The sequence below is a fragment of the Photobacterium panuliri genome, assembly GCF_059920555.1.
Map to the genome: position 1 here is coordinate 1,264,657 of NZ_CP197192.1, position 113,952 is coordinate 1,378,608.

Annotated in this window: 116 protein-coding genes and 2 tRNA genes (2 of these 118 cut by a window edge); 86 read left to right on the forward strand and 32 right to left on the reverse strand. The window is 50.9% G+C overall.

Going from position 1 to position 113,952, the window contains the following annotated elements:
* The 8 genes from panE to ACSF8X_RS06035 all read right to left on the reverse strand — a co-directional run.
* On the reverse strand, positions 1-129 hold the start of the coding sequence (panE, locus tag ACSF8X_RS06000) for a 2-dehydropantoate 2-reductase (protein WP_500850914.1). It extends 771 nt beyond the left edge of the window; only the first 129 of its 900 coding nucleotides appear in the window; the start codon lies at positions 127-129; its stop codon lies off the left edge, out of view.
* 63 nt (positions 130-192) lie between these two features.
* Positions 193-1,023, reverse strand: a complete 831-nt coding sequence (locus tag ACSF8X_RS06005) for a nucleoside-specific channel-forming Tsx family protein (RefSeq protein ID WP_205626070.1) — start codon at positions 1,021-1,023, stop codon at positions 193-195.
* A gap of 317 nt (positions 1,024-1,340) precedes the next feature.
* Positions 1,341-2,096, reverse strand: a complete 756-nt coding sequence (locus ACSF8X_RS06010) for an outer membrane protein OmpK (RefSeq protein ID WP_047878809.1) — start codon at positions 2,094-2,096, stop codon at positions 1,341-1,343.
* A gap of 339 nt (positions 2,097-2,435) precedes the next feature.
* Entirely contained in the window at positions 2,436-3,821 is a 1,386-nt protein-coding gene (locus ACSF8X_RS06015) for an AmpG family muropeptide MFS transporter (RefSeq protein ID WP_047878808.1), read from the reverse strand.
* Positions 3,822-3,991: 170 nt separating this feature from the next.
* Positions 3,992-4,354: a hypothetical protein gene (locus ACSF8X_RS06020; protein ID WP_047878807.1), complete on the reverse strand. Its 363-nt coding sequence runs from the start codon at positions 4,352-4,354 to the stop codon at positions 3,992-3,994.
* Between the two features lie 45 nt (positions 4,355-4,399).
* Positions 4,400-4,954, reverse strand: a complete 555-nt coding sequence (locus ACSF8X_RS06025; RefSeq protein WP_500850915.1) for a peptidylprolyl isomerase — start codon at positions 4,952-4,954, stop codon at positions 4,400-4,402.
* Complete coding sequence (locus ACSF8X_RS06030; protein ID WP_500850916.1) at positions 4,954-5,523, reverse strand: YajG family lipoprotein; 570 nt, start codon at positions 5,521-5,523, stop codon at positions 4,954-4,956. The genes ACSF8X_RS06025 and ACSF8X_RS06030 overlap by 1 nt, the downstream gene beginning before the upstream one ends.
* Before the next feature lie 60 nt (positions 5,524-5,583).
* Positions 5,584-6,717 (reverse strand): methyltransferase, encoded by a 1,134-nt coding sequence (locus tag ACSF8X_RS06035; protein ID WP_047878804.1) that lies wholly within the window; start codon positions 6,715-6,717, stop codon positions 5,584-5,586.
* A 138-nt stretch (positions 6,718-6,855) separates the two neighbouring features.
* Here ACSF8X_RS06035 and bolA point away from each other — a divergent pair, with 138 nt between their 5' ends.
* The 10 genes from bolA (at position 6,856) to dinB (ending at position 16,412) form a co-directional block, all read left to right on the forward strand.
* Positions 6,856-7,173, forward strand: coding sequence for a transcriptional regulator BolA (gene bolA, locus ACSF8X_RS06040; protein ID WP_205626069.1), 318 nt, complete (start codon positions 6,856-6,858; stop codon positions 7,171-7,173).
* 718 nt (positions 7,174-7,891) lie between these two features.
* Entirely contained in the window at positions 7,892-9,232 is a 1,341-nt protein-coding gene (locus tag ACSF8X_RS06045) for a Na(+)-translocating NADH-quinone reductase subunit A (protein WP_047878802.1), read from the forward strand.
* Between the two features lie 3 nt (positions 9,233-9,235).
* Positions 9,236-10,480: an NADH:ubiquinone reductase (Na(+)-transporting) subunit B gene (locus ACSF8X_RS06050; protein WP_047878801.1), complete on the forward strand. Its 1,245-nt coding sequence runs from the start codon at positions 9,236-9,238 to the stop codon at positions 10,478-10,480.
* Positions 10,470-11,264, forward strand: coding sequence for a Na(+)-translocating NADH-quinone reductase subunit C (locus ACSF8X_RS06055; protein WP_047878800.1), 795 nt, complete (start codon positions 10,470-10,472; stop codon positions 11,262-11,264). Before ACSF8X_RS06050 ends, ACSF8X_RS06055 begins: the two co-directional genes overlap by 11 nt.
* Positions 11,257-11,889, forward strand: a complete 633-nt coding sequence (locus ACSF8X_RS06060) for an NADH:ubiquinone reductase (Na(+)-transporting) subunit D (protein WP_047876591.1) — start codon at positions 11,257-11,259, stop codon at positions 11,887-11,889. Before ACSF8X_RS06055 ends, ACSF8X_RS06060 begins: the two co-directional genes overlap by 8 nt.
* A gap of 7 nt (positions 11,890-11,896) precedes the next feature.
* On the forward strand, positions 11,897-12,493 hold the full coding sequence (gene nqrE, locus ACSF8X_RS06065; protein WP_047878799.1) for an NADH:ubiquinone reductase (Na(+)-transporting) subunit E: 597 nt from the start codon (positions 11,897-11,899) through the stop codon (positions 12,491-12,493).
* Between the two features lie 21 nt (positions 12,494-12,514).
* Positions 12,515-13,738: an NADH:ubiquinone reductase (Na(+)-transporting) subunit F gene (nqrF, locus tag ACSF8X_RS06070; protein WP_047878798.1), complete on the forward strand. Its 1,224-nt coding sequence runs from the start codon at positions 12,515-12,517 to the stop codon at positions 13,736-13,738.
* Between the two features lie 158 nt (positions 13,739-13,896).
* Positions 13,897-14,889 (forward strand): FAD:protein FMN transferase, encoded by a 993-nt coding sequence (locus tag ACSF8X_RS06075; protein WP_420835125.1) that lies wholly within the window; start codon positions 13,897-13,899, stop codon positions 14,887-14,889.
* A 10-nt stretch (positions 14,890-14,899) separates the two neighbouring features.
* Positions 14,900-15,121 (forward strand): (Na+)-NQR maturation NqrM, encoded by a 222-nt coding sequence (gene nqrM, locus ACSF8X_RS06080; protein WP_047878796.1) that lies wholly within the window; start codon positions 14,900-14,902, stop codon positions 15,119-15,121.
* Between the two features lie 202 nt (positions 15,122-15,323).
* On the forward strand, positions 15,324-16,412 hold the full coding sequence (gene dinB, locus ACSF8X_RS06085) for a DNA polymerase IV (RefSeq protein ID WP_084722215.1): 1,089 nt from the start codon (positions 15,324-15,326) through the stop codon (positions 16,410-16,412).
* 146 nt (positions 16,413-16,558) lie between these two features.
* Here the strand turns inward: dinB and ACSF8X_RS06090 are convergent, their stop codons facing one another.
* Positions 16,559-18,019 carry an aminoacyl-histidine dipeptidase gene (locus ACSF8X_RS06090; protein ID WP_500850917.1) on the reverse strand — a complete coding sequence of 487 codons (1,461 nt, stop codon included), beginning with the start codon at positions 18,017-18,019 and terminating at the stop codon, positions 16,559-16,561.
* 544 nt (positions 18,020-18,563) lie between these two features.
* Between ACSF8X_RS06090 and vcdP the strand changes: the two genes are divergently transcribed.
* The 7 genes from vcdP (at position 18,564) to ACSF8X_RS06125 (ending at position 25,724) form a co-directional block, all read left to right on the forward strand.
* The gene (gene vcdP, locus ACSF8X_RS06095; RefSeq protein WP_500850918.1) at positions 18,564-18,653 is read left to right on the forward strand and encodes a small protein VcdP; all 90 of its coding nucleotides are present in this window, start codon (positions 18,564-18,566) and stop codon (positions 18,651-18,653) included.
* 599 nt (positions 18,654-19,252) lie between these two features.
* On the forward strand, positions 19,253-20,542 hold the full coding sequence (locus ACSF8X_RS06100; protein WP_500850919.1) for an NCS2 family permease: 1,290 nt from the start codon (positions 19,253-19,255) through the stop codon (positions 20,540-20,542).
* A 54-nt stretch (positions 20,543-20,596) separates the two neighbouring features.
* Positions 20,597-21,055, forward strand: coding sequence for a xanthine phosphoribosyltransferase (gene gpt / locus ACSF8X_RS06105; RefSeq protein ID WP_047878792.1), 459 nt, complete (start codon positions 20,597-20,599; stop codon positions 21,053-21,055).
* Positions 21,056-21,273: 218 nt separating this feature from the next.
* Complete coding sequence (frsA, locus tag ACSF8X_RS06110; RefSeq protein ID WP_084722214.1) at positions 21,274-22,533, forward strand: esterase FrsA; 1,260 nt, start codon at positions 21,274-21,276, stop codon at positions 22,531-22,533.
* Positions 22,534-22,721: 188 nt separating this feature from the next.
* The gene (gene crl / locus ACSF8X_RS06115) at positions 22,722-23,135 is read left to right on the forward strand and encodes a sigma factor-binding protein Crl (protein ID WP_047878790.1); all 414 of its coding nucleotides are present in this window, start codon (positions 22,722-22,724) and stop codon (positions 23,133-23,135) included.
* A gap of 113 nt (positions 23,136-23,248) precedes the next feature.
* On the forward strand, positions 23,249-24,433 hold the full coding sequence (proB, locus tag ACSF8X_RS06120; protein ID WP_500850920.1) for a glutamate 5-kinase: 1,185 nt from the start codon (positions 23,249-23,251) through the stop codon (positions 24,431-24,433).
* A 34-nt stretch (positions 24,434-24,467) separates the two neighbouring features.
* Positions 24,468-25,724 carry a glutamate-5-semialdehyde dehydrogenase gene (locus ACSF8X_RS06125; RefSeq protein ID WP_500851148.1) on the forward strand — a complete coding sequence of 419 codons (1,257 nt, stop codon included), beginning with the start codon at positions 24,468-24,470 and terminating at the stop codon, positions 25,722-25,724.
* 402 nt (positions 25,725-26,126) lie between these two features.
* Here the strand turns inward: ACSF8X_RS06125 and ACSF8X_RS06130 are convergent, their stop codons facing one another.
* Genes ACSF8X_RS06130 through ACSF8X_RS06145 form a run of 4 tightly spaced genes read right to left on the reverse strand, consistent with a single transcriptional unit; the run spans position 26,127 to position 28,551 of the window.
* Complete coding sequence (locus tag ACSF8X_RS06130; RefSeq protein WP_047878788.1) at positions 26,127-26,345, reverse strand: DUF2897 family protein; 219 nt, start codon at positions 26,343-26,345, stop codon at positions 26,127-26,129.
* On the reverse strand, positions 26,346-27,056 hold the full coding sequence (locus ACSF8X_RS06135; RefSeq protein ID WP_500850921.1) for a M15 family metallopeptidase: 711 nt from the start codon (positions 27,054-27,056) through the stop codon (positions 26,346-26,348).
* The gene (dapE, locus tag ACSF8X_RS06140; protein ID WP_500850922.1) at positions 27,053-28,183 is read right to left on the reverse strand and encodes a succinyl-diaminopimelate desuccinylase; all 1,131 of its coding nucleotides are present in this window, start codon (positions 28,181-28,183) and stop codon (positions 27,053-27,055) included. The genes ACSF8X_RS06135 and dapE overlap by 4 nt, the downstream gene beginning before the upstream one ends.
* A 14-nt stretch (positions 28,184-28,197) precedes the next feature.
* Entirely contained in the window at positions 28,198-28,551 is a 354-nt protein-coding gene (locus ACSF8X_RS06145) for an ArsC family reductase (protein ID WP_500850923.1), read from the reverse strand.
* Between the two features lie 394 nt (positions 28,552-28,945).
* Between ACSF8X_RS06145 and ACSF8X_RS06150 the strand changes: the two genes are divergently transcribed.
* The gene (locus tag ACSF8X_RS06150) at positions 28,946-29,227 is read left to right on the forward strand and encodes a winged helix-turn-helix domain-containing protein (protein WP_047878785.1); all 282 of its coding nucleotides are present in this window, start codon (positions 28,946-28,948) and stop codon (positions 29,225-29,227) included.
* Between the two features lie 121 nt (positions 29,228-29,348).
* Here the strand turns inward: ACSF8X_RS06150 and ACSF8X_RS06155 are convergent, their stop codons facing one another.
* Positions 29,349-29,975: a response regulator gene (locus ACSF8X_RS06155; RefSeq protein WP_047878784.1), complete on the reverse strand. Its 627-nt coding sequence runs from the start codon at positions 29,973-29,975 to the stop codon at positions 29,349-29,351.
* Between the two features lie 5 nt (positions 29,976-29,980).
* On the reverse strand, positions 29,981-31,678 hold the full coding sequence (gene narQ / locus ACSF8X_RS06160; RefSeq protein WP_500850924.1) for a nitrate/nitrite two-component system sensor histidine kinase NarQ: 1,698 nt from the start codon (positions 31,676-31,678) through the stop codon (positions 29,981-29,983).
* Between the two features lie 367 nt (positions 31,679-32,045).
* Here narQ and napF point away from each other — a divergent pair, with 367 nt between their 5' ends.
* The 6 genes from napF (at position 32,046) to ACSF8X_RS06190 (ending at position 36,617) form a co-directional block, all read left to right on the forward strand.
* Positions 32,046-32,537 carry a ferredoxin-type protein NapF gene (gene napF, locus ACSF8X_RS06165; RefSeq protein ID WP_500850925.1) on the forward strand — a complete coding sequence of 164 codons (492 nt, stop codon included), beginning with the start codon at positions 32,046-32,048 and terminating at the stop codon, positions 32,535-32,537.
* Between the two features lie 2 nt (positions 32,538-32,539).
* Positions 32,540-32,812, forward strand: a complete 273-nt coding sequence (locus ACSF8X_RS06170) for a chaperone NapD (RefSeq protein ID WP_047878781.1) — start codon at positions 32,540-32,542, stop codon at positions 32,810-32,812.
* A complete protein-coding gene (napA, locus tag ACSF8X_RS06175; protein WP_047878780.1) occupies positions 32,809-35,295 on the forward strand; it encodes a periplasmic nitrate reductase subunit alpha in 2,487 nt (828 codons plus the stop codon). The genes ACSF8X_RS06170 and napA overlap by 4 nt, the downstream gene beginning before the upstream one ends.
* An 87-nt stretch (positions 35,296-35,382) precedes the next feature.
* Positions 35,383-35,850, forward strand: coding sequence for a nitrate reductase cytochrome c-type subunit (locus tag ACSF8X_RS06180; protein WP_047878779.1), 468 nt, complete (start codon positions 35,383-35,385; stop codon positions 35,848-35,850).
* Between the two features lie 20 nt (positions 35,851-35,870).
* A complete protein-coding gene (locus tag ACSF8X_RS06185) occupies positions 35,871-36,446 on the forward strand; it encodes a NapC/NirT family cytochrome c (protein WP_500850926.1) in 576 nt (191 codons plus the stop codon).
* 21 nt (positions 36,447-36,467) lie between these two features.
* The gene (locus ACSF8X_RS06190; RefSeq protein WP_084722212.1) at positions 36,468-36,617 is read left to right on the forward strand and encodes a TIGR02808 family protein; all 150 of its coding nucleotides are present in this window, start codon (positions 36,468-36,470) and stop codon (positions 36,615-36,617) included.
* Positions 36,618-36,705: 88 nt separating this feature from the next.
* On the opposite strand, the gene ACSF8X_RS06195 is transcribed toward ACSF8X_RS06190, so the two are convergent.
* The 3 genes from ACSF8X_RS06195 to ACSF8X_RS06205 all read right to left on the reverse strand — a co-directional run bounded on the left by ACSF8X_RS06195 (position 36,706) and on the right by ACSF8X_RS06205 (position 37,899).
* Positions 36,706-36,915 carry a hypothetical protein gene (locus ACSF8X_RS06195; protein ID WP_500850927.1) on the reverse strand — a complete coding sequence of 70 codons (210 nt, stop codon included), beginning with the start codon at positions 36,913-36,915 and terminating at the stop codon, positions 36,706-36,708.
* Positions 36,916-36,982: 67 nt separating this feature from the next.
* Positions 36,983-37,462 (reverse strand): DUF1499 domain-containing protein, encoded by a 480-nt coding sequence (locus ACSF8X_RS06200; protein WP_500850928.1) that lies wholly within the window; start codon positions 37,460-37,462, stop codon positions 36,983-36,985.
* A gap of 86 nt (positions 37,463-37,548) precedes the next feature.
* Positions 37,549-37,899 (reverse strand): DUF2956 domain-containing protein, encoded by a 351-nt coding sequence (locus ACSF8X_RS06205; RefSeq protein ID WP_047878775.1) that lies wholly within the window; start codon positions 37,897-37,899, stop codon positions 37,549-37,551.
* A 469-nt stretch (positions 37,900-38,368) separates the two neighbouring features.
* Here ACSF8X_RS06205 and ACSF8X_RS06210 point away from each other — a divergent pair, with 469 nt between their 5' ends.
* The 3 genes from ACSF8X_RS06210 to ACSF8X_RS06220 all read left to right on the forward strand — a co-directional run bounded on the left by ACSF8X_RS06210 (position 38,369) and on the right by ACSF8X_RS06220 (position 40,485).
* Positions 38,369-38,881: a DUF2919 domain-containing protein gene (locus tag ACSF8X_RS06210; protein WP_500850929.1), complete on the forward strand. Its 513-nt coding sequence runs from the start codon at positions 38,369-38,371 to the stop codon at positions 38,879-38,881.
* A gap of 5 nt (positions 38,882-38,886) precedes the next feature.
* Positions 38,887-39,285, forward strand: a complete 399-nt coding sequence (locus ACSF8X_RS06215; protein ID WP_047878774.1) for a hypothetical protein — start codon at positions 38,887-38,889, stop codon at positions 39,283-39,285.
* A 306-nt stretch (positions 39,286-39,591) separates the two neighbouring features.
* A complete protein-coding gene (locus ACSF8X_RS06220; protein WP_047878773.1) occupies positions 39,592-40,485 on the forward strand; it encodes a Dyp-type peroxidase in 894 nt (297 codons plus the stop codon).
* 138 nt (positions 40,486-40,623) lie between these two features.
* On the opposite strand, the gene crr is transcribed toward ACSF8X_RS06220, so the two are convergent.
* The 5 genes from crr to cysZ form a co-directional block, all read right to left on the reverse strand.
* Positions 40,624-41,133 carry a PTS glucose transporter subunit IIA gene (gene crr, locus ACSF8X_RS06225; protein ID WP_047878772.1) on the reverse strand — a complete coding sequence of 170 codons (510 nt, stop codon included), beginning with the start codon at positions 41,131-41,133 and terminating at the stop codon, positions 40,624-40,626.
* Between the two features lie 39 nt (positions 41,134-41,172).
* The gene (ptsI, locus tag ACSF8X_RS06230; RefSeq protein ID WP_047878771.1) at positions 41,173-42,900 is read right to left on the reverse strand and encodes a phosphoenolpyruvate-protein phosphotransferase PtsI; all 1,728 of its coding nucleotides are present in this window, start codon (positions 42,898-42,900) and stop codon (positions 41,173-41,175) included.
* A 53-nt stretch (positions 42,901-42,953) separates the two neighbouring features.
* Positions 42,954-43,211, reverse strand: coding sequence for a phosphocarrier protein Hpr (ptsH, locus tag ACSF8X_RS06235; RefSeq protein ID WP_047878770.1), 258 nt, complete (start codon positions 43,209-43,211; stop codon positions 42,954-42,956).
* 312 nt (positions 43,212-43,523) lie between these two features.
* Positions 43,524-44,492 carry a cysteine synthase A gene (cysK, locus tag ACSF8X_RS06240; protein ID WP_047878769.1) on the reverse strand — a complete coding sequence of 323 codons (969 nt, stop codon included), beginning with the start codon at positions 44,490-44,492 and terminating at the stop codon, positions 43,524-43,526.
* Positions 44,493-44,667: 175 nt separating this feature from the next.
* Positions 44,668-45,429 carry a sulfate transporter CysZ gene (cysZ, locus tag ACSF8X_RS06245; protein WP_047878768.1) on the reverse strand — a complete coding sequence of 254 codons (762 nt, stop codon included), beginning with the start codon at positions 45,427-45,429 and terminating at the stop codon, positions 44,668-44,670.
* 404 nt (positions 45,430-45,833) lie between these two features.
* On the opposite strand from cysZ, the gene zipA reads away from it, so the two are divergent.
* The 6 genes from zipA (at position 45,834) to ACSF8X_RS06275 (ending at position 53,457) form a co-directional block, all read left to right on the forward strand.
* Positions 45,834-47,048: a cell division protein ZipA gene (gene zipA / locus ACSF8X_RS06250; RefSeq protein ID WP_500851149.1), complete on the forward strand. Its 1,215-nt coding sequence runs from the start codon at positions 45,834-45,836 to the stop codon at positions 47,046-47,048.
* A 114-nt stretch (positions 47,049-47,162) separates the two neighbouring features.
* Positions 47,163-49,178: an NAD-dependent DNA ligase LigA gene (gene ligA, locus ACSF8X_RS06255; RefSeq protein WP_500850930.1), complete on the forward strand. Its 2,016-nt coding sequence runs from the start codon at positions 47,163-47,165 to the stop codon at positions 49,176-49,178.
* A 543-nt stretch (positions 49,179-49,721) separates the two neighbouring features.
* A complete protein-coding gene (locus tag ACSF8X_RS06260) occupies positions 49,722-51,140 on the forward strand; it encodes an OprD family porin (protein WP_500850931.1) in 1,419 nt (472 codons plus the stop codon).
* Positions 51,141-51,363: 223 nt separating this feature from the next.
* The gene (locus tag ACSF8X_RS06265; protein ID WP_500850932.1) at positions 51,364-51,528 is read left to right on the forward strand and encodes a hypothetical protein; all 165 of its coding nucleotides are present in this window, start codon (positions 51,364-51,366) and stop codon (positions 51,526-51,528) included.
* Positions 51,529-51,735: 207 nt separating this feature from the next.
* Complete coding sequence (gene gltX / locus ACSF8X_RS06270) at positions 51,736-53,160, forward strand: glutamate--tRNA ligase (protein ID WP_500850933.1); 1,425 nt, start codon at positions 51,736-51,738, stop codon at positions 53,158-53,160.
* A gap of 221 nt (positions 53,161-53,381) precedes the next feature.
* Positions 53,382-53,457: transfer RNA gene (locus ACSF8X_RS06275), tRNA-Ala, on the forward strand.
* 207 nt (positions 53,458-53,664) lie between these two features.
* On the opposite strand, the gene ACSF8X_RS06280 is transcribed toward ACSF8X_RS06275, so the two are convergent.
* Positions 53,665-53,741: transfer RNA gene (locus tag ACSF8X_RS06280), tRNA-Arg, on the reverse strand.
* 98 nt (positions 53,742-53,839) lie between these two features.
* Complete coding sequence (locus ACSF8X_RS06285; RefSeq protein WP_047878912.1) at positions 53,840-54,994, reverse strand: flagella assembly protein FlgT; 1,155 nt, start codon at positions 54,992-54,994, stop codon at positions 53,840-53,842.
* Positions 54,995-55,255: 261 nt separating this feature from the next.
* Between ACSF8X_RS06285 and ACSF8X_RS06290 the strand changes: the two genes are divergently transcribed.
* The gene (locus ACSF8X_RS06290; protein ID WP_047878761.1) at positions 55,256-55,891 is read left to right on the forward strand and encodes a FlgO family outer membrane protein; all 636 of its coding nucleotides are present in this window, start codon (positions 55,256-55,258) and stop codon (positions 55,889-55,891) included.
* 106 nt (positions 55,892-55,997) lie between these two features.
* Complete coding sequence (locus ACSF8X_RS06295; RefSeq protein ID WP_047878760.1) at positions 55,998-56,435, forward strand: LPP20 family lipoprotein; 438 nt, start codon at positions 55,998-56,000, stop codon at positions 56,433-56,435.
* Between the two features lie 154 nt (positions 56,436-56,589).
* Here ACSF8X_RS06295 and ACSF8X_RS06300 read toward each other — a convergent pair whose 3' ends face one another.
* The 3 genes from ACSF8X_RS06300 to flgA all read right to left on the reverse strand — a co-directional run bounded on the left by ACSF8X_RS06300 (position 56,590) and on the right by flgA (position 58,182).
* Positions 56,590-57,018 carry a flagella synthesis protein FlgN gene (locus tag ACSF8X_RS06300; protein ID WP_047878759.1) on the reverse strand — a complete coding sequence of 143 codons (429 nt, stop codon included), beginning with the start codon at positions 57,016-57,018 and terminating at the stop codon, positions 56,590-56,592.
* A 21-nt stretch (positions 57,019-57,039) separates the two neighbouring features.
* Entirely contained in the window at positions 57,040-57,360 is a 321-nt protein-coding gene (gene flgM, locus ACSF8X_RS06305) for a flagellar biosynthesis anti-sigma factor FlgM (RefSeq protein WP_047878758.1), read from the reverse strand.
* Positions 57,361-57,474: 114 nt separating this feature from the next.
* Complete coding sequence (gene flgA, locus ACSF8X_RS06310) at positions 57,475-58,182, reverse strand: flagellar basal body P-ring formation chaperone FlgA (RefSeq protein ID WP_157037813.1); 708 nt, start codon at positions 58,180-58,182, stop codon at positions 57,475-57,477.
* Between the two features lie 152 nt (positions 58,183-58,334).
* Between flgA and ACSF8X_RS06315 the strand changes: the two genes are divergently transcribed.
* The 11 genes from ACSF8X_RS06315 (at position 58,335) to flgJ (ending at position 67,958) form a co-directional block, all read left to right on the forward strand.
* A complete protein-coding gene (locus tag ACSF8X_RS06315) occupies positions 58,335-59,252 on the forward strand; it encodes a chemotaxis protein CheV (protein ID WP_047878757.1) in 918 nt (305 codons plus the stop codon).
* A gap of 22 nt (positions 59,253-59,274) precedes the next feature.
* Positions 59,275-60,105 carry a CheR family methyltransferase gene (locus ACSF8X_RS06320; protein WP_047878756.1) on the forward strand — a complete coding sequence of 277 codons (831 nt, stop codon included), beginning with the start codon at positions 59,275-59,277 and terminating at the stop codon, positions 60,103-60,105.
* Positions 60,106-60,288: 183 nt separating this feature from the next.
* Entirely contained in the window at positions 60,289-60,687 is a 399-nt protein-coding gene (gene flgB / locus ACSF8X_RS06325; RefSeq protein ID WP_047878755.1) for a flagellar basal body rod protein FlgB, read from the forward strand.
* Positions 60,688-60,690: 3 nt separating this feature from the next.
* A complete protein-coding gene (flgC, locus tag ACSF8X_RS06330) occupies positions 60,691-61,107 on the forward strand; it encodes a flagellar basal body rod protein FlgC (RefSeq protein ID WP_047878754.1) in 417 nt (138 codons plus the stop codon).
* Between the two features lie 19 nt (positions 61,108-61,126).
* A complete protein-coding gene (locus ACSF8X_RS06335; RefSeq protein WP_047878753.1) occupies positions 61,127-61,849 on the forward strand; it encodes a flagellar hook assembly protein FlgD in 723 nt (240 codons plus the stop codon).
* Between the two features lie 18 nt (positions 61,850-61,867).
* Entirely contained in the window at positions 61,868-63,181 is a 1,314-nt protein-coding gene (gene flgE / locus ACSF8X_RS06340) for a flagellar hook protein FlgE (protein ID WP_500850934.1), read from the forward strand.
* A 247-nt stretch (positions 63,182-63,428) separates the two neighbouring features.
* The gene (locus ACSF8X_RS06345; protein ID WP_047878751.1) at positions 63,429-64,178 is read left to right on the forward strand and encodes a flagellar basal body rod protein FlgF; all 750 of its coding nucleotides are present in this window, start codon (positions 63,429-63,431) and stop codon (positions 64,176-64,178) included.
* Positions 64,179-64,200: 22 nt separating this feature from the next.
* On the forward strand, positions 64,201-64,989 hold the full coding sequence (flgG, locus tag ACSF8X_RS06350) for a flagellar basal-body rod protein FlgG (RefSeq protein WP_047878750.1): 789 nt from the start codon (positions 64,201-64,203) through the stop codon (positions 64,987-64,989).
* 17 nt (positions 64,990-65,006) lie between these two features.
* Positions 65,007-65,780: a flagellar basal body L-ring protein FlgH gene (flgH, locus tag ACSF8X_RS06355; protein ID WP_047878910.1), complete on the forward strand. Its 774-nt coding sequence runs from the start codon at positions 65,007-65,009 to the stop codon at positions 65,778-65,780.
* 75 nt (positions 65,781-65,855) lie between these two features.
* Positions 65,856-66,944: a flagellar basal body P-ring protein FlgI gene (locus ACSF8X_RS06360; protein ID WP_157037812.1), complete on the forward strand. Its 1,089-nt coding sequence runs from the start codon at positions 65,856-65,858 to the stop codon at positions 66,942-66,944.
* A gap of 12 nt (positions 66,945-66,956) precedes the next feature.
* Positions 66,957-67,958 (forward strand): flagellar assembly peptidoglycan hydrolase FlgJ, encoded by a 1,002-nt coding sequence (gene flgJ, locus ACSF8X_RS06365; RefSeq protein ID WP_500850935.1) that lies wholly within the window; start codon positions 66,957-66,959, stop codon positions 67,956-67,958.
* 248 nt (positions 67,959-68,206) lie between these two features.
* On the opposite strand, the gene ACSF8X_RS06370 is transcribed toward flgJ, so the two are convergent.
* The gene (locus ACSF8X_RS06370) at positions 68,207-68,389 is read right to left on the reverse strand and encodes a hypothetical protein (protein WP_500850936.1); all 183 of its coding nucleotides are present in this window, start codon (positions 68,387-68,389) and stop codon (positions 68,207-68,209) included.
* Between the two features lie 287 nt (positions 68,390-68,676).
* Between ACSF8X_RS06370 and flgK the strand changes: the two genes are divergently transcribed.
* From flgK to fliR, 23 genes are all read left to right on the forward strand, one after another.
* Entirely contained in the window at positions 68,677-70,644 is a 1,968-nt protein-coding gene (gene flgK / locus ACSF8X_RS06375; RefSeq protein ID WP_500850937.1) for a flagellar hook-associated protein FlgK, read from the forward strand.
* 12 nt (positions 70,645-70,656) lie between these two features.
* Positions 70,657-71,883, forward strand: a complete 1,227-nt coding sequence (flgL, locus tag ACSF8X_RS06380) for a flagellar hook-associated protein FlgL (RefSeq protein WP_500850938.1) — start codon at positions 70,657-70,659, stop codon at positions 71,881-71,883.
* A gap of 279 nt (positions 71,884-72,162) precedes the next feature.
* A complete protein-coding gene (locus ACSF8X_RS06385) occupies positions 72,163-73,578 on the forward strand; it encodes a flagellin (protein WP_500850939.1) in 1,416 nt (471 codons plus the stop codon).
* A gap of 285 nt (positions 73,579-73,863) precedes the next feature.
* On the forward strand, positions 73,864-75,270 hold the full coding sequence (gene fliD, locus ACSF8X_RS06390) for a flagellar filament capping protein FliD (RefSeq protein WP_500850940.1): 1,407 nt from the start codon (positions 73,864-73,866) through the stop codon (positions 75,268-75,270).
* Positions 75,271-75,279: 9 nt separating this feature from the next.
* On the forward strand, positions 75,280-75,576 hold the full coding sequence (locus ACSF8X_RS06395; RefSeq protein WP_500850941.1) for a flagellar biosynthesis protein FliS: 297 nt from the start codon (positions 75,280-75,282) through the stop codon (positions 75,574-75,576).
* A gap of 9 nt (positions 75,577-75,585) precedes the next feature.
* The gene (fliS, locus tag ACSF8X_RS06400) at positions 75,586-75,984 is read left to right on the forward strand and encodes a flagellar export chaperone FliS (RefSeq protein ID WP_500850942.1); all 399 of its coding nucleotides are present in this window, start codon (positions 75,586-75,588) and stop codon (positions 75,982-75,984) included.
* 284 nt (positions 75,985-76,268) lie between these two features.
* Positions 76,269-77,726 carry a sigma-54 dependent transcriptional regulator gene (locus ACSF8X_RS06405; RefSeq protein WP_047878741.1) on the forward strand — a complete coding sequence of 486 codons (1,458 nt, stop codon included), beginning with the start codon at positions 76,269-76,271 and terminating at the stop codon, positions 77,724-77,726.
* Between the two features lie 143 nt (positions 77,727-77,869).
* Positions 77,870-78,934, forward strand: coding sequence for a sensor histidine kinase (locus ACSF8X_RS06410; RefSeq protein ID WP_500850943.1), 1,065 nt, complete (start codon positions 77,870-77,872; stop codon positions 78,932-78,934).
* On the forward strand, positions 78,931-80,331 hold the full coding sequence (locus ACSF8X_RS06415; RefSeq protein ID WP_500850944.1) for a sigma-54-dependent transcriptional regulator: 1,401 nt from the start codon (positions 78,931-78,933) through the stop codon (positions 80,329-80,331). Before ACSF8X_RS06410 ends, ACSF8X_RS06415 begins: the two co-directional genes overlap by 4 nt.
* A 92-nt stretch (positions 80,332-80,423) precedes the next feature.
* Positions 80,424-80,735 (forward strand): flagellar hook-basal body complex protein FliE, encoded by a 312-nt coding sequence (fliE, locus tag ACSF8X_RS06420; protein WP_047878738.1) that lies wholly within the window; start codon positions 80,424-80,426, stop codon positions 80,733-80,735.
* A gap of 15 nt (positions 80,736-80,750) precedes the next feature.
* On the forward strand, positions 80,751-82,499 hold the full coding sequence (gene fliF / locus ACSF8X_RS06425; RefSeq protein WP_500850945.1) for a flagellar basal-body MS-ring/collar protein FliF: 1,749 nt from the start codon (positions 80,751-80,753) through the stop codon (positions 82,497-82,499).
* Positions 82,492-83,532 (forward strand): flagellar motor switch protein FliG, encoded by a 1,041-nt coding sequence (gene fliG, locus ACSF8X_RS06430; RefSeq protein WP_047878736.1) that lies wholly within the window; start codon positions 82,492-82,494, stop codon positions 83,530-83,532. The genes fliF and fliG overlap by 8 nt, the downstream gene beginning before the upstream one ends.
* A 30-nt stretch (positions 83,533-83,562) precedes the next feature.
* Entirely contained in the window at positions 83,563-84,465 is a 903-nt protein-coding gene (gene fliH, locus ACSF8X_RS06435; protein WP_084722211.1) for a flagellar assembly protein FliH, read from the forward strand.
* Positions 84,465-85,784, forward strand: coding sequence for a flagellar protein export ATPase FliI (gene fliI / locus ACSF8X_RS06440; protein ID WP_047878735.1), 1,320 nt, complete (start codon positions 84,465-84,467; stop codon positions 85,782-85,784). The genes fliH and fliI overlap by 1 nt, the downstream gene beginning before the upstream one ends.
* A gap of 55 nt (positions 85,785-85,839) precedes the next feature.
* On the forward strand, positions 85,840-86,298 hold the full coding sequence (fliJ, locus tag ACSF8X_RS06445; RefSeq protein WP_047878734.1) for a flagellar export protein FliJ: 459 nt from the start codon (positions 85,840-85,842) through the stop codon (positions 86,296-86,298).
* Positions 86,299-86,369: 71 nt separating this feature from the next.
* Complete coding sequence (locus tag ACSF8X_RS06450; RefSeq protein WP_500850946.1) at positions 86,370-88,250, forward strand: flagellar hook-length control protein FliK; 1,881 nt, start codon at positions 86,370-86,372, stop codon at positions 88,248-88,250.
* Between the two features lie 130 nt (positions 88,251-88,380).
* A complete protein-coding gene (locus tag ACSF8X_RS06455) occupies positions 88,381-88,887 on the forward strand; it encodes a flagellar basal body-associated FliL family protein (RefSeq protein ID WP_500850947.1) in 507 nt (168 codons plus the stop codon).
* 7 nt (positions 88,888-88,894) lie between these two features.
* Positions 88,895-89,950 carry a flagellar motor switch protein FliM gene (fliM, locus tag ACSF8X_RS06460; protein WP_500850948.1) on the forward strand — a complete coding sequence of 352 codons (1,056 nt, stop codon included), beginning with the start codon at positions 88,895-88,897 and terminating at the stop codon, positions 89,948-89,950.
* Complete coding sequence (fliN, locus tag ACSF8X_RS06465) at positions 89,950-90,339, forward strand: flagellar motor switch protein FliN (protein WP_047878731.1); 390 nt, start codon at positions 89,950-89,952, stop codon at positions 90,337-90,339. Before fliM ends, fliN begins: the two co-directional genes overlap by 1 nt.
* A 9-nt stretch (positions 90,340-90,348) precedes the next feature.
* Positions 90,349-90,762: a flagellar biosynthetic protein FliO gene (gene fliO, locus ACSF8X_RS06470; protein ID WP_047878730.1), complete on the forward strand. Its 414-nt coding sequence runs from the start codon at positions 90,349-90,351 to the stop codon at positions 90,760-90,762.
* Between the two features lie 82 nt (positions 90,763-90,844).
* Complete coding sequence (fliP, locus tag ACSF8X_RS06475) at positions 90,845-91,633, forward strand: flagellar type III secretion system pore protein FliP (RefSeq protein ID WP_047878906.1); 789 nt, start codon at positions 90,845-90,847, stop codon at positions 91,631-91,633.
* A complete protein-coding gene (gene fliQ, locus ACSF8X_RS06480) occupies positions 91,630-91,899 on the forward strand; it encodes a flagellar biosynthesis protein FliQ (RefSeq protein WP_047878729.1) in 270 nt (89 codons plus the stop codon). Before fliP ends, fliQ begins: the two co-directional genes overlap by 4 nt.
* A gap of 10 nt (positions 91,900-91,909) precedes the next feature.
* Positions 91,910-92,692 carry a flagellar biosynthetic protein FliR gene (gene fliR / locus ACSF8X_RS06485; RefSeq protein WP_500850949.1) on the forward strand — a complete coding sequence of 261 codons (783 nt, stop codon included), beginning with the start codon at positions 91,910-91,912 and terminating at the stop codon, positions 92,690-92,692.
* A 91-nt stretch (positions 92,693-92,783) separates the two neighbouring features.
* Here fliR and ACSF8X_RS06490 read toward each other — a convergent pair whose 3' ends face one another.
* Positions 92,784-94,394, reverse strand: a complete 1,611-nt coding sequence (locus tag ACSF8X_RS06490; RefSeq protein WP_500850950.1) for a methyl-accepting chemotaxis protein — start codon at positions 94,392-94,394, stop codon at positions 92,784-92,786.
* 346 nt (positions 94,395-94,740) lie between these two features.
* Between ACSF8X_RS06490 and flhB the strand changes: the two genes are divergently transcribed.
* The 13 genes from flhB to ACSF8X_RS06555 all read left to right on the forward strand — a co-directional run bounded on the left by flhB (position 94,741) and on the right by ACSF8X_RS06555 (position 109,627).
* Positions 94,741-95,871, forward strand: a complete 1,131-nt coding sequence (flhB, locus tag ACSF8X_RS06495) for a flagellar biosynthesis protein FlhB (protein WP_047878726.1) — start codon at positions 94,741-94,743, stop codon at positions 95,869-95,871.
* A gap of 189 nt (positions 95,872-96,060) precedes the next feature.
* Positions 96,061-98,160: a flagellar biosynthesis protein FlhA gene (flhA, locus tag ACSF8X_RS06500; RefSeq protein ID WP_047878725.1), complete on the forward strand. Its 2,100-nt coding sequence runs from the start codon at positions 96,061-96,063 to the stop codon at positions 98,158-98,160.
* A gap of 93 nt (positions 98,161-98,253) precedes the next feature.
* A complete protein-coding gene (gene flhF, locus ACSF8X_RS06505) occupies positions 98,254-99,927 on the forward strand; it encodes a flagellar biosynthesis GTPase FlhF (protein ID WP_500850951.1) in 1,674 nt (557 codons plus the stop codon).
* Positions 99,920-100,807, forward strand: coding sequence for a MinD/ParA family protein (locus tag ACSF8X_RS06510; RefSeq protein ID WP_047878905.1), 888 nt, complete (start codon positions 99,920-99,922; stop codon positions 100,805-100,807). The genes flhF and ACSF8X_RS06510 overlap by 8 nt, the downstream gene beginning before the upstream one ends.
* A complete protein-coding gene (locus ACSF8X_RS06515; protein WP_047878723.1) occupies positions 100,800-101,519 on the forward strand; it encodes an RNA polymerase sigma factor FliA in 720 nt (239 codons plus the stop codon). Before ACSF8X_RS06510 ends, ACSF8X_RS06515 begins: the two co-directional genes overlap by 8 nt.
* A gap of 53 nt (positions 101,520-101,572) precedes the next feature.
* Positions 101,573-101,944: a chemotaxis response regulator CheY gene (gene cheY, locus ACSF8X_RS06520; RefSeq protein ID WP_047878904.1), complete on the forward strand. Its 372-nt coding sequence runs from the start codon at positions 101,573-101,575 to the stop codon at positions 101,942-101,944.
* 29 nt (positions 101,945-101,973) lie between these two features.
* Positions 101,974-102,693, forward strand: coding sequence for a protein phosphatase CheZ (locus ACSF8X_RS06525; RefSeq protein WP_047878722.1), 720 nt, complete (start codon positions 101,974-101,976; stop codon positions 102,691-102,693).
* A gap of 9 nt (positions 102,694-102,702) precedes the next feature.
* The gene (locus tag ACSF8X_RS06530) at positions 102,703-105,090 is read left to right on the forward strand and encodes a chemotaxis protein CheA (RefSeq protein ID WP_500850952.1); all 2,388 of its coding nucleotides are present in this window, start codon (positions 102,703-102,705) and stop codon (positions 105,088-105,090) included.
* A gap of 206 nt (positions 105,091-105,296) precedes the next feature.
* Positions 105,297-106,475, forward strand: a complete 1,179-nt coding sequence (locus ACSF8X_RS06535) for a protein-glutamate methylesterase/protein-glutamine glutaminase (protein WP_047878720.1) — start codon at positions 105,297-105,299, stop codon at positions 106,473-106,475.
* 11 nt (positions 106,476-106,486) lie between these two features.
* Entirely contained in the window at positions 106,487-107,266 is a 780-nt protein-coding gene (locus ACSF8X_RS06540) for a ParA family protein (RefSeq protein WP_047878719.1), read from the forward strand.
* Complete coding sequence (locus ACSF8X_RS06545) at positions 107,256-108,626, forward strand: chemotaxis protein CheW (protein WP_500850953.1); 1,371 nt, start codon at positions 107,256-107,258, stop codon at positions 108,624-108,626. The genes ACSF8X_RS06540 and ACSF8X_RS06545 overlap by 11 nt, the downstream gene beginning before the upstream one ends.
* 78 nt (positions 108,627-108,704) lie before the next feature.
* Positions 108,705-109,199, forward strand: coding sequence for a chemotaxis protein CheW (locus ACSF8X_RS06550; protein WP_047878718.1), 495 nt, complete (start codon positions 108,705-108,707; stop codon positions 109,197-109,199).
* Positions 109,199-109,627 (forward strand): DUF2802 domain-containing protein, encoded by a 429-nt coding sequence (locus ACSF8X_RS06555; RefSeq protein ID WP_047878717.1) that lies wholly within the window; start codon positions 109,199-109,201, stop codon positions 109,625-109,627. The genes ACSF8X_RS06550 and ACSF8X_RS06555 overlap by 1 nt, the downstream gene beginning before the upstream one ends.
* 13 nt (positions 109,628-109,640) lie before the next feature.
* On the opposite strand, the gene ACSF8X_RS06560 is transcribed toward ACSF8X_RS06555, so the two are convergent.
* Together ACSF8X_RS06560 and ACSF8X_RS06565 are read right to left on the reverse strand one after the other, a co-directional pair.
* Positions 109,641-109,940, reverse strand: a complete 300-nt coding sequence (locus ACSF8X_RS06560) for an EscU/YscU/HrcU family type III secretion system export apparatus switch protein (RefSeq protein ID WP_500850954.1) — start codon at positions 109,938-109,940, stop codon at positions 109,641-109,643.
* Between the two features lie 40 nt (positions 109,941-109,980).
* Positions 109,981-111,297 carry a hypothetical protein gene (locus tag ACSF8X_RS06565; protein WP_500850955.1) on the reverse strand — a complete coding sequence of 439 codons (1,317 nt, stop codon included), beginning with the start codon at positions 111,295-111,297 and terminating at the stop codon, positions 109,981-109,983.
* A 112-nt stretch (positions 111,298-111,409) separates the two neighbouring features.
* Between ACSF8X_RS06565 and ccmA the strand changes: the two genes are divergently transcribed.
* The 4 genes from ccmA to ccmD all read left to right on the forward strand — a co-directional run.
* Complete coding sequence (ccmA, locus tag ACSF8X_RS06570) at positions 111,410-112,060, forward strand: cytochrome c biogenesis heme-transporting ATPase CcmA (RefSeq protein WP_047878714.1); 651 nt, start codon at positions 111,410-111,412, stop codon at positions 112,058-112,060.
* Positions 112,061-112,066: 6 nt separating this feature from the next.
* Positions 112,067-112,735 carry a heme exporter protein CcmB gene (gene ccmB, locus ACSF8X_RS06575; protein ID WP_047878713.1) on the forward strand — a complete coding sequence of 223 codons (669 nt, stop codon included), beginning with the start codon at positions 112,067-112,069 and terminating at the stop codon, positions 112,733-112,735.
* A 311-nt stretch (positions 112,736-113,046) separates the two neighbouring features.
* A complete protein-coding gene (locus tag ACSF8X_RS06580) occupies positions 113,047-113,778 on the forward strand; it encodes a heme ABC transporter permease (RefSeq protein ID WP_047878712.1) in 732 nt (243 codons plus the stop codon).
* A 7-nt stretch (positions 113,779-113,785) separates the two neighbouring features.
* On the forward strand, positions 113,786-113,952 hold the 5' portion of the coding sequence (gene ccmD, locus ACSF8X_RS06585) for a heme exporter protein CcmD (RefSeq protein WP_047878711.1). Its footprint extends 40 nt past the window's final position; only the first 167 of its 207 coding nucleotides appear in the window; it begins with the start codon at positions 113,786-113,788; its stop codon lies beyond the right edge, outside the window.

The window sequence follows — 113,952 nt, forward strand, 5'->3', positions numbered from 1 at the left end:
CAACGGCTGGAAGCGGATTTCGCATTGGTCGGTGTTATGCCGGGTCCAGAGATGTACCTGATGGCGGGCGGCGAGCCGGCAGGCCCATAGTGAGCCGACGGCTCCCGCCCCGACGATGGTGATTTTCAACAGTCGTATCCTTTACTCGTTGGCAGGAGGTTAGGATACCACTGCTGGGTAAATTCCGCGGAATCAGAATTTATAGGTGACGGAAAAGTAGTGGCTGATCCCAGTGGACTCGAAGCTGTCGCTGTCTTCTATCAAGTAGACATCGTTATAGAGCTTGAATCCATAGCCGACCGAGTAACGGTTGGAATGCCAGTAGAAGCCATTGAACATCACCCCACCGTGATTGGCCTGCGAGTTGCCCTTGAAGGTGTCGTCAGCGGCAAATTGGTAGTCGATATAGCCCTGGTAGGCAATAAAGCTGTCGTTGCTGAAGGTGTAGAAGGGCTTGAACCAGTTGGTAGAGAGTTGGAGACCATTCCAGTCTTTGTTGTTGATATCGTAAAGGCCGTAGAGGTTAAGCCCCACCTTGCCAAACCACGGGACTTGGATGTCGGAGCCTATTCCCCAGAACGAATTGTTGACTGGGGGGAAGTCGCTTTCTTTCGAGTAGCCGCCGTCCCAGTTGAATAGGGTAGCGATGTAGAGTTCCTGAACTGGCCCGAACGAGAGGTCGGTTTTGGTCATGGCGTCAAGAGATGCCCGGGGGGCAAATTTCATAAATATCTTCGGGCGGTTATTCTTGTCACTACCGTCATGGTCGGTGAGGTCGAAGACGTCGACGTAACCATAGAGGTCAAAGATTCCAGAGCGGCCGCCAAATTCCATTTCTAGATAATCGTGTCCGGAAGGGTCATCGGGGGCGCGAGGGAGTTCTTCGAGGGCATACATCAAGTTGAACTGCAGCCATTTGTAATCATTCTTATGGATGTCATCGGAATAGTCGACGGCCAACCCCAAGGGGGAGAAGGCGAGGGAAGCACCTAAACAGGATAATTTTAGAATATTATTCATGATGAGATCTCTAACCATTTGCCATTGCTTGTTCTCTGAATTTTCTTTCCGGTGCCGTGATGGGACCGCAGGAAAAAGACCAGAGTATTGTGATTGTCGAGGAGGGACTCCTCTTAGTGATAAAGGCTAGTGGAAACTCTCAAGTGTGGGGCAGGGTCTTCACGACGTTGCTGCTATCGTGCAAATAGGGAGGGATTCGTCTTGAAAAGAGCTGTAATAATAAGCACTAAACTGCAATGTCTCGTTAGTGATTACTATCTTAGTATTGAGAGGGTATAAAAAAAGCACCCGAAGGTGCTTTTTTTATGTAAGAGAACTTATTAGAAGTTGTACTTAACAGAGTAGATCATTGCGTTGTCGTGACCCTGCTGACCTAGCTTGTTGTAGGCGTAGCGGTACTGAACACCGGTAGTTACAGACTCTGTAACGTTCCACCATAGTGCCAGCGCGCCGTTTGCTGTTAGGTCGTCGCTTTCGCCAGACGTTGCTAGGTATGCGTCGTCACGGGCAAATTCTGTTTCGTGCCAGTTAGACACCATGAAGCTCTCGCCGAATGCCTTGAAGTTGTACATTGCAGACCAACCAAGCATACCGCCGTTCATGCCTGAGAACGAACCCGTCGCTTCTGGGCCAAATGTCTTGGTAGTGATGGTGTGGTGGAAACCAACCCATGGGTTGAATGCCCAGTTGTCACCGCTGAAGCTGTAAGACATACCCAATACGGTGTTTTGTGCTGTGAAGCTGTTGCTGTTGGTGTTGTACAGCTGACCGTAACCGCGTAGTTCTTTCAGGCCAGTTTTAACCGCGATAGAACCTTTGATTGACGTACGTACATCGTCAGTACCGTTTTCTAGGTTTTCTAGATCCGCGAAACCGTATAGTTCACCCCAGCTAAAACCTGCACCGCCTTCAAGCTCAAGGTAGCTGAAGTCTTCTTTGCCAGAACGGTTTTCTGTGCCGTTTGACCAGTCAAGGTAGTTTACGCTTACGTTACCAAAACCGTATAGGTATTCAGCTTGGGCAGGAACCGCTGCCGCTGCAGCCAATACGCTCAGTGCTACTAGTGATTTACGCATGGGTTAAACTCTCGCTAATTGTGTATGTCATAACTGGGCTTTTGGGCTGCCCTTATTGTGTTGGGAGGATTCTATTGCTTTACATCACCTTTGGGAATGTAACGGTTGCGCAAACCTTTGCGAGTTGTGACCATGATCTCCTGTAATCGATTACATTTCATGTGTAAAGTGAACTGGCGCGTATTTTTTACGCAAGAAAAGGTATTTTTTTTGAGCTTGATGTGAATGAGATCAAGAGGGGGGCAGCGTAGTATGCCGATTTGGGTGGGGAAAAATTTATTTTTTGGGGCGGCTTGATGTTTATCAACAAAAAACCGCCCCTAAATGTCAATTTGGAATTTATTTGTTGGGGTTTGGCTCGCTGCGGTGGAACAACGCTTGCCGTTTGGTGATCATTGAAATCAAAATCAGTACCGGTAACCCGATCAGCGCGGTTGTTAAGAAGAAGGTATTGTAGCCAAAGTTGTCGACATAGACCCCGGAGAAGCCAGCAATGAACTTGGGGAAAAGCAGCATGATTGAGCTGAACAGTGCGTATTGGGTGGCCGAGAAGGCGACATTGGTCAAGCTCGACATGAAGGTGATAAACGCCGCTGTCGCGATGCCTGCGCTGAGATTATCCATCGAGATCACGAGAGCCAACATCGGCAGTGAATTGCCAATCAGCGAGAAGATCATGAAAACCAAGTTGGTGGCGGCTGATAGTACCGCACCGAGGGCAAGAACCCGCATGGTATCGTATTTGCTCACCAGCATGCCGCCCAATGCCGCTCCGACTAGGGTCATAACAACCCCGTAGATCTTCGAGACCGAAGCGACATCGGTTTTGCTAAAGCCCATGTCATAGTAAAAGGCATTGGCCATTACCCCCATCACGACATCGGAGATTCGGTAGCAGCTAATCAGTGCCAGCAATAGCATCGCATGCTTGCCATAGCGGTCGAAGAAGTCTTTGAACGGCATGACTGCAGCGGTATAGAACCAGGCGGTCAGGCGGGCAGTACGTGGTGAAAACCCACGCTCAAGCAATTGGTTGCGATACTGTTTTTCGACATTGTCAATTTGGCTGCTGTCGATCTTAGGCTCGTGGATGCAAAGGGCTGTGATGAGGCCGACCAGCATTAGGCTGGCCATGATCAGGTAGGCGATCATCCAGCCGCTCGGATCATAGCTTGTATTGGATCCAAACCAGGCGGCAAAGGCAAGAGCCCCGGCTCCGGCCATGATCATTGCAAGACGGTAACCTGTCATATAGGCGGCTGCGAGGGCGGCTTGCAGTCGCTCTGTCGCCATTTCGATCCGGTAGGCGTCGATGACGATGTCCTGCGAGGCTGACGAGAATGCGACGATCACGGCAAATACTGCCAGCTGGATTAGATCACCCTGCGGGTTGCTAATTGCCATGCCCGCCAGTGAGGCGATGATCAGCAGTTGCGAGAACACCATCCAGCCCCGTCGCCGGCCAAGTTTGTGGGAGAAGAAGGGGACAGGGAAGCGATCAATAAGCGGTGACCAGATCCACTTGAAGCCGTAGGCCAGTGCGACCCAGCTGAAAAAGCCGATATCGGTACGGCTGACCCCTGCTTCTCTCAGCCAGAATGATAAGGTGCCGAAGACCAGCAGTAGCGGTAGGCCGGACGAGAAGCCGAGGGCAAGCATGATCAGGACTTTTTTCTCGAGATAGACCCGCCAGCCTTGTTGGTTGTTGTCGAACGATTGCTCCATGGCTTCCTCTGATAAGTGGGACAGTACTGCGAAGGCGCATTATATCAGCGCTGGGGTTGAAATCGGTATAGTAGCAAGCCGTGAGGCAAATTCAGTAAAAATCACGTAAAAGCGACAGGGGAAGGATAAATCGAGAGACGAGGCTTGGCGGCGCTACCACCGCCGACTGACTAAGGCCTGATCCCTTGGATGTTGGCGGGACGATCGCCAATGCCCAATAGGTACTGGGCGGCACAACTGACTTTGTATTGGATGAAGTTATTGCCCAGCAGCTCGTGTTCTTCGAGAGATTCCAGCAAATGCATCAGATACCAGTAGGTTGATTCGTAATTATTTTGTGGTGAGCCGGAGGGGATGGAGAGTTTCCACCAATCGTGAAGGTGCTCAGTGACGGTGATCTTCATCGACTCATAGTCGACATCACCATAAATAGTCCCTAAGGCACTGATGGCGATGGCGGGGGCATATTCTTCGATATGCAGGGCAATTTGCTCGGGAGGAAGCTCCGGGGCGGAAGCGATGATTTTAAGCATAACGGTCACCTGGCCATAGGGCAGGCCAAGTGACCTTACCTATGTCTACTTTTTGAGAACTTCAATAGCTTCAATAACTATAGGCTGCTGAGGGTAATCTTTCATACCCATAGATCGGATAGTCGTGGTCGGGATTTCAGTCATTTTTTCAATAACTGAGAAGCCTTTCACAACTTTTCCGAAAACGGCGTAGCCCGGATTCATCGGACTCGCATCAAGGAAGTTGTTGTCCTTGTAGTTAATGTAGAACTGACGGGTTGCCGAGTTTGGATCTTGGGTACGAGCCATCGCAACAGTAGCCCGCAGGTTACTTAGGCCGTTCTTGGCTTCGTTCTTGATAGGGGCGTAGCTAGGCTGGCGCTTGAGATCTTTATCAAACCCACCGCCTTGAGCCATGAAGCCCGGGATCACCCGGTGGAAGATGGTGCCGACATAGCTGCCATCTTCAACATAGCGCAGGAAGTTCTGGCTTGATACCGGGGCACTCTTCTCGTCAAGTTGGATGACAAAATCCCCTAGGTTGGTATCGACTTTGACCTGAGTGGCTGCGCTGACGGGCAGCGCCAGACAGAGTAGCAATGAGGCAAGGGCGCGGGCCATTATAGGTTCTCCTGAAGGTAATGGTTTAGCTCTGGATCAGCATAGATGTCTTTGAGCACCGCGGTGATCAGGTTATCCATTGCCGTTTGCATATCTTCGATGGATGCGCTCATCGCACCGGTACGTTCTGACTTGCCCGAATAGCGCTTGATGAATTGGCCTTTCGGGGTCTCGACGACAAGCTGCAGTTGTAGCTTGCTGATAAGATCGTGGCTCATCACGCTGTGCTTGACGTTGACCATCGCCTCAAGAATATCCAAGCGCAACGTGTCTTTGCTGTCGGCGGTGATGGTGTAGCCTTGGGCGCTCAACTGACGGTTCAAGGCGTCTTCAAGGGTGGTACGCAGGTTCTGTGAGCTATGCAGAGGCTGGACATTTTCCCGGCCACTGTCGACAACGGCGATGAACTGTGCGGTACGCAAATCACGGCTGTTGAGAGACAGGGTCTTGCCGTTTACGCTTGGCTGGGCGGCAATGACGGGTTGCGGGGTCAGGGTAAGCTGGGGCTCCGACGGTGTCGAGCAGGCTGTCAGCGCGAAAACCGAAGCGGCCACAAGAAGCTTTTTCATAGTGATACTGTCCTTAACAAAAAGAGCAGCTGCTCGGCAGCTACTCGCAAAGAGGCGATATTATGACTTAGTCGATTGATAGATAACAAACTTGTTGTTTTGTGCCACGACAGTGACATTGCCAAACAAGCGTTTTAGCTTGTCGTTGTAGCCTAGATGGCGGTTACCGATCACCCATAGTTTGCCGCCTTGACGCAATACATGGCGGGCATCGCAGAACATCTGCCAGGCAATATGGTCGGTGATGGTGTTTTGCTGGTGGAACGGTGGGTTGCACAGAACCAGATCCGTATCGTCAGCAGGCATCCCCTCAAGGCAGTTGTTGACGACTGCCGTTAGCTGGCTTGGATCGGAGAGGTTGATGTTTGCATTGTGGCGGCAGGAGGCTGCGGCCATGAAGCTTTCGTCAACACATACGATCTTGGCGTCGGGATTGAGTTGGGCTGCTTTGATGCCGATCACCCCGTTACCACAGCCTAGATCGACAATTTTCTCATAACGGTTGTCAGCAGGAAGGTGCTCAAGGAAAAAGCGGGCGCCGATATCCAAACTTTCGCCAGAGAAAACGTTGGCATGGTTGGTAAGGGTCAGCCCATGCTCTTGAACTTGCCATTCAAGAGGGGCGGGTAGCGGTTGTGACAGCTCAGGATTGACTTGGCAGAAAATCAAACGTGCCTTCTTGACCGCCAGCGAGGTCTTGGTGTCCCCAAGGTATTTTTCGAATAGCTTGAGGGTCGATGTATGGATCTCTTTCGCTTTTGCTGCGGCAATGACCATAGTACCAGCAGGTAGAGACTGGCAGAGTTGTCGTAGCTGCCAGCTTAGCAAGCGGTTGTTTTTCGGTAGTTTCAGCAATACCAGTTGCGGGGCATCAGGGAGGGCCGCAAGACAATCGCTGAGAGTGACCTCATCTAGCTGGTTAGCATTGAGGTTGGCGAGTGTCGCTTGCTTGGCGATAAATGAATCCGTGACCGAGACGACCTTGCCGTACTGGGAATACCAGCATCCCAGTGCTCCGAAGCTGTCGTTCATCAGCAGAATAGGGCGGTCTGGATCCAACGCGTCGTAATTCTCACTGACGTAGTTGATCAGGTATTCATCTGCTGCATCCCATGCCTGCAGGGTTTCGTTTTGCCTTACTGGATAGCGCTGCAGCTGCAGCGTACGCCCGTGTAGGGATAGCTCAGGTTTCATTAACGGTTACTTTACGGTATGTTTACTCAATTGGCTGATATTTTCGCAAAACCAGCCTGTCCTGCAAACTTATTTATGACCTTGAAGAGAAAACATGGCTGCACCGTTGGCGGATGAAGCCCGAGGATAAGTACGATGATAGTCCAGCAACGAATTAAAGAAAAATTGGAACAGGCGTTCTCCCCCCTCCAGTTGGAAGTGGTCAATGAGAGCTATATGCACAATGTTCCTGCTGGTTCAGAAAGCCATTTCAAAGTGGTGGTCGTTAGTGCCCAGTTTGAAGGAATGCGCCTGATCGCTCGTCATCGGGCGGTGAATGCGGTGTTGGCAAATGAGCTGGCCAATGATATCCATGCCCTTGCGATGCATACCTATACCGAAAGCGAGTGGCAAAACCTATTTGACGGCGCGCCTGATTCACCGGCATGCCGTGGCGGTTCCAAATTTGACCAGTAGGCCTCTGTTATTAAGAGGCGGGCGTTTTTGATGTTCGCCGAAGATATGAAAAACCGCGTTGAAGCGGTTTTTTTTTCGCCGAAAATTTGAATGTGACGACAACAATCTTTGGTTATTTTGTATACAATTCGGTATTCGCACACCACGGCCGGGTCTCTACGTGACTCCCGTAAAAGAAAGCAAATGGTATGCCTTAGGGGTATCAGAGCAATGGTGGTGGGGCAAGCTGCTATTATTATCCGGGTGGTAGACTCGGCGTGTCAGTAGGTAACGCAGAATGCGTGAATGCAGCGAACAATGTTAACAGCCATTAACATTGAGACATCTTTGAAACAATAGGCTTATCGGGTTCTTTGCTTGTATGTTGCTGATGTAGGCGATTTGTTGGTCTTTTATTAACACTGAAGCAAAAGTGAAAAAAACATTATAAAAAGCATGGATTTTTGCTTTTGTGCGTTAGTTCAAAATAATCAGCATATGACAGTATTGCGTTTAAAGAGTTAGCCGATTTTCAGCCTGTTTAGTGTGGTTTGGCATGGTAAAATCCCGTGGATTAATGGTAAAATCCCGGCCTCAAATTTACTCGCGGCGTAAGTTGTGACGAGTAGGTAAATTGGATGTTGCGGTGCTGGTGGTTACGTCAGCTTCGGACGAAGGAAAGTCGTGTCTAAATTGCGCAATAGAAAAATTTTTTCCCGTTAATGTAGTGCAAGTGCGTATGATTACAATAAAGAAGGGTTTGGATATCCCAATTTCGGGGACTCCTGCCCAGGCGATAAATGATGGCAAGGCCATCACCCGTGTCGCCTTGCTTGGCGAAGAATATGTTGGTATGCGTCCTACAATGCATATCCGCGTAGGGGATGTAGTGAAAAAAGGTCAGATTCTTTTTGAAGACAAGAAGAACCCTGGCGTTAAGTTCACTGCTCCAGCCAGCGGCAAGGTTGCAGAAATTAACCGTGGTGCGAAGCGTGTTCTTCAGTCTGTAGTGATTGATGTAGAAGGCGACGAGCAAGTTACGTTCAACAGCTATGAAGCAAACCAGCTAGCGCAACTAGAGCGTTCGGCAATTGTGGATCAGTTGGTTGAATCTGGTATGTGGACTGCGCTTCGTACGCGTCCTTTCAGCAAGGTGCCTGCCATCGATGCTGAAACCCAGGCTATCTTCGTAACAGCCATCGATACTAACCCACTAGCAGCTAACCCAGAAGTTGTTATCAACGAGCAAAGCGACGCGTTTGTTGCTGGCCTGACTATTTTGTCTCGCCTAACAAGCGGCAAAGTCATGGTTTGTAAATCTGGTGCTAGCCTTCCTCGTTCAAACGAAGCCAATATCGAAGAGCACGTATTCAACGGCCCGCACCCTGCAGGTCTAGTTGGTACGCACATTCATACTCTATTTGGCGCAAGCGTGCAGAATGTGGCATGGCACATCAACTATCAGGACGTGATTGCTTTCGGTAAGCTGTTCCTGACTGGTGAGCTATTCACAGATCGCGTTGTTTCTCTGGCTGGTCCAGTTGTGAACAAGCCACGTTTGGTACGTACTCAGATCGGTGCATCTCTAGAGCAGCTTACTGACTCTGAGCTGATGCCAGGCGAGCTACGTGTGCTTTCAGGCTCTGTTCTGAACGGCATTCACGCAGTGGGCCCGCATGCTTACCTTGGCCGCTACCATCTTCAGGTTTCTGCTCTTCGCGAAGGTCGCGAGAAAGAATTCCTGGGCTGGATTGTTCCTGGTAAGAACAAGTTCTCTGTAACCCGTTCTTTCATCAGCCAGTTCTTCCCTGGTCAGTTGTTCAACATGACAACGACAACCAACGGTTCTGAGCGTGCGATGGTGCCAATCGGCAACTACGAGCGTGTCATGCCGCTGGATATCGAACCAACGCTACTTCTTCGTGACCTGTGTGCAGGTGATATTGACAGTGCAGCCCAGCTTGGTGCACTTGAGCTTGATGAAGAAGATCTAGCACTATGTACGTTCGTATGTCCAGGTAAGTATGAATTTGGTCCAATGCTACGTCAGTGCCTGGACACAATTGAGAAGGAAGGGTAATTCATGGGTCTCAAGAATTTACTCGAGCAAGTTGAGCACCACTTTGAGCCAGGTGGTAAGCACGAGAAGTGGTTTGCGCTGTATGAAGCGTTTGCGACTCTTATGTATACCCCAGGTCAGGTAACACGTGCTGGTTCTCATGTGCGTGACAGCATTGACCTGAAGCGTATCATGATCATGGTATGGTTTGCGGTATTCCCAGCGATGTTCTGGGGTATGTACAACACTGGTCACCAGGCTATTGTTGCGCTAAACCACCTATACGCTGGTGAGCAGTTGGCTGCAGTTATTGCAGGTGACTGGCACTACTGGCTGACTCAGATGCTGGGCGGCACCATGTCAGTTGACGCTGGCTGGGGTAGCAAAATGCTACTGGGTGCGACCTACTTCCTACCTATTTACGCAGTTGTTTTTGCTGTGGGTGGTTTCTGGGAAGTCCTATTCTGTATGGTTCGCAAGCATGAAGTTAACGAAGGTTTCTTCGTAACATCAATTCTGTTTGCTTTGATTGTACCGCCAACACTACCACTTTGGCAGGCAGCCCTAGGTATTACCTTTGGTGTTGTTGTCGCAAAAGAAATTTTCGGTGGTACAGGCCGTAACTTCCTGAACCCTGCGCTTGCAGGCCGTGCGTTCCTATTCTTTGCATACCCAGCTCAGATCTCTGGTGATCTAGTATGGACTGCAGCGGATGGTTTCTCTGGTGCAACTGCACTGAGCCAGTGGGCTCACGGTGGTCAGTCAGCAGTGGTTAACACGGTAACTGGCGATGCAGTAAGCTGGATGGATGCCTTCATTGGCCGTATTCCAGGTTCAATCGGTGAAGTATCAACGCTAGCCATCATTCTTGGTGGTGCGATGATCGTATTCATGCGAATCGCTTCATGGCGCATCATTGCCGGTACTATGGTCGGTATGATTGCGACGTCTACGCTGTTCAACATCATCGGTTCTGACACTAACCCAATGTTCAGCATGCCTTGGCACTGGCACCTAGTTCTGGGTGGTTTTGCGTTCGGTATGATGTTCATGGCAACCGATCCAGTGTCTGCTTCATTTACTAACAAAGGTAAGTGGTGGTACGGCGCACTAATCGGTGCAATGGCTGTTATGGTTCGTGTGGTAAACCCTGCGTACCCAGAAGGTATGATGCTAGCAATTCTATTTGCTAACCTATTCGCACCTCTATTTGACAACCTTGTGGTTCAGGGCAATATCAAGCGGAGACTAGCTCGTCATGGCAAGTAATAACGATAGCATTAAAAAGACGCTGATTGTTGTTATCGCACTGAGCCTAGTGTGCTCTATCGTGGTATCAGCTGCAGCTGTTGCACTGCGTCCTCTACAGCAGAAAAATGCGGTACTTGACGTTCAGCGTAACATCCTTTCAGTGGCTGGCCTTCTGCAAGACGGTACTGACGTTACTGAAACTTACCAGAAGTTCATTGAGCCTAAACTGGTAGATCTTAAAACCGGTGAGTTCGTTGCTCAGTCTGAAACAGGTGCTACACCTGCTCAGTACAAGCAGCGTGATGCAGCGAAAGATCCTGCGCAGTCTATCCGCCTTACTGGCGAGCAAGACAAAGCGAAGATCATTCGTCGTGCTGACATCGCAACTGTTTACCTAGTGAAAAATGCGAACGACAAAGTTGAGAAACTGATCCTGCCTATCCACGGTGGCGGTCTGTGGTCAATGATGTACGCATTCATCGCAGTAGAAACTGACGGTAACACCCTTGCGGGTATTACTTACTACCAGCAGGGTGAAACTCCTGGATTGGGTGGTGAGATTGAGAACCCAACATGGCGTGCTCAGTTCGTTGGTAAGAAGATGTTTGATGACAACAACAAACCAGCAATTCGTATTGTTAAAGGTGGCGCTCCAGAGGGTGACATCCACGGTGTTGACGGCCTATCTGGCGCAACATTGACTGCGAATGGTGTTCAGCACAGTTTCGACTTCTGGTTGGGTGACATGGGCTTTGGTCCATTCCTAGCTAAAGTGCGTGCAGGAGAACTAAACAATGGCTGATACTAAAGAAATGAAGAAGATTCTGTTCGGGCCGTTTATCGACAACAACCCGATCGCGCTTCAGATCCTTGGTGTGTGTTCTGCTCTGGCAGTAACCACTAAATTGGAAACAGCTTTCGTAATGACACTGGCGGTAATGTTTGTAACCGCATTTGCGAACTTGTTTGTTTCTCTGATCCGTAACCATATTCCAAACAGCGTACGTATCATCGTTCAGATGGCGATCATCGCATCATTGGTAATCGTGGTTGACCAGGTGCTAAAAGCTTACCTGTACGATATCTCTAAGCAGCTATCTGTATTCGTAGGTCTGATCATCACTAACTGTATCGTAATGGGCCGTGCAGAAGCGTACGCAATGAAATCTGCGCCATTGCCATCGTTCCTTGATGGTATCGGTAACGGTCTAGGCTACGGTTTCGTATTGATCACTGTTGCTTTCTTCCGTGAACTACTAGGTTCTGGCAAGCTATTCGGTATCGAAGTGCTTCCTCTAGTGTCTAACGGTGGTTGGTACCAGCCAAACGGCATGATGATCCTAGCACCATCAGCGTTCTTCCTGATCGGCTTCATGATCTGGGTTATCCGTACCATCCGTCCAGAACAAGTAGAAGCGAAGGAGTAAGGGGACCATGGAACATTATCTAAGCCTTCTAGTTCGTTCGATCTTCATCGAGAACTTGGCACTGTCGTTCTTCCTAGGTATGTGTACATTCCTAGCGGTATCGAAAAAAGTGAAAACTTCTTTCGGTCTGGGTGTGGCAGTAACAGTGGTACTGGCTATCGCCGTACCAGCCAACAACCTGATCTACAACCTGCTGTTGAAAGACGGCGCGATTGTGGCGGGTGTTGACCTTAGCTTCCTGAACTTTATTACGTTCATCGGTGTGATTGCAGCACTGGTACAGATCCTAGAAATGGTTCTGGACCGCTTCTTCCCACCACTATATAACGCGCTAGGTATCTTCCTGCCGCTGATCACCGTTAACTGTGCGATCTTCGGTGGTGTATCTTTCATGGTACAGCGTGATTATAACTTTGCTGAATCTGTCGTTTACGGTATTGGTTCAGGTATTGGTTGGACGTTGGCCATCGTTGCGCTTGCGGGTATCCGTGAGAAGATGAAGTACTCAGACGTACCTCCAGGTCTACGTGGCCTAGGTATCACATTCATCACCGTTGGCCTTATGGCGTTGGGCTTCATGTCCTTCTCCGGCGTTCAGCTGTAATCAGGATAAAAGGAATAATCAATGGATATTATTCTTGGTGTAGTTATGTTCACCCTGATTATCCTGGCTCTAGTTCTAGTGATTCTATTCGCTAAATCTAAGCTGGTACCATCAGGTGACATCACTATCTCAGTAAATGGCGACCCAGAAAAAGCGATTACAACCGCTGCGGGTGGCAAGCTGCTAGGTGCCCTAGCAGGTAGTGGTATTTTCGTATCATCAGCGTGTGGTGGTGGTGGTTCATGTGGTCAGTGCCGCGTGAAAGTTAAATCTGGCGGCGGTGACATTCTGCCAACAGAGCTTGACCACATCACAAAAGGTGAAGCACGTGAAGGCGAGCGTCTGGCGTGTCAGGTAAACGTGAAGTCCGACATGGACATCGAGCTACCTGAAGAAATCTTCGGTGTTAAGAAGTGGGAATGTACTGTTCTTTCTAACAACAACGAAGCTACCTTCATCAAAGAGCTTGTGCTTCAGATCCCTGAAGGTGAAGAAGTACCGTTCCGTGCCGGTGGTTACATTCAGATTGAAGCTGAACCACACCACATTAAATACGCTGACTTCGATATTCCAGAGGAATACCGTGGTGACTGGGACAAGTTCAACCTGTTCCGTTACGAGTCTATCGTGAAAGAGCACTCGATCCGTGCTTACTCTATGGCGTCATACCCAGAAGAGAAAGGCCTGATCAAGCTGAACGTACGTATCGCGACTCCGCCGCCAAACAACCCAGACGTACCACCAGGCGTAATGTCTTCGTACATCTGGTCTCTGAAGGCTGGTGACAAGTGTACTATTTCTGGTCCATTCGGTGAGTTCTTCGCGAAAGACACTGATAACGAAATGGTATTTATCGGCGGTGGTGCTGGTATGGCACCAATGCGTTCTCATATCTTCGACCAGCTTCTACGCCTGAAATCTAAGCGTAAGATGACTTACTGGTACGGTGCCCGTTCTAAGCGTGAAATGTTCTACGTAGAAGATTTCGATACGCTAGCAGCGGACAACGAGAACTTCGAGTGGCACGTTGCTCTGTCTGATCCACTGCCAGAAGATAACTGGGATGGTTACACAGGCTTCATCCACAACGTGATTTACGAGAACTACTTGAAAGATCACGAAGCACCAGAAGACTGTGAATACTACATGTGTGGTCCACCGATGATGAACGCAGCCGTAATCGGTATGCTGAAAGATCTTGGTGTTGAAGACGAAAACATCCTACTGGATGACTTCGGGGGCTGATAAGCCTTGACCCGCTAAATACTGGCTGGCTCTGTATGGAGCCAGCCTTTTTTCATAATAATAGATACAAGTTCTGTTGTCAGAGGGTGGCAGCGAACAAACTAGTCTTTCATTTGGGGAGTTGTTGGATGAAGACGTTCCTGAACCGAGCATTGATGATGCTCGTATTGGCATTCGCCCTGTCGGCATGTAGTGAGCAGCGTGAGCTCATCCATCTTAACGGTGCGACGATGGGCACCTATTATTCGATTAAGTTGGTTAAGCAGGAAGGCTTGCCGTCTGCGTCGGAGCTTCAGGCTGAGATTGATCGCCGATTGGAGCTGGTTAACGACCAGATGTCGACCTACCGCAAGCATTCCGAGCTCAGCCAATTTAACCAGCATCGCTCAAGCGAGCCGTTTGAAGTATCTGCCGATACAGCCAAGGTGGTTACCGAGGCATTGCGTCTGTCTAAGCTGACTGACGGAGCACTTGATGTAACTGTTGGCCCAATCGTTAACTTGTGGAGCTTTGGCCCGGAAGCGCGTCCGGAGAAAACCCCGACGGCGGACGAGTTGGCAGAGCGCCGCAAGGAAGTGGGTATCGAGCATTTGAGCGTCAAGGGCAATACTCTGATCAAGGATATTCCTGATCTGTACGTTGATCTGTCGTCGATTGCCAAGGGCTTTGGGGTTGATGTCGTTGCCGATTATTTTGATCAGCTAGGCGTTGCCAATTACCTTGTCGAAGTGGGTGGTGAGTTGCGTCTAAAAGGCAACAATCTAGAGGGCGTGCCTTGGCGTATCGCGATCGAAAAGCCGACTGAGGATGGTCACCGCGCAATTCAAGAAGTGATTGAACCTGGCAACATGGGTGTGGCAACATCAGGTGACTATCGCAATTACTTCGAGCAAGACGGTGTGCGTTACTCGCACCTGATCAACCCGAAGACCGGGATGCCAATTGACAACCATGTGGTATCGGTCACTGTGTTGAGCCCTTCATGCATGACGGCGGACGCGCTGGCTACGGCGTTCTCTGTGATGGGTGAAGAACAAGCATTGGCTCTGGCCAACAAAGAGCAGATTGCCGTGCTGTTGATTGTGAAAACCAAGCAGGGGTTCAAAGAGTATCCGTCCGATGCCTTTGTCCCTTACATGAAACAGAAATAGAGACATTTGAATGGCTATTTATCTAACAACCTTTGCTGTATTTTTGCTGGTGATCGCGGCGATGGCCGTTGGGTACATTTTCCAGCGTAAAACGGTTAGTGGTAGTTGCGGTGGTCTTGACGGTATCGGCATCGCTAAAGAGTGTGACTGCCCTGAGCCGTGCGATGCGCGTAAAAAGCGTGAGGCGCGAGCGGCCCGTCAGGAAGAGTGGAAGAAGAACCAGATTATCTGATCAGTTTTTCTGACCGCCAGACACGTCACGATTAGGTGTGGCGTGTCATCAACCACAAAGCCCGGCGAGTCCGGGCTTTGTGTTATTTGCACTTTCTATCGCTCTGCCATCCTGTATTGTCACGCCTTATTCCCCCTTTATTTGTCCGTTACTTTGCCTATAATACCACTGTATAAACGACCAGTTATCAGGTGATGTCGGCATGCTGTCTTCGCGTCCTAGCGCTCAATTAGAAAAACAGAGAAAGATCATCCATGTAGACATGGATTGCTTCTTTGCGGCGGTTGAAATGCGCGATAACCCGGCGTTGCGTGATATCCCCATTGCCATCGGTGGCCGCTCTGAGCAGCGTGGAGTGATCAGTACCTGTAACTATTTAGCGCGAAAATATGGTGTGCGTTCGGCTATGTCGACCGCCAAGGCTATGCAGCTCTGCCCGCACTTGACGTTGGTTTCAGGTCGCATGGCGGTGTACAAAGAAGTCTCCGGGCAAATCCGCGAAATTTTCCAACGCTATACCGATAAAATCGAGCCGCTCTCGCTGGATGAGGCATACCTTGATGTCACAGACTGCGAAATGCACCACGGCTCTGCAACCCTGATCGCTGAGGACATCCGCCGGGTGATCCGCGAAGAGCTGGATCTGACCGCCTCTGCCGGTATTGCACCGGTTAAATTCATTGCCAAAATTGCCTCTGACATGAATAAGCCCGATGGGCAGTTCGTCGTGACACCTGCTGAAATCCCTGCGTTTGTCGCCGATCTTAAATTGGAAAAAATTCCGGGGGTAGGGAAGGTCACTATCCAAAAGTTGCATGAAAAAGGGCTGTATGTCGGGCGTGATGTTCAAAATTATGACCGCCATCAGTTGTTGCAGCAATTTGGCAAATTCGGCCAGTCGTTGTGGTCGCGTAGTCACGGGATCGATGAACGCGAGGTGGTGGTGTCCCGCGAGCGCAAGTCGGTAGGGGTCGAACGCACATTTTCACGCAATATCAGTAGCTATGAGCAATGTTGGGACGTTGTCGAGCGGCTTTATCCCGAGCTGGAAAATCGCCTGAGGCGGGTTAGGCCGGATCTTGGCATTGCCAAGCAAGGGGTGAAGATAAAATTTGCCGATTTTCAGCAGACTACGGTCGAGCATACTCAGCCAACCCTCGACAAGCAGCAGTTTGTCGGTTTGCTCAAGGAAGCATTGACCCGCCAGCAGGACCGTGAAATTCGCCTGATAGGCATTAGTGTAGGTCTAGAGGTCGGCACCCGTGCCCAACAGCTATCGTTTGATTGGTAGTTTTTCGTTTACTTGTTTTTATCGTTTGACGGTTTTTGATCCCACCTCCGCCCTCCACTTGAAAAGGGGGGAGCTAGAGGTGGGCTATGGCATAAAAAAAGAGCCCCGAAGGGCTCTTAATATAATATACCTTGTTGCAGCAGCACTTAGCCTTTAACCGGAATATTCTTCAGGATGGCAACCATCTGCTCCCAGAACAGACCAACGGTTTCGATGTTGACCATCTCATCTGGCGAGTGTGGGAATTTGATTGTCGGGCCGAAGGAGATCATATCCATTTCAGGGTAAGGCTCTTTGAACAGGCCGCACTCAAGACCAGCGTGGATCACCATGATGTTAGGTACGCGTCCGTAAATTCCCTCATAGGTTTCACGGAACAGGTGCATCACTTCCGAATCGGCATCCGGCTTCCAGCCTGGGTAGGCGCCAGAGAACTCGCAGTTCGCACCGGCCAGTGAAGCAACGGCTTTCAGCATGCCTTCGACATTGCTGCGGCCAGAATCAATTAGTGAGCGGATCAGGCAAAGCACGGTGATTTTGTCTGCATCGGTTGTGATCACACCGACGTTCAGCGAGGTCTCTACCACACCGGCAATATCATCGCTCATGCGGATCACACCATTAGGGCAGGCATTAAGCAGATTGATGAAACGGCTTTGGGTCTCGGCGGTGATAATGTCGGCAGGCGTATCCGCAGCTTCGGTGAACAGGTTGATGTCAGTCTCAACACGACCCAGCTCAGCGCTCAGTAGTTCACGGTAGTGGTCAAATAGGCTGTTCAGCTGATCAACGTTGGCCGCCGGCAGGGTAACAATGGCACTGGCTTCGCGTGGGATGGCGTTGCGTAGGCTACCGCCGGTGATGTTGGCCAGACGTAGCCCCAATTCGTCGGCATGGCCAAATAGGAAACGGCCAAGCAATTTATTGGCATTGGCACGGCCAGTATGGATATCACAGCCAGAGTGGCCGCCTTTAAGCCCCTTGATAACAAGCTTGACGGCTTGGTGATCGGCCGGCACGGCTTCGCGCGCTGTCGTTAGGGTGATCGCACCGTCAACTCCGCCAGCACAGCCCATGTAGACTTCGCCTTCCTGCTCAGAGTCGGTATTTAGCAGGATATCACCTTCCAGCCAGCCGGCTTCAAGGCCGAACGCACCCGTCATACCGGCTTCTTCATCGATAGTCAGCAGAACCTCCAGTGGGCCATGCTCGATATCTTTGGCGGCCAATACCGCAAGGCAAGTTGCCATGCCGATACCGTTATCGGCACCTAGGGTTGTGCCCTTGGCTTTAACCCACTCGCCGTCAACGTATGGCTGGATGGGATCCGTCGTGAAGTCATGAGCTGTGTCTTCGTTCTTCTGCGGCACCATATCGATGTGGGCCTGCAGGACGACGCCCTTGCGGTTTTCCATACCTGTCGTTGCTGGTTTTTTGATGATTACGTTGCCTGTTGTATCGCGGCGAACATCCAGACCTTCGTTTTTCGCGAACGCAATGATGTGCTGGGCAAGTGCTTCTTCATGCTTCGACGGGTGAGGGATAGAGCAGATTTGATCGAAAAACTGCCACACAGGCTGTGGCGCTAGTTGACTGATTTCAGACACAGCAGTCTCCTTATAAACCTTCGTAGATTAGCGATTGTGGTAGTACATTGTGATGAAAAATTTAAATATTGCAGAACAATTACCTATCGCAGTTAACCTTAAGCATATCACCGTGTACGAATTCGTAACAGATAAATATTGTGCCCAGCGGTGTGTTACAGGTTTTTATGACCGCGCCGATGTTTTTCATCCCGGTAGCACGGGTTTTACGTGTTCATTTGGTTTGTTGAATGTGCTCAGTAGGTATATCTGATGTTGCAATGTTGTGGTTGTTGAATTTCTCACGCTGTAATAAAATTACAATGATAGGGGTGAAATGAAGAATGAAACGCAAAAGTGTGATGAAGTTAAAGAAAATGCTTGAAACTTTATTACGATAAGATTATAGTTTGATCATCTTCTGATACGAAGACGAACGACATAGCAAAATGCTCAGGACGAGCCCGATACATCGCCTCCATGGAACTGAGATTAAGTCGAAGCCAAGACGGCCTAGCACTATTGTTTATGTGTTTTAAACGCTTAATTAATCAAGGTGATAATAATGAAAATTTTTGAATCTGTTGCAAATTTCTGGAATAACCGTGCTGTTTACACTGGTAACTTCACGTACCCAACTTCGTTCGGCTACTAATTTTTAATTTTGTTTTGCTGGGTACTCAACCTGAGTGGTGCCGAGCAGAACGATGGAACTGTATTGTTCACCCCCCTATATTTTTGAGAATTTCTGGTAACCGCCTTTCGGTAACCGTCACATTCTTAACGCCACTTCTGATTGAAGTGGCGTTTTTTTTTGTTTTCGCCCAGCTCCCATTTCTACAATCCCTTCTTTCTGGTATTTACGGGCTTCAATTGCACGCATCGCAATGTATTCGATTACATTATGAGTAGGCGGCCAAATAGCATGCTTATAAATGGAATATTATCGTTTGCGTAACAGAGATAAATTTTGATTGTTCAATTGTTGCACATGATAATAAGATGTTAATCCGTTGATTTTTAATAATTAAATTTAAAAGCGTTAAGTAATGGATGTTTTTTTATGCGGTTGTTGCACATCTCTAGTGATAATTTCCTTATTTTCTGGAAATCAGTGAGCAAGGCGCATATAATCGCCCCCCAAAAATAGATGACGCAAACGTTTTCTATTTTCGGCGGCAGCCTTGCTGGGATGAGTGAAGAGCAAGGCTGTGCACACTTAGCGGCGTAACCATCTCCAAGGAATCGAGAGCAATGCTTGAGAAACTATTCAAACTCAAAGAAAACGGTACTGATGTACGAACTGAGCTGTTAGCGGGTTTAACGACCTTCCTGACTATGGCCTACATTATCTTTGTTAACCCGACGATGCTTTCGCAGACAGGGATGGATCAGGGCGCAGTATTTGTTGCAACCTGTGTAGCGGCAATGGTGGGCTGTTTCATCATGGGCTTTGTTGCCAACTATCCGGTAGCACAGGCTCCGGGCATGGGTTTGAATGCCTTTTTCACTTATGGCGTTGTATTGGGGATGGGATACACCTGGCAGGTGGCATTAGCCGCTGTTTTCCTGTCTGGCTTGTGTTTTATTGCATTGAGCGTGCTGAAGGTTAGGGAGTGGATCATCAATGCGATCCCTCATGCCCTGAGGACGGGGATCTCTGCCGGTATCGGTTTGTTTCTTGCGTTTATTGCTCTGCAAAGCTCGGGTATTGTTGTCGATAATCCGGCGACCCTGGTGCAGGTGGGTGATTTTACTAGTTTCCCGGCGGCCATGGCTGCGCTGGGCTTTTTCCTGACCATCGCCCTTGTTCACCGCGGCTATAAGGCGGCGGTTTTGATTGCAATCTTGGCGGTGACCGCGATCGGTGTCGTGACGGGCAACGTCCAGTACGGTGGTATCGTCTCTATGCCGCCGAGCATTGCGCCAACCTTCATGCAGATGGATTTTTCCGGTGCAATGGAAGTGGGTCTGGTTTCTGTGGTATTTGCTTTCTTGTTCGTCGATCTGTTTGACACGGCAGGCACTTTGGTTGGTGTTGCGACTAAGGCCGAGCTGATTGACAAAGACGGCAAGCTGCCTCGTTTGAATCGCGCGCTGCTGGCTGACAGTACTGCGACCTCGGTGGGTGCGGTACTGGGTACGTCAAACACAACGTCATTTGTCGAGAGTGTATCGGGCGTTGCTGTTGGTGGACGAACGGGTCTGACGGCGGTGACAGTCGGGGTATTATTCCTGCTGGCCTTGTTCTTTGCACCGTTGGCGGGTATGGTGCCAGCATATGCAACAGCGGGAGCGTTGTTCTACGTTGCCATTCTGATGATGTCCGGATTAGTGAGCATAGACTGGCGTGACTTAACAGAAGCAGCACCTGTAGTTGTAGTTTGCCTGCTGATGCCGTTAACATATTCTATCGCCGAAGGTATTGGCCTTGGTTTTATTACCTATGCTGCTGTGAAAGTCATGAGCGGCAAAGGGCGTGATGTCAATATCAGCGTTTGGGTTATTGCCGCGCTGTTTATTGCTAAAATTATTTTCTTATAACAGTTTTATAAATACACCTAGCGGCCTTGCCGCTGACTCAGAGGTTCATCGGATATGAGTAATAAGTTCATCATCACCTGGGATAACATGCAGATGTATACCCGCCAGCTAGCTGAGAAGCTACTTCCTGCAGACCAGTGGAAAGGTATCATTGCGGTAAGCCGTGGTGGTTTGGTCCCGTCGGCAATCCTGGCCCGTGAACTTGGCATTCGTTACGTTGATACCGTTTGTATCTCAAGCTACGACCATGATCACCAGCGTGACATGAAAGTACTTAAGCAGGCTGACGGTGACGGCGAAGGCTTTATCGTGGTTGATGACCTTGTGGATACTGGCGGTACGGCAGAGATGATCCGCCAAATGTACCCGAAAGCTAAATTTGTAACGGTATGCGCCAAGCCGGCCGGTAAGCATCTTGTTGATGATTACGTGGTTGATATCCCTCAAGATACATGGATTGAGCAGCCATGGGACATGGCGGTAACGTTTGTTGAGCCGCTAGGCAAAAAATAACCGTTGTTGAGATTTACGCCGAGATACGAAAAAAGGAGCCGCAAGGCTCCTTTTTCTTGCCTGCCGTTTGATACCGGTAGCGTTAACGGCGGGGTATGGGTGATATACTCTGAGTATTATTTGGAAATTCCGCCGTTCTGACCGGCCACTGTTCGGCCGGTGCACTGTTTACCTGTCTTGTCAGGCTGTTGGCGGAACCACAATTGATGGAGTCTATCGTGTCCGAACAGTCCAAAGTTAATCTTTCCGAGAAGTTATTTGCCCCACGACAGACCAGTAAGGAAACCTCCAGTTTGGTGAAGCTGGCAGGGTTTGCCGATATGCCTGTTCATAATGCCCTCGACGGTGACAGCGAACATGGCTGGTATCGAATACTGCGCCGTCCGCAGTGGATCTGGCAGGGGATAGATCCGATTGAGATGGAAGCGGTTTTCTCTCGCATGGCGAATTCGGACGCCCCGCGAACCCGCGATGATCTCTTGGATACGGTTATTGGTTACAAGCCGGGTAACTGGGTCTACGAATGGAGCCAGCTTGGCGGCGAGCACCAAAAAGTGGCCCGTTATCTTATTGAGCAGGGACGGGGCGAGGAAGCTGCCAATGAGCTTCTCAATGCCAGTATGCACTATAGCATCGCGGCCTACCCTCATCTCAAAGGCGATGCGCTGGCAGCACAGGCTGAGGTGCAGGCCAACCAGACCTACCGTGATGCGATGGAGTACATGCCGCACCAGATGCGGACCATTGACATCAAATATGAAAACAAGACCTTTCAGGCGTTCATCCACCTTCCCCGTACAGACAAGCTGTTGCCCACCGTCGTGGTGAGTGGCGGTCTTGATACCCTCCAATCGGATTTGTGGCGTCTGTACCATAAGTATCTTGGTCCTGCCGGTTTTGCCATGGTGACCTTGGATATGCCGTCTGTCGGGCACAGCAGCCACTGGTCTTTGACTGAGGATACCAGTCGGTTGCATCAGGCACTGCTCCAGCAGATCAAAGAGGTGCCTTGGGTTGACCATACCCGGGTGGCCATGCTTGGTTTTCGGTTTGGGGGTAACGCGGCGATTCGACTCGGTTTTCTCGAGCCGACCCGGCTTAAGGCTTGCGTGAGCGTCGGGGGCGTACTGCACAGCGGTTTGGCGGAGGCCAAGCGGCTGGAGTCGATGCCGAGGATGTACCTTGATATGCTGGCATCCCGGCTGGGTAAGCACGGCGTCTCCAAAACCAGCCTGATCTCTCACTTGTCGGCCTGGTCACTGAAAACTCAGGGGCTGTTGGGGCGTCGTCGGAGTGAGGTGCCGATGTTGGGGCTTGGCCTCAAGGGCGATCCGGTGTGTTCCGAGATGGACAACCAGTTGGTGGCGATGTCTTCGCGGGGAGGCAAGGCCGTGACTTTACCGGCCAAGCCACTGCATGACGGTTACCACCGCGCGATGGTGATGGCTGTGGACTGGCTCAAGGAAAAGCTGGAGTGACGGCCGGGGGAATAGGCTGATAGCGTGAGAGTGGGGCTATAACTGGTACGATTGTGAATAAGTTGTTGCAAATCGTGATAAATATAGCTTAAATGGAATATACACTCTATGGCTTATCCCCGTCACTCAATGATGAGCGGGCCTGCTGCAGAGTAACCGTTGATGATGACTAGGGATGGAGATGACGGATGACGACTACTGCAAAGACGGCAAATTTTCCGCCTCACGGACGATTGATCACCAAGCTTACGGCATTGGGTCCTTACCTTCGCCAGCAGCATTCGTCTGATGGGTATTATTTTTTTGACTGCCTGTCGAGTTGTATTAGTGCCAAGAAAGCCCCGGAGGAACGTGAGTTCTGGGGGTGGTGGTTGATCTTGCAAGCCACCGAGCAGGGATTCGAGTACCAGTATTTCTTCGGGCGCTACAATGATTCCGGTGAATGGCAGAAAGAGCCAGTGCCAGCTAAGCATGAACAGGCAGTGTTGCAAACTCTTGACGATTTCTATCCAAAATTGAAAGGATTGTTACACGATGAGCTGGAGCTGTCTTTATCGGCAGCAAAGGAGCTCGAAGGGCCTGAATTAGGTAGTGCCGCTTAAGTTGGGAACAGATCAAAGATCGAAGAATAATGCGCCAAACTGGCGCATTTTTCTTGTGCTTTTTAAAGGGTGTGATACAACAACGGTCTATTTATCATTTTTGTTAGATCCCCATGGCAGAGACAAATACCCTCAATGTACGCAAGACGGACCTGGCTGACAAAGCCGCAGTGCATGACAGTCACGCCGTCAAATCCGCATCACACACGATTGTTGTAAAACTGGGTACCAGCGTTTTGACTGGTGGTACTCTCAAGCTTGATCGCGCTCATATGGTTGAGCTAGTCAGGCAGTGTGCTTTGCTGCGCCGTAATGGCCACAAAGTGATTATCGTGACCTCTGGCGCTATTGCCGCCGGCCGTGAACATTTGGGGTACCCCGAACTGCCCAAAACCATGGCGAGCAAGCAGTTGCTGGCCGCGGTGGGGCAGAGCCGCTTGATCCAGGAATGGGAAAGTCTGTTTGAAATCTACGGCCTGCATATTGGCCAGATGCTGCTGACTCGCGCTGATCTTGATGATCGCGAGCGTTTTCTTAATGCCCGCGATATGATTGTGGCCCTGCTCGACAACGGGATTATTCCTGTCGTCAACGAAAATGACGCCGTGGCGACCACTGAAATAAAAGTGGGCGACAACGACAACCTTTCTGCGCTGGTGGGTATTCTTGCCGGTGCCAACAAGCTTTTGCTGCTTACCGACCAGCCTGGTCTTTTCACCGCCGATCCGCGCAATAACCCGGATGCCGAGCTGATCCGCGAAGTGCATACGATCGACGAAACACTGCGTCGCATCGCCGGCGGCAGTGTCGGTGGTTTGGGCACGGGTGGCATGGCGACCAAGCTGCAGGCTGCCGACGTGGCCCGCCGTGCCGGTATCGAGGTGATCATTGCAGCAGGCAGCCGTCCGGATGTGATTATTGATCTGGCCGACGATCAGTCTGTTGGGACACGCTTCCTGCCACTTGAGTGCCCGCTTGAAAGCCGCAAGCGCTGGATCCTTGCCGGTCCTCCACCAGCCGGGGACATCGTGATTGACGATGGAGCCGCAGCTGCCGTCCAGTTGCGCGGTAGTAGCCTGTTGTCGAAAGGGATCACCGATGTACGCGGTGAGTTCGAACGCGGCGAAGTTGCCCGGATCTACAATACCAAAGGCGAGCTGTTGGCCCGTGGCCTGAGCCGTTACTCAAGTCGGGATCTGGGTAAGATCGCCGGTAAGCACAGCCAAGATATCCATAGCGTACTGGGCTACGAATATGGCCCTGTGGCCGTACACCGTGATGACCTTGTCGTAATCTGACGCCAAGCAACCGAGTACGAAAAAGGAACAGATGATGAATTTAGAATTGATGGGGCAGGCAGCCCAGCAAGCGGCGTTCGAACTGGCTACCGCTTCGACCAAGCAGAAGAATCAGGCGTTGGCGATTATTGCCGATGAACTAGAAGCCAATGCCGAGGTGATTCTTGCCGCCAACGCCAAAGATATTGCCGCCGCCAAAGAAGCAGGCATGACCGATGCCCTGATTGACCGCCTATTGCTTAACGAAGCTCGCTTGGCGGGCATTGCTGCCGATGTGCGCAATGTCATCGGCCTCAATGATCCGGTTGGTGCAGAGCTGGACAGCAAGGTACTTGAGAACGGGATGCGCCTGAGCCGCCGCCGTGTGCCGCTCGGCGTGGTAGGGGTCATCTACGAAGCCCGCCCGAACGTGACCATCGATATCGCAGCCCTATGCCTGAAAACCGGTAACGCCAGCATTCTGCGCGGCGGCCGCGAGACATTCCATTCCAATATGGAGCTGGTCAAGGTGATCCAGTGCGCGCTGCAGAAAGCCGATCTGCCACAAGCATCAGTCCAGTACATTGAAAAGCCGGACCGCGAACTGGTTACCCAACTGCTCAAGCTTGACCAGTACGTTGATATGATCATCCCGCGCGGTGGTGCTGGTTTGCACAAAATGTGCAAGGAAAATAGCACGATCCCAGTGATTATCGGTGGTTTTGGTATTAGCCACATTTATGTGGATGACAGTGCCGATCTGACTCGCTCGCTAGATGTCGTCGAAAATGCCAAAGTGCAGCGCCCATCAGCTTGCAACGCACTCGACACCCTGCTTGTTAGCGAGAAAGTGGCAGAAACCTTCCTGCCGCGTTTGGCCGAGCGCATGAATGCCAGTCAGGTGACCCTCGTTGCAGATGAGTCAGCCTTCGATTGGCTGGATGGCAAGGCCGCGAACCTACGCCCGGTCGCAGAAGGTGACTTCGACACAGAGTGGCTAAGCTATACCCTTGGCGTCAAAGTGGTCGCCGATGTCAACGAAGCCATCGCCCACATGCGCAAGCACAATGCCAGCCATTCAGATGCCATCATGACCAATGACCTGAACGCCGCCGAGCGTTTCGTCAATGCCGCAGGATCAGCTGCAGTTTACGTGAATGCGTCAACACGTTTCACAGATGGTGCCCAATTTGGCCTAGGTGCAGAAGTGGCTGTGTCGACCCAGAAGTTGCATGCTCGTGGCCCGATGGGGCTTGAAGAGCTGACAAGTTATAAGTGGGTTGGGGTAGCAGACTACCTATCCCGTTCATAACGATGATTTCGTCGTCAGTCTTGCGATAACGGCATTACAAGTGCTCATTTACGTTCGTAAACTCCGCGCTTGCGCTTTGTTCTCACAAGGCTGACTTAGGAATCCTTCGTTATCAGAGATGAAGATTTCGTCGGAATTAGTGGTCATAAATTCCGTGCTTTCTTTTTGTTCTCACTGATTCTGACTGCGTGCTAGCCATCAAGTGTGTAGGGGACGTAAACGTGCTTCGTAAACTCCGCGCTTGCGCTTTGTTCTCACAAGGCTGACTTAGGAATCCTTCGTTATCAGAGATAAGGATTTCGGCGGAATTAGCGCGATAGCGGTATTACAAGCATGCATTTACGTTCGTTGATGTGTTGCTGTTTAGAATTGAAATCCCCAGCCTTTCGGCTGGGGATTTTTTTATGACTGGTTTTTGTGGCGGAGGTTTTGGTCGTTCTCGGCCTGTTTGCTGATGAGATCGTCTAGCTCCTGCTCGCGCTTGTTTTTCTCATGGGTGCCTTTCACTTTTCCGTGTTGGCCGAACTTCATATGGGCGGTGTACTTCAGCGCTGCAATATTGCTGACCACCACCGCAACCACGATGATGCTGATCACCCACGGGTTGAGTAGCCATTCCATTTACACCTCGCAGATATTCTCAATGTACTTTAGATACAGACTATCAAGGTTTTCGAGGATCTGCGACTTTCCGGCGATATCGCTGTGGCTAAGTGTGCGTTTGAGCAGGTCGGGGCTGAGTTGGCGTAGTAGGTGCCGGCTCACGGGAAAGTAGCTGATATGCCAAGGCTCACATGCGACCCCTTGCCGTTCTTTGGCATAGGGCAGGTAGAAACCATATTCAGGCATGGTCTGATGCAGCCATTGGGCAAAGGCGTGCTGGTGGCCACCAGCCTCGTACTCCCACGGTTCCAATTGCAGTGAAGTACCGTCGGGCAGGCAGTTGGCGGCATAGACGTCGACATCCGTCCCCCAGTGGTGGCGGCTGCCTCCCGGCAGGGCAGACCAGCGTAAAATCGCATGGATTTTTTCTAGATCAGTCAGGGAGTCTGGCTCCAGCGGCTGGCTGTTGCTATCGAGAATAGGGCGCAGGCCCGTGAACTTGTTGTTCCAGATCCATAGTTGGCGGTCAAACGGGCGGAAGGCGCTGGCCAGCCGCATGTCAAAACCTGCCTGCTTGGCGGCATCCTGCAAGGCCCGGATCGCCGGAGCCATTTCTTGGTGCACCAATTGCCCGCTATCTGGATTAATGATAACCAAGTGGCTGGTATCTTGGCCGGTGAGTTGCTCGACCGTATGGGGCCGAGCATGGGTAGGGTGAATGAGTTTCAAAGGGCTTTTTCCAACACTTTTTGGTACATGTCTGTCAGCTTTTCAAGGTCAGCAACTTTCACGCATTCATTTACCTTGTGGATGGTGGCATTGACCGGCCCTAGCTCGACAACTTGCGCACCGGTGCGGGCAATGAAACGGCCATCGGAAGTGCCACCGGTTGTCAGAAGCTCAGGCTGCTGGTGATTAACTTCTTCAATCGCGCTGACGACGGCTTCCAGCAGCGTTCCCTTGTCGGTTAAGAACGGGTGGCCGCTGAAGGTCCACTTGAGTTCATAGTCGAGGCCGTGGGCATCCAGTACCGAATGCACCTTGCGCTTGATGTCATCGACGGTCAACTCGGTACTGAAGCGGAAATTGAACTGGACGTGGAATTCGCCCGGAATCACGTTCGAGGCTCCGGTGCCCGCAGACAGGTTGGCAATCTGGAAGCTGGTTGGTGGGAAGTAGGCATTGCCGTTGTCCCACGTGGTGGCTGCCAACTCTGCCAATGCCGGCATGGCTCGGTGAACAGGGTTGTCGGCCAGGTGAGGGTAGGCCACGTGGCCCTGGATCCCTTTGACCACGACATCACCGGTGATGGAGCCACGGCGTCCGTTTTTCACCACATCGCCCACCTCGCGGGTGCTTGATGGCTCACCGACAATACACATATCGATTTTTTCGTTGCGGGCCTCAAGGGTATCGATGACCCGGGTAGTACCGTTGATGAATGGCCCTTCCTCGTCGGAAGTGATCAGCAAGGCGATGGAGCCCTTGTGATCCGGGTGTTCAGCCAAGAAGCGTTCGATAGCAACGATCATGCAGGCCAGAGAGCCTTTCATGTCTGCCGCCCCGCGCCCGTGCAGGTAGCCGTCGATAATGGTTGGCTCGAACGGCGGCGTGTGCCATTTGTCCGGATTGCCCGCAGGTACTACATCAGTATGGCCGGCAAATACAAATAGCGGTGCTTCGCTGCCGCGGCGAGCCCATAGGTTGGTGGTATCTTCGAAAACCATGGTTTCGATGGTGAAGCCGAGCTGCTCAAGGCGCGCAATCATCACATCTTGGCAGCCTGCGTCTTCCGGGGTTACCGATTGACGACTGATAAGGTCTTTTGCCAACGAAATAACGGGGCTGTCTGACATCCTTGTATCCTTTATTACTTGTCGTTGAAAATAGCGTGGTATTGATCAGGTTTGAAACCAAGATGGTACTGGTTGTTGTGTACCAGCAGCGGGCGCTTGATCATCGCAGGGTGTTCCAGCATCAGTGCAATGGCACTTTGTTGGTCAAGACCGGCTTTCTGCTCGTCGCTCAGCTGGCGGTAGGTGGTACCGCGCTTGTTCACCATTGCCTCCCAGCCTACAGCTGCTTCAAATTTTTCCAGCATGTCGCGGTCTAGGCCGTCTGTGCGGTAGTCGTGGAAGCGGTACTCGATCCCTTCAGCTTCCAGCCATTTCTTCATTTTCTTGATGGTGTCGCAGTTCTTGATTCCGTAGGCAATTGTATTCATTTTTGTAGGCTGACTTGTTTTGTGAACTTGGTCTCCCTTTATAGCGGGAATCCTCAACAGGCGCAACGGGTGCCCGTTGTCTAGTTTCACCTAGATCGCTCTTGAGGTTTTTCCTGCTGGACATTGCTTCTAACTCTGTTTGTGTCGTGTTTTTCTTCGGGGGACATGGTTAGATTGGGCCCCGAAGTTGGTTGTTGATAATATTGTCAGATAAATCAACTTATTGATTATTTGTTGTTTTCTTGTGTTCTGCTTATTAAATCGCCATAAAAGTGAGATCTTGATCACTTTCGTCTTCAGATGTCATTGCGAAATCCCACCTCAACTTGATCAAACTCAACACCCTAGCGGGAGAAGTCGGAATAATAAAAATCCTTAGATTATGGAGGTCTCAATGGAACTGAATCCGGTTTTTGCCCGTCGTCTTTATCTTGCTCTACTGGTTGAGCATTTAGAGCGCCCGAATGTCCCTAAATTGATTGAAATTACTGGTTGGCCACGTCGTACTATTCAGGATGTATTAAAAGCCCTTCCGGGGTTTGGTATTGAATTGTCTTTTATTCAGGATGGTCGACGCCACAACGATGGTTATTATCAACTCAGTGACTGGGGGCCTTTTGATCTCCAGTGGGTGGAATCTCGCGAGCAAGATATTATTTCTTCACTGTCCCACTAAGCATTTGTTGTCGATGGTACCGATGCAGGATAAAACCTGCGTACGGGCCACGAAACCGCGCATCAGCGCGGTTTTTTAGTTTTTGGCTCGGTGTTTGTTTGATTGTTGCGGACAATTGCCATTATTGTCCCTGCGATTCCAGAAACAGTACCGTTGCGGCAGTACGCGATTTGACCTGCAGTTTTTTGAGCAGGCTCTTCATGTGTACCTTCACCGTGGCTTCTGAGATAAACAGGGTATCGGCGATTTGCTTGTTGCGGTGACCCTTGGCAACCTCTTGCAAGATCTGGGTCTCCCTGTCGGTAAGGGTGTCGAGCAAATTGGCCTGATCCGTACCGTTATCGAGGAATTCGCGCACCTGTTCGCTATAGGCCTTGCCGCCGCATAGCGCCATTCGTAGTAGGGCGATAAGCTGGTCGGGTTCAGTATCCTTGAGCAGGTAGCCATCAGCCCCAGCGGCAATCAGAGTCCGGATGTCCGAACGGCTGTCGGAAACGGTCAGGACGACGATGCTCGCTTCAATCCCCTCGGCCCGCATGGCATTGAGGGTATCAAGCCCCGACATACCTTTCATATTCAAATCGAGCAAGATCAGATCCGGCTCTTTTTCCACCGCCAGCTGGACGGCCTCTGCCCCGTTACTGGCCTCGCCGACGACGGTGAAGTCACTTTCAAAACTGAGTAATTGGCTGATCCCACGGCGCATCAGCGGGTGGTCATCAACAATCATTATTTTCCAACACGTCATAGTTATTATCCTTGGGATGCCAGTGTAAAGCGCAGGGTGATTTCGCTGCCGTTGCCCTGGCTGGTTTCAATCTTTAGTTCGCCGTTAAGGCGTGATGCTCGTTCTGCCATGATGGCTAGGCCATAGTGGTTGAGCTTTTCGTTGTGTGGATCAAATCCGAGCCCGTCGTCTTTGATACTGATACTGATCTCATCGCCGTGCTGAGTACAGGTTACGACAATCTCATCGCTCTTGGCATGCTTGATTGCATTGAGTACCGCTTCGCGGATCAGTTGGAGCAAGTGGACCTGATGATGGGCATCCAAGTTAAGCGATGAAATTTGGTTGTCGATAATCAGCAGGGCATCACTTTGCTCGTCTAGTGGTTTTAGCATTTCGGCCAGTGCCTCGCCAAAATGCGGCTCTTTGATAGTCAGACGGAAGGTGCTGAGCAACTCGCGGAGCTGGGTATATGCCCCCGATAGCCCACTGTCTATGTCGCCGATAATGCCCATTAGCTTGTCTTGGTCATCTTGGCCAAGTTGGCGCTTGAGCAGGGTGACTTGAATTTTCAGGTACGACAGGGACTGAGCCAGCGAGTCATGGAGCTCCCTCGCAATGGTGGCGCGCTCTTCCATCAGCAGTAATTGCTCTGCTTGTTTCTGGGCTCGGTTGTAATAAATCCCGCGCGCAAGGGTGCGGCTGATATTCTCGATCAGGCTTTTGTCGGGACACGGCAGGGTATATTGCCACCATAGTTGGCCGAGAATTTGGCCGTCAATTTCGAGATCCTGATAGTGCCAGTTGTGCGCCGTCGGTTCGCCGGAGAGGATCTCGGTATTAGCCCCGCAGCTCTCTTCGATGATCAATTTTGTCGCGGTGAGTCCTTCAATGCTCAGCAGGGTGTCGAGCATCGCAGCGAAATTCCTTGAGCTCAGCCGACTGGCTTTGAGTTCCTGAGAGCAATCATAGAGTACCTGTAGCGAGTCGTTGGCCTGACGTAGCCGACGGGTTTTCTCATCGACTTTGTTTTCGAGGTTGCGGTAGAGCTTGCCTAATTCTGCGGCCATATTATTGAAGGTTTCGGCGAGCAAACCGAGCTCGTTGTCACTTTTTATATTGATTTGGAGATTGAACTGGCCATTTTGGATCTGCTTGCTGGCTATGACCAGTTGGTTTAGCGGCTGGACGATTTTTTTCTGCGTAAAGTGAATGGTAAAGAGTGCCGAGAGCAGAATGAGGGTTAGCCCGAGCCCGCCGATAATCGATAGGACTTGCAGTTTTATCTCTGAAAACTCTTGTAATTCGAAAACAAACACATCGATACGGTCGACGAATTTAGCGACTTCGGCAAGGAATTGCCGCTCGTTGCCGTTATCGAGCAGTGGGCGGAGGTTGTCCCATCGCGCAATGAGATCGCCATAGTGTAGCTTGATGTCCCCGGGTACGGTCCAGTGGTCGAGAGCGGCCATTGACGGTGCAAACAACGAGCGCTCGAATTTGTCCAGATGTGTGGGCAGGTTCACCGAACCGGTCTCTATGTCATAGGCGAGTCGGTAACTTTGCATTCTGAGCGAGCCGGAGACATTGACGGCCTCGGCGTCATTGAGGCTTGAGGCCAGCGTTAGCAGGGCAAAGCTGGTGGTGGCGACAGAGAGAAGCAGTATCACCAGCATGGCGCGGGCAATAGTGGTGGTCACAGGCTTGAGCGGCCGGTCTTTCACGCGTTTTCCTTTTGGTATGGCGAGGTGCAGTGGATGGTGCCTCGCGTCAACTATAGTGATGTAAGGGGATATTGGTTATATGACTATTTTGTTGTGATTGAGGCCAGCGGGTCTTGCTGGCTTGTTTATAGTGTGAGCTGCATCATTTTGATTTATTGATCCAAAACAAACCACCCCTCCAATTACCCCTAACTGGGTATTTAAGCATTTATTACGGGATTTACACTTGCTGTGTAAAAAAATGACAGCTTGTTAACGGTCATTGCTGGCCGAGGCTGTGTTTCCGGGTGACATGCTCTTTCCTTGCAGTAGGCTGCCAATCCGTAGTGCTTAATACATTCATAATCTTTCACTAAGGATGATGTCAATGTTTGATCGTTCCCGCCGTCGCTTATTTATGCGCCGGCGTACCCCAGACTTGCCGCGGATGCCATGGGTGATCAGCGAAGCGGAGTTTAGCGAGCGATGTAGTCGGTGCAACCGCTGCGTGGAGGCGTGTGAGACCCAGATTATCGCAAAGGGTGACGGTGGGTTTCCGGCCGTCGATTTCGGTCGAGGCGAATGTACATTCTGTTATCGCTGTGCCGAGTCTTGTCCGGAGCACTTGTTCCGCCCGCAGACTGAGGCGGCTTGGCAAATCGTGGCCAAAATCGGTGAGGGGTGTCTGGCCCATCAGAAGATCGAATGCCGGAGTTGCGGCGATATGTGCGAGGTGATGGCGATCCGTTTCAGGCTCCAGCCTGGTGGTGTCGCCCTACCTGAGCTTGATAGTTCAAGTTGTACCGGTTGTGGTGCCTGCGTGTCGGTTTGCCCGGTATCGGCTATCACCATGGTGTTCGAAGAGCAGGAAGAGGAATAGCAATGGCATTGCAAGAAGTACATATCTCAAGCTTGGTTGTCCATATTAAGCCGCAATACCTGAGCGGGGTGAAGGCACAGATTGCGGCTTTGCCCAACGCAGAGATTTACGGCGACAGCGAAGAGGGGAAGGTCATCGTGGTGCTGGAAACCGAGAACCAGGGCTTTGTGACTGAGACGATCGATAAAATCAATAATTTAGAACACGTGTTAAATACTTTTTTGGTCTACCACCAAATCGAACATTTTGACTCGCAATCTGAGGAAGATTCATGAAAATGACAAGACGTGCATTTGTGAAAGCAAATGCCGCCGCATCGGCTGCTGCCGTCGCAGGGATCACACTACCTGCATCGGCCACTAACTTAATCGTTAGTTCTGATGAAACCAAAATTAAGTGGGACAAAGCGCCTTGTCGTTTTTGTGGAACGGGCTGCTCGGTGTTGGTCGGGACCCAGAATGGCCGCGTTGTTGCCACTCAGGGGGATCCTGAAGCCCCGGTAAACCGTGGCCTTAACTGTATCAAGGGATATTTCCTGTCCAAGATCATGTATGGCAAGGATCGTCTGCAGACACCAATGCTACGCATGACTGACGGTAAGTACGATAAGAATGGCGATTTCCAGCCTGTTTCTTGGGATCAAGCCTTCGATATCATGGCCGAGAAGTGGAAGGACGCGCTCCAAAAGCAGGGGCCGTCAGGGGTCGGCATGTTCGGCTCCGGTCAGTGGACGGTAATGGAAGGTTATGCGGCATCGAAAATGATGAAGGCGGGCTTCCGTTCAAACAACATTGATCCGAACGCCCGCCACTGTATGGCATCGGCGGTTGTCGGCTTTATGCGCACCTTCGGTATCGACGAGCCGATGGGCTGCTATGACGACTTCGAACATGCAGACTCGTTTGTCCTGTGGGGCTCCAATATGGCAGAGATGCACCCGGTACTGTGGACGCGTATCACTGATCGCCGTTTGAGTCACCCGCACGTCAAGGTGAATGTGCTGTCGACCTACACCCACCGTTCGTTCGAACTGGCTGACAACGGTATGGTGTTCGAGCCGCAGACCGATTTGGCCATCGCTAACTTTATCGCTAACTACATTATTCAGAACGATGCGGTGAACTGGGATTTCGTCAACAAATACACGCATTTCAAGCGTGCCGAGACCGATATCGGCTATGGCCTGCGTGATGATGATCCACTGCAGTTGAAAGCGGCGCACCCTAACTCGGGCAAAATGTACACGATGACATTCGAAGAGTACAAGGCCTCGGTTGCCGAGTACACGGTAGAAAAGGCCTCCGAGATGTCAGGTGTCGCTCAGGACAAGCTGATCGAGCTTGCCAAGCAGTATGCTGATCCTGACCGAAAGGTGATGTCGCTATGGACGATGGGGATGAACCAGCATACCCGCGGCGTGTGGATGAATAGCCTGGTCTATAACATTCACCTACTGACGGGCAAGATCTCCCAGCCGGGCAACAGCCCATTCTCCTTGACTGGCCAGCCATCAGCTTGCGGAACGGCGCGTGAGGTTGGTACCTTTGCTCACCGACTGCCTGCCGATATGGTCGTGGCGAACCCCAAGCATCGTGCTATCGCCGAGAAGATCTGGAAATTGCCGGAAGGGACGATCCCGCCGAAGCCGGGTTACCACGCGGTACTGCAAGATCGTATGCTCAAGGACGGCAAGCTCAATGCCTACTGGGTGATGTGTAACAACAATATGCAGGCGGGGCCGAACATCAATACCGAGCGCCTGCCTGGCTACCGCAACCCTGAGAACTTTATTGTCTGTTCCGATCCGTACCCGACGGCAACCGCCCAGGCTGCTGATTTGATTCTGCCTACCGCGATGTGGGTTGAAAAAGAAGGGGCATACGGGAATGCCGAGCGCCGTACTCAGGCATGGTATCAGCAGGTTCCGTCACAGGGTGAGGCGAAATCGGATCTGTGGCAGCTGATGGAATTCTCCAAGCGCTTCAAGATTGAAGAGGTGTGGGGCGAAGAGCTGCTGGCCAAGGCCCCGCAGTATCGCGGCAAGACCATGTATGACGTTCTTTTCCGTAATGGTCAGGTAGATCAGTTCCCGCTCTCTGAAGCCCAGCCGCTCAATGATGATGCCAAGGCTCAGGGGTTCTATATCCAGAAAGGCTTGTTTGAAGAGTACGCTAGCTTTGGTCGGGGCCACGGTCATGATCTGGCACCTTATGACATGTACCACAAAGTACGCGGCCTGCGCTGGCCTGTGGTTGATGGTAAGGAAACCCAGTGGCGTTTTGCTGAAGGTTCTGATCCTTATGTTCCTGCGGGGGAAAAGTTCCGTTTCTACGGTTATAAAGACGGCAAGGCCAATATTATCTTCGCTCCGTTCGAGCCTGCGCCTGAGGTGCCTGACAAGGATTACGACTTATGGTTGTGTACCGGGCGGGTACTGGAGCACTGGCATACCGGTACCATGACGCGCCGAGTTCCCGAGCTCTACAAGGCGGTGCCTGATGCCTTGTGCTATATCCACCCGGAGGATGCCCGTGCCCGTGGCCTGCGCCGTGGTGACGAGGTGCTGCTGCAATCTCGCCGTGGTGAGGTTCGCTGTCGGGTTGAAACCCGTGGCCGTAACCGCCCGCCGGTTGGCTTGGTTTTCGTGCCTTTCTTCGATGCGCGGATCTTGGTCAACAAGCTGATTCTGGATGCGACGGATCCGCTTTCCAAGCAGACCGACTTCAAGAAGTGTCCAATCAAGATCAGCAAGATCTAAGTTAGCGATAAATAACAAGGTGGCAGCCTGCCTGTGGCGCAGGCCGCCCGACCTTTACCTGAATGTAGCCAAATGGCGGAGAATACAATGAAACAACTTGTTTTGGCGGTGATGGCGCTGGGCATGGTATTGACAGGTGCTGCCCATGGCAGCGAAAAACTCGACAACCCAGGTGGAACGGGGGGGATTGAGTCACTGCGCGGGGCAACCCAGCTTGAGGAGACCCGTCCGGCTGATCCAATGAAGCGTTTTCCCCGAGATCAGGGGGTGATTGATAGTGACTATGTCTACCAGCCGCCGTTGATCCCGCATACGGTCCGTAACTATGAAGTCTCGCTCAACGCGAATAAATGCTTGGCTTGTCATAGTTGGAAAAACGCCAATGAGATGGGGGCGACTAAGATCAGCGTGACCCACTACCAATCACCGCGAGAGGGGCAGGTGTTGTCGGATGTATCACCGTCGCGTTATTTCTGCTTGCAGTGCCATGTACCGCAGGCCGATGCCAAGCCGTTGGTCGAGAACAATTTCAAGCGTGTTGATTCGCTGAACTAACCCGACGAGAGAGGCATGCTATGAAATTATTGAAATCCTTCTGGCGACGTTTCATGTCGCCGAGCAAGGTGGCGGTGGGGTTGGTTTTGTTCATGGGCTTTATCGGCGGCCTGGTGTTTTGGGGAGCATTCAATACAGGGATGGAAGCGACCAATACGGAGGAGTTCTGCGCTGGTTGCCACGCACCGATCGTGAAAGAGATCCGCGAAACCATTCACTATTCCAACCGTTCTGGGGTTCGGGCTATCTGTTCTGATTGCCATGTACCGCATAATTGGACGGATAAGATGATCCGCAAGGTGCAGGCATCCAAAGAGCTGGTGGCCCATGCGATGGGGACGATTGATACCGAAGAGAAATTCCAGGCCCGCCGCGCCCATTTGGCGAACCGGGAATGGCAGCGGATGAAGAAGAATGACTCGCAAGAGTGCCGTAACTGCCATGAGTTCGAGTACATGGATTTTTCCGAGCAGGGTACACGCAGTGTCAAGCAGCACTCTACGGCATTGGCATCGGGTGACAAGACTTGCGTGGATTGCCATAAAGGGATCGCTCACAAGCTGCCGGATATGAAAAATATTGAAGGCTGGCAGTAGCTAAGCGCTAAAGGAGAGAGGATGAGTACGTTTGAATCAATTTTTTGGCATGTTCTGGGCTATGCCGCAATGCCGGTGATTATCCTGTCGGGTTTTGCTGCCGTTGCCGTGGTTTGTATAGGCATGTTGGCGTTGGGTAGAGACAGATCGCAAGGTCAGGATAACAATTAGCCGCAGGGCTATTGAGATAAAGTGGACGGTCGTGCTGAGTAGTACGGCCGTTTCTTTTATTGTAGGGGGGAAGAAGAGGCTGGTCTTCTTATCCTTGGGAGTGTTTATTCGCAGTGGCAGTCAGGGCCGGGAAGAATCCGATTGCAAGCATTGCCAGCCAGATGGCGTCGACAAGTAGCCATTCAACCGCAGAGGACGGGTTCATGCCCTGGTTGGAGAGCGACAGTTCCCCTAGCTGCAATACCAGCATGGATAGACAACCGATAATACTGAACATGAGGAAACTGGATCTGGACATAATGATTCTCCGCTCGTTCATCGCCAATACGACGATTATAAATACAAGTGAGAATCATTATCAAGTGTTAGTTTTGGGGTTCTTGAGCGATGAAACCGTGATGATTGAGTAGTTGGCGGAAAAGCTCGGCACGATCACGGTTTACTCCGAAATCAGAATAACCGACGCGTGATTCTGAGCGGACAATCAGCTCCGCGCCTTTCTTGCGAACTTCAAAATCGTCGACAAAACGGAATACGGTGCTGGTGCATTCCAGCCGAAAATAATCTTTGCTGGCAGATGCGAGTTTGCTGCCGGGCAGTTGCAGCGCCAAATGCTGGATATCAGGCCAGTGGGCAAGGCCCTTGGAACTTAGTTGAAATGGCGGGAGAAGGTAGTCATCCCGTGTATCGAGGGTACTGACGCAGTTGGGCTTGTCTCTACAGGGGAGGTTGATTTTGTAAGTTGAGCCTGCATCAGGAGGCGGGCTTCCACAACCTACAAGCAATAGGGCTGCAGATAACGTGAGAGTCTTGGCAAAGGGGAGTGGCGTTAAGCGAGCGTTCATCCTTGATGTTCCTATAGTGTATCCCCAAGCTTCCTTAGATGGCACATGCGTAGAGTTTGCACATTGAGGTAACTTGGGTATATGCGTTAGCCGTAGAGATATGTATAGGCAATAAAGCCAACCCAAGACAAAGCCAGTAATAGCCACGGCAGTAGAGATTGGCGTGGTGTGCTTGCCGAATACTGCGAGGGGGCATCGGTTGTATTGGGTTCTACGGAGGTGTTTTTATCCCTGGTTTGCTTTTTCTTCAGTTTGTCTCGTTCGCGGGCTTTGGCTTTTTGTTGCTTTTTATATTGTTCGATGCCGTGCTGGATCCCTTGTGCGATCAATTTAGTTTGTTCTTTTGTCTGCCCGGTTTTCTGAGTTGCCTTGGCAATGCGCAGGGCCTCTTGCTGCGTTTCTACGGATGGGGCTGACGATGATTTTTTTATTGTCATGGCGATGGGATACCTTGGTTATCGATGACGCAATTCTAGGGGGAGATTATATACCCAAGTTACCTCAAGATGCTCACAACCCCACAAAAAGTAATAATATTTCACATTATGAATGAGTTATTAATTATATATTAATGTGATATTAATTGGGCGATTTATGCAATTTTCTATTAAAAAACAAAGATTAAGTGAGTTAATGTCGCAATTGTTTGAATAATCATTTTTGTCGCGATTTCTGTAATAAAACTAGAAAAAAGTGTGTATCCCGTCGATAAAACGTGATCCTAACTACAACTTAATCGCTAAAAGAGTGCGTTGAACCACAGAATTTTCTTCTTTGGCTGGCAGTCATTGATGAAAAGATTATCGTGATTAGGTAGACAGAGAAATAGCACAACGTACAGGTCGCGCTCCGACAGTATTTTGTGGAGATAAGGCACGAATTACTTTGGCCAATCATTGAAAAACGATGTTGCCACCACCATTGCTAAGACGTGTAGTAATGGATAGGAAAAGAGATGTGCTTTATCCAATAGAAGCCTATGACAAAAATGGCTTGTTAAAACCCTCACCATTGCTTTGGTTGGTGATGTTATTTAGTGCCAAGGGTTGGGTTGTATTTGTAATGGCAGGGGCGAGTCGCCAACAAGGAGCTAAAATCCTTGAGCTTCTCTACCCGATACCTGAAAACTTGTACCTAGCAATGGCCATTGGTCTGCCAAGTTTGCTGCTGATGTGGCTGGCAGGCCTGAGACACAAGAACAACAAATTTATAAATATAATTTGGCAGCAGGGGAAATGGATCCTACTGGCTGCCTATATAACAGATTGTGCTTTGCAAATGCATCAACTGCTTCTCACCCATGGTGAGTTCAGTTGGACTCGGGCTGTTAGTATGCTTCTCACACTTTGGTTGGGGAGTTACTTGCTCCGCAGCTCTCGGGTTAGGCATACATTTGCAGACAAGCCCATAGAGAGGTAAAGCGTATGAACGAGTGGGGTAAAGGGCTGGTGCTGTTCAGTGCACTACTAAGCCCGCTAGCGATGGCAGATTGGCTGTTGGATGTGAATTTCGAGCTGACAGGTTCGGATCGTTCCCAATCGGTGAACACATCGCTGTCGCTGCTGCCTGGTGAGGAAACAGTATTCTTCGGCTCCGCGAACGATAATGAGCGTGAGTTGGTTGGCCGTGCTGAGCTGTTGGAAGTATCGGCAGAATCGGTAAAGATTGCCTTTCGGGTTGAAGAACGGCTTGATGACGGTGGCTGGCGAACAATCATCGCACCAACCCTGTCAACGGGTTTAGATGCCCCGGTGACATTCGAAGGCCTAGATGACAATGGCGACAATCAAGTTAAGCTTGAAGTGGCCGTCACAACGGTTTAATCCCACTCAGTATCATATGGGTACAATGATGAAGGCGCTCCTTAGGGAGCGTTTTTTATTGTCGTTAGCCAGGCCGCATACAAGCGAGTGAATAATCAAGCAGCAGTGAACAGATAGCGGCTTGCTGCCTTGGACGCATCGTGTAATGCCGTACTCGGTAATACTGACAATAATCAACAATAAAATAAGTTACCGCGTTATAATCGTTCGCAGATTTAGCCTAAAAATGGCCTGCCAGCCCTGTGAGCGAGGGATTTTTCCTACGGGTTAGGCAGGGCACATATAACAAATACTTAGGAGTTAATTATGGCGACTTCACAACCATTGATTCTGCCAGGCGCTGGCCCGTTTGCACTTTACACCGTGTTTAAGGTAACCGGTGATCGTGCAGCCGTTGTCAAGCAGTGCCAGCAGGTTCATCAACTGGTGAAGACATTGAATGAACAGCAAGATGCCGATCTGCGCGCCAGTATCGCATTTGGCAAGTCATTCTGGCTGGGGTTTGAGCAGGGTTGTCCGGAAGGACTAACCGAGTTCGTTGAGTTGGGTAAAGGGGATGTGACCGCGCCTGCTACCGGTGGCGATATTCTGCTTCACCTGAACTCAAGCCGTCATGATCTGAACTTCCTATTACTGCGTCAGTTTATGGAGCCGATTGCCGATCAGCTTGAGGTGATGGACGAAACATACGGTTTCAAATACCTTGATGCGCGCGACATGACGCATTTCATCGATGGTACCGAGAACCCAAGCACTCTGGAAGCGCGCCAGGACGTTGCCGTGATCAAAGACGGTGAGTTCGCCGGCGGTAGTTTTGTCATGCTCCAGCGTTTTGTACACAACCTACCGGCTTGGAATCGCCTGAATATTCAAGCTCAGGAGAAAGTCATTGGCCGTACCAAGCCTGACTCGGTAGAGCTAGAGAATGTTCCTGCTGCGTCTCATGTTGGCCGTGTTGATATTAAAGAAGAAGGTAAGGGCCTGAAGATTGTCCGTCATAGCCTGCCATACGGCACGGTAAGCGGCGATCACGGCCTGCTGTTTATCGCCTACTGCCATACCCAGCATAACTTCGAGGTGATGCTAGAGAGCATGTACGGCGAGACGGACGGTAAAACCGACCAGCTACTGCGCTTTACTACGGCGGTGACGGGGGCTTACTTCTTTGCTCCTTCGCTTGAGCTGCTTAACGCGCTGTAATCATTAAGCTCCTATGAAAAATCCTCGGCCAGTGTCGGGGATTTTTTTATGAAGTGTGCAGTGAGTTTCGCTGGTGGGGCTGATTTTCAGGCAAAAAAAAACGCTGCCATCAGGCAGCGTTTTCAATTCAGAAGTCGATTACTTCTTGATGCGTAGAACTGGAGTTTCACCAACAGTTGTTGCACCAGATAGCTTGTTCAGCTCTTTGATTTCGTCCATGTTAGAGATAACAACTGGAGTCAGAGTTGATTTTGCTTTTTCTTCTAGCAGAGCTAGATCGAATTCGATGATAGTGTCGCCAACTTTAACAGTCTGACCTTCTTGAGCGATGCGAGTGAAGCCTTCGCCTTTTAGTTCAACTGTGTCGATACCGAAGTGTACGAATAGCTCGATGCCGTCGTCAGATTCGATAGAGAAAGCGTGGTTAGTTTCGAAGATCTTACCGATAGTACCGTTTACTGGTGCAACCATTTTGTTGCCAGCAGGTTTGATAGCGATACCGTCACCAACGATTTTCTCTGCGAAAACAACATCTGGCACGTCTTCGATGTTCACGATCTCACCAGATAGTGGTGCGATGATTTCAATTGCGCCCGCTTCAGTGTTGTCGTCAGAAACCAGCTTCTTAAGTTTGTCAAACAGACCCATATCGTTGCTCCTAAGCGTTTTCTTTTATCTGCAGCTATATTAGCAGATGGTCTTTTCTGCGATGAATTTTTCTACATGTGCTTCAATTTCAGCAGCAGTAGGCATAGCAAGCGCTTGCTCGGCCATAGCTTTAACATCAGCAAAGTTAGCGTTGCGGATAATCTTCTTAATGCGTGGAATTGAAATTCCGCTCATGCTGAATTCGTCCAGGCCCATACCCAATAGGAGTAGGGTTGCACGCTCGTCACCCGCTAGTTCGCCACACATACCTGTCCACTTGCCTTCCTTGTGAGAAGCATCGATAACTTGCTTGATCACAGTCAGTACCGCAGGTGATAGTGGGTTGTATAGGTGAGAAATCAGCTCATTACCACGGTCAACCGCAAGAGTATACTGGGTTAAGTCGTTAGTACCAATACTAAAGAAGGCAACTTCTTTCGCAAGGTGGTGAGCAATTGCCGCTGCAGCAGGTGTTTCGACCATTACACCGATTTCGATGTTTTCATCAAAAGCGTGGCCTTCAGCACGTAGTTCTGCTTTGTATTCTTCGATCGCAGCTTTTAGTTCGCGGATCTCTTCAACAGAGATGATCATCGGGAACATGATGCGGATCTTACCGTGAGCCGATGCACGCAGAATACCGCGTAGCTGGTCACGTAGAATTTCGCGACGGTCTAGGCTAATACGTACTGCACGCCAGCCTAGGAATGGGTTCATTTCTTTTGGCAGATCCATGTATGGTAGATCTTTGTCACCACCGATATCCATTGTACGGATAATCACTGGCTCGCCATGCATGGCTTCAGCAACTTCTTTGTAAGCTGCATACTGCTCTTCCTCGGTAGGAAGTGCGTCACGGTCCATGAATAGGAACTCGGTACGGTAAAGGCCGACACCCTCACCACCGTTGCGCTGAATACCGTCACAGTCTTTTACTGTACCGATGTTACCGCAAACTTCCACTTGCTGGCCGTCAAGAGTGATTGCTGGCAAATCTTTAAGCTTGGCCAGTTCTTCTTTCTCGGCAATGTGCGCGTCACGGATCGCTTTGAATTTGGTCAGCTCTTCGTCAGTTGGGTTGATAACGATCTGGTTGTTGATCGCATCAAGGATCAGCATGTCGCCGTTTTTCACGCGAGATGTGATGTCGTTAGTACCCACGATAGCTGGTAGTTCTAGCGAACGGGCCATGATAGAGGTGTGCGATGTGCGGCCACCGATATCTGTGATGAAGCCCAGAACGTAGTTAAGGTTGATTTGTGCTGTTTCAGAAGGAGTCAGGTCGTTGGCAACCAAGATAACTTCTTCGTTGATAGCACTTAGGTTAACGATGTTGATACCCAGTGCGTTTTTCACGAAACGGTTACCGATATCGCGGATGTCGGTTGCGCGTTCTTTTAGGTATTCGTCGTCAAGAGACTCAAGGGTAGATGCCTGCTCTTCGATGATCGCATGAATTGCGACATCTGCAGATGCCTTGTTGTCTTTAATGAAGGCTATGATTTCTTCTTCTAGCTCTTCATCTTCTAGCAGCATGATGTGGCCTTCAAAGATGGCTTCTTTCTCTTCACCGAAGGTGACACGCGCTTTTTCTTTGATTACTTCAAGTTGCTCTGAAGATTTTTTACGAGCGTCGAAGAAACGCTGAATTTCGTTCTCGATTTGGTCTGCAGCGATAGAAGCTTTGTTTAGAACAATCTCTTCTTCTTGCAGTAGTAGTGCTTTACCAAAAGCAATACCAGGAGACGCCAGGATACCTGAAATCATAGCCTTACCTTAAATTGACTTAAAACTAGGGGAAGTAATAAACGGACTGCGAATTAGTGCAGTTCGTCCATTAGGGCAACTAGGTGGTCAACAGCTTCTTGAGCCTGAGGACCTTCTGCAGAGATAGTTACTACAGTGCCTTTTACTAGACCTAGAGTCTGAAGCTTGAATAGGCTCTTAGCGCTTGCGCTTTTGCCGTTTGAAGTCACTGTGATGTCCGCTTCGAAAGCTTTTGCTTCTTTAACGAACTGAGCCGCTGGACGAGTGTGTAGGCCGTTTTCTGCAGTGATCTCAACTTGCTTCTGATACATTTTTCACCCCGATATTTAATATTTATTTAATTGTAACGTAACTGAAAGAAAGCTTAACCCTTTTAGGCTTGGCTTGCTAATCTGGAGTATAAACTACCCCAACAGTCCGGTGCTTGAGATTAATCCAAGTCAATTTTTTGTGATTTTTCTCTCTTTATCTCCCTCAAAGTGGCCGTTTTGTGACCTTTTATTTTGAGGCTGGAAATAAAGCACCTCGGTTTTATATTAGAGCTAAGGATTAAATGCAACAAAAAAGCCCCCAGTGGGGGGGCTTTTAAGTAACAAACTTGAAGTTATCATTGAAAAGTGTGATCACTGTTGGGTTTCTTTGTCGGTAAAGATACCGGCAAATAGTGCCGTTGACAGGTATCGTTCACCGGAGCTTGGCAAGATCACTACAATATTTTTCCCTGCATATTCAGGCCGTTCAGCGATGCGATTTGCCGCAATTACCGCCGCACCTGATGAAATACCCGCCAGAATACCTTCTTCTTCCATTAGGCGGCGAGCCATATCGATAGCATCGTCAGAACTCACTTGCTGTACTTCGTCAATCAGTTCTAACTCAAGGTTTCCAGGAATAAACCCTGCGCCAATACCCTGAATTTTATGCGGTGCCGGCTTGATTTCATCGCCGTTCAGCGCTTGGGTGATAACCGGAGATTCGCTGGGCTCAACGGCAACGGTGGTAATGGCTTTGCCTTTCTGACGCTTAATATAGCGGCTAACACCTGTTAGTGTACCACCTGTACCCACGCCCGATACAAAGACGTCGATTTCGCCGTCGGTTGCATCCCAGATTTCAGGGCCTGTTGTCTTTTCGTGGATTTCTGGGTTGGCAGGGTTGTTGAACTGCTGAAGTAGCAGGTACTTGCTCGGATCCGAAGCAACAATCTCTTCTGCTTTTTCGATTGCCCCTTTCATGCCTTTTGGCGCTTCAGTCAGAACGAGGTTTGCCCCTAGCGCCTTGAGAAGTTTGCGGCGCTCCAGGCTCATGCTTTCAGGCATGGTGAGTGTTAGCTTGTAGCCACGGGCGGCGGCAACGAAGGCTAGGGCAATGCCGGTGTTACCACTGGTTGGCTCAACCAATTCAACACCTTCTTTCAAAATGCCTTTCTTCTCGGCATCCCAAATCATGTTGGCGCCGATACGACACTTTACACTGAAGCTTGGGTTGCGGGCTTCGATTTTGGCAAGCACATTACCCTTGCTGACGCGATTTAGGCGAACCAGCGGTGTGTTACCGATTGTTAGGGAATTATCTTCGTAAATCTTACTCATTGTAGTCGTTCCTTCGTAACACCAACATATTAGACAACACTAAGCATAACGCCAGAAAGCCAATTGAAAAGGAATTTGTGGTTATATCTTATTGTTATATAGGAGAGGAAGAGAAAGGCGTTACCGATACGGCAACGCCCTTGGTGTACTTCGTTACATATTGCGCGATTTGCTATTAATAGTGGCGGTAATGGTCACGGTAGTGATCGACCCACATGGCCGTGGCCCCGCATACTGCCACAGGCATCACGAACAGGTTGATAATTGGAGTCATGGTGCAGAACATCACCAAGCTGCCGAAGCTCAAGGATTTGCCCCGGTGGGCCTTGAGGGCATCACGCATGGTGACGAACGGGACCTTGTGGTTGTCAAACGGGTAGTCGGCGTATTGAATGCTCATCATCCATGCGCTGAACAGGAACCATAGTACCGGGCCGACCGTTTGGCCGATGGCCGGAATCCACAGCAAGATAAACAGGCCAATGGCTTTGGGTAGGTAGTATTTCAGTTTGACCCACTCGCGATGGAGGATCCGGGGGAGATCCTTCATGATAGCCTTGAGACCCGCATCAGGTGCGGGTTGGCCGGTTAGCTTGGCTTCGAGGTGCTCGGCCAGAAGGCCGTTGAACGGGGCCGCAATCCAGTTGGCAATGGTACTGAAGAGGTACGAAAAGGTTACCAGCACCGCAATCGCCAACAGTGGCCATAGCAGGTACGAAAGCCAATCGAGCCAAGTAGGTAGCTGGGCCATCCAGCCATCAATCCAGTCACCTAGCTGGGTCAATACCAAGCCGAAGGCTGTGCCGAACAAGACCATATTAATCAAAAGAGGGAATAGGACGAAGCGGCGGGTGCCCGGTTGCATGGCAAGCGATAGTCCGCGGAAGAAGTAGCCAGCACCGCTGATGGGGGAATGCTGGTGACGAGAGGGTTGCATAGAGGCTCCTAGTCATCAAGAGCTATGGTCTCAGCCATAGAAGAAATTGGGGATATATTGAGCACGATATTAGCCTTGATATGAGACGTGACGCAAATTGCTGCTTTTTTGTGGTGATATCCTGACCAAACAATGACCTAATTTGTGCTCAAGTGCACTATCCTCCACCTTTAGGCATATTCACCTTCTCATTCCGATTTGAGTTTTGATACATTAGGGTAGTGTTTACCAAGTAACTTGGTTGCGACCGCGTCCTTGAGTGGTCGTATAATATGATAAATGGACTTTTTTGCTTGCTTTGGTTTGGTTAAGCGAAGAAGTATATGTACGTCTTTGCCCTTCGGGTGGAGAACTTGTGGTGTTGGTTGTCCCTCGGTGGGCACAAGGATATTCAGAGTAGTCATATGCAGGAATTGCGTCTGGTTTTAATTATTGTTGGTGTGCTAGCAATAGCTTCACTGTTGCTGCATGGCCTGTGGAGCAGCCGAAAAGAGAAACCCGCTAAATTCGGTGAGAAGCCGTTAGGCAAACTCGACGAGGGCACACGCGATACCCAAGGGTTCGATCAAGATGGTGTGGGTTCTGTTCGCGTGGTAAATAGCGAAGACAATCCGACAGAGCACTCGCGTACAGAGCGCAAGGAACCGGCTTTCCACTTCGGTGCGAAATTGGATTCCGATCCTCTATTAGATGCCGATCCGTTGCTCGATACTCCGCCTAAGCAGCCTGCGCCAGCCGCTGTTCAGACCATGGCTGCCGCCGAGGCAGTGGTAACCGAAAGGACTGTTGTTGAGCCAACGGTAAGTGTTCCTCCGGCTGCCCCTGAGCCGGCAGTTGTGCAAAAGGCCGAGCCTCAGCCTGTCGTGGCTTCCCAGCAGCCTGTAGCAGAACCCGTTGTGCAGCCTGCGGTAGAACAGCCCGTACCGACGAAGGCTATGCCTGCAGAGCCTGTTGCGGATAAGAAGATTGTTGAGCCTGTAGCTGCAAAAGAGCAGCCGGTATCGGCGATGAAATCGGTGCATATCGAACCAACGTTGACGATTGAAAATATCAGCTTTTCTGATGACGTGACAGAAAAGGTCGAGGCGAAAGAAGAACCATTGCAAGAGGCTATCCGTGTTGATAGCTTTGCTGAACCACAGCCGGAATTGATTTTGCCTTCTGCAGAGCCAGAGCCAGAGCCAGAGCCAGAGCCAGAGCTGCCACCTAGCTTCCTCGTTCTGAATATCCACGCCCGTCACGGCGAGTTGCTAAGAGGCAATAAGCTGTTTATGGCGCTGGAGCAGAACCACCTGATCTTCGGCGAAAACTCGGTTTACCATCGCCATGCCGATGCCCTTGGCAATGGCCCGGTAATATTCTCGGTTACCAATATGGTACATCCAGGTCACTTCCCTGAAGGCGGTGGTGAACATTTCGAAACTCCGGGTGTTGCTTTCTACTTGATGCTGCCATGTGAAGCTGGCCGAGCGGACCAGAACTTCAACTTGATGCTGCAAACCGTGCAGCGCATTGCTGATACATTGGGGGCTGACGTGCTTGATCATGAGCGCAACCTGATCACCCCGCATCGTATTACCGAGTACCGAGAGAAGGCGCAGCGCTACACCAAGCACTAAACCAGCCTGATCTAATAAGATATCCCAGCCCTTTATACCCTTGTATAAGGGGCTTTGTTTTTGTTGCCATCGGGAGATGATGCTCACGCGCATGGCATAGCTTAGGAACACAACATGAGTCATGATATTCAGCAGCAGCTAACTGAGCTGCGCGACCTACTTACCTATCACGGACATCGCTATTATGTTGAGGATAATCCGGAGATCCCGGATGCTGAATATGATCGCTTGATGCAACAGCTTCTGTCTTTGGAAGCTGACCACCCAACGCTGGTGACGTTGGACTCACCAAGCCAGCGGGTTGGTGGCAAGCCGTTGGATGGCTTTACCCAGATCACCCACGAAATACCGATGCTGTCGCTCGACAATGCATTTAACGACGAAGAGCTTGAGGCATTCGAGAAGCGGATGCGTGATCGCCTGCCGGCTCTGGCCTCGCTGGCATACTGCTGTGAGCCTAAGCTGGATGGTCTGGCCGTTAGCCTAATGTACGAAAACGGCGTATTGGTTCAGGCCGCGACGCGTGGTGATGGTATGACGGGTGAAAATATTACCGAGAATGTGCGTACCATCCGTTCAATCCCGCTTAAATTGCGTGGCGATGACTGGCCGGCAAGGCTTGAAGTTCGCGGTGAGGTTTTTATGCCCAAGCAGGGTTTTGATGCCCTTAATGAAAAAGCCCGCAAGAAAGGTGAGAAGACCTTTGCCAACCCGCGCAATGCGGCTGCAGGTAGCCTGCGCCAATTTGATCCGCGCATTACTGCAACCCGCCCGCTGAGTTTTTATGCTTACGCTGTTGGCGTAGTGGAAGGCAAAGAGCTTGCTGGAAGCCAGTATGAGCGCTTGGTACAGCTGAAAGAATGGGGCTTGCCGATGTGTCCGGAGGTGCGCCAGCTTGACAGCATGAAAGAGGTTATCGCTTACTACCAGTCTATTGGTGACAAGCGTGCCACGTTGCCTTATGAAATCGACGGGGTGGTGATCAAAACCGACGATGTCGCCACTCAGCTCCAGCTCGGTTTCGTTTCCCGTGCGCCGCGCTGGGCGATTGCCTACAAGTTTCCGGCTCAGGAAGAGATGACGCTGCTTAACAATGTCGAGTTCCAGGTTGGTCGTACTGGTGCCATTACGCCGGTCGCCAAGTTGGAGCCTGTGTTCGTGGGCGGTGTGACAGTGAGCAATGCAACCTTGCACAATGCCGATGAAATTGAACGTCTTGGGGTGATGGTTGGTGATACCGTGGTGATCCGCCGCGCCGGTGATGTGATCCCTCAGGTGGCGTCAGTGGTGCTGTCACGCCGCCCTGATGATGCCAAGCCGATCGTTTTTCCTGCTACGTGCCCAGTGTGCGACTCCAAGGTAGAGCGGATCGAAGGCGAAGCGGTTGCCCGCTGTTCTGGTGGTTTGTTCTGTCAGGCACAGCGTAAGGAAGCCCTCAAGCACTTTGTGTCGCGCAAGGCGCTGGATGTTGATGGCTGCGGTGAGAAAGTGATCGAGCAGTTGGTTGACCGCGAAATGGTTACCACCCCTGCCGATTTGTTCAAACTCTCTGCTGGGGTGGTAACAGTACTTGAGCGAATGGGGCCGAAGTCAGCCCAGAAGCTGGTTGATGCCTTTGCTGCATCCAAGCTGACCACGTTGCCGCGTTTCCTATACTCACTGGGGATCCGTGAGGTGGGAGAGGCTACGGCGGCGAACCTTGCCAATCATTTCGAAACATTAGACGCGATCTTGGCTGCAGACAAAGAGCAGCTTATCAAGGTGCCTGATGTCGGTGATATTGTTGCCGCCCACGTTTACCATTTCTTCCGTGAAGAGCATAACATTGCGGTGATTGATGATTTGATCGAAGTCGGAATCCATTGGCCTGCAATCGAAAAGTCAGAGGCTGTAGGTGAGCGTTTGCTCGAAGGTAAGACCGTGGTATTGACAGGAACCCTGTCGCAGTTATCCCGATCTGATGCCAAAGAAGCCCTGCAAAAACTCGGTGCCAAGGTTACGGGTAGCGTTTCGAAGAAAACAGACTTGCTAGTTGCCGGTGAAGCCGCCGGTTCAAAATTAGCCAAAGCGCAAGAGCTTGGGATAGAAATTTGGGATGAGCAGGCATTGGTAGATATATTGTCTCGCTAAATGTCACAGAAATAGCATATTAAGTATCGACAGGAACCTCTCATTATTTTTATCGTGATGAGAGGTTTTTTTTATCAAACATTATCAAATGTTATTTTACAGGTGTAAAACAAGGGGCGGAATTTGGCTTTTTTTGATATCAAAGAATCTTGAAATCAAATTTTGAGATCCTTTTAGTAATGGAAGATGTGTCGCATATTTGACGGATGTTTGTTTATTAACTTATTGTTTATTATTGTTTTTATCGTTGCTTTTAGGTTTGTTGATAACAAAGCATGATCGTGATCACTGATGGCTATAAAACTTTGCACTGAGTCATATTTTTTAAACAATAAATTAAGTTCTGATTGATGTTTTTTGGGGCGAAAGTAGTCTTAGTGAGGAAAGGAGACCGAGATTAGAATAAATAGTTCAATCGAAGTCCAAAGAATATGGATTAGTTGATTTCTAATCAGCTGACATATCGGGAGAGTGACTTGAAGCCTTCGGCGGCCAACCATTCAGGCTCAAGCACAAACAGCTAGTATTATTAGGAGTTTTTCCATGGAAAAAAGTTCAAAGCTTTTTAAAGTTTCTGCGCTAACCGCAGCAATGTTTGGTGTGATGGCAATGCCAGTTCACGCTACAACTGAAAGTGCGGGTGGTACTGAGTACGTTGAAGCAATCAACGAATTCGTAGCTGACGCAACACTGAGCGGTACATTCGTTGTTGATACGCGTTCGCGTACTCGTACAAGTGGTGCGCCAGGTGGCGAAGATGGCGATCGCTGGAGCCGTTTGAACTACTCTTCTTACAACGCCATTCTTGATTTCACTTCTGGCTACCATGATGGTTGGCTAGGTGCCGATGTTGGTGCCTACTTCTCTGGCGATTTGTACAACGACAGTGCTGTAAATGGCGGTACTGGCGAGCGTCTATGTAACGAAATCTCTACCTGTAACAACCTAGACTGGGGTGCAGGTGACGGCGACCCTCTAAAAGTTTACAAAGCTGCGCTTAAGTTCAAAGTTGGCGAAAACTTCGATGCACGTATCGGTATGCTTCAGTCAGGCGGCAACGGCACAATCGGTAACGTATGGAGCTTCGTACCAGGTACTTACCGCGGTGCTGAGCTAAATGCAAACTTCAGCAAAGTGAAGCTAAGCTACTTCATCGCTGACCAGTACACTGCACCGTGGCTACTAGACGAAGGCGATTACGCGCCAGCACTATGGTCTGACACAAGCTGGGGTATCGTTCACTCTCTAGGTGCACAAATCACAGCAACTGATGACCTGTTCTTCCAGTTTGGTATCGGTCAGGCAACAGACGTTGTTTACACTGACGGCGTAGACTGGGGCAACGAAGTGGTTCTAGGCTACCAAGACCCAGTTGATACTACAGGCTTCAAGGCTTACGCTCGCTACAACATCAACGACACTATGAATATCGCGTTCGATTTCTACGGTGTTGACGATGATCGCCAGTACGACGGTCTCGGTTACACCACAGGCCTAGCGTTCAACGCATCATTCGGCCAGTGGGCGTGGATGTCTAACCTACAGTACGCATCTTCTGACAACGACCGTGACGTTAACCCACGTATGATTTACACATACGGTATGACTAACGGTAACTACTCACTATGGTGGGATGCGCTATCTGACTGGAACAAGTCTGGCGAGATTTCATTGTACAACCGTATCTCTTACGACCAGGGCAACGGCTGGAACTACTACCTAGGCTTCGGTTACGGTACAGGTGCTGATTCAGCAGCTGAAGGCGCGAAGGGTGACTGGGATTACGAGAGCGAGTACGCAGTGAACGGTACTGTATCTTACTCTCTACAGAGCGGTTCTCTGAAAGGCACAACTATCCGCCTACACGGTACTATCCTAGAGCGTGACGAGTACGAAGGTGCAGCTTCTGCTGACGAAACAGACCTACGCTTCCAGGTTATCGTACCTTACAACTTCCTATAATCTATAGTTAGAAGTTGACACTTATCAAGCCGGCCTATGGGCCGGCTTTTTTGTACCCTGAAAAAAGAAAGTGGCTAACATCATAAAATTTTTAAAGAAAAATAATTCTATAAAATGGCAGGCTTGAATCTAGCTCCTATACTGACTGTGACATAAGTCATATATTGTTGGGGGAATTATGAAAAAAGCTGTAACTATGACACTCGCAGGAATGGCGCTTGCTGTGGCAGTTTCACTTCCAGCCTACGCTTCTGGAAATAATGCGAATAGTGGCAATGGTGGTGGTTTTGGCCAGACCTACTGTAAGCTGCCATCTGGCGATGTGGTCTTTGTCCCTTGGTTCTATTGCTCCGCCAAAGGCGGTGAAGGGGATCAAGCCGATTTCTAATCAAGCGTTTTGATGATCAGCCTGATGGAGAATGGATTCTCCGGCTTTTCGCTCCTCCTGCCTCTCTCACACCTTCTTCTGGTTGCTCTCTCCCTGCGGATAACTATGAGCAGTGATTGTAGAATTATCAGACAGTGTTAAAATAGCGACCATCATTTTCGCGGCAGCGTTCGACTGCATGCTAAATCGTAAATTAGGTAATGTTCAATGACGGTTAAAACTCGTTTTGCACCTAGCCCAACCGGCTTTCTGCACGTAGGTGGTGCGCGTACAGCGCTATATTCTTGGTTGTTTGCTAAACACATGGGTGGCGAATTTGTACTTCGTATCGAAGATACAGACCTTGAGCGCTCTACACAGGAAGCGATCGATGCCATTATGGAAGGCATGGAATGGCTGGAACTGAATTGGGATGAAGGTCCTTACTACCAGACCAAGCGTTTTGATCGTTACAATGAAGTGGTTGATCAGCTACTTGCTGAAGATAAAGCTTACAAGTGCTACTGCCCTAAGGAATTGCTTGACGAGATCCGTGAAGAGCAAATGGCCGCTGGTCTGAAGCCTCGTTATGACGCGAATCACCCTAAAGTGATTGCAGCTAACGCGGCGGCGACAGAAGAATCTCCATTCTGTATTCGTTTCCGCAACCCGAAAGAAGGCACTGTTGTTTTCGAAGACAAGATCCGTGGTCGCATTGAAATCGCAAACAGTGAGCTTGACGATCTGATCATCCGTCGTACAGACGGTAGCCCAACATACAACTTCTGTGTAGTGATCGACGATTGGGATATGGGTATCACCCAAGTGGTACGTGGTGAAGACCATATCAACAACACCCCGCGTCAGATCAACATCTACGAAGCGCTTGGTGCGCCAGTGCCAGAGTTCGCGCACTGTGCAATGATCCTGGGTGATGACGGTGCGAAGCTGTCTAAGCGCCACGGTGCGGTAAGCGTAATGCAATACCGTGACGAAGGCTACTTGCCGCAGGCACTGCTTAACTACCTAGTGCGCTTGGGCTGGTCACACGGCGATCAGGAAATCTTCTCACTGCAAGAGATGATTGATCTGTTCAGCTTGGAGTCTGTGAGCAAGTCGGCGTCTGCCTTCAATACAGACAAGCTACTATGGTTGAACAACCACTACATCAAGACTGCAGATCCTGAATATGTGGCGAAATACCTTCAGTGGCACCTTGACCAGAAAGAAATTTCTACTGACAACGGTCCAGCGGTTACTGACGTGATCAAGCTAGTTGGTGAGCGTTGTAATACGTTGATCGAGCTTGCTGAGCAGTCTCGTTACTTCTTCCAGGATTTCAGCGAGTTCGAAGCTGGTGCCGCGAAGAAACACCTGCGTCCAGTAGCGAAAGAAGCACTAGAGCTTGCTCTTGCCAAAGTAGATGCCCTGACTGAGTGGACTACAGAAAATCTACACGCTGTGATTGCACAGGTGTGTGAAGAGCTTGAACTTGGCATGGGCAAGGTGGGTATGCCACTGCGTGTTGCGGTAACAGGCCAAGGTCAATCTCCATCTGTTGATGCGGTGATGGCTCTTGTTGGTAAGGAGCGTGTTGTTGCTCGTATCAAGATGGCGCTGGCTTACATCGCTGAGCGTGAAGCAAACAGCTAATTATCTGTCTAAGCAGATAATGAGATAACAGCAAGAGGGAGCCGGTGGCTCCCTTTTTTGTTGGGGTGTAGCGGAAATAGACGTGGTAGCCAACTAGCCAATAGAATGGGGCATTAGTCTTCTCTGTGACGTTTTTCACAAATTGCTCATCGGCTAGAGTAATCATTGATAGCATGTATTGACATGATTTAACTAAGTTTTTATTATCGGCATCAAGGTTTGGGGCTATAGCTCAGCTGGGAGAGCGCTTGCATGGCATGCAAGAGGTCAGCGGTTCGATCCCGCTTAGCTCCACCAAATTTTACGGGGAAGCCGTTCCAGAAATGGGACGGCTTTTTTGCATCTGGGTTTTGACTAGTCGGAACCATTCCATTTAGCCTGTATGTGGCCTGAGAGCAGTACTTGTCATTGCAAGGCGATAAAAACCACGGAGTCGTAGGTGAAATGGCGGATGTGTGGTGTTACTGATGCAAAAAAGCCCAGCAGATGCTGGGCTTTAGAATATGGCGCTCCCTACAGGAGTCGAACCTGTGGCCTTCCCCTTAGGAGGGGGACGCTCTATCCTGCTGAGCTAAGGGAGCATAGCACCTGACAGGCTGTTATCATACCAATGGTATAGGCCTGTTGGGCTGTGTTCCTCTATTATACAAAAACATTCCAAGAAATTAAGCTATTAGCATCACTTTCCTTGCTGTTTGGTTACTAAATCACCTGGCTGGATGCTGGCAGCCAATTCTGGCTGGTTGACAAGTAGCTCGGAGGATTTTTCATAAACCCTGTCAACAGTCAGGGTTATGTGGGTCTGTACCATCCGGTTTCTGGCGATACCGTTCTGGTCGATGAATCCCGCTGAGTGCCAAAGAGTCAGTTCGTCACCGGGTTCGACCCCGTGGATTCGGCCGACATTGATTTGGACCGTGTTGCCAAAGGTGCCGATGACCTCGGGCAGGCTGGCACGGCAAGACAATGCCGATTCCATATCGAGCATCATATTTCGGCTTACCCTAAGGACAGCCTGACCATATTTTGACTGCCAAAAGCGGGCGCTGTTGGTATCAACCTGGCTGACTCGGCTAAATGGCCATTCGGCGATCTCTCGGTAGTTATTTTGCAGCAATATCTCACCAGTCTTACCGTCAATGATCTGCATGTTGGCCGCAAATTGGCGGTTGATCTGGTCATCCCGCAGCAGTTTCTGATCGAGCGTTGAGGTGAGATCAGAAATCGATCCCGTAATGATGTACTGGGCGTCCTGATCTGAAGCCAGCATGGTGACGGCATTGGGCTGGCTGAGATCGACTGGGTAGCGATTGATATCCGAAACGACAAAGCTCTGCGATCGTTTGGCGATCTGCTTTTGTAGGATATTGGTGAAAGACTGGCCGATTTGGTAGACCCCACCCAGCGAGGCGTGTTGGGGGGACTCTAGACGAAACTCGCTTAGCAGCAGGCCTTTTTTGTATTGTACCTGGTGGCAAGATTTTGCCGATGGGTAAATATCAATGCGCGCGGTTAGGTAATATTTGCCGCTTTTCTTTTGTGATTTGACAACCGAGATATGGCGGATCTCGCTGCCGCTGAACTGGTATTGGTCGCGGTCATTGGTCAGGTAGGGTTTGATATTGTTGAAATTACCAATATCGGCTCCGGCTGAGTCCATCGCTTGTAGTACCGCATCTTCGAGGGCATTACGGCGTGCCTCGGTGTTGCTTTCCATAATTACCGCACTGCCGGTGACTTCATACCAAGCGGCGTGGGCCTGACTTGAGCCAAGCGAGATTAATAGAGTGGCAAGCAGGGAGCGCCATGCCGTTGTGGGGCGGAAATTTCGCATATTCTCGGTCATTTTTAACTTGGGTACGAATTTTGCTTGTATTAATGCCTAGTGGCGGTTTGGTAACTGGGGATCGTTGATGATGTGGTCCAGTTATTTTATCGGTCATGATAGTTTTGTTACTCAGCAAAGTGTATGCAAATAATGTTCCCAAATAGGCAGACACTGCAGGTTTTTCTATATCGCCGTTTAAGAAAATAAGTGCAATGGACGATAAGAGGTAAGAAGTAACATAATTTATTTCATCTGGAGCGGGTTTGAATGAAAAAATGGATCGTCTTGGTACTGGCAATGGCATCGGTATCTTGTGCTTACTCTCCCATTTATAATGGTAAGGCACCTTATCATGGCAGTAAGTTCCTATTAGAGGAGACCCCTCGGCATACGATCGATTACTTTATTGAGGGAATGACAGAGCAACTGGTGGCCTCTAACCAGTATCTAACAGCCAAAACCCCGCTTGCCGTGACATCTTTTGTTGATCTGCAGAATATGGACGAGACAAACTGGCTGGGCAATACGGTAACCGAAGGTTTTATGTACCAGATGCAGCAACGTGGTTATACCGTGGTGGACTACAAAGCAACAGGGGCCATCAAGGTGACCTCAGAAGGCGATTTTTCCATTACCCGAAACTGGCGCGAGTTAGCTGGCGAACAATCTATCGATTATGTACTGACAGGTACGATGTTGCGTCAGGGGGCCGGGGTACTGGTCAATGCCCGGATCATCGGGATGCGTTCGAAGGTAGTGATTGCCACTGCGCAAGGTTTTCTGCCGGCAGATCAAATCGGTCGTGACATTGACACGATGAACAAGGTACGGTTCGACAATGGCGTGATCATTCGCGACGATACTCTGTCTTACGACCGCAATACTGTAGTGATAAAGCCCTAGTTAGGGCTTGGCTTGCTTGTAGTATCAAATACAATAGCAGCCCTGAAACAAAAAGTGCTGGCGTCCGATGGGCGTCAGTACGTTTGAACATAATGAGGAACAAGTAATGCGTAGTTGGCTGGTTGCCACCATGATGCTGTTGCTGGCCGGGTGTCAGCCATTGGTAGACATGCGACATAACGGTGAAGGTAAAGTACTTAATGCAGTAGGTTACGCTTCAATTAGCGAGCAGCGTGGCCGTACGGACGAGGAAAAACGTACCCGGGCGATGCGGGCATCGAAACTGGATGCCTACCGCGAGTTGACCGAGCAGGTCTATGGGATGCGTGTCAGTGCCCGTGCAGGGATGGAAGATCAGGCATTGGGCATTGAAACAACCGATGGTTCGGCGGATGGTATTATTCGTGGTGCCGAAGTGGTGCGCAGCTATCCGGTCGGTGACAACTATGTGACCGAAATGAAGTTGGATCTCAACAAGATGGAAATGATGAAAGGGTATGGTGAGGTATACCATGTCCCGGCATCGCAGGATCTACTGTTCTAACAGTGAGATCCATTTTGCTAGCGGTGCTACTTTCTGCCCCATGTCTTTCTCTTTCTGTATGATGTGCAACATCGTAGCGGCATGAAAGACAAGGTGAGGAGGAAGTGGCCTGCTTATTGGATTTCTATGGCTTCAGTTGTTTGAGCTTCAGGGATTAGGCTTTCAGGTTTGTGCCGAAAGATCGCACATTCTGAGCGATACCTTCACTGTTGTAGGTCATCTGATTTTTGCCACGGCTTTGCTGAATAAGATTATTGAGCATATGGAAGCTGCGTTGTGCCCTTAGCAGCGCATCGCCGTTGAGATTATTGATGATATGGCATTCGGCAAGGTTTTCCCGGATGGATTTGACTTGCGCGCGCAGTGCTTCATTGCTTGTGATTTCCGCCGTATCGACATGGTTAGCCACTTGGTGGTCAACCAGCTTGATTTTATCGAGCAGGGCAATTTTTTGCCGTGCCAAGCTCGTGATGTCTTCTGACTGGCGATTGACAATCGCCCGCTGCTCGTCATTTAGCAGAGTTAGTAGCGAGGCGAGGTTGTCTTGCTGTTGTTCAAGCAGCGATTGAAGGCTGGAAGTCATAGTCGGTTGTTCTCGGCAGCATTAAATATCTTTGAGTTCGTTTTCGAACTTGAGCATGTTGGCTGCTAGTTTATCGGCATCAATAGTGTAAGAGCCATTGGCAATGGCTTCTTTGATCTGGTTAACCTTGACGTCGTCGAAACTCGGTTCGGCAGCAAGGTGCTGGTGAATTTGACCGACAGATCTTGCTTGTGAGCTAAGTGAGATCGAGTCACTGGTATTGGCATCGCTGCCGTGTGCCGCTTTAGTTTGAGCTGACGACGAAGCTCCGGCACTGGTTGTCGTGCTGTTGCGCTGGGTTGCCAGCGGCTGACCCGAACGAAGTAGGTCGATACTTGCCATAATCTTAGTCCTTGGACAATGAGACAATAATCAGAGAATACACATTATTCGGCAGTCTGTGAGATTACTTTAGCTGTATTATCGCAATTATTGCACTTTTGCTGGCAGAGTGTGTCAGTAATTGACGGTGACTTCGCCCACATCAGTGACGATAGCATCGACGATTCGCCGTGATTTGCTGTTTTGCACTCGGATTTGCTCGCCCAGCGAGCCATCGGATAGTGCAGACCCCTTGGTGATGATACTCAGGCCGCCATTACCGGCTTTGATATTGACGGCATCGTTGCGGCAGACAAGGCAGATGTCGCTGCCCATAACAGCGTCACCGAGCTGGACAGCTCGTTTGACTTTTGAACCAATAATTTGCGTCGGATTATCGAAGGTGACCCCGCGCTGCAGGCGTACCTCAACCATTTGTACAGTCAGGTCACTGTTCGCTAGTGTCATGCCTCGGGCGAGGGGGCGGCTGGCGACAACTCGTGGTAGGAGCAGTTTAGTACTGACTGGAACGTAAACTTGCCATCCGTCGGCAGGACAGCTCACCAACACGGTCACATTGCCTGATAGTGATTGTTTGCCCGGGATGTTGGTTTCCAGCGGTGTTGGGCAAGTGGTTAGGCGGATGCGGCTGTCGAGGGCGGCAGCTTCAATATGGAGTTCTCCGCGCGCTGGTTTTTCAATCTGTTGAGAGACAAATAATTCAGCAGCCTTGCGTACGTCATTGATGTTATCTTGCGTTTCTGCGAGAAGAAATGTACTAAAGAATGTGGCCATTAGGCCGATAAATACAATTATCAAACGAAAAAATGTTCTCGGGTTCACGGTTAATGCTCTTTTCTATGCCCATGTATTGCAGTCTTGCGGTGTGGGAAGTATGGGATGGTGGTAGAGGCTGATTATGATCAGCGCTGTTATCATAAGCCAATCAGTGAATGCGTATCAAAAATAAAAACGAATAACACGGAGTCATCCTTATGTCGGGGATCCTGGATTCAGTCAACCAGCGAACGCAACTTGTCGGCCAAAACCGCTTGGAATTGCTAACATTCCGTTTGCAGCGCCGTCAGCGTTACGGGATTAACGTATTTAAAGTTAAAGAAGTGTTGCAGTGTCCAAAGCTGACAACCATGCCCAACCTTCACCCGTTGGTAAAAGGGATCGCCCATATTCGTGGTCAGACGATTTCTGTTATTGATATGAGTCTGGCGACCGGTGGTCGTCCGATTGATGATTTGGATAACTGCTTCGTGATTATCTCTGAGTTCAACCGTTCGATTCAGGGATTCTTGGTTTCTTCGGTTGAGCGCATCATTAACATGAACTGGGAGTCAATCCTGCCGCCGCCGAAAGGCGCGGGTAAGGCCAACTACCTGACAGCCGTCACCGAGATTGACAACGAGTTGGTTGAAATCCTCGATGTTGAAAAAATCCTCGATGAAATTTCGCCGGTGAACACTGATATTACCAACACGGTACTGGAAACCTTGGTGGATGACTTGCCGCCGGTAAGCCGAGTATTGGTTGCCGATGACTCCAGTGTTGCTCGTAAGCAGGTTCAGCGTGCCATTGAGGCGATCGGCTGTGAGTGCGTATTGGTGAAAGACGGTAAAGAAGCCATCAATACCCTGCGTAGCATGGCGAAGGAAGATGATATCCACAAGCAGCTTGCGCTGGTGATTTCGGATATCGAAATGCCTGAAATGGATGGATACACCCTGACAGCGGAAATTCGTAACGATCCAAACCTGAAAGACCTGCATGTTATCTTGCACACCTCATTGAGCGGTGTGTTTAACCAGGCGATGGTTGAGCGGGTAGGCGCCAATGCGTTTATTCCGAAGTTCAACCCAGATGAACTGGGCGCTGCTGTAAAAGCGGCAATGCCAAATTAAAAACAAAGAAATTGAGTAGTAAATGACAGCTGTAACGATAAATGATCAGGAATACCGTGAGTTCTGCCGGTTTCTTGAAGGCCAGTGCGGCATTGTACTCGGCGACAGTAAGCAGTATCTGGTACGTAGCCGTTTGAGCCCTTTGCTTAGCCGTTTTTCGCTACCGTCACTGTCTGAACTGCTTCAGCTGGTGATTTCCGGTCGCAATCGTGATTTGCGTGTGGCCGCGGTGGATGCGATGACAACCAACGAAACCCTGTGGTTTCGCGATACCTACCCGTTTACGGTACTGGCCGATAAAATTCTGCCGGAACTGGCCGCCAACAAACGCCCACTCAAGGTGTGGTCGGCTGCAAGTTCATCGGGTCAGGAACCTTATTCAATTGCGATGACCGTGCTGGAAACTCAAGGTCGTCGTCCGGGAATGCTAACGGGCGGGGTGCAGATCACCGCGACCGATATCTCCCAGACTATGCTGGATACCTGCCGTGTCGGGGCATACGATAACCTGGCCCTGAGCCGTGGTTTGTCGCCTGAGCGCCGCCGGATGTTCTTTGAAGACAACGGCGATGGCCGGATGAAGGTCAATGACAAGGTGAAGCGGATGGTGAACTTCCGCCCGCAGAACCTCAAAGACAGCTATGCGCTGTTGGGTAAGTTCGATATCATCTTCTGCCGAAACGTACTGATCTACTTTTCGCCAGAAATGAAAGCCAAGGTATTGAACCAGATGGCGGCAAGCCTTAATCCTGGCGGTTACCTACTGCTTGGTGCATCGGAGTCACTGACCGGGCTGAGTGATAAGTTTGAGATGATTCGCTGTAACCCTGGAATTATCTACAAACTGAAGTGATTGGCGGCAGCTGAAAATTCTGAAGTAGAAAAGCCCCTGAGCTGAAATAGGCCCAGGGGCTTTTTTTACGTCCATTTTCGTTCCCAGCGTGCCGGGATCGTCTGGATAAGGGCAAAGTTGGAGCGCTAACAATAAGTTGGCACATCATTTGCTTATTATTGGCCAGTGAATGATGGAGGCAGTATGTCGATTTCTTTTGATAAAGCACTGGGTGTACACCAGTACACGGTTGGCGTTAGGGGCAAGCGCGCCGAAACCTTGGCCAGCAACCTTGCCAATGCCAATACCCCAGGCTACAAAGCCAAAGATATTGACTTCAAGCGAGCGCTCAATGCGGCAACCTCGGGGGCAACAGTTGGCCTTAGCCGAACCAATGGTCGGCATATTGCTGCCTCTTCGTCGCACGTGATGGGTGAGCAGAAGTACCGGGTGCCAACCCAGCCAGATACAGGCGACGGCAACACCGTGGACGCGCAGCTTGAGCAGAACTTGTTCATGCAGAACGCAATCGAATATCAGGCATCACTGGATTTCCTCGGTTCAAAATTCAAGAACCTCTCAAAGGCATTGAAAGGAGAGTAATCAATGAGTTTGTTCAATATTTTCAATGTCTCCGGCTCGGCTATGAGTGCGGAGTCCGTACGACTCAACACCACATCGAGTAACCTGGCCAACGCCAACAGCGTGAGTAGCTCGGCTGAAGAAACCTATAAGGCCCGCCACCCAATCTTTGCGGCGGCCCTGCAAAGTGCTAGTTACCAGCGCGAAGACAGTGTGCCGGTACAAGTGAAGGGGATTGTCGAGAGCCAGAAGCCGCTCAACGCTGAATATAACCCGGATCACCCTCTTGCCAATGAAGAGGGCTTTATCTACAAGTCTAATGTCAATGTTATGGAAGAGATGGCCAATATGATCTCGGCCTCGCGCTCTTACCAAACTAACGTGCAAGTGGCAGATGCCGGCAAGCAGATGCTGATGCAAACCTTGCAGATGGGCAAATAAGGCATAAGGAGAGAACCTGATGAGTGCAATTAACGGTAGCATCGGCCAAGGCGGCAGCCTGACCTATATGGACCAGCTTAAGGAAATGCAGGAAAAGAAAGTCCTGGACGAGCAAAAGGTTACGGGTCAGAACGAGCTAAAGCAGGAAGATTTCCTGTCGCTGCTAACCAAGCAGTTGGCTCAGCAGGACCCGTTCAAGCCAGTGGGTAACGACGAGATGATTGCCCAGATGGCCTCGTTCGCCACGGTGGACGGGATCACCCAAATGAATGAACAGTTTGGCCTGCTTAATACCGCCATGACATCCAACCAAGCCCTGCAGGCATCATCGCTGGTGGGACAGGATGTGTTGATCCCGAAATCAACCAGTTATAAGACTGAGGAAGGCGGGATCAGCGGTCAGGTTCGCTTGACTAATTCGCTTGATCAGGCGGTCATGCGGATAGAAACACCGCGCGGTGAACTGATCCGTACCATCGATCTTGGTGCGAAGGGTGCCGGCGAGCATGACATCGCATGGGACGGGCTGGACGAAAACGGCAAACCTTTGCCTGCTGGTCAGTACACCATCAAGGTATCCGGTATGGTCAGTGGTCAGAACAAAGAATTTGACGTCTTTACCAATGCAAGCGTGAACAGTGTGTTGCTTGGCAAAGGTGAGGGCGGCGTCATGCTTAACCTTGCTGGCTTCGATAAGCCATTTAACTTGGCTGAAGTTGTGCAGATTGGCAAGGCAAAATAATAACGAGGTATAACGACAATGAGTATGAATATTGCGTTGAGTGGCTTGGGTGCGGCTCAAAAAGATTTGAACACAACCAGTAATAACATCGCCAACGCCAATACTTATGGCTTCAAGGAGTCTCGAGCCGAATTTTCCGACGTGTATTCGAACTCAATTTTCTCCAACAGTAAGACTACAACCGGTGGTGGCGTTCAGACGTCAATCGTTGCCCAGCAGTTTCACGAAGGCTCGAGCATCTACACCAACAACCCGCTTGATCTTCGAGTTACGGGTGCGGGTTACTTTGCTGTTGCGCCGAACAAGAACGAGCCATCGAACAATGCCCTGACGCGTAACGGTGCCTTCCACCTTAATAGCAACAACGAAATCGTCAACTCTGAGAACCAGTTCATTCTTGGTTATGACGTAAACAGAGAAACCGGTTCGGTATCCTCTTATGAGCCGAAAACACTGAAGATTGAAGATACCTTCGGCTCACCGAAGCAATCTGGCAATATTGAGATTGGCCTTAACCTGCCAAACAGCGAGAGCAAGCCGATCAATTCACCGTTTGATTTCGCTAACCCTGATTCGTACAACAAGTCGACCTCATCGACCATGTACGATTCGCTAGGTCAGCCATACAAGCTATCGACCTACTATGTGTCAGAAAGCCCGACTACGCCAAACTCATGGCAGGTCTACTACACCGTGACGGATAAAAACGGCGTAGAGACTGGTCTGGATATTGATTTGCCAACAACTGATGCACACTACGTGACTAACGGTAGCTTGGTTGGCCATAAGATGACGTTTGACTCAGCTGGCCAGATGACATCGCCTGACAAATTCCCGACAGTGGATTTCAAGACTGCAGGCGTTAACGTTGGCGGTGCCGATGACACCCAGAAGCTGTCGATGAACTACAGCAATACTACCCAGTACTCTTCGCCGTTCGAAGTTCGCCGCTTCCAAGATGCTGACGGTGCGACGACGGGTTACCTGTCGAATGTAGATATCGATCCTGATGGCAACATTTTGGCCTCTTACTCTAACGGTAAGGATGTGGTCGTTGGTCGTGTGGCATTGGTTCGCGTACCTAACGATCAGGGCTTGAGCCAGCAGGGCGGTACTATGTGGAAGGTGAGCCAGGAATCGGGTGCTCCGATTTGGGGTGATGCATCACAGGGTTCGTTCGGTGCAATCAAGAACGGCACACTGGAGCAGTCCAACATCGATATGACCCAGGAGCTGGTGGATCTGATCTCTGCCCAGCGTAACTTCCAGGCCAACTCGCGTGCTCTGGACGTGAACAACCAGCTTCAGCAGAACATTCTGCAAATCCGCTAATTCAGTTAGTGCGCATATTATATTGCCGTCTTGTTTCAAGGCGGCAATTGTTTTCCCCTCATTATTTTCCCCCCAATGCTCCACCTTCCGCTTTGCTCGCTTGCCGTCTTGCGATCTTTTCGTCCTCTGCACTGTATGTAGTCGCCTGCTAACCCATGAGTTTATCGTGCACTGGTGACGAAATGTTGGTGAATTTAGTGGCATAATTTTTGCATTAAAGCGATATCTTTTGATTGGAGAGTCAAGAATGGATCGTGCTCTGTATTTGGCCATGAGCGGTGCCAAGCAGGATATGTACGGGATGCAACTGCATGCCAACAACCTTGCCAACGTTAGAACAACCGGCTTCCGTGCTGATTTGGAGCAGGCGCGTTCGATGCAGGCCTACGGTGAAGGGCTTCCGAGCCGTGTGTTTGCGATGACTGAAAGGCCGGGGCAGAACTTTGCTCAAGGCTCGGTAATGACCACCGGGCGAGATTTGGACGTGACTGTCCAAGGTGACGGCTGGATGGCGGTGATGGATCCCTCTGGCGAGGAAGCCTATACCCGTGCTGGCGGATTGAAGATTGACCAGACGGGCATGCTGCTCAACAGCACTGACAACTTAATGGTTGGTGAGAGTGGCGGGCCTATTTTTATCCCTCTCCCAATCAGCAAAATTGAAATTGGCACAGATGGTACTGTTTCGGTATTGCCACAGGGCGCGCCGCCTGATGCTATGGAAACGATTGATCGTATCAAGTTGGTACGTCCGAACAATGGTGATTTGTTCAAGGACGTCAATGGCTTGTTCAAATCGAAAAATCCCGGTGAGGTCTTTGATGCCGATGCAGGGGTCTCTTTGCTGACCGGCGCCTTAGAGGGCAGTAACGTGAACGCAGTAGGCGAGATGACCAGTATGATCGATCTGCAGCGTCATTTCGAAATGCAAGTCAAGCTAATGAAAACCGCCGAAGAGATGGACGAGGCATCGTCATCACTGCTGCGACTGGGCTAATAACGGATAGAAGGAAACAACAATGCATCCAGCATTATGGGTGAGTAAGACTGGCCTTGACGCCCAGCAAAGCAATATTTCGACGATTTCGAACAACTTGGCTAACGCCTCGACCGTCGGTTTCAAAAAGAGCCGTGCGGTGTTCGAAGATCTGTTTTATCAGAATATCAACCAGCCAGGCGGCCAGTCTACCCAAGACAGCGAGATGCCAAGTGGCTTGATGTTGGGTGCCGGCTCGAAAGTGGTAGCGACCCAGAAAGTCTTTACCCAAGGCAACAGCCAGACGACCAGCAATGCTATGGATATGATGATTGAAGGCGATGGCTTCTTTCAGATCCTGCTGCCGGACGGCAACATGGGCTATACCCGAAATGGCCAGTTCACGGTTAACTCTGAAGGCCAGATGGTTACAACAGGCTCGGGTTATCAGCTTCAGCCTGAAATCGTGATCCCAGAAGATGCGGTGGGCGTGACTGTCGGTACTGATGGTGAGGTGTCTGCCCGTATCCGTGGTCAGCAGGAAAATCAGGTACTTGGTCAGATCGCCACGGTATCATTTATCAATCCAGGCGGCTTGGAGCCAATTGGCCAGAACTTGTACTTACCGACCGGTGCCAGCGGTGATCCTCAAGAAGGTGTACCGGGCTTGGAAGGCTTGGGTTCAATTCGTCAGTCGATGCTGGAATCTTCCAACGTCAACGTGACCGAAGAGCTGGTTAATATGATTGAAGCCCAGCGTGTATACGAAATGAACTCGAAGGTTATCTCGACGGTAGACCAGATGTTGAGCTACGTGAACCAGCAGCTATAACGGGGCGGCTGCACATGATGAAAAAATACCTTTTTTTGATGGTGGTTTTGGGCCTTGGTGGCTGTGCTCAGTCACCTGAGACGCAAGAATCGGACGTGGCTCAGGCGACGACTACGGTTGATGCGGTCGAAGGGACCAACGAGAAAAAGAGCAAGGGACTAGTGGATCTTCTTCGCAAACGCGAAGATCCAGAAGCTGGCGATCCTGCTTGGAGTAGTATTCGCCCGCAGGAAAAGCCGGCTCACTATGCCACCTCAACCGGGTCGCTGTTTAGCATGAGTCATGCGCAAGATCTGTATGACGACACCAAGCCGCGTGGGCTGGGTGATATTGTCACCATTATGCTGGAAGAGCAGACCCAAGCGAAAAAGAGCGCGAGTTCCGATCTCGATAAATCCACGGATTTGTCGATGGATCCGCTGATGCTGGGTGGCCAGAAGCTGAATATTGGCAGCCATGATATCTCCTACGGAGTATCGAACGCCAACAAGGTCGAGGGCAGCAGTTCTGCTGACCAGAGCAACAGCATCAAAGGCTCGGTGACGGTCGAGGTTGTCGATGTTTTGCCAAACGGCAACTTGGTGGTGCGTGGCGAGAAGTGGTTGCTGCTCAATACTGGCGAAGAATACATTCGTTTGAGTGGTACTATCCGTCCGGATGATATCTCGCAGGAAAACACGGTGCTTTCTACCCGCGTTGCCAATGCGCGTATCCAGTACTCCGGCACGGGTGACCGGCAGGATGTTCAGGATCAGGGCTGGTTGTCAAAATTTTTCAATGTCACCATCTAATGTACGGCCCACCTTCGGTGGGCCTTCTATTTTGGAAATACTTTTGCTAATGAAACATAACGGAGCAGGCAAGGCATGTTGAAACAGCTATGGGTAGCGTTATTGGTACTGGCAGCCTTGCCGGTACAGGCTGCGAGGATCAAAGACGTTGCCGAGGTGGCCGGAGTGCGGAGTAACCAATTGGTTGGTTATGGTCTGGTTGTTGGTTTGCCGGGGACCGGCGAGACGACGCCGTTTACCGACCAGAGTTTCAACGCCATGCTGCAGAATTTTGGTATTCAGTTGCCGCCGGGTACCAAGCCGAAAACCAAAAACGTTGCCGCTGTGGCGGTAAATGCAACCTTGCCGCCGTTTACCAAACAAGGCCAGACGATTGATATTACGGTATCGTCAATTGGCTCGGCCAAAAGCCTACGGGGCGGTACTTTGCTGCAAACCTTCTTGAAAGGTCTGGACGGCAAGGTCTATGCCGTTGCCCAAGGCAGCTTGGTGGTTGGGGGCTTCAGTGCCACCGGTGCTGATGGCTCGAAAGTGGTCGGCAATACCCCGACGGTCGGTCGGATTTCCAACGGGGCAATGGTTGAACAGGAGGTGCCAAATCCTTTCGGGCGCGGCGATTACCTGACGTTTAACCTGTTCGAGTCTGATTTCACGACTGCGCAGCGAATGGCCGATGCGGTCAATGGCTTTCTCGGTCCGCAGATGGCTTCCGCTATCGATGCGACCTCGGTGCGGGTACGTGCTCCGCGCGATATCAGTCAGCGGGTGGCATTCTTGTCCACGTTGGAAAACCTAGAGTTCGATCCTGCCGATGGGGCAGCAAAAATCATTGTCAATTCACGCACCGGCACCATTGTGGTTGGCCAGCATGTGAAACTCAAGCCAGCCGCGATCACCCACGGCGGAATGACGGTATCGATCAAAGAGAACTATTCGGTTAGCCAGCCTAACGCGATGTCGGGAGGCCAGACTGTGGTTGTTCCCAACAGTGATGTGAATGTGACTGAAGACAATGCCCGGATGTTCAAGTTCGAGCCGGGTGTCACCCTTGATGAGTTGGTGCGGGCGGTTAATCAGGTTGGGGCGGCACCGTCGGATCTGATGGCCATTTTGCAGGCGCTCAAGCAGGCCGGCGCTATTGAAGGCCAGTTGATTATCATTTAACGGGGTATCACGATGAAAACGACATCACCGGGCTTTATCAATGATTTTTCCAGCCTCGATCGCCTGCGTGCGGGTATCGGCAATGACGAGGAGCAGTCGCTGCGTGCGGCTGCCGAGCAGTTCGAATCTATCTTTACCCAGATGCTGTTCAAGTCGATGCGTCAGGCCAACGAGGCATTCGAGTCGGATCTGATGAGCAGCAGTAACACCAAGTTCTTCGAGCAAATGCACGATGAGCAGATGGCCAGTGAGCTCAGTTCAAACGGTACGCTTGGGCTGGCTGATTTGATTGTGGAGCAGCTCGGGGCGGTGGCTGGTATCTCAGAAACAGAGAAAAAGTCGGAAGCAGAGGCTGAGCAAACCTTTCTTCGGCCTCAGGCGGCTGATCCGTCTACCCGTTTGGCGCGAAGTGATAGCGAGCGCGAGTTGCAGGTACGCCAGCAGTTTGCCGCAGCCATTGATGCGGCACGCAAACCGGATCCTATGGCGTCTCAGGGCTCAGAGTCAGCGGTTGCGGTAGCCAAGCCCGTAGTGAAAGCCCCGCGTTTTGACTCGCCGCAGAGCTTTGTCGATGCGATGAAACCGTACGCGATGAAAGCGAGTAAGGCGCTTGGGGTCGATCCTGGCGTATTGATTGCGCAGGCGGCGTTGGAAACGGGCTGGGGCCAGAAAGTGATCACCAATGCGGCAGATCACAGCCATAACCTGTTTAATATCAAAGCCGATAAGCGGTGGGATGGGAAAAAGATTGCCACCCAAACACTGGAGTTTCACCAGGGTATTCCGGTCAAGGAGACGGCTGCATTCCGTTCTTATGATAATTATGGTGAGAGTTTCGATGATTATGTCCAATTCCTCAAGCAGAACCCTCGTTACCAGAAAGCGCTAGAGCAAACTCAGCAGCCGGAGGCGTTTGTTCGGGAATTGCATCAGGCAGGCTATGCCACCGATCCGAAATACAGCGAAAAAGTATTGCAGGTTTGGGATAAGGTCAGCGGCATCATGGATAAATAAGCCACAGCAATCATGGCAGATTCGGCACATTCAGTTTCAATAAATAAGCGGCGCTAGGATAGCGATAGTCCTACAACGTTTATGGGATAGGGAGCTGGGTGTGCTGAATTTGTATTAGAGGGAAGTGATTTTGCAGGGGGCTACTGCCTTGTTATTTTGACGTAGAGCGGTGATTGTCCGGCACTACGTCTTGATAAAAAAACACGTCAGTCTCGCGGATGCGAGAAAATTGAGGCAGTTTGAGGATTTTAAACAAAAATATCGACGATTGAGGTAACAGCTCTGAGCGTATCTTCACTGGCAGAGATAGCTTTATCAATATCACTTGATTCAACAGGCGGTTCTTTTTCGACATCCATGCCGTCGAGAATGATCGGGGCAACGATCTCTTTGATCGCATAGCCTAACAGGGTGGCAACACCTATGTTCATAATGACTCTCTATATTATTTTGTGTTTTTTTATCTGTTTTTACTGACGACATTATAAGCCGCTAAAAGCAAAAAACTAGGGGTATCTGTTTTATTTGGTTTTTTTGACCGCATTTACCCGCCTTATGATGCTGGGTCTAGCAATCAATTTCCCCTCTCGGTTTATCCCTTCTTGGTCGATATATAAGATCTGGGTTTGTACAGGTACTAAAATGTGGCCTGATTTTTGCATTTATTACGTCGCTATAGATAGGTGATTGGCGCGTTGGCGCAACTGGGAGAGAGGCAATGGCGTTAGATTTGATGCAACTGGGTATGAGTGGTCTGCAGACGACTCAGAAGCAGTTGAATGTGACTGGCCACAATATAACCAATGTTAATACACCGGGTTACAGCCGTCAGGCAGCCGAGCAGAAAACCAATGATGCTTTTTGGCATGGTGGTAATCATTATGGTACTGGTGGCTACATTGATAACGTCAGCCGAGCTTATGACCGCTTTGCTGCCCGGGAGCTGACGCTGACCACCACGCAATTGAATGAGAGTTCTGAAAATGCCTCTCAGCTCAGCGTGATGGATGAGTTTATCTCCAGTAACGCCAGCAAAACCGTGAATAGCATGAATGACTATTATGATGCGGTGAAGAGTTTGGCCGATCACCCTAATGATATGGGTTCGCGCAAGGCGGTACTATCGACGGCTGGCCTAGTGGCAAGCACGCTAAACAGCGCCAGCGAAAACCTTGACGATATGTACAAGTCGGTAAGTGATCAGCTTGGGGCGTCAGTGACGCGCGTCAATACGATAGGGCAAGAAATTGCCACCTTGAACGCCCGTATTCTTGAAAACCCTAATGTCGAAAACAACGATCTGTACGACAAGCAGCAGACGCTGATTAACGAGCTTGCTCAGTACGGCAACGTGACCGTACTGGAAAATAAAGGCAACCCGGCCTTTACCGTCATGCTCGGCGGTGGTCATGCCTTGGTTTCAGGTATTGAGTCAGCCAAGTTGACCGTGACGAGCGGCAATCCGGATCCTCGTCAGACTCAGGTCGGCATCGAGAACGGCAATACGACCAAACCGATCGACAGTGAGTCGTTGGGTGGCAAGTTGGGCACATTGATGACATTCCGCGATAACGTGGTTGATCAGGCGCGTGACGAAATCGGCCGGATGGCCCTTGGCTTTTCCAGCCAAATTAACGATATGCAGCGACAGGGTTTGGATCTTGAAGGTAATCAGGGCAAAAACCTGTTTACCGATGTCAATGATCCTAAAATTCAGAAACAGCGCGTGTTTGCACCGGTTGGCAGTACGGCTGACATCAGCGTTGCGATTGATAATGTCAGCGAGCTAAAAGCGACCGAGTACCGCCTGAAAACCGAAGTGGCGACGACCGGCGGCAACACAACCTATAGCTACTCGCTGTATAACAGTGACGACGAGTTGGTGGCCCAGCCAGGAGCCTCAACGTCCGAGGCGCAGAAGATTGAAGTTGACGGCATGGTGATTGATATCACCAAGGCCGCCCAGCCGGATGAAACTGTACTGATCCGTCCTGTTCGCAGTGCTGCCAGCGATATTGCACTAGCAACCGACAAGCCTAACGCATTGGCGGCGCAGCGCTATGTCACCGAAGGTGAGAACAATACCGGCAATGCCACGGTTGAAGCGGTAGCGGGTAGCGGGATCAAAGGGACATACCAAGTTAAAATTTCTGATGACGGCAGCAAGTTGTCAGTGACGGATGCTGCTGGTGCAGCTGTCGATTTGAAAGATGCCGATGGCAAAACTGTCGCGGCGTTGGACTACCCGCTAGGCGATAACCTGATCCGCTTTGATGATGGTAGCGCCAACGGAACGGCGGCACTGAAAATCAACCGCAGTGCTGAGGCAAAAGACAGTTACACCGTACAGCTGGGTATGCGCCCGGCAGAAGGTGACAACTCCAACCTGATCAATATCCAGAAAGTTCAGACAGACAAAACCATGAACGATGGCCGCTCGTCGGTGATCGACCTGTTTGAAGGGCTGACCAGTGATATTGGTATTCAGAAGATGAATGCGGAAAAATTTAGCCAGATCAGCCAGCTTGATTTCGATGCCGCTACTGAGCGGGTCACCGGCTTGTCTGGGGTTAACCTTGATGAAGAAGCGGCTAACCTGATGAAGTTCCAGCAGGCTTATATGGCCTCGTCGCGGATCATGACGGTAGCACAAGAAACTTTCGATACCCTGATGCGTGCGGTGTAATAGGGAAGCAGTATGATTAACCGAGTAGCGACATTTACCCAGTATCAAAACCTCACTTCGAACCTGATGCGCAAGCAGGGCCAGATCAACGTGACCAACGAGCAGTTGGCGACGGGCAAGCGGATGCAAACCGCGGGCGATGACCCGGTGGCATCGGTTTCTACCCAGAACTACAAGCAGCAGTTGGTGCAGTTTGAGCAGTTCCAGAAGTCCATCACTTTGGCTGGCAACCGTCTCAATAGCCTTGAAACGGCGCTGACTGATGCCGAAGGCCAGATTGACCTAACCAAGCAGCGGGTGATCGGGATGATCAACGGTGCGATGACCGGCGACGACCGTGGTGCGTTCACCTTTGAACTGGAAACTCTCTACGACAGTATGTTGGATCTGGCCAATAGCCAAGATGAGGGCGGCAACTTTATGTTTGCCGGTAATCAGTTCAACAATAAGCCATTTGTTGCTGATGCTTCTGGTACGATCAAATATCTGGGTGATGATGGCCACCGCGAGGCGAGAATCGACACCTCGGTGTTTGTGCAGACCAGCCAGCCGGGTGAGCAGGTCTTTATGGGGATCGAAAACCCGTATGGTGATTATCGCCCTAATTTTGCTGGTTTGCAGAGCGGATCGACCCTGAACGTGCAGTCGGCGACTAATAAGGATCCGAATGACACCAATGAATACCGGGTTGCTTTTGTCGATAACGGTACTGGCGGGCTGAATTACGAACTGTACGATGATACCAACGGTGTTCAGTTGGCGACGGGGGCTTATGATGCCACCAAAGGGATCCAGTACAAGGACGCGACGGCAGGTAGTGCCATCGATTTGGATTTTCAGTTCGATGGCGATATCAAGCCTGATGACGAAGTGAGCCTGAATCCGGGCAAGACGTTCAGCGTGTTTGATACCATTAAGAGCGCGATTGATTACTCTCAGTACCCAACCGCATCGGCAGAAGCACAGGCAGGATTGCAGCAGACTATCGATGATTTGAGTGCTGCTTATGTTCATATGAACCAACGTCGCTCTGAAGTGGGTGTCGGTCTTAAGCAGCTCGATACTTTTGAAGAGCAGCACAAAGACTTTGAATTGGCCGTTAATAATGCCAAGGGTAGCCTTGAAGACATCGATTACAGCAAGGCGGTCATCGATATGAACCAGAATATGGTGGCGATGCAGGCTTCTCAGGCGGCGTTTAACAAGACCAAAGAGCTGTCATTGTTTAACTACCTGTAATTGGCACTCTATTTAGGTAGCAACAAAAAAGCGGCAGGAGACTGCCGCTTTTTTTATGTTCAATTATTCCTCTATCTTTCCCGCTATTTTTCGTTATTGAACGCGTTTTGTTTGCTCTGAACCCCATATATTCCGCTATTTCAAAGCACTAGAAGAAAAAATTAAAAAAAATCCTAAAGGAATCATTTCGGGTGCCGTTAACAAAAGTACTGAAGCAAAACTCTTTAATCCCAAGCCCCCCGCTAATCTAGCTGGGTTGCTATCAACAGGAAGCAAATTATGGCTGTTACAGTTAATACTAACATTTCTGCAATGACTGCCCAGCGCAACCTAGGCAATGCATCTAACAACGTAAGCGCAAGCATGGAGCGTCTGTCTACTGGTCTGCGTATCAACAGCGCAAAAGACGATGCCGCTGGTCTGCAAATCTCTAACCGTCTAACTAGCCAGAGCAACGGTCTGAACGTTGCAATGCGTAACGCCAACGACGGTATCTCTGTTGCACAGACAGCGGAAGGTGCAATGCAGGAATCTACCAACATGCTACAGCGTATGCGTGACTTGGCCTTGCAGTCTGCTAACGGCTCAAACTCTGATGACGACCGTGCTGCAATCCAGAAAGAAGTTTCTGCACTTCAGGCTGACATGACTCGTATCGCTGAAACAACTACTTTCGGTGGTAGCAAGCTGCTTGACGGTAGCTACGGTACTAAAGAATTCCAGATCGGCTCTAACGCAAACGAAACTATCGGTATTACATTAGGTGATATTTCTGCTGATGCAATCGGTAATTTCACTGCTGGTGGCACCGAAGGTTCAGTATTTGGTAAAGACGCTGTTACTAAGGGTGCAGCTGGTACAGCTAAGGTTGCAACTGCGACCGCGGGTAAAGATATTAATATCTCTGGTCCAGATGGTGATGCGACATTCAAAACTGTGGCTACAGATAAGGTCACTGACATCGCAGATAAAATTAATGGTGCTAATACAGGTGTCAAGGCTGAAACATCAGCTACCACTACACTGTCAGATCTTTCATCTGCTGAAAAAGGCACGCTGCAAATCGGTGATGATAAGTTTGAATTGTCGAAATATAACGGCAAGATGGACAAACTGGCCGAAGACCTGGGCAAGTCAGGCTATGATGTGAAACTGTCTGATGATGAAAAATCATTGGAGCTTACAGCTGAAGGCGTTGATTCTATTCAGGTTACTGGTGCAACTAAAGGGGCTGATGGCGGTATTAAGATGGATGGCGATAGCGCTGATGACAATGGCCATAGCCTAATTAAGAACGCCAAGTTGTCACTATCTTCAGACAGCAACTTCTCTGTAACGGGTGATGGTGCTGCTCAGCTTGCTGCTAACCTCGTTGGTGAGAAGAACTCAGTAGCGGATATTGACCTGTCAACAGCCAAAGGTTCTCAAGATGCAATCGCAGTTATCGATGCGGCAATCGCAGGTATCGACTCACAGCGTGCAGATCTTGGTGCGGTACAGAACCGTTTCAACCATACCCTGAACAACCTGTCTAACATCAACGAGAACGTGACTGCATCTAACAGCCGTATCAAGGATGTGGATTTCGCATCTGAAACCACTAACCTGACTAAGAACCAGATTCTACAGCAGGCAAGTACGTCTATCCTTGCTCAAGCTAAGCAGAACCCACAGGCAGCTCTAAGCCTACTGTAAGGTCTATTTCGCTTAGACGAAGAGTTGAAAGGCCCGGCTTTGCCGGGCCTTTTTTGTATCCTTTGGCAATCTTTTTCCATGTTTAAATCGTCTTTTTTGTGGGGGGTAATCGTTTCCATTTTTATAGAAAAGAGTGGGGCGATTAATCATGAGCTACTTAATACAATGAGTAGAACGTAAAGATAAAAGCGGTATAAAAATTGCATTGATTTTCTATATAACTGCTGAGAAATTTGAGCTTAACGTTGGGCTTGAGATGGCAGTGAGGATTACACAGAGGTATCTATGGGATTATCAGCCAGTGGTTTGGGCTCAGGGTTAGATGTAGCCGGCATGACGCAGCAGTTGGTCGCGGCGGAACGTACGCCCAAGCAACAGCGCTTGAGTGAGCAGATGGCTAAAGTTGAGGTGTCGTTGAGCGCCTACGGCCAAATTAAGTCATCAGCCAGTAAATTTCAGGAAATGTTTGAAAAATTCGATGAAGATGATGTGTTTGACAATAATAAAGTCACATCGTCAGACTCGGATTTTGTTGACGCCAGTGTTGAGAGTAACGCGCAAAACGGCCGCTATTCGGTAGAGGTTAAAGCGTTAGCACAGAGTCACCGTTTGGCCAGTGCTAACAGTTTTGATGCGGACCCTAAGGCTCGTTTAGGTAGTGGTGATCTTGTTCTGTCGGTGGGTGACAAATCGATGACGGTTAACATCGATTCAAACAAGAGTAGTCTTAAAGATGTGGTAACTGCCATCAACAAGGCCAAAGACAACCCAGGGGTTACCGCCACTATCATGACGGACCAAGATGGCGCCAAAATTGTCTTCTCCAGCAGTAAAACCGGCAAGGAAAACTCGGTCAAGATTGATGCCAGCGGGGCAACGGGAGAGCTGTCTAAGTTGACCTTTGATCCGGCGGCTCCTGATGCGAACGTCGAGATGAAGCAGATCCAGCCAGCCCAAGATGCCCATATCGTTATTGATGGTTTCTCGCATGTGTATAGTGATACCAACAAGTTTGAAGATGTGCTCGAAGGGGTAACCCTTGATGTCAGTAAACTGACAGGCACAACGGGTTCGGGCAAGCCGACTGACGATGAAGAAGTCAAAAATGTGATCATTGAAATTACCAATGACACCAAAAAGCCAGAAGATGCTATTAAACAACTGGTTGAATCGTATAACAGCATGTTCAAGATGATTGAAGAGCAGTCGAAATACGATGTTGAAGCGAAAAAAGGCGGTCCACTCGTTGGCGACAGCCTAGCTAACTCCCTCTTAGGTCAGATGCGCAGCTTGTTCAATAACCCGATCACCGGTTCGGATGGCAAGACCTACCAGATGTCTGATTTTGGGGTGACCACCACGCGAGAAGGTGAGCTTGAGATCGATGACGAGATCCTTGAAGAAATCATCAAGGACAATTATGGGGCAGCCAGTGCCTTCTTCTATGGTGACGAAGGCTTTCTGAAAAAAGCTGATAAGCTGCTGGAAGGCTTTGTTGGTAGTGATGGTTCGTTGACCAATAGGGAAAACAGCCTGAAAAGCGAGCAGGAGCGGATTGAAGATGGGATGACGGATCTCAATGAGCGAATGGCTGCTTTTGAAGATCGTACCTATAAGCAATTGACCGCGATGGATGCTGCTATCGCCAAGATGAACACAGAGCTTTCCACGATGCAGAGCCTGCTACTGTAAGGATGAAAGATGGATGAACTAACCCAGCTAGAACAGCAAATCTCATCTCTGCTGGCGGCAGATGAATACAATGATGATTTTCCCGAGCAGCTGCAAAAGCTGGTAGCGGCACGCCATCAGCAAGTAACCCTGTTGTTGCGTGATCAAAAGACGTTAAGTCGTAGTAAGTTTGATGATATTCAAACGCGAACTCAGGATTTGAAGCAGCTGTTAGAACAAAACAGTGCCCGAATTAGAAGTAAGTTACTGACTAACCAAAAGGCCAAGAAGTCAGTGGCTGTTTATCAAATGATCAGAAATAATTAGGAAAAAGGTATGCGAGGCTCCCTTCAGGCATATAAGAAAGTATCGGTAAACTCACAGTTGGCAAGTGCATCACCACACCGTGTGGTGCAGATGCTGTTTGCGGGGGCGATTGAGCGATTGGTTCAGGGTAAGGCGGCCATGGAAGCGGGCAATACCGCGATGAAAGGTGAGCGACTGAACAAGGCGTTGGCGATTATTGGCAGTCTGCGCGAGAGCTTGTCGATGGAAGATGGTGGTGAAATTGCGGTGAACCTTGATCGTCTGTATGACTTCATGATGCGTCATGTTATCGAGGCTAACGCGACCAATAATCCGGAAAAGATCAGTGAGGTCATTACACTACTGACGGATATCAAATCAGCATGGGATCAAATCCCGGAAGAATTCCATTACCAGACGGAAAAATAATCAGTCGCCGATCGTGGTTGATTAGAAATTACCAGAAATATTTTGGAAGCAAGATCAAAGTTTGGATCAATAGCAAACCTTGATAGGGCCTGTGCACCCAGCTTTTCGGGATGCCAGTTGCCTTCTACCGCACATCTATTACAATGGTTGCCAATTTACCCGGCAACCATTTGCTCTATGCTTGGCATAGCCACCTCCGTGGCCTTGCTTCGGCATACTATGGCGTACCGTCCATAAACAGGGTGCCAATCATTAGAAACACCAAAGGCAGGCAATTCTTTTCTATGCAAGGTTTAGCAAAAACCCTCGTTATTGATGATGACGCACAGCATCGCCATGATCTCAGTGTCATTCTATTTTTTTTGGGCGAGCAGTTCGAAGTCTTGTCGTCAGAAGAGGTCAATGATTCGCACTGGGAAAAAGAATGGAGCGCCTGTTTATTGGGGAATATCAGCAAGGGGAAATCCCTGACGCAGATCCTCGATTTCTTGCGGATTCAGCATCATATTCCAGTGGTTGCGCTCGCTAATTATGAACGTGAGCTGTCAGGGCTGCCGAATTACATTGGCAATCTTGATTACCCGCTGAGCTACAGCCCGATGACAGAGGCGCTGCGTCACTGTCAGGAATATTTGGGCAAGCAGACCTATCAGGTTCCTCAGTTGGGCCGCAAAAATACCCTTTTCCGTTCTATGGTCGGCCGAAGCGAGGCCATTAGCCAAATTCGCCATTTGATCGAGCAAGTGTCAGCAACCGATGCTAGCGTGCTGATCCTTGGTGAATCGGGTACCGGCAAAGAGGTTGCGGCACGCAACATTCATTACCACTCTTCGCGTGGCAAAGGGCCGTTTGTGCCTGTTAACTGTGGTGCTATTCCTGCGGACTTGCTGGAAAGTGAGCTGTTTGGTCACGAGAAAGGCGCCTTCACGGGGGCAATCTCTGCTCGTAAGGGGCGTTTTGAGCTGGCTCAGGGCGGTACCTTGTTCCTTGATGAAATCGGCGATATGCCGATGGCGATGCAGGTCAAGTTGTTGCGGGTATTGCAGGAGCGTTGCTTCGAGCGGGTAGGTGGTAGCGAAACCATTAAGGCAGATGTGCGGATAGTGGCTGCGACTCACCGTAATTTGGAAGTGATGATCAAAGACGGGACTTTCCGCGAAGATCTTTACTACCGTTTGAATGTTTTCCCAATCGAAATGCCGGCATTGCGCGAGCGTATCGAAGATACCCCGCTTTTGCTGCAAGAATTGCTGGCTCGCCTTGAAGCCGAAGGGGCAAAGCCGGTGTTCTTTACGCCGCGTGCCATTAATTCGCTAATGGAGCATGACTGGCCGGGCAATATTCGTGAGCTGGCCAACTTGGTCGAGCGCTTGATTATCCTCTATCCGGGCGAAATGGTGGATGTTACGCACTTGCCGATGAAATATCGTCATTGCGACCTTCCGGTGTTCCGGGCGGAAGAGAATTTCCTCGCAGTGGAAGATCAGGAGCGTACAGCATTGGCTGATATGTTTGCCTGTCAACCGGTTGAACATGACGAGTTTTTGGCTGCGACAGGTCTGCCGCCGGAAGGTGTCAACTTGAAAGAGATGCTGGCAGATCTTGAAGTAGACATGATCCGTCAAGCACTTGAAGCCCAGACAGGCGTGGTGGCAAGGGCTGCCGACATGTTGGGGATGCGCCGTACCACCTTGGTGGAAAAAATGCGCAAGTACGGCTTGAATAAAGAAGACGTACGCTGAACCCTCCCTGCAGCGTCATATTCTTGACGCTGCAACAAACACTCTAGTGAACACAAGTCACTGAAATTAAATATTTTTAGTTGGCATGAAAAATGCTTTATCATCGTAAAATCGACGATTAATAAGTATTTTAGGTCCGCTTTATGGGTGGTTATTCGCCTTCTTCAGATAATCTACCCCAGCAGGTAGCCCGTTATCAGCAAGCTTTTGATGTTATGCCATCTGGGGTTATTTTTTTGGATCCCAAAGGGGTAGTTGAAGAAGCCAATCCAGAAGCCTATCGCTTACTGGGCGAACCGTTGGCGGGCGAGCGTTGGGTGGATATCATCCAGCGGGCTTTTTCGCCGCGTGAGGATGATGGCCACGAGGTCTCTTTACATAATGGCCGTCGGGTACGGTTAGCCATTTCAGCATGCCAAAGCGGACAGCTGATTTTTATCACCGATATGACGGAAACCCGTTTGCTGCAATCGCGGATCAGCGAGATGCAGCGCCTTTCCTCGTTGGGGCGAATGGTGGCTTCGCTGGCTCACCAAGTTCGTACACCTCTGTCGAGCGCCATGCTTTATGCAGCTAACCTACGGACGCAGACGATCAATGCGGTGACACGTGAGCGCTTTCAGACCAAGCTTCTTGATCGCTTGCATGATTTAGAGAAGCAGGTCAACGACATGCTGCTGTTTGCCAAGGGCGGGGATAACAAGGTGATAGAAGCCTTTTCTCTCGGGGCATGGCTAGACGAGTTGGAGCGGATGGTCGAAAGCCAGGTGATGGCTAATGATGTCGATTTCAGCCTTGATTGCGATGATGAGACTCGACAAATTATGGGCAATGCCAATGCATTGGCCAGCGCCGTTGCCAATGTGATCACCAACGCGATCCAGATGGCGGGCAAAGCGTGCCGGGTTTCACTGGATATCACCACCGATGCGGGGTGGGCACATATTCGGGTGACGGATAACGGCCCGGGTATCGCGCCCGATATCAAAAAGCGAATTCTTGAACCGTTTTTTACCACCCGCAAGCAAGGTACCGGTTTGGGGCTTGCGGTGGTGCAAATGGTTGTCAAAGCTCACCATGGCCAGCTCCATGTCTCTTCGGAGCCGGGGGAGGGGGCGTGTTTTACGATTTCTGTTCCGTTGATAGAACCGCAAAGCGGTATGAATAACGAAAAACAACAGGTAACCGCTGCAGGAGAAATGCAATGAGACAGAGCCGGATATTGGTCGTCGAAGACGATGAAGGCCTGCGCGAGGCATTGGTTGATACTTTGTCGCTGGCGGGTTATGACTGGCTTGAGGCCGAAAGCGCTGAGCAGGCGTTGCTGCTGTTGAAATCCAACGAGGTTGATATCGTTGTATCCGATGTTCAGATGGCGGGTTTGGATGGGTTTGGTCTGCTACGTAGTATCAAGCTGAGTTGGCCTAAGCTGCCGGTATTGTTGATGACGGCTTATGCCAATATCGAAGATGCGGTATCGGCGATGAAGGAAGGCGCGATTGACTACATGGCTAAGCCGTTTGCGCCGGAAGTACTGCTGAATATGGTTAGCCGTTATGCGCCGATCAAGGCCGAAATGACTCAGGCGGTTGCGGCTGATCCGAAATCGCTTAAGTTGCTGGCTTTGGCCGAGAAGGTGGCGCGCACCGATGCCAATGTGATGGTGCTGGGGCCGAGTGGCACTGGCAAGGAAGTGATGTCGCGCTATATTCATGACCATTCGCTGCGTAAAGACGGCCCGTTTGTTGCCATTAACTGTGCGGCGATCCCTGACAATATGTTGGAAGCGACTCTGTTCGGTTATGAGAAAGGGGCGTTTACCGGTGCGGTACAGGCTTGCCCGGGTAAATTTGAACAGGCGCAGGGCGGGACTATCTTGCTTGATGAAATCAGTGAGATGGATTTGAACCTACAGGCCAAGCTGCTGCGGGTATTGCAGGAGCGGGAAGTTGAGCGTCTAGGCGGACGCAAAAGTGTGAAGCTGGATTTGCGGATCATCGGCACCAGTAACCGTGACCTTAAGCAGTATGTTGTTGATGGCTTGTTCCGCGAAGATCTCTATTACCGTTTGACAGTATTTCCATTGACGTGGCCGGCCTTGGCCGAACGTCCAGGGGATATCGTGCCATTAGCAGAACATTTGTTGCAGCGTCATTGCTGCAAGCAGGGAATGCCGGTTCCGGTACTGGCTGAGTCGGCGCGACAGAAGCTGTTGCAGTATGCTTGGCCGGGTAATGTTCGTGAGCTTGACAATGTGATTCAGCGAGCCTTGATCTTGGCGAGCAATGAATGCGTCGAAGCGGGTGACATCCTGCTTGAGGGGCTCGATTGGCTCGATTCTATTGCGCTGCAAGAGAAAGTTGCGGCAGGCGTTTCGTCTTTTTCTCTGCCAGCTGGTGAGCCAGAAATGGCAGAGCCGGAAGGGCAAGGGTTTGACGGGTTAGGAAATGAGCTGCGTGAACAGGAGTTTTCGATTATTCTAGAGACCATTCGCGCTTGTGATGGCCGACGCAAGGATGTTGCTGAAAAATTGGGAATTAGCCCACGAACTTTGCGCTATAAAATGGCAAAAATGCGCGATGCTGGAATAAAGATCCCAGTTTGACCCCTCAAAATCGGCTGCGACTCGTCATGCTGACAAACAAAACAATATCATAATGCCCTCTACTAACATCTTTTGACGGGTTGGAGTAAAGAATGAAAGTTAACGGATTACAGGCCGAAATGCAGGCCATGAAGCTTGAAGCGAGCAACACTAACCGCCCGGCGACTGGCCAGCAGGTTAGTGCGGATTTTGGCGCGTTGCTCGGGGATGCAATCAAAAGCGTTAATAATATCCAATCACAGTCGAGTGAATTGGCTACCCGTTTTGATCAGGGGGACCGCTCGGTGTCTCTTTCTGATGTGATGATTGCCCGCAACAAGTCAAGCGTGGCCTTTGAAGCGACCGTACAGGTTCGCAACAAGATGGTCCAAGCCTACAAAGAATTAATGAATATGCCGGTTTAATGCAGGAATAATTGAGTGTCGGATATCTCTACAAATAATGGGCTGGCCGCCGCTGGCAGTGCCCCGGCGCCTGCTTTGACTGATAATGCTCTAGATCTGAGCAGTTCGGACCAAGCAGAAAAAAGTTCGAAGCGGGTTAATGGTATGCTCGGCAACCTTGACCTATTGCGTCAGATTATATTGGTGTTGTCGGTCGCTATTTGCATGGCGCTTATCGTCATGGTTGTTATTTGGCTCAAAGAGCCGGAAATGAGGCCGCTTGGTACTTACGATACCAGTGAGTTGATTCCGATCCTAGACCATTTTGACCAGAAGAAAATCCAGTACGAGCTTGATGGCAACACGATCCGGGTTCCCGTTGAAAATTATTCGAGCCTTAAGTTGGAGCTGACCCGCGTTGGGTTAGACGCCAAGGTCGACGAAGGCGATGATATTTTGCTTCAGGATATGGGTTTTGGTGTTTCTCAGAGACTAGAGAAAGAACGCCTTAAGCTAAGTCGCGAGCGTCAGCTGGCACGAGCTATCGAGCAAATTCGTCAGGTCCGCAAGGCACAAGTACTGTTGGCAATGCCGAAACAGAGCGTATTCGTGCGCCATAACCAAGAAGCATCGGCAACGGTATTTTTAACCCTAGGTGGCAATGCCATGCTGGGTCAGCAGGAAGTGGATTCAATTGTCGACATGGTGGCGTCGGCAGTACCGGGGCTTAAGCCGACTCGGGTGACCGTGACCGACCAGCATGGTCGTTTGCTGAGCTCGGGCAGCGAGGATCCGAGCGCAACCGCACAGCGTAAGGAGTACGAGCTTGAGCGTAAGCAGGAGCAGGCCCTACGCGACAAAATTGATGCCATATTGATTCCGGTATTGGGCTTGGGTAACTATACCGCTCAGGTTGATGTCTCTATGGATTTCAGCGCAGTGGAAGAAACGCATAAGCGCTATGATCCGTCCAATCAAGCAACCCGCAGTGAGTTTACGCTTGAAGATTACAATAACGGTAACGTGGTTGCTGGTATTCCTGGCGCGTTGAGCAATCAGCCACCTGCTGATAGTTCCATTCCGCAGGATATTGCTAACCTTCAGTCGGGCAAGGGCTCAAGTGATGGTTCGGTCCACCGCGAGTCGACCCGTAACTATGAATTGGATACGACCATTCGCCACAAGCGTGCCCAAACGGGTACGGTTCAGCGCCAGACGGTATCTGTTGCCGTGGATTACAAGCAATCGGTCGATCCAAAATCGGGAGAGGTCACCAAGGTACCGCTTACCGATGCAGAGCTAGTTAAGATCAGCCGTTTGCTAAAAGGTGGTATTGGTTTTTCCGACCAGCGTGGCGACGTAATCGAAGTATTATCAGTGGCGTTTGTCGCACCAGAACCTGAGCAGGTCGCGAACTTGCCGATTTGGGATCATCCTAACTTTAATACGTGGATTCGCTGGTTGGCGGCTGCGTTTGTGATTGTGGTGGTGATCTTGGTGATGGTTCGTCCGGCGATGCGCAAGCTGCCGTACCCGAACCAAGCTGCCGACGGTACGCCGTTGGATGAAAACGGTATGCCAGTTCATCAGTCAGGCAATAGTGATAATGTCGATCTTCTTGGTAATGGCCTTGACGGTGCTGAAGCCTTTGAGCTGGGTAGCACCCTTGAGCTACCTAGCCTCCATAAAGATGAAGAGTTGTTGAAAGCGGTTCGTGCCTTGGTGGCTAACGAACCGGATCTGGCCGCACAGATCGTGAAGAGTTGGGTAAACGAAGATGGCTAATGAAATTGCGACCACTGAAGAAGTTAAATTTGATGTCTCCTCACTGAAAGGTAGCGAGAAAGCGGCAATTTTGTTGCTCAGCCTGAGTGAGGAAGATGCCGCCAGTATTATTCGCTACTTGGAACCGAAGCAGGTTCAGCGAGTAGGTGGTGTGATGGCCTCGATGTCTGACTTGAATCAGGAGAAGGTGTCGTCGGTTCACCGCCTGTTCCTTGAAAGTATTCAGAAGTATACCAGTATCGGCATGGGTAGCGAGGACTTTGTCCGTAATGCTCTGGTTGCTGCGTTGGGTGAAGATAAAGCCAATAACTTGGTTGATCAGATTCTGATGGGTAGCGGTTCGCGTGGCTTGGATTCGTTGAAATGGATGGATCCTCGTCAGGTGGCCAGCATTATTCTCAACGAGCACCCGCAGATCCAGACAATTGTCTTGTCTTATCTTGAACCGGAGCAGTCGGCTGAAATTCTGGCCCAGTTCCCTGAGCGGGTACGCCTTGATCTGATGATGCGAATTGCCAACCTGGAAGAAGTCCAGCCAGCGGCACTTCATGAACTTAACGATATCATGGAGAAACAGTTTGCTGGTCAGGCTGGTGCTCAGGCGGCCAAGATTGGCGGCTTGAAGGCTGCTGCTGAAATCATGAACTACCTAGACAACAATGTTGAAGGGTTGCTCATGGATCAGATTCGAGACAACGATGAGGATCTGGCGACCCAGATTGAAGATCTGATGTTTGTCTTTGACAATCTTGCCGAGGTTGATGACCGCGGGATCCAGATCCTGCTGCGCGATGTGCCTCAGGAACTACTGCAAAAAGCCCTCAAGGGAGCCGACGATATATTGCGTGGCAAGTTCTTGCGTAATATGTCCAAGCGTGCTGCCGAGATGCTGCAAGAGGACCTCGATGCGATGGGGCCTATCCGGGTTGCCGATGTCGAGGCTGCACAGAAAGAGATCCTATCTGTTGCCCGTCGTTTGGCTGATTCCGGTGAGTTGATGCTAAGTGGCGGCGGTGCTGAAGAGTACCTTTAATGATTGATAGCAAGCTAAACAGGTTGGGTTATGTCCACTGAACAACGCCGAGGTTTTCTCCGGGTTGCCGACCATCAGGCTCAGGAGCTAGAACGCTGGGCTTACCCAGATTATTCCGATGAGGTTCCGCTTTCCAGCGAGAACGCGTTGAACTATGTTCCGTCGTGGCATGATGAGGCGGTCGAAGAACTGGAAGAGCCTGAGCCGCCGCCGTTGACGGCTGCGGATCTGGATGAAATCCGCCAGTCAGCTTTTGAAGAAGGCATTGCCGAAGGTCGTGAGGCGGGTTACAGCCAAGGGCATGAGCAGGGTATTGCCGATGGCTTCGAGCAAGGTCATGCCCAAGGTCTTGAACAAGGTCTGGCGCAGGGCCTTGAAGATGGGCAGGCGCAAATCAACCAGCAAGCTGCCGTGCTTGTTCAGTTGGCCGACCAGTTGGCCACACCGTTGGCAAAAATTGATGGCGAAGTCGAGCGTCAGCTGATCCGTCTGGTGACCACGATGGCCCGTGAGTTGGTACAGGTTGAACTGCAAATTAACCCGCAGGTTATTTTGCAGACGATCCGAGAGGGTATTGCTGCCCTACCGGTGGCAGGCCAGAAGGTCATTATCCAGCTGCATCCCGAAGATTTGGCACTGGTGCGCGAGGCGTATGGTGACGATAATCTTGCTGAGCGCCAATGGTCGTTGCAGGGCGAGCCCGCGATGAATCGTGGTGATCTTCATCTTGCCAGTGGAACATCGACGGTCGATTTCCCGATGGAGCAGCGTATCCGGCAGGTGCTGACTCAATTTATCGGTCGTAATAGCCAGCAGTTGGCAGCGACCGAACACCAACCAGAGCCTGTTTCTGAGCAAGCGGCAGACGCAGAGTCTGCCCATCAGCAAGATGATGCCTTATCAGAGACAGCTTCTGCTGCGGAGCCTGCATAATGGCATCGTTGGCAGAGCGCCTTTCTCACTATCAGGCTGATCAGCTGGGATACAAACCAGTCGCGTCCGGTCGCCTTGTGCGTGTTGTCGGCCTGACGCTTGAGGCCATTGGTTGCCGGGCTCCGCTCGGTAGCTTGTGCAAGGTAGAAACCCTGACTGGCGAGATGGAAGCCGAAGTCGTCGGTTTCTCTGGCGAGACGCTTTATTTAATGCCGAGCGAACAGCTGACAGGGGTAATGCCGGGGGCCAAAGTGACGCCGGTATTGCAGGCGGCAGGCTTGCCTGTCGGAATGGAATTGCTCGGCCGGGTAATTGACGGTGTTGGCAATCCCCTTGATGGGATGGGTGAGATCTATACCGCCGAGCGAGCATCGTTCAACGCCGAACCGATTAACCCATTGGCGAGAAAGCCGATTAAAGAGCCGCTTGATGTCGGCCTCAAAGCGATAAACGGTCTGTTGACTGTTGGCAAGGGCCAGCGTATCGGCCTGTTTGCCGGTTCGGGTGTCGGTAAGTCGGTGACGCTCGGGATGATGACCAGAGGCACCACAGCACAGGTTGTGGTGGTCGGTTTGATTGGCGAACGTGGCCGAGAAGTTAAAGAATTTATTGATGAGATCCTCGGTGTTGAAGGTCGGGCCCGTGCTGTTGTTGTGGCCGCGCCAGCTGATGCCTCGCCGTTGATGCGTCTTAAAGGTTGCCAGACGGCTCTGACGATTGCCGAATACTTTCGTGACCAAGGGCTGGACGTTTTGTTGCTGATGGATTCATTGACCCGTTTTGCCCAGGCCCAGCGCGAGATCGCGCTGTCTGTCGGCGAGCCGCCAGCGACCAAGGGCTATCCGCCGTCAGTGTTTGCCAAGCTACCGGCTCTTGTTGAGCGGGCTGGTAATGGCGGCGAGCACCAAGGTTCGATAACTGCATTTTTTACCGTATTGACCGAAGGCGATGATCTGCAAGATCCGATTGCCGATGCATCCCGTGCGATCCTCGATGGTCACATTGTATTGTCGCGGGAGATGGCCGATGCGGGTCATTATCCTGCGATTGATGTAGAACGCTCTGTGAGCCGGGTAATGCCTGCCATTGTTAGCGAAGAGCATATGCTGATGTCGAAAGCGGTGCGACAAATTTTGTCGATTTGCCGTAAGAACCAAGATCTGGTCTCGATTGGGGCGTACAAGCCCGGAACCGATCAGTCCATTGATCAGGCGTTCCATTTCAAACCGAAATTGGATGGCTACCTGCAGCAGACCATGAAGGAATCTGTTCCTTATGCGATGTGCGTCAATATGCTCCGCTCTATATTGGGCGGGTGATAATCGAGGTGAGCGGCGATGTCGCTGTTACTGCAACCCCCAAAGCTGAATTGATATGTCTGACCGATCGTTACAATTGATCCTCGAGCGCGCGCAAGAGGATGAGCATCAGGCATCTTTAGCCCTGAATCAGGCGCGGATTGATCTCGATAGCTACCGTGAACAGCTAGCCCAAATTGAGCAATATCGATTTGATTATTGCCGTCAGCTGTCTGAACGCGGTATGGAGGGATTGTCAGCCAGTGCCTACAACCATCTTCAGAAGTTCCTCAACCAACTTGATGAGACACTGCTTAGGCAGCGAGAGGCTGGTCGGCATTTTGAGCAGCAGGTCGAAATATGCAGTGGGCAGTGGCAGGATGCTCGCAAGCAGCGTCGTTCCATCGAATGGCTGCTGGAGAAAAAACAGCACGAGCGCCAGCTCAGGCTTGAAAAGCAAGAACAGAAACTGATGGATGAGTTTTCGACCTTGCAGTTTGCTCGTTTGATGGCCAATCGGCGTTCTGAGCAATAATGTCAAAGTGTATAATATGGCGTACTTTTTGCTTTGAAAAAGCTAACCATCACCAACATGAATGATTAACTATGCTTTCTTCTTTATTTTCACAGATGCCTTCCGCGCCAGCTGCGCCGACAGGGGCAGCGAGCACAAGTAAAAGTGGGGCCGGAGAACAGGTGGCAGGCGATGTGTCGTCATCTGGTGGTGAGGGCTTGGATTTTCTCCAAAGCCTGAAAAGCATTTTGAACGAAAGCACTCCCGAGCAGGCGAAGGATGCTAAATCCTCCGTGCAGTTACCCTCTTCCTCGGAGCACGATGAGGCAGTTTCTGGTGAAGTATCAGAAGATAGCGAGCTGATAGACGGTGAGGTTATTGATGGCATAACGGATGAGAGCGCGGTGGAGAGTGGCTCTGTACCGGGTGCGGAGAGTGAGTTGGCCGTTGAGGATACGTCGGCATTAGATGCCGAAAACGTCGATGAGGCCAATACACCATCTGATCTCAGTCAAGTGAGTGATGGCTTGAATGTACCGTCTTCCTCCGTGGGGGCGGCCAAAGCGGCAGATTTGAGCGTAGATAAAACAGCAGACGATTCTGATAGTACTGATGATGCAGAGCAGGCTGTTGCCGATGTGTTTGCGTTTTTGCAGCATCTATCAGCATCGAGCCGTCAGTTGGCCGATGGTGAAAGCGTGACGCAAAGCGATGTGGTGGCCGAAATCACACAAGCTGGTGATTCTCCTTCTGAATTCTCAATGCAGGCCAAGTTGCAGCTTAAAGGCAAGGATTTGCCGGATGGCCTGTCGCTATTTGCTGCGCAGGCAATGGTTGAAGAGGGGACAGGCGTGCCCGCCGAGAATCAGACAGATGTTGAGAATCCGGCTGATATTGATGCTTCCGCCGATGGGGATGCGTTGAGTGCTCTGTCTCGTCTGCTGTCGGGCAATTTTGTTTCCGATAAGGCGGTTAAGGGCGATCAGGCCGGTGATGATTCGGTTACTGGCAAAGACGTCGCTATAGGTAAAGAAGCGGCTGCCGGCAAAGGTACTGATATCAGCAAAGATGCAATTATCGGTAAAGAAGCAAGCACTGATAAAGAGTTAGCTGCCAAAATAGCAGCGTCCCAGTCGGCTGATGTTAAGGCGGTGGATAGCAAGGTGGCGGATGGCAAGGTGGCGGCACAAGCGGCCCCCGATACCGCGGCTAAGTCTGACTCAACGGTTTCGGCTGATCTTGAGCGGGCCCTTACCCGCCATAAGCAGCCTGCATTGGGGGGCGAAGCCCCAGTAACGTCTGATACTGCGGCAAATTCTCTGACGGCTGATGATATCTCATTGCTTGCAGGCGGTGCGGCTAAAGGCGAGCACATGATGGCCGATGCGACACTGGCCAAATCTGATGCCTCGTTGGCGACCCAGCATCTGACGGCATCTGGTGCAACGGGTTCGAACCGAATGTCAGCAGAATCAGGCCAAGTGGCCAATCAGCAACCGCCACTGCAACTGAGTGAATCTCAAGGGCATGATGAACTGGCTGAACGAGTGCAGGTGATGGTCTCCAAGAACTTGAAACACGTTGATATTCGCCTTGACCCACCAGAGCTTGGAAAGTTGCAAATCAAGTTGAGCGTTAACAACGATCAGGCCAATGTGCAGTTTACGGTAGCCAATGCGCAAGCTCGGGATTTGGTCGAGCATGCGATGCCAAGGTTGCGTGAAATGCTGGCTCAACAAGGCTTGCAGCTAGCTCAAGGCAGCGTACAGCAAGATGATGGCCGCCAGTCTGCGGGGCAGTTCCAGCAACAAGCCCAACAGCAGCAGGCTCAGCAGGGCGGAGCCGGTCAATCTGGTGGCCGCGGTCATGCTACAAACAGCGGCTTACCTTCTGGTGATGGTCAGCATAGCACTGCGGAACCTGCATCAATGTGGGTTAGCCAACCGGACGATGGAGTCGATTACTACGCCTAGTGCACATACTGTATATAGCGCGAGTGCTGAAAACGTAGGATTAAGACAGATATTAATGAACCCGTCATAATGGCGGGGGACACAATAGAGATGGCTCAGGAAATAAGCCGTGGTACAGAAGGGTTGAAAAATGGCAATTGATGCCAAGAAAGAAGAAAGAAAAAAACAGTTGATCGTGCTGGCATTTACCTTGCTGCTTATCGTTGTTGGTTCGATAGGTACTTGGGCTGTCTTGGAGAACAAGAAGGATGGCGCGCGTGAGATCATCATGGGCAGCAATGGGCGCGGTAGCGTAGAGAAGGCCGCGGATGTAGAAGGCGAAGCCTACTATGTTACCATCCCCCAACCCTTTATCTTTAACGTGCTGGGCGACAGCCAAGACCGGATGGTGCAGATTTCCGTCCAGCTGCTGGTGCGAGGGAAAAATAATGACCGTGTTGCTATCCAGCACCTGCCACTGATTGAAAGTACCTTGCTGCAAACATTTGGGGCGGCAACGGTCGAGCAACTTCGCAGCCCCAATGGCCGGACGGAGCTTAGCCGCTTGGCTAAGACCGCGCTGCAAAGCACACTGCTCAAAGTCTCGGGTCAGCAGGTTGTTGAGCGAGTTCTGTTTACTGGTTTTGTAATGCAATAGGTTCAACGTGAGTGATTTATTAACCCAGGATGAAATTGATGCTCTGCTTCATGGGGTCGATGATGTCGATGACAATGATAGTGGTGGAGAGTCGGGGGTAATTTCGTTTGATTTTTCCTCGCAGGACCGAATTGTTCGCGGGCGAATGCCCACCCTCGAGCTGATCAATGAACGCTTTGCCCGCCATATGCGAATTAGCCTGTTCAATCTGCTCAGGAAAACGGCCGAAGTCTCGATTAACGGCGTCCAGATGATTAAGTTCGGTGAGTACCAAAACTCGCTGTACGTACCTACCAGTCTTAACATGGTGCGCTTTCGTCCTCTGAAGGGAACGGGGCTGATCACGATGGAAGCTCGGTTGGTGTTCATTCTGGTGGAGAACTTTTTCGGCGGTGATGGCCGCTTCCACGCCAAGATTGAAGGCCGGGAATTCACCCCGACCGAACGACGCATCATCCAGATGCTGCTTAAGTTGATATTCGAAGATTACCGCGAGGCTTGGTCACCGGTGATGGGGGTTGAATTTGAGTACTTGGACTCAGAAGTAAACCCGACAATGGCGAATATTGTCAGCCCGACGGAAGTCATCGTGGTCAGTTCGTTCCATATCGAGCTCGATGGTGGTGGTGGTGATTTCCATATGGTGATGCCTTACTCGATGGTGGAGCCGATCCGCGAACTGCTTGATGCCGGTGTTCAGAGTGACAAGATGGATACCGATGTCCGCTGGAGCAAGGCGCTACGCGATGAGATCATGGATGTACCGGTTAACCTGCGAGCCAAGCTGCTTGATGTGGATTTGACTTTACGTGACTTGATGGAGCTTCAAGCCGGCGATGTGATCCCGATTGATCTCCCTGAGACGGCAACGGTCTTTGTCGAGGATTTGCCAACGTATCGAGCCAAGATGGGCCGTGCTGGTGATAATGTTGCCTTGAAGATTATTGAAAAAATGAAACGCCCTGATTTGGTTAAGAGCGACTTGTCGTTCCTTGACCGCGATGAGCTCAGCTCAGCGCTGCTCAATGCCAATCGGGATAGTTATGAAGAGAGTAGAACATAATGCAAAACGATCAAAAATCGGCTGATGATTGGGCAACGGCCCTTACTGAGCAAACTAACGATGAAGGCGCTCAGCCTGCTCCTCTTGAGGAGTTGATCGATGATGCTTCGCCAATCGGTGACGATGAGCGACGCAAGCTTGATACGATTTTGGATATTCCGGTGACGATCTCGATGGAGGTCGGCCGTACCCAGATCAGTATTCGTAACCTGCTGCAATTGAACCAAGGTTCGGTGGTTGAGCTTGACCGTTTGGCCGGTGAGTCTCTGGATGTCTTGGTCAACGGTACCTTGATCGCCCACGGTGAAGTGGTCGTGGTCAATGATAAGTTCGGTATTCGTTTGACTGATGTGATCAGCCAAACTGAACGTATTAAGAAACTGCGCTAAGGAGCGGGGATGAAGACCTTGGCGTTAGCGCTGTTGGCAACGCTTGCGATGCCGGCAGCTGCCGGAACCACAACCACAGCCGTCACCAATGCACCTGATTTGAACATAGCCACATCGGTGGCCTCTTTGATGCTGGTGTTGGTGATTATTGTGGTGTTGGCATGGCTGCTAAAGCGGATGCGATTACCGGGTGTTCAGGGCGGGCCTGGCGGCCTCAAGATCCTGCGCCAGATTGCGGTTGGCCAGCGTGAGCGGATCGTTCTGCTGCAGGTCGGCGAGGAGCAGATGGTGGTGGGGATCACTCAGCACAATATTTCGTTGCTGAGTAAACTCGATACCCCGTTGCAGCCTGATGAGACTGAGGGGGGGAATGATTTTGCCGCCCATCTGGGCAAGCTGATGGGCAAACATGGCAAACAATAATATGGCGGTTGTAGGTGTACCGGCAGGCTGGCAGATGCGTGTCAATCAATGGGTGGCAGTAGCGGTTTTGTTGCTGGCATTTATGTTTGTCGCGCCCAATAGCGCAATGGCGTCAGGTGATCTCTCTCAGAGTGTAACACTCAAAGAGATGCAGAACGAAGCGGGCTCGACCCAGATGAGTCTCACCAAGGGGGGCGGCGGTATCCCGGCGTTCTCGGTGACGGTCAACAAGGATGGTAGCGAAGACTACTCGGTTTCCTTGCAAATTCTGGCGATGATGACCGCGCTCGGCTTTTTGCCGGCGATGGTCATTCTGATGACCTCTTTTACCCGGATTGTGGTGGTGATGTCGATCCTGCGACAGGCAATGGGTTTACAGCAGACACCATCGAATCAGGTCATCATCGGCATCGCCTTGTTTCTGACCTTTTATATTATGTCGCCGGTGATCGACCAGATTAACGCCAAAGCCATTCAGCCGTATATCAATGAGCAGATCACAGCCGGTGCGGCACTCGAAGCGGCTCAGGATCCATTGCGGCAGTTTATGCTCAAGCAGACCCGGGTCAAGGATCTTGAAACCTTTGTCAATATGTCTGGTTCGACGGCGACGGATCCGCAACAGGTTCCGATGACAGTGCTCGTTCCGGCATTTGTGACTTCCGAGCTGAAAACGGCATTCCAGATCGGCTTTATGTTATTTCTGCCGTTTTTGATTATCGATTTGGTAGTTGCGTCGGTACTGATGGCGATGGGTATGATGATGCTGTCGCCGATGATTGTTTCGTTGCCGTTCAAGCTGATGTTGTTCGTGCTGGTTGATGGTTGGAACCTGATCTTGTCGACCCTTGCAGGGAGCTTTGGGACATGACCCCAGAAGCGTTTGTAGAAATTTTCCAAGAAGCCCTTTATATGGTGCTGATTATGGTTTGCGCCATTATCGTGCCGGGCTTGCTGATCGGGTTGGTGGTCGCGGTCTTTCAGGCGGCGACCTCAATCAACGAACAGACCCTCAGCTTTTTGCCTCGTTTGATTGTAACCTTGCTGGCGCTGATGTTTTTCGGCCACTTGATGACCCAGATGTTGATGGATTACTTCTTCCGAATTATCGAGCGCATTCCGCAGATCCTGTATTGAGCATGCCCGGATGAATTTCAGCTCTGCCTTGTTACTTGACTGGATCGCCAATTTTTTCTGGCCGCTGACCCGCATCTCCTCGATGATGATGGTCATGACCTTCTTCGGTGACCGATTTGTCTCGCCGAAATTGCGTTTGTACTTGGCGGTGGCGATCACGTTTGCCGTAATGCCGGTGCTGCCGAAGGTGCCGCAAGAGATTGCCCTGCTGTCTTTTCAGGGATTCTTGACCGTGGGGCAGCAGGTAATCATCGGTGTGGCGATGGGCTTTGTTACCCAGTTCGTCAGCCAAGTGTTTGTCTTGGTTGGTCAGATCTTGGGGATGCAGTCTAGTATCGGTTTTGCCTCGATGATCGATCCGGCCAATGGTCAGAATACGCCAGTATTGGGCCAGTTCTATATGATGCTGTCAGTGATGTTGTTTTTGGCATCTGACGGTCATTTGGCCCTGCTTCAGATGGTAGTGATGAGTTTTCAGACGTTGCCGATCGGCAAGGCGATGCTTCAGCCCCAGCATTTCTATGAGTTGGCCGGCTGGTTCGGGATTATGTTTAAGCTCAGTCTTAATATTTCACTGGCGGGTATTATTGCCCTACTGACGGTTAACCTCTCTTTCGGGGTCATGACCCGTGCAGCCCCGCAGTTGAACATATTCTCGCTGGGCTTTTCGTTTGCCCTGCTGCTTGGTTTTGTGATCAGCTGGTTTCTGGTGGCGGGTATCTTGCCCCAGTATGAGAATGCCTGGACGCTGGGCGTTGGGCAAATTTGCAGTTTGATTGGGGTGGACTGTTAACCGTCCGATATTCACCGGAATACCGCAAGCATCATCAAAACGGGGAAGCATCAGCTTCCCCGTTCGTTTATATATTTACTATCAATTGAGATTAATTGAGTTTGAAGCGGCTGATTAGCTGATCTAAGTCGGTGACCTTTTGCTCTAGCTGGGTAACGGCGCTGTCGCTGTCTTTGCTGAGATCAAGGGAACGGCTGGCAATATCGTTAATGAAGGTGATATCGGTGGCAATTTCTCGGGTCACGGCAGATTGCTCTTCGGTTGCGGTGGCGATGGTATTGATCATGCCTTGAACCTGGCTGGTGCTGGTGACAATTTGCTCGAGGGCGGCAACCGCGCCGTGGCTCTCGTTGACGCCATTTTCCACTTGTTGGCAGCTGTCTGAGGTATAGCTGACCGCTTCGGCCATCCCGGTCTGAATCGTTTGGATGATCCCTGCGACTTCTTGGGTTGCCTTGGTTGTGCGTTCGGCCAGCGCTCTGACTTCATCGGCAACGACGGCAAAGCCACGGCCGAACTCTCCGGCTCGGGCTGCTTCGATGGCGGCATTGAGAGCCAGCAGGTTAGTCTGCGCGGCGATATCCTCGATAACTCGGATAACGCTGCCAATTTTTTCGCTGTTGGCATCAAGCTGTTCGATATTGGTGGACATTGCCTGCATCTGGACAGACACGCGTTGGATGCTATCGACCATAGTGACGATGGTGCTCCGGCCATCGACGGCTGCCAGTTCTGACTGCTGGGCATGTTCGGCCGTGGTGTGCGTTTGCTCCGCAACCTCAGTAATGGTCAGTGTTAGCTCTTCTGAGGCCGTCGCGATCAGGTTGGCTTTTTCAGCTTGCTGTGCTGTACCTTCGACGATATGGCGGCTGGCCTCGGTCAAGGTTGTCGTGGTTGATTGAATATCGTTTGATACCGAGGCGATCGCACTGATAAGGCTGACCAATGAGTTCTGCATTTGGGAAATCGAATTCCCTAGCGTGGTTAACTCATCATTTCCGCTTATTGTCAGTGGCGGTAGTGACAGATTACCCGCGGCGACTTGTTGCGCAATGTGGTTGAGGCTTTCTAAGCGGCTAGTGATTGATCGTGCCAGTAAGTAAGCTATTAAGCAGCCAGCGCTAAAAGCAGCTAGGGTCAGCAAGAACATAGTCATTTCAATGGTTTCTAATGAATGTTCAAGCGTGTTTAGGCCATTTTGGGCTTCGGTGCGCTGGGCATTTGAGGCAATATCCAGCACGTCTTCTAGTAAAAATAGGGTGGATTTGTCGATTTTTTCCAAATTGGCAAATAGGTTGTCTACTGACGCAATACCGATTGCCGGAATGATCTGTTGTTCGAATTGGGATGTGAAAGCGGTGAAATGCTGGCGGATGAGATTCAGCCTGCGAATATCAGCTGGAACGCCACTTTTGATTTTTTCGAGTCTGATGAAAGCATCGAAAAACTGCTGTTTGTTTGACTCGTAATCGGCAATAGAACTTTTATCTCCGTTAATAGCCAGTAATGCATCGCGGTGAACATCACCAGCATCATCAATGAGGGATAAGTAGAGCTGGAGGCTAAGGGTGTCGTCTAGGCGAACTTTTTCGGCGATACGATGGGAGCGGTAAACTTCATAACCGCTGATGGCGACGGTGAGTACCATGATCATCAGTACGCTGAGAAAGCCAGCGTAAAGTTTGTGTTTTACAGTGTGCATAGTATGTACAGCCTGTCGTTCGTAGAAAGCTTAAAAAAGGGATCATAACGACACAGCGTACGAATTACTTAATAGGAATTGTGCAAAACAGTGCTTATTTTGTTGTTTTAGAGATAGCAAAGGATTGCTCTTGAAAAAGACGTCTTCCTGATGGGTCATGAATACCTCAAATTCTCACAGTATGAGATGTTAAATAACCGTGTTGTATTTGTTGGTGGTATTTTCTTTGCAACGAACTTAAAAGACAGGTATCGGTAATGCGCCTAAATAGCGTTGAATAGCCGTATCTTGTGGATATAATAGCGCCAACGAATAGGGTAGTCGGTAAAAGCCGAACTGAGAGATTATGTCAGACAGTGACGGGCAGGAACGTACCGAAGAAGCCACGCCCCGAAGGCTTGAGCAGGCGCGGGAAAAGGGGCAAGTACCGCGCTCAAGAGAATTAGCTTCAGCGGCCGTATTGGTGGCCGGCGCCGTGAGCCTGATGTGGTTCGGGGAATCGCTGGCTACCAGTATGGCCCAAATGATGACCAAGTTGTTTTCCCTGTCACGGGAGGATGTGTTTGACCTTAATCGACTGTTCGCGGCGATGGGGGCGGCTGTCTGGCATGTGATTGGACCGTTATTTATTGTGCTGGCCTTTTTGTTTATCGCTGCAACGCTGGGGGCGATTGGGCTTGGCGGCGTGCAGTTTTCGACAGAGGCTGCAATGCCGAAGATGTCGAAGCTCAGTCCGCTTAATGGTCTCAAGCGGATGGTTGGTAAGCAGAGCTTGGTTGAGTTGGTTAAATCGATTCTTAAAGTGTCATTGGTCTGTGGTGTGGCATTTATTTTGTTGCGTGCCAGCCTCACGGATCTGTTTCAGCTTACTGTAGAGGTTTATCCTCAGAATATTTTCCATGCGCTCGATATATTATTGCGCTTTGTTTTGCTCATTTGTTGTTCTTTATTGGTTGTTGTGGCGATCGATGTACCATATCAAATGTGGTCGCACAGTCAGCAATTAAAAATGACCAAGCAGGAAATCAAAGACGAATATAAAGATAGTGAAGGTAAACCCGAGGTCAAAGGCCGGATCAGGATGCTTCAGCGTGAAATGGCTCAGCGCCGGATGATGGCCGATGTGCCGACCGCCGATGTTGTTGTGACAAACCCTGAGCACTTCTCGGTGGCTTTGCGTTATGATCCTGAAATTGATTCCGCACCTGTTGTTGTTGCTAAGGGAACGGACTTCATGGCGCTGAAAATACGTGAAATAGCCAATGAGCACAGTATTGATATTGTGCAGGCGCCACCGCTAGCCCGTGCTATTTACCATACGACGGAGATTGAACAGCAAGTGCCCGACGCGCTGTTTACTGCCGTAGCGCAGGTGTTGGCTTATATTTTCCAATTGAAGCAGTACCGTAAAGGCCAAGGGCGCAAGCCTGTCCTATCTAAGGACGCGAACAAGATCCCAACAGGCTACCAGTATTAATCTCTTTTCTGGATAGTGAGTCGTCAAAATATTGACGGTATTTTTTCGAAAGACTTATTGGGAATATTTTTATCAATAAGTAGGTGGTTAATTGACCTAAACACTCACTTTCGAATTGGGTTTATTTCTTTTTAAACATATGCCGTTAGAATAGCGGCTTGAATAACGCTAAGCACCAAGCAGTATTAAATGAAACTTTCAGTTCCTTTTGCCGATAAGCTCCCGCTTTCTCGCCTGCAGTCGATGCCTGCCATTGGCGCCCCTGTCATCGTTCTTTCAGCATTGGCAATGGTGGTATTGCCAATGCCGCCGGTGCTGCTTGATATGGCGTTCTCTTTCAATATCGCACTCGCGCTCGTGGTGTTGCTGGTGACGGTATATACCCGCCGCCCACTCGATTTTGCCGCATTCCCGACCGTGCTGCTGATTTCGACCTTGCTCCGCCTCGCGCTGAACGTTGCGTCGACGCGAGTCGTTCTGCTATACGGCCATGAAGGGCCGGGGGCCGCCGGTCAGGTGATTGATGCGTTCGGTTCAGTGGTAATTGGCGGTAACTATGCCGTCGGTCTGGTTGTCTTCCTTATCTTGATGATCATTAACTTCATGGTTGTTACCAAAGGTGCCGGCCGTATTTCTGAAGTGAGCGCCCGTTTTACCCTTGATGCCTTGCCGGGTAAGCAGATGGCGATTGATGCCGATTTGAATGCCGGTCTGATTGACCAAGAGCAGGCGCGTACCCGCCGTGGCGAAGTGACCAAGGAAGCTGACTTCTACGGTTCGATGGACGGTGCCTCGAAGTTCGTAAAAGGTGATGCCATTGCCGGTATCCTGATCCTGTTTATCAACATCATCGGTGGTTTGGTGATCGGTATTGGTCAGCATGGTCTTGGTTTTGGCGAAGCGTTGCAGATTTATAGCCTGTTGACCATCGGTGACGGTCTGGTTGCTCAGATCCCTTCATTGTTGTTGTCAATTGCCGCTGCGATGTTGGTGACTCGTCAAAATACCGACGAAGACATGGGCCAGCAGATGATCTTCCAGATGTTCAACAACCCGCAGGCGTTGGTGATCACCGGGGTGATTTTGTTTGTCATGGGTATCGTACCGGGTATGCCGCATATCCCGTTCCTGTTGCTAGCAGCACTGATCGGCGCGGGGGCGTACTGGCGAATCAAGAAAGCCGAACAGCTCGCCAAAGCCGAAGCTGAGGCGCCAGCGACCGAATTGGCCGTGCAGCCCGCCCAAAAAGAACTGTCGTGGGAGGATGTCCAGCCGGTGGATACCATCGGTCTTGAAGTGGGCTACCGTTTGATCCCTATGGTGGACAAAGAGCAGGGCGGTGAACTGCTTGAACGCGTCAAGGGTGTCCGTAAGAAGCTGTCACAAGACTTTGGCTTTTTGATCCCACCAGTTCATATCCGCGATAACTTAGAGCTGCCGCCAAACACTTACCGTATCAGCCTGATGGGGGTCGCGTGCGGTGAAGCCCATATCCATCCGAATATGGAACTGGCCATTAACCCGGGCCAGGTATTTGGCAGCATTGATGGTGAAGTGACCTTGGATCCGGCCTTCGGCCTGGAGGCGGTGTGGATCACTCAGTCTCAGCGAGAGCATGCTCAGGCACTGGGTTATACCGTGGTTGACTCGGCGACCGTACTGGCAACCCACTTGAGCCAAATCCTGACCAACTGTGCCGCTCAATTGATTGGCCATGAAGAGGTTCAGAACCTGCTTGAATTGTTGGGCCAGAGTACGCCTAAGCTGGTTGAAGGGTTTGTGCCTGATCAGATGCCGCTGGGTGTGGTGGTGAAGGTGCTGCAGAACCTGCTTCATGAAGAGATCCCAATCCGAGATATCCGCACTATTGTCCAGACATTGTCTGAGTACTCCACTAAGAGTCAAGATCCTGACATTTTGACGGCTGCCGTACGTATTAGCTTGAAACGACTTATCTGCCAAGAAATCAATGGTATAGAACCAGAATTGCCGGTTATCACACTTGTCCCAGAGTTGGAACAAATTTTGCATAAAACCATGCAGTCATCCGGTGGTGAATCCACTGGTATTGAACCTGGTCTTGCAGAACGTCTACAGCGCTCATTGACCGAAGCCACCCAGCAGCAAGAGCTCAAGGGTGAGCCTGCTGTCCTGTTGACATCAGGCATGTTGCGCTCGACGCTGGCCAAGTTCGTCAAGAACACAATCCCTTCGCTGCGGGTACTCTCTTATCAGGAGATACCGGATGAGAAGCAGATTCGTATTGTTCACGCCGTCGGTAACCAATAACCCGTAGTGCCTGTGATAAACGGGACAATCGCAAGCTGGTACAGGCCAGCCGTGCTAGTGCGCACCGTTGCGTGATAAGTCGAGATTACAACTTTGAAGATTAAACGATTTTTTGCAAAGGATATGCGAGCCGCCTTGAGCCAAGTGAAGGAAGAGCTCGGGGCTGACGCGGTTATCATGTCAAACAAGAAGGTCAATGGCGGCGTCGAGATTGTCGCTGCCGTTGATGCCGAAGCGCCTAGCTTATCGTCGCCAGCGTCCTCCTCAAACCGACAGGGGCTGGCAGAAAGCCTAGGGCAAGCCAAACGAAAATTGGCTGACGATAAGGTGCAGCTGCAACAAAGTGGCGGTCGTTTTGCCAATGTACTAAACCGCTTTGCCCGTAATGACAGTGCCGACGCTGGCACAGAGGCTGAAAGTGAAGCTGACTCACTGTCGGCCTTGCTCAAGCGGCAGTCCCAGCACCGCGATCAGCCCGCGCGCCATCAGGAGATGTCTCGTCTTGCCGACCATCATGGGCAGGAGCGCGGTAATGAACGCCAGTCGCGGGGGTATGAGCCTCGTGATAGCCGTTATGACGACCATGAGGGTTGGGCTGGCAAGCCCCAGCAGCCGTCGCGTCAAGGCTATAACTCACCACGTAGTCAACGGGGCTCTCACGGCATGGATTCAGGGGACTATCGCTATTCATCAGCGCAACCGGAAATGAATAGCCGCCATGATGAGTACTCAGCTTCCGCTGCGGCAGAAACTAGCCGTGGCAGCCAGTTTGGCGGTAACCGCCTTGATCCGTCGCGCTATGATGCCAATTCGGCTAGCCAGAACTTCGATGAAATAGCCTCAATGCGTCATGAGCTGGTATCGCTTCGCCGCCTGCTTGAACATCAGGTATCAGGCTTGATGTGGCAAGAGGTCGAACGTCGTGAGCCGATGCGGGCGATGATGATCAAACGCTTGGAGAAAATGGGCTTGTCGCCGGAACTTGCGGATCAGCTAGCTTGTTATATCCCGGAAGATGTCCCTGCCAATGAGGCATGGCCGGCACTGCTTGACCTTCTCGCTGACCAGTTGGTGATCAGCGACGACAGTATTTTGAAGCTCGGCGGTGTCGTTGCACTGCTGGGGCCGACCGGTGTCGGCAAAACGACGACGATTGCCAAGTTGGCCGCCCGTGCCGCGATGGAGTTTGGTCCGGAGCAAATTGCTTTGGTCACCACGGACACTTTCCGTATCGGTGCCCACGAACAATTGGCCACATATGGTCGAATTATGGGCTGTCCGGTCCGCGTTGCTAAAGATGCAGAGGAACTGGCCGATATTCTACATCAGTTGCGTCATCGTCGGTTGATTTTGCTTGATACGGCCGGGATGGGGCAGCGCGACATTCGATTGTCGGTACAGCTTGATACTTTGATGCAAAACAGCGGGTCGAAAATTCGCAGCTTTTTGGTTCTCCCTGCCACGGCACAGCGTCGGGTGCTTCAAGAAACTATTGAACATTTTCGCCGTATCCCGTTATCGGGCTGTGTGCTGACCAAACTGGATGAGTCACTCAGTCTTGGCGAGGTGATTTGTGCTGCAATCCAGCATGCGTTACCGGTCGCCTATTTGGCTGATGGGCAGCGGGTGCCGGAAGACATCAAGGTTGCGACAGGGAATTACCTTGTTGCCCGGGCTAATGAACTACTAGAACAAGAGTTAAGTGAGCAGTCCCATTTCTGGGCTAGCGATAGCTCTGATGATCAAGCCGCAGATTTTTATGATTGAGAACAGCATGTATGATCAAGCTAGCGGCCTGCGCCGTATGACACAGCTAACCTCTACCAAGGTGATCACGGTTACTGGCGGCAAGGGAGGCGTGGGAAAAACCAATGTTGCTCTAAATATGGCAATTGCCATGGCACGTGAGGGAAAACGTGTAATGGTGCTTGATGCCGATCTTGGTCTTGCTAATGTCGATGTGATGCTGGGCCTGCGTGTAGGGCGAAATTTATCGCATGTTCTGGCCGGTATGTGCGATCTCAAAGACATCGTGGTCGAAGGGCCGCATGGGGTGAAAATCATCCCCGCGTCATCGGGCACCCAAGGTATGGCTGAGCTCACATCGGCTCAGCATATGGGTTTGATCCGCGCTTTCAGCAACCTTGAGGACGATATCGATGTGTTGCTGGTTGATACTGCGGCCGGTATTTCCGATATGGTGTTGAGCTTTTCGCGTGCAGCTCAAGATGTACTGGTGGTGGTGTGCGACGAGCCGACGTCAATCACCGATGCTTATGCGATGATCAAGATTCTCAGCCGCGAATATGATGTACAGCGCTTTAAGATTGTTGCCAATATGGTGCGCAGCTATCGTGAAGGGCGCGATTTGTTTGCCAAGTTGACTCGGGTAACCGAGCGCTTTTTGAATGCCAATCTTGAATTGGTAGCCTGTATCCCTCTTGACGATCGTGTTCGTCAGGCGGTGAAGTGCCAGCGGGTAGTTGTGGATGCTTTCCCACGCAGTCCCGCATCGTTGGCGATGACATCGCTGGCTAACAAGGCCTGTTCTTGGCCTGTGCCGCAAAACCCGAGTGGACATCTGGAATTTTTTGTCGAGCGTCTACTGGTAAAACGAACAGCAAAAGAGGTAGTGGCCTGTGAATAAGGCGTTGGCATATGGATATCAACCGAGCCCGCAAGCCTTTATTGAGCGTTATTCCTCGTTGGTGAAGCGGATAGCCCACCACCTAATGGCACGTTTGCCACCAAACGTGCTGCTAGAAGATTTGATTCAGGCCGGGATGATCGGCCTGCTTGAAGCCCAGCAGAATTATGATCCGAGCAAAGGGGCCAGTTTTGAAACCTTTGCCGGGATCCGGATTCGTGGCGCGATGCTTGATGATATCCGGCGCGGCGATTGGGTGCCGCGCTCTGTATACAAGAACAGCCGCCGGATCACCGAAGCACTGGCGATATTGGAAGGCCAACTGGGGCGAGATCCTAATGATCAGGAGATCGCCGAGTATCTTGAAATGACGCTCGACCAGTATTATCAGGTCCTCAATGATGTCAATTGTGGGAGGTTGATCGGCATAGATGATATCGGAGTTTCCGAAGATGCAGTGGCAAATGAGGAATCTCTCGAAGAAAATCTTCCATTTCAGGGGGTTGTAGATGATAATTTTCGCCATTCGCTGGCGGAGGCCATCAAAACCTTACCTGAGCGGGAAGCTTTGGTCTTGTCTCTTTATTACGACGAAGAGTTGAATCTTAAAGAGATCGGGGCCGTTATTGGGGTAAGTGAATCCCGGATTTGCCAGATACATAGTCAGGCGATGCAACGATTGCGGTCCAAGCTCAAAGCGTGGACTGTGTGATAACCATTAAACAAAACACTGCGACCTCAGTGGAGGCAACTTTGAACAAAAACATGAGAATCCTGATTGTCGATGACTTCTCGACAATGCGCCGTATTGTTAAGAACTTGCTGCGTGACTTGGGTTTCAACAATACCCACGAGGCGGATGACGGATTGACGGCATTACCATTGCTGAAAAAAGGTGATTTTGATTTCGTCGTGACTGACTGGAACATGCCAGGCATGCAAGGTATCGATCTGCTTAAGTACATCCGTGCCGATGCGGAGCTTCGTCATCTACCTGTTCTGATGATTACTGCAGAAGCCAAGCGTGAGCAGATCATTGAAGCTGCGCAGGCTGGCGTAAACGGTTATATCGTTAAGCCATTTACTGCTGCAACGTTGAAAGAGAAGCTGGATAAGATTTTCGAACGTATGCAGTAAGACTGCCGGGCATAAGGATAATAACAACAATGATTACACTTGATCAGGCAAAGCAGCTTGTCAGCATGCTAGAGGAAGGCAATCAGGATGATGCCAATGCCATGCTGAATCGTCTAGTGTCCGATAACCGTGATCCGGTACTTGCAGAAGTCGGCAAGTTAACTCGCCAGCTTCATGATTCGCTGGTTGATTTCCGCCTTGATCCACGTATTTGTGATATTGCAAAAACAGAGATCCCCGATGCCCGTGACCGTCTAAGTTTCGTGATTGATAAAACGGAAGCGGCGGCCAATAAAACAATGGATGCGGTTGATAGTATTCAACCGCTGGCCGAACAATTGGGCGAGACATTAGAACAGGTTCATCCACGTTGGCAGCGCCTGATGGGTGGGCAAATCGCACTTGAGGAATTCAAGTCGCTTTGCCATGACATCGAGGGACTGCTCACTCAGGTCGAGAGTGACAGTACCGTGTTGCGTAGCCAGTTGACAGAAATACTCATGGCACAGGATTTCCAGGACTTGACCGGGCAGATTATCCGCCGGGTTATTGAACTGGTTCACGAAGTGGAAGATCAATTAGTCGAAATCCTCAAGGCATTTGGCATGGAGCAGGAAGACCGTACAGAACTGTTGCGAGAGCAACGCGTACTGTCGCCGGAAGGTCCAATCGTCAATAGCGAAGTTCGTGAGGATGTGATGTCAACTCAAGATGACGTTGATGACTTGTTGTCGAGCTTAGGATTTTAGGGGAATGTTATGAGCTTTGATTTAGACGAAGATATCCTGCAGGACTTTTTGATCGAAGCCGGGGAAATTCTGGAGTTGCTGTCTGAGCAGTTAGTAGAGCTTGAACGCAGCCCAGAGAACGCGGATTTGCTAAATGCAATATTTCGTGGGTTCCATACGGTAAAAGGCGGTGCGGGTTTCCTTTCGCTGACCGAATTGGTTGAGGCCTGTCACGGCGCAGAAAACATTTTCGACCTACTTCGTACAGGTAAGCGCAGTGTGACGCCTGAGTTGATGGATGTGATCCTCGAAGCATTGGATACCATCAACGTGATGTTTGGTCAGGTACAGGATCGCGAGCCAGTCGAGGCGGCGGATCCAGCGTTGCTTGATGCCTTGCATCGTTTCAGCCAGCCACCGACAGCGGAAGAATTGGCGCAATCAGCACCGGTTGTTGAAGCTGCTGCTCCTGTGGTAGACGTTCCGGCGCCTGTCGCTGTGGAGATGCCGCCAGCCGCTCCGGAAGTGGTATCGAATGATGCCCCTGCCGTTATGGATGAGCAGGCTCAGCATGCGATTGCCGGTGATTCCGTGGATGACATCACTCAGGATGAATTCGAACGTCTACTTGATGAGCTTCATGGCATGGGCAAGGGGCCATCAGCCGAGTCTGATGCCGCGATCGAACCTGCACTGGGTGCAGCTGCTTCGGTAATGCCATCGCAGGGTAGTGCTTCTGGCGATATTATCAGCCAAATCCAAACTGAAAGCGGTGATATTACCGATGATGAATTTGAGCGCTTGCTCGATGAATTGCACGGTACAGGTAAAGCTCCGGGCGCGGATGACTCAGTGATCCCTGCGGCTTCGGCAACAGTGACTGACACTGTTAAGCCTCAATCGCCAGTTGTTTCAAACCCAGTGTCAGCTGCAGCATCAGGTGATGATGACCTGATGACTGATGACGAGTTTGAACGCCTGCTTGACGAATTGCATGGTGCTGGTAAAGGGCCTGCGGCTGAAGAGCTGGAAATGGCCACCATGACGGTTGCCGAGATGATCGGTAACGACAGTGCCGATGCCCAGCTTGATAGCCTAGTGGCTGACTTGGCCGCGGCTGCATCTCAAGAGCCGGCGGTTGAGCCGATTGAAATTCCGCCATCAATGATGGCAGCTGTGGCGCAGTCTACAGCGCAAGCAGCACCGGAACGTCGTGCCAAGCCTGCAGCAGGTAAGGAGAGGGCGAAGGCCGGTGATGCAACAGTTCGTGTTGATACCTCTACGCTCGATACCATCATGAACATGGTCGGTGAGCTGGTATTGGTGCGTAACCGCCTAGTCAGCCTTGGTCTGAACAGCAACGACGAAGAAATGTCGAAGGCTGTCTCCAACCTTGACGTGGTGACTGCTGACTTGCAGGGCGCGGTGATGAAGACCCGGATGCAGCCAATCAAGAAAGTATTCGGCCGCTTCCCTCGTGTGGTACGCGATCTTGCCCGTAGCCTGAAAAAAGACATCGTGCTGGAATTGCGCGGTGAGGAAACCGATCTCGACAAGAACCTGGTAGAGGCTCTGGCCGATCCATTGGTTCACTTGGTGCGAAACTCGGTTGACCACGGTATTGAAATGCCTGAGGTGCGCGAAAAAGCCGGTAAACCGCGAGTAGGTACCGTTCTGCTTTCCGCCTCACAGGAAGGTGACCATATCCTGTTGACTATCGAAGATGATGGCGGCGGTATGGACCCAGACAAACTGCGCTCGATTGCGGTTGAGCGTGGGGTGATGGATACCGATGCGGCATCGCGCCTGACGGATACCGAGTGCTATAACTTGATCTTTGCCCCTGGCTTCTCGACCAAGAAAGAGATCTCCGATATTTCTGGTCGCGGCGTTGGCATGGACGTGGTGAAAACCGGTATCAGCCAGCTTAACGGTTCGATTTCTATCGATTCCGCACTAGGTAAAGGTACTCGGATTGACATCAAGGTACCGTTGACGCTTGCTATCTTGCCAACCCTGATGGTGGGCGTGGCCAAGCAGCCATTCGCTTTGCCGTTGGCGAGTGTGAATGAGATTTTCCACCTTGACCTGCGCAAGACCAATTTGGTTGACGGTCAGTTGACCATTATCGTGCGCGACAAGGCCATTCCGCTGTTCTATCTCCAGGACTGGCTATGCGGTGTTGGCTTGCCAAAACGCGAGCGAGACCATGGCCACGTAGTGATTGTTCAGATTGGCCACCAGCGTATTGGTTTTGTGGTTGATACCTTGATTGGTCAGGAAGAAGTGGTAATCAAGCCGCTGGACGAATTGCTGCAGGGCACCCCGGGCATGGCGGGTGCGACGATCACCAGCGATGGTCATATCGCCCTTATCCTAGATGTGCCTAACTTGCTTAAGCACTATGCCGGGCGCTAAGGCCTGCTGAGTGTCGGATCCGATCGGATCTGGCGCGTTATGCCCAGGCGCTTAGCCTTCTGCTAGCCAACCTGCCGGAATACCGGCAGGTTGACTAGGCATTCATAGAAAAGCGTCTTTGTCGTTTATTCTCAGCTTATAGTTGCAACCCGACGCACTTGATATCAGCAAGGCGTGCGGGTGTTAGAAACGGGATACAATTCAACATGGCAGTAAAAGTATTAGTCGTTGATGATTCGAGCTTTTTCCGTCGCCGCGTCAGCGAAATCCTCAGTGCGGACCCTCGCCTTGAAGTGATTGGCAATGCGGTAAACGGGAAAGAAGCGGTTGCGATGGCGCAACAGCTGCAGCCTGATGTCATTACTATGGACGTTGAAATGCCGGTCATGGATGGTATTACCGCAGTACGTGAAATCATGCAGTCAAACCCGACGCCGATCCTGATGTTCTCGTCGCTGACCCATGACGGTGCCCGTGCGACCCTTGATGCATTGGATGCCGGGGCACTGGATTTTCTGCCGAAAAAATTTGAAGACATTGCCCGCAATCGCGAAGAGGCAGTGTCATTGCTACAAAAGCGCGTTAGTGAACTGGCTCGCAAACGCATTTTCATGCGTCGCAATATCCGTCCTGCGGCGGCTCCAGTATCATCTGGCTCTGCATCTGAAGCCTTACGCGCTGCTAACCAGCGTGCACAGGCTAGCACGGCAGCACCTGCCGCCTCGGCGATGCGCCAGCCGGCTCGCCCTGCTGCTGCACCTACACCAGCAGCGGCCCGCCCGGCTTTGCGCTTCAAGGCCACGGGCAAGAAATACCAACTGGTGGCGATCGGTACTTCAACCGGCGGTCCGGTTGCGCTGCAAAAGATTCTGACAAAGCTGCCGGCCAATTTCCCTTATCCGATTGTTCTTATCCAGCATATGCCGGCGACGTTCACCGCTGCCTTTGCCGCACGCCTTAACAACCTGTGTAAGATTGGTGTTAAGGAAGCTGAAGACGGTGATACCCTGAAGCCGGGTATGGCCTATTTGGCTCCGGGCGGTATGCAGATGATGGTTGATGGACGTCCGGGCGCCGCTAGGCTGCGGGTTATCGACGGCGGTGAGCGTATGAACTACAAGCCGTGTGTTGATGTTACGTTTGGCTCTGCCGCCAAGGTCTATCAGGACAAAGTCTTGTCGATGGTATTGACCGGTATGGGGGCTGACGGTCGTGAAGGGGCGCGTATGCTTAAGAGCAGCGGCTCGACGATCTGGGCCCAGGACGAAGACAGCTGTGTGGTATATGGTATGCCACAGGCGGTTGCCAAGGCGGGGATTTCAACCGAAGATTTGCCACTGGACAGAATTGCCGAGCGGATCCTGGTTGAGGTTGGCTTGGCCTAAAGGAGACCGTAGTGATTGTTTGGAGTATCGCTAACCAGAAAGGCGGGGTGGGTAAAACCACCACGACTGTGTCGTTGGCCGGGTTGCTCAGCGAGCGTAATAAGCGGGTGCTGTTGGTCGATACCGATCCCCATGCCTCGCTATCGACCTACCTCAATCTGGATACCGATGCGCTGCCTGCTAGTCTGTTTGATTTATTCCAGCTGACTACCATTAGCCGCGGAACGGTACAGCCGTTCATTCAGCGGACGGCTTTCAACAATATCGATATTATTCCGGCCCATATGTCTTTGGCGACGTTGGATCGGGTAATGGGCAATCGTGGCGGAATGGGGTTGGTGCTCAAAAAGGTGCTGAATTGCCTCGCTGATGATTATGACTATGTGTTGATTGACTGCCCGCCGATCCTCGGTGTGATGATGGTTAATGCGCTGGCTGCCAGCGACCGGATTTTGATCCCAGTGCAAACCGAGTTTCTGGCCATGAAAGGTTTGGAGCGAATGATGCGCACCTTGCAGATCATGGAGAAATCGCGAGCTTCGGGATTCAGGGTGACGATAGTCCCTACGATGTATGACAAGCGTACTCGGGCTTCGTTGCAAACTTTGCAGGAGCTCAAAGTGCGTTTCCCCGAGCAGGTGTGGGCATCGGCTGTCCCGATTGATACCAAGTTTCGCGATGCCAGTATCAAGCATATGCCGCCATCTATGTTCTCGCGCAGTTGCCGAGGCGTGTTCGCTTACAAAACATTACTGAACTACCTGGAGCGTCTGCAACAAGATGAGCAGTGATAAGCCTTTGTCGGGCGAACAGGCACTCGACGATTACTTTTTTGATCTGCTGATCGAGGTTGACGACGATGAGGCTGTTGCCTCAGACGTTGATGAGCCGATGCTCCTTGCCGAAGCCGAAGCCGAAGCCGAAGCCGAAGCCGAAGCCGAAGCCGAAGCCGAAGCCGAAGCCGAAGCCGAAGCCGGGCAGTTAATGCCGGAAGAGGCGGCGCTTGCGCCCAGGCGAGATGAGCCTTCGGTATTACCTGAAACTGATGCTGAACGAGTCGTCGCGACAGAGCAGGCGCTAACATCAGCGGCGGATTATTGCTCGCCGTATGACTTCTCGGTGATGGACAGTTCAGCCTCCGGGATAGATAGCCCTGTCGCCGAACCGTTCCGGCTTCAATCGCTGCACCGGGAACAATACAGTCCTTCGCGTGATTGGCTCGAGGTAGAGCTGGCACCGGGCTCACTGAGCCATGTTGAACGGCTTCTGAGCCAAGTCAGCTCGCTCAACTTTGACGAGCCGGGTACGGAGGATGAATCCGTTCTTGAGGTACTGCCTGAACCCGACGCATCACTTGAGCAAGATTGGCAGTTGGTTATGGCCCATGAGACTGGGCAGAATCAGCTCGCCGCCGAGCCAATGGCAATAGCCGATACCCAGCTTGATCTGCCTCGCAGCGAAGAGCCAGTGGTGTTTGTGGCTGACGCGGCTCCGGCCGAACCGCTTCCGGTGGCTGAGGCCACCCCGGTTGCGGATGTGCTCGAGACTGTTGAAGCGGTCGAGGTGATCGCGGAGAGTGTACCGGACAGTGCCACCGAGCAAGGTACGGCGCACTCTGATGATACCCAATGGGCGCTGGAGACAGAGGCATCGGCGGATCTTCCGCCAGACAACGGGCAGCACCAAGAGCCGTTGAGCAATGAATTTCAGGCGTTGTTCTTTGAGGTTAACGGAGTGACATTCGCGGTACCGCTGACCGATTTGGGAGGCATCCACCAGCTTGGTGAAGTCAATCACCTGTTGGGACGCCCTGCGTGGTATCTCGGGTTGATGACTGGGCGTGATCACCAGTTCGACGTGGTCGATACGGCCCGCTGGGTCATGGCTGACAGGCTGAGTGATGATGAGCACCGCGAGGGATACAATTACGTGGTGATGCTCAGCGACAGTAAATGGGGCCTTGCATGTAATGCCCTGCAGGGTACCGAAACCTTGACCGAAAGTTGCGTGCGCTGGCGGGAAAATGTCGGCAAGCGCCCGTGGCTGGCTGGCATGGTAAAAGAAAAAATGTGCGCGCTAATTCATGTTAGCGAGCTGATCTCGATGCTAAATGCGGGATTGGACGTCAATACAAAGCTGGAGCAGGCCTGATCGCCTCCTGTCTCGTGGGTGAGGCGGAGGGGGCAGAGCACCAGCATAACTTATATAGCTGCAAAATGAGGAAACAGCATGTCACAGGTGAGTGTCGCTGAAATACAAAAAGAAGACAGTAATGATCAGGTCCTGCAGTGGGTGACCTTCCAATTGGAAGATGAAACTTACGGTATCAATGTAATGCAGGTACGTGAAGTACTGCGTTATTCAGAAATTGCCCCGGTACCGGGTGCGCCTGATTACGTGCTGGGTATTATCAACCTGCGCGGCAATGTGGTAACCGTTATTGATACCCGTGCCCGTTTTGGCCTGATGCCAGGTGATATTTCTGACAATACCCGTATTGTGATTATCGAAGCTGAGAAGCAGGTTATCGGTATTCTTGTCGACAGCGTCGCTGAGGTTGTTTACCTGCGCAGTTCTGAAATTGATAGTACACCAAGTGTGGGTACCGAGGAGAGCGCCAAGTTCATCCAGGGTGTAAGTAATCGTGATGGCGAGTTGTTGATCTTGGTAGATTTGAATAAACTATTGTCAGACGAAGAATGGGATGAAATGGCGTACTTATAATGCTTGAATTGTTGTTGCAATGGTTACCACTGGTTTTGTCGCTGCTAGCAGTATTTACTGCTTGGTTTATGCTCAAGCAGGAGCGCGCTGCGCGTCAGGCTCTGGAAGGTAAATTTGCAGCGACAGAGCTTGTACTGAAGAATGCCCGCCAGCAAAACGAAAGTTTGCGTAAACAGTTTACCGAGCTGCGTACTGGCACAATGGGGATGGGACAGAAATTGTCCGAGATTGCCGAGCAGCTCGAAGAGCTGGCCGAGCGTCAGGGCGAGTTGGCGCTGCAGGATCCAGATAGCCGCCTTTATAGCCGAGCCAGTAAAATGGTCGAGCTTGGGGCGGATGTCAATGAACTGATGGAAGAATGTGACTTGCCCAAGGCCGAGGCAGAATTACTGCTTCGTCTTCAGAAAATGCACCATGCCCGCCGCTGAAGCGGCGGTAGGTTCAGATTACTTCCTCAATCCCCTCAACCCCTTCCCATCCGGGAGGGGTTTTTCCGTTAAGGACCCACGAAAAAGCAATTAGCTCGGCAATGATCCGGTAGAGCTGTTCTGGAATTTCATCCCCTTGCTCAAGCTGGTTGAGGTAGTTAGCCAGTGCCTCGTCCTCGTGGATCAGCCCACCTTGTTTTTTGACCTGTTCGATAATGTGATCGGCCAACGGGCCGTAGCCCTTTGCCGATACGGTAGGCGCACCATAGCCGGTATAGTGCAGGGCAATGGCTTTCTTGTTGTAGTCTGTCATAGGTATCAGCAATGGTTATCGGGGGATCCCAAGTTTCGGGTTAGATGACGATTTCAAATCCGCCCCGGTTCTCTTCCCTATTATCGACGGTCTTGGCCTTTAGCTTAAATGCCGGTGTGTCGGTTTCTATTCCCATACTGGCTAATCGGTGGGTAAGCAGTGGCGTCGCCCGCTCGGTACGGTTTAGCAGTACGCGGTTCTCCGAGGCGAAGTCGAGGCTTAGCGATTGTGTGTCCCAACCCGCGGTCACATCGAGGGTGTCTTGTGGGCCGACCGGCAAGTTAAGCCGGATCACCCAGCGTGGGCGGTCTTTCCCTTTTTTCTCTTTGCGTGCCTGCTCCTGTTCGACATGGAGTTTGAGCTCGCGCCCGTCAGGGCCGATCAGGCTCCACTGCATATTGGTTGGCACTGGTTCGGCTTGTGGCTGCGGGGCATGTTGGGCGGTGGCGGCTGGTTGTCCGGCGCGGTTCTCGCCGGAGACCCGTTGTTCGCCAAGCATCCGCAGTAGGGCGGTGAGATCGTCCTGCTGCGACTTGGGTAACTGTTTGAGCCACTGGTTGAGCTGGCTGCCCGGCTGGCCGAGTTGGCGCAGCAGTTGTGACAGCAGCTGGCTACTGCTTGATTGGCTCAACCATTGTCCGAGCGCAGCTTGATTGGCCGGGATGGTCAACTGGCTGACAAACTGCTGCACGAGGCTTGGGATCTGGCCTGTCAGGGTTGCCGATGGCGAAGGTGCAGCGCCGAGCTGTCCGGGGGCCGGTTGGCCAGCCTGTTGGGCTGAGAGTTGAGAAAAAGTATTTAGGCTTGTAAACAAACGTTGCAAGGCATTGAAGTTCGTTAACATCTTTCCAAGCTGGCTGGTCGGCAGCGAGGCCGGTGCCTGTTTGTTTACTGGCTGCGTGTCTGTTTGTTGGTTGTTTGAGCGGTTGATTGGTGTTTTGGCAATAATTTTGCCTTCGGTTGGCACTTTTTGCGTGCTAGATTGTCCACCGCTCTGGCCTGTTGCAAGATTGGCGGTATTGGTTGTTGTGGTATTGGTTGCTGCGGTATTTTGCCCCGGCAACTGGCTGGCAGCCTGATTGAGTGTTTGGTTTGCTGCCGGTCCCGGTGTCGCTGGCTGAGGTACGGTTGCTTGGCCCGGTGTTGCCCCCGGTTGTGCGGTTGGCTGTCCGCTGGCTTGTCCGTTGTTTGGCAAGGCATTTTGCTGCCCGCCGGGCTGGGGGATCGCTTGCTGTCCACCCGGTAGCGGGGAGGGCAGTGGTGCCGGCAAAGTGGCTGCTTGGCCGGGTTGTTGGTTACTAGGCGGTGTTGCCGGCAGAATCGCAGGCTGTGGCATGGCGGGAATTGTCGATATCACAATTACATATCCGGTATGGGAATAATGTCCAAGGGAAGCTTGGGTATAACACAAGAACCCACGCTGTGATACTATTTGGGATCCATTGTGTCACCTAGGATACACCATTTTTATGTTGTCTGTTGAAGCGTTAAGTATCACCCGCGATGAACGGGTTTTGTTTGAGGATTTGGCTTTCTCTGTTACCTCAGGGGAGTTGGTTCAGATAGAAGGCCACAATGGTGCTGGTAAAACCACACTGCTTCGAATCTTGGCGGGATTGGGCCGGGCAGACAACGGTAGCGTGTACTGGCACGACGAGAATATCGAGTCGGCGCGTGAATATTATCATCAGGATCTGTTGTTCCTTGGCCACCAGACCGGGGTTAAGCGTGAGTTGACAGCCTATGAAAACTTGGCCTTTTTCCAGTCGATGCATATCAGCAATCCAGAGGTTGCTCTGGCTGGCGAACCTAAGGTTACGGGTGATAACAGCTTGTGGCAGGCGTTGGCCCATGTTGGTCTGGCTGGTAGGGAAGATGTGCCTGCCGGGCAGCTATCTGCAGGCCAGCAGCGCAGGGTCGCCTTGGCGCGACTGTGGCTGAGCAACCACAAGTTGTGGATCCTCGATGAGCCGCTGACGGCTATCGACAAGCAAGGGGTCAAGGTGCTGGAGCAGCTGTTCCTGTCCCACGCCCAGCGCGGCGGGATAGTTATTCTGACCACCCATCAGGATATGTTTGCAGACAGTAACCATCTTCGAAAAATTAAACTGGGGCGCTAACGATATATGATCCGCGAACTAACCCAGGTGATCCGCCGTGAGCTGCTGATCGCCTTTCGACGTCAGGCTGAGATTTTCAACCCGTTGTGGTTTTTCATCATAGTGATCACCTTGTTTCCGCTCGGTATCGGGCCTGAGCCAAATCTGTTGGCGCGCATTGCTCCGGGGATCGTATGGGTTGCCGCGTTGCTGGCGGCATTGCTGTCGATGGAGCGTTTGTTCCGTGACGATTTTGTCGATGGCTCGTTGGAGCAAATGTTGCTGATGCCGACCCCGTTGCCGGTATTGGCGTTTGCCAAGATGCTGGCCCACTGGCTGCTGACAGGGCTGCCGCTGATCTTGATCAGCCCGTTGCTGGCGATATTATTGTCGTTGGATTGGGCGACTTGGAAAGCGGTGGTGCTAACCCTGCTTATTGGTACGCCAACGTTGAGTTTTCTGGGATCTATCGGGGTCGCCCTGACCGTCGGGTTGCGAAAAGGTGGGGTTTTATTGAGCCTGCTCATTTTGCCACTCTATATTCCTGTGCTTATATTCGCGACCTCCGCGATAGATGCGGCGGGGCTAGGGATGCCATACAACGGTCAATTGGCATTGATGGGGGCGATGTTGGTCGGTTCTGCCACCTTGTCTCCGTTTGCTGTTGCAGCTTCGTTACGCATAAGTGTGCAATAAATGATTACAATTAAGTAACCTAATCAGATCTTTTAGCAATTAACTGATAATGCTTACAATAGGTGGCAGTTATTTGCTTTAGACTTAAATGGGTTGAAAATTTTTTGATCTTGCCGGTAGGGATTCGGTGAGAGTTTGAGCAAACACAAGGAAGCGACCGATTGATGGCGGAATACCCATTTGGGAGTATTCCACAGAGATTGGTCTAAGAGAATGATGAATAACGTTTTCTCTACTCAGGCAGCGCATGTGAGTGAGCTATCTGGTAGGCGGGAACGTACATATTACTATTACACGAGTAGAGCAGAATTATGTGGAAGTGGTTACATCCCTACGCGAAAGCTGAGAATTGCTACCGCCTTTGCGGCAGCTTGCTACCCTGGTTTTCGGTGATTGCCTTGCTGTCGATTGTAATTGGTACGGTATGGGGGCTTATGTTCGCCCCGACTGATTACCAGCAGGGCGACAGTTTCCGAATCGTTTACCTACATGTACCTGCGGCCATTTGGTCGATGGGGGCCTACATGTCAATGGCGATAGCTGCCTTTATTGGCCTTGTTTGGCAGATCCGTCTGTCTGATTACGCCGCATTGGCGATGGCTCCGATTGGTGCCGTGTTTACCGTGATTGCCCTGCTGACAGGTGCTATCTGGGGTAAGCCGATGTGGGGCGCATGGTGGGTGTGGGATGCTCGCCTGACTTCCGAGCTGATTCTGCTCTTTCTCTACCTTGGGGTGATTGCCCTATACAATGCGTTTGACGATCAGAAGACCGCTGCCAAGGCCGCCGGGATCTTGGCGATTGTCGGCGTGATCAACCTGCCTATTATTCATTTCTCGGTGGAGTGGTGGAACACCCTGCACCAAGGCGCAACGATTACTAAGTTCGACAAACCTTCAATGGATGCCAGCATGCTATGGCCACTGTTGTTGAACATTATCGGTTTTGCTTGTTTCTTTGGTGCGCTGACGCTGGTGCGTCTGCGTAATGAGATCATTGCCCGTGAAAGCCACCGCCCTTGGGTGCGTGAAATGTTGAAGTGAGGCTGCTATGCATTTTGAATCATTCAGTGACTTTTTGGCGATGGGTGGCTATGCCCCGTACGTCTGGAGCGCCTACGGTATCTCCTTTGCTGCGATGCTGTGGATCATGGTGTCGAGCCTGAATACCAAGCGCCGCATTGCGGCTGAAATCAAGAATAAGATTGCGCGCGAGCA

Bases quoted from the DNA above. Each gene is read 5' to 3' on its own strand.
- ptsH (WP_047878770.1), bottom strand. From the start codon at position 43,211: ATGTATCAGAAGCAAGTTGAGATCACTGCAGAAAACGGCCTACACACT.
- ACSF8X_RS06550 (WP_047878718.1), top strand. From the start codon at position 108,705: ATGTCACAGGTGAGTGTCGCTGAAATACAAAAAGAAGACAGTAATGAT.
- ACSF8X_RS06510 (WP_047878905.1), top strand. From the start codon at position 99,920: ATGATTGAGAACAGCATGTATGATCAAGCTAGCGGCCTGCGCCGTATG.
- ACSF8X_RS06410 (WP_500850943.1), top strand. From the start codon at position 77,870: ATGGGTGGTTATTCGCCTTCTTCAGATAATCTACCCCAGCAGGTAGCC.
- ACSF8X_RS06015 (WP_047878808.1), bottom strand. From the start codon at position 3,821: ATGGAGCAATCGTTCGACAACAACCAACAAGGCTGGCGGGTCTATCTC.
- ACSF8X_RS06315 (WP_047878757.1), top strand. From the start codon at position 58,335: ATGTCGGGGATCCTGGATTCAGTCAACCAGCGAACGCAACTTGTCGGC.
- ACSF8X_RS06320 (WP_047878756.1), top strand. From the start codon at position 59,275: ATGACAGCTGTAACGATAAATGATCAGGAATACCGTGAGTTCTGCCGG.
- fliP (WP_047878906.1), top strand. From the start codon at position 90,845: ATGTTTGTCGCGCCCAATAGCGCAATGGCGTCAGGTGATCTCTCTCAG.
- nqrM (WP_047878796.1), top strand. From the start codon at position 14,900: ATGGCTATTTATCTAACAACCTTTGCTGTATTTTTGCTGGTGATCGCG.
- ACSF8X_RS06220 (WP_047878773.1), top strand. From the start codon at position 39,592: ATGGCGACTTCACAACCATTGATTCTGCCAGGCGCTGGCCCGTTTGCA.
- ACSF8X_RS06075 (WP_420835125.1), top strand. From the start codon at position 13,897: ATGCTCGTATTGGCATTCGCCCTGTCGGCATGTAGTGAGCAGCGTGAG.
- flgG (WP_047878750.1), top strand. From the start codon at position 64,201: ATGCATCCAGCATTATGGGTGAGTAAGACTGGCCTTGACGCCCAGCAA.
- ACSF8X_RS06415 (WP_500850944.1), top strand. From the start codon at position 78,931: ATGAGACAGAGCCGGATATTGGTCGTCGAAGACGATGAAGGCCTGCGC.
- ACSF8X_RS06170 (WP_047878781.1), top strand. From the start codon at position 32,540: ATGGCATTGCAAGAAGTACATATCTCAAGCTTGGTTGTCCATATTAAG.
- ACSF8X_RS06560 (WP_500850954.1), bottom strand. From the start codon at position 109,940: ATGACAGACTACAACAAGAAAGCCATTGCCCTGCACTATACCGGCTAT.
- flgC (WP_047878754.1), top strand. From the start codon at position 60,691: ATGAGTTTGTTCAATATTTTCAATGTCTCCGGCTCGGCTATGAGTGCG.
- ACSF8X_RS06535 (WP_047878720.1), top strand. From the start codon at position 105,297: ATGGCAGTAAAAGTATTAGTCGTTGATGATTCGAGCTTTTTCCGTCGC.
- ACSF8X_RS06555 (WP_047878717.1), top strand. From the start codon at position 109,199: ATGCTTGAATTGTTGTTGCAATGGTTACCACTGGTTTTGTCGCTGCTA.
- ACSF8X_RS06180 (WP_047878779.1), top strand. From the start codon at position 35,383: ATGAAACAACTTGTTTTGGCGGTGATGGCGCTGGGCATGGTATTGACA.
- ACSF8X_RS06145 (WP_500850923.1), bottom strand. From the start codon at position 28,551: ATGAATACAATTGCCTACGGAATCAAGAACTGCGACACCATCAAGAAA.
- ACSF8X_RS06290 (WP_047878761.1), top strand. From the start codon at position 55,256: ATGAAAAAATGGATCGTCTTGGTACTGGCAATGGCATCGGTATCTTGT.
- ACSF8X_RS06215 (WP_047878774.1), top strand. From the start codon at position 38,887: ATGAACGAGTGGGGTAAAGGGCTGGTGCTGTTCAGTGCACTACTAAGC.
- ACSF8X_RS06195 (WP_500850927.1), bottom strand. From the start codon at position 36,915: ATGTCCAGATCCAGTTTCCTCATGTTCAGTATTATCGGTTGTCTATCC.
- ACSF8X_RS06210 (WP_500850929.1), top strand. From the start codon at position 38,369: ATGTTGCCACCACCATTGCTAAGACGTGTAGTAATGGATAGGAAAAGA.
- zipA (WP_500851149.1), top strand. From the start codon at position 45,834: ATGCAGGAATTGCGTCTGGTTTTAATTATTGTTGGTGTGCTAGCAATA.
- ACSF8X_RS06030 (WP_500850916.1), bottom strand. From the start codon at position 5,523: ATGAAAAAGCTTCTTGTGGCCGCTTCGGTTTTCGCGCTGACAGCCTGC.
- flhB (WP_047878726.1), top strand. From the start codon at position 94,741: ATGTCAGACAGTGACGGGCAGGAACGTACCGAAGAAGCCACGCCCCGA.
- ACSF8X_RS06405 (WP_047878741.1), top strand. From the start codon at position 76,269: ATGCAAGGTTTAGCAAAAACCCTCGTTATTGATGATGACGCACAGCAT.
- ACSF8X_RS06545 (WP_500850953.1), top strand. From the start codon at position 107,256: ATGAGCAGTGATAAGCCTTTGTCGGGCGAACAGGCACTCGACGATTAC.
- flgK (WP_500850937.1), top strand. From the start codon at position 68,677: ATGGCGTTAGATTTGATGCAACTGGGTATGAGTGGTCTGCAGACGACT.
- cheY (WP_047878904.1), top strand. From the start codon at position 101,573: ATGAGAATCCTGATTGTCGATGACTTCTCGACAATGCGCCGTATTGTT.
- ACSF8X_RS06185 (WP_500850926.1), top strand. From the start codon at position 35,871: ATGAAATTATTGAAATCCTTCTGGCGACGTTTCATGTCGCCGAGCAAG.
- ACSF8X_RS06525 (WP_047878722.1), top strand. From the start codon at position 101,974: ATGATTACACTTGATCAGGCAAAGCAGCTTGTCAGCATGCTAGAGGAA.
- flhA (WP_047878725.1), top strand. From the start codon at position 96,061: ATGAAACTTTCAGTTCCTTTTGCCGATAAGCTCCCGCTTTCTCGCCTG.
- ACSF8X_RS06055 (WP_047878800.1), top strand. From the start codon at position 10,470: ATGGCAAGTAATAACGATAGCATTAAAAAGACGCTGATTGTTGTTATC.
- ACSF8X_RS06190 (WP_084722212.1), top strand. From the start codon at position 36,468: ATGAGTACGTTTGAATCAATTTTTTGGCATGTTCTGGGCTATGCCGCA.
- fliR (WP_500850949.1), top strand. From the start codon at position 91,910: ATGAATTTCAGCTCTGCCTTGTTACTTGACTGGATCGCCAATTTTTTC.
- ACSF8X_RS06150 (WP_047878785.1), top strand. From the start codon at position 28,946: ATGGAACTGAATCCGGTTTTTGCCCGTCGTCTTTATCTTGCTCTACTG.
- ACSF8X_RS06025 (WP_500850915.1), bottom strand. From the start codon at position 4,954: ATGGCCCGCGCCCTTGCCTCATTGCTACTCTGTCTGGCGCTGCCCGTC.
- ACSF8X_RS06100 (WP_500850919.1), top strand. From the start codon at position 19,253: ATGCTTGAGAAACTATTCAAACTCAAAGAAAACGGTACTGATGTACGA.
- ACSF8X_RS06450 (WP_500850946.1), top strand. From the start codon at position 86,370: ATGCTTTCTTCTTTATTTTCACAGATGCCTTCCGCGCCAGCTGCGCCG.
- vcdP (WP_500850918.1), top strand. From the start codon at position 18,564: ATGAAAATTTTTGAATCTGTTGCAAATTTCTGGAATAACCGTGCTGTT.
- ACSF8X_RS06385 (WP_500850939.1), top strand. From the start codon at position 72,163: ATGGCTGTTACAGTTAATACTAACATTTCTGCAATGACTGCCCAGCGC.
- flgM (WP_047878758.1), bottom strand. From the start codon at position 57,360: ATGGCAAGTATCGACCTACTTCGTTCGGGTCAGCCGCTGGCAACCCAG.
- fliO (WP_047878730.1), top strand. From the start codon at position 90,349: ATGAAGACCTTGGCGTTAGCGCTGTTGGCAACGCTTGCGATGCCGGCA.
- fliE (WP_047878738.1), top strand. From the start codon at position 80,424: ATGAAAGTTAACGGATTACAGGCCGAAATGCAGGCCATGAAGCTTGAA.
- ACSF8X_RS06155 (WP_047878784.1), bottom strand. From the start codon at position 29,975: ATGACGTGTTGGAAAATAATGATTGTTGATGACCACCCGCTGATGCGC.
- ACSF8X_RS06360 (WP_157037812.1), top strand. From the start codon at position 65,856: ATGTTGAAACAGCTATGGGTAGCGTTATTGGTACTGGCAGCCTTGCCG.
- proB (WP_500850920.1), top strand. From the start codon at position 23,249: ATGGCAGAGACAAATACCCTCAATGTACGCAAGACGGACCTGGCTGAC.
- cysZ (WP_047878768.1), bottom strand. From the start codon at position 45,429: ATGCAACCCTCTCGTCACCAGCATTCCCCCATCAGCGGTGCTGGCTAC.
- fliS (WP_500850942.1), top strand. From the start codon at position 75,586: ATGCGAGGCTCCCTTCAGGCATATAAGAAAGTATCGGTAAACTCACAG.
- napA (WP_047878780.1), top strand. From the start codon at position 32,809: ATGAAAATGACAAGACGTGCATTTGTGAAAGCAAATGCCGCCGCATCG.
- ACSF8X_RS06490 (WP_500850950.1), bottom strand. From the start codon at position 94,394: ATGCACACTGTAAAACACAAACTTTACGCTGGCTTTCTCAGCGTACTG.
- ACSF8X_RS06285 (WP_047878912.1), bottom strand. From the start codon at position 54,994: ATGCGAAATTTCCGCCCCACAACGGCATGGCGCTCCCTGCTTGCCACT.
- gltX (WP_500850933.1), top strand. From the start codon at position 51,736: ATGACGGTTAAAACTCGTTTTGCACCTAGCCCAACCGGCTTTCTGCAC.
- crl (WP_047878790.1), top strand. From the start codon at position 22,722: ATGACGACTACTGCAAAGACGGCAAATTTTCCGCCTCACGGACGATTG.
- ACSF8X_RS06260 (WP_500850931.1), top strand. From the start codon at position 49,722: ATGGAAAAAAGTTCAAAGCTTTTTAAAGTTTCTGCGCTAACCGCAGCA.
- flgL (WP_500850938.1), top strand. From the start codon at position 70,657: ATGATTAACCGAGTAGCGACATTTACCCAGTATCAAAACCTCACTTCG.
- ACSF8X_RS06010 (WP_047878809.1), bottom strand. From the start codon at position 2,096: ATGCGTAAATCACTAGTAGCACTGAGCGTATTGGCTGCAGCGGCAGCG.
- ACSF8X_RS06370 (WP_500850936.1), bottom strand. From the start codon at position 68,389: ATGAACATAGGTGTTGCCACCCTGTTAGGCTATGCGATCAAAGAGATC.
- ACSF8X_RS06205 (WP_047878775.1), bottom strand. From the start codon at position 37,899: ATGACAATAAAAAAATCATCGTCAGCCCCATCCGTAGAAACGCAGCAA.
- ACSF8X_RS06455 (WP_500850947.1), top strand. From the start codon at position 88,381: ATGGCAATTGATGCCAAGAAAGAAGAAAGAAAAAAACAGTTGATCGTG.
- ACSF8X_RS06045 (WP_047878802.1), top strand. From the start codon at position 7,892: ATGATTACAATAAAGAAGGGTTTGGATATCCCAATTTCGGGGACTCCT.
- ACSF8X_RS06050 (WP_047878801.1), top strand. From the start codon at position 9,236: ATGGGTCTCAAGAATTTACTCGAGCAAGTTGAGCACCACTTTGAGCCA.
- crr (WP_047878772.1), bottom strand. From the start codon at position 41,133: ATGGGTCTGTTTGACAAACTTAAGAAGCTGGTTTCTGACGACAACACT.
- napF (WP_500850925.1), top strand. From the start codon at position 32,046: ATGTTTGATCGTTCCCGCCGTCGCTTATTTATGCGCCGGCGTACCCCA.
- flgB (WP_047878755.1), top strand. From the start codon at position 60,289: ATGTCGATTTCTTTTGATAAAGCACTGGGTGTACACCAGTACACGGTT.
- ACSF8X_RS06020 (WP_047878807.1), bottom strand. From the start codon at position 4,354: ATGCTTAAAATCATCGCTTCCGCCCCGGAGCTTCCTCCCGAGCAAATT.
- ACSF8X_RS06125 (WP_500851148.1), top strand. From the start codon at position 24,468: ATGAATTTAGAATTGATGGGGCAGGCAGCCCAGCAAGCGGCGTTCGAA.
- dapE (WP_500850922.1), bottom strand. From the start codon at position 28,183: ATGTCAGACAGCCCCGTTATTTCGTTGGCAAAAGACCTTATCAGTCGT.
- ccmA (WP_047878714.1), top strand. From the start codon at position 111,410: ATGTTGTCTGTTGAAGCGTTAAGTATCACCCGCGATGAACGGGTTTTG.
- ACSF8X_RS06395 (WP_500850941.1), top strand. From the start codon at position 75,280: ATGGATGAACTAACCCAGCTAGAACAGCAAATCTCATCTCTGCTGGCG.
- fliQ (WP_047878729.1), top strand. From the start codon at position 91,630: ATGACCCCAGAAGCGTTTGTAGAAATTTTCCAAGAAGCCCTTTATATG.
- ACSF8X_RS06200 (WP_500850928.1), bottom strand. From the start codon at position 37,462: ATGAACGCTCGCTTAACGCCACTCCCCTTTGCCAAGACTCTCACGTTA.
- fliN (WP_047878731.1), top strand. From the start codon at position 89,950: ATGCAAAACGATCAAAAATCGGCTGATGATTGGGCAACGGCCCTTACT.
- ligA (WP_500850930.1), top strand. From the start codon at position 47,163: ATGAGTCATGATATTCAGCAGCAGCTAACTGAGCTGCGCGACCTACTT.
- fliI (WP_047878735.1), top strand. From the start codon at position 84,465: ATGGCATCGTTGGCAGAGCGCCTTTCTCACTATCAGGCTGATCAGCTG.
- flgH (WP_047878910.1), top strand. From the start codon at position 65,007: ATGAAAAAATACCTTTTTTTGATGGTGGTTTTGGGCCTTGGTGGCTGT.
- ptsI (WP_047878771.1), bottom strand. From the start codon at position 42,900: ATGATTTCAGGTATCCTGGCGTCTCCTGGTATTGCTTTTGGTAAAGCA.
- gpt (WP_047878792.1), top strand. From the start codon at position 20,597: ATGAGTAATAAGTTCATCATCACCTGGGATAACATGCAGATGTATACC.
- nqrE (WP_047878799.1), top strand. From the start codon at position 11,897: ATGGAACATTATCTAAGCCTTCTAGTTCGTTCGATCTTCATCGAGAAC.
- ccmB (WP_047878713.1), top strand. From the start codon at position 112,067: ATGATCCGCGAACTAACCCAGGTGATCCGCCGTGAGCTGCTGATCGCC.
- fliG (WP_047878736.1), top strand. From the start codon at position 82,492: ATGGCTAATGAAATTGCGACCACTGAAGAAGTTAAATTTGATGTCTCC.
- fliH (WP_084722211.1), top strand. From the start codon at position 83,563: ATGTCCACTGAACAACGCCGAGGTTTTCTCCGGGTTGCCGACCATCAG.
- ACSF8X_RS06530 (WP_500850952.1), top strand. From the start codon at position 102,703: ATGAGCTTTGATTTAGACGAAGATATCCTGCAGGACTTTTTGATCGAA.
- ACSF8X_RS06345 (WP_047878751.1), top strand. From the start codon at position 63,429: ATGGATCGTGCTCTGTATTTGGCCATGAGCGGTGCCAAGCAGGATATG.
- ACSF8X_RS06335 (WP_047878753.1), top strand. From the start codon at position 61,127: ATGAGTGCAATTAACGGTAGCATCGGCCAAGGCGGCAGCCTGACCTAT.
- ACSF8X_RS06060 (WP_047876591.1), top strand. From the start codon at position 11,257: ATGGCTGATACTAAAGAAATGAAGAAGATTCTGTTCGGGCCGTTTATC.
- ACSF8X_RS06130 (WP_047878788.1), bottom strand. From the start codon at position 26,345: ATGGAATGGCTACTCAACCCGTGGGTGATCAGCATCATCGTGGTTGCG.
- fliD (WP_500850940.1), top strand. From the start codon at position 73,864: ATGGGATTATCAGCCAGTGGTTTGGGCTCAGGGTTAGATGTAGCCGGC.
- cysK (WP_047878769.1), bottom strand. From the start codon at position 44,492: ATGAGTAAGATTTACGAAGATAATTCCCTAACAATCGGTAACACACCG.
- flgJ (WP_500850935.1), top strand. From the start codon at position 66,957: ATGAAAACGACATCACCGGGCTTTATCAATGATTTTTCCAGCCTCGAT.
- ACSF8X_RS06580 (WP_047878712.1), top strand. From the start codon at position 113,047: ATGTGGAAGTGGTTACATCCCTACGCGAAAGCTGAGAATTGCTACCGC.
- dinB (WP_084722215.1), top strand. From the start codon at position 15,324: ATGCTGTCTTCGCGTCCTAGCGCTCAATTAGAAAAACAGAGAAAGATC.
- ACSF8X_RS06035 (WP_047878804.1), bottom strand. From the start codon at position 6,717: ATGAAACCTGAGCTATCCCTACACGGGCGTACGCTGCAGCTGCAGCGC.
- nqrF (WP_047878798.1), top strand. From the start codon at position 12,515: ATGGATATTATTCTTGGTGTAGTTATGTTCACCCTGATTATCCTGGCT.
- ACSF8X_RS06300 (WP_047878759.1), bottom strand. From the start codon at position 57,018: ATGACTTCCAGCCTTCAATCGCTGCTTGAACAACAGCAAGACAACCTC.
- ACSF8X_RS06295 (WP_047878760.1), top strand. From the start codon at position 55,998: ATGCGTAGTTGGCTGGTTGCCACCATGATGCTGTTGCTGGCCGGGTGT.
- flgE (WP_500850934.1), top strand. From the start codon at position 61,868: ATGAGTATGAATATTGCGTTGAGTGGCTTGGGTGCGGCTCAAAAAGAT.
- fliJ (WP_047878734.1), top strand. From the start codon at position 85,840: ATGTCTGACCGATCGTTACAATTGATCCTCGAGCGCGCGCAAGAGGAT.